100 protein-coding genes, 2 tRNA genes, 1 pseudogene and 1 riboswitch (2 of these 104 running past the window's edge) are annotated in these 115,343 nt (G+C 40.2%); of the genes and pseudogenes, 47 read left to right on the top strand and 56 right to left on the bottom strand.

Annotated elements, in window-relative coordinates:
* Together infB and KTJ10_RS09255 are read left to right on the top strand one after the other, a co-directional pair.
* On the top strand, window positions 1–816 hold the 3' portion of the coding sequence (infB, locus tag KTJ10_RS09260; RefSeq protein ID WP_039763518.1) for a translation initiation factor IF-2. The gene continues 1,884 nt to the left of window position 1, outside the view; only the last 816 of its 2,700 coding nucleotides appear in the window; its start codon lies beyond the left edge, outside the window; it ends in the stop codon at window positions 814–816.
* Complete coding sequence (locus KTJ10_RS09255) at window positions 816–1,217, top strand: ribosome-binding factor A (protein WP_002157043.1); 402 nt, start codon at window positions 816–818, stop codon at window positions 1,215–1,217. Before infB ends, KTJ10_RS09255 begins: the two co-directional genes overlap by 1 nt.
* Before the next feature lie 58 nt (window positions 1,218–1,275).
* On the opposite strand, the gene KTJ10_RS09250 is transcribed toward KTJ10_RS09255, so the two are convergent.
* The 15 genes from KTJ10_RS09250 to KTJ10_RS09180 form a co-directional block, all read right to left on the bottom strand.
* Entirely contained in the window at window positions 1,276–1,680 is a 405-nt protein-coding gene (locus KTJ10_RS09250) for a Na+/H+ antiporter subunit G (RefSeq protein ID WP_005065884.1), read from the bottom strand.
* 11 nt (window positions 1,681–1,691) lie between these two features.
* Window positions 1,692–1,967: a monovalent cation/H+ antiporter subunit F gene (locus tag KTJ10_RS09245; RefSeq protein WP_016142368.1), complete on the bottom strand. Its 276-nt coding sequence runs from the start codon at window positions 1,965–1,967 to the stop codon at window positions 1,692–1,694.
* The gene (locus KTJ10_RS09240; protein ID WP_004794999.1) at window positions 1,964–2,491 is read right to left on the bottom strand and encodes a Na+/H+ antiporter subunit E; all 528 of its coding nucleotides are present in this window, start codon (window positions 2,489–2,491) and stop codon (window positions 1,964–1,966) included. Before KTJ10_RS09240 ends, KTJ10_RS09245 begins: the two co-directional genes overlap by 4 nt.
* 2 nt (window positions 2,492–2,493) lie before the next feature.
* Window positions 2,494–4,305: a monovalent cation/H+ antiporter subunit D gene (locus tag KTJ10_RS09235; protein WP_262441854.1), complete on the bottom strand. Its 1,812-nt coding sequence runs from the start codon at window positions 4,303–4,305 to the stop codon at window positions 2,494–2,496.
* A complete protein-coding gene (locus tag KTJ10_RS09230) occupies window positions 4,305–4,673 on the bottom strand; it encodes a Na+/H+ antiporter subunit C (RefSeq protein ID WP_003654595.1) in 369 nt (122 codons plus the stop codon). Before KTJ10_RS09230 ends, KTJ10_RS09235 begins: the two co-directional genes overlap by 1 nt.
* A complete protein-coding gene (locus tag KTJ10_RS09225; protein WP_199992523.1) occupies window positions 4,670–7,519 on the bottom strand; it encodes a monovalent cation/H+ antiporter subunit A in 2,850 nt (949 codons plus the stop codon). The genes KTJ10_RS09230 and KTJ10_RS09225 overlap by 4 nt, the downstream gene beginning before the upstream one ends.
* A gap of 294 nt (window positions 7,520–7,813) precedes the next feature.
* Window positions 7,814–9,199, bottom strand: coding sequence for an AAA family ATPase (locus KTJ10_RS09220; RefSeq protein WP_262441853.1), 1,386 nt, complete (start codon window positions 9,197–9,199; stop codon window positions 7,814–7,816).
* A 23-nt stretch (window positions 9,200–9,222) separates the two neighbouring features.
* Entirely contained in the window at window positions 9,223–10,725 is a 1,503-nt protein-coding gene (locus tag KTJ10_RS09215) for a UvrD-helicase domain-containing protein (protein WP_032062860.1), read from the bottom strand.
* A 9-nt stretch (window positions 10,726–10,734) separates the two neighbouring features.
* Entirely contained in the window at window positions 10,735–11,508 is a 774-nt protein-coding gene (gene hisIE / locus KTJ10_RS09210; RefSeq protein WP_068565285.1) for a bifunctional phosphoribosyl-AMP cyclohydrolase/phosphoribosyl-ATP diphosphatase HisIE, read from the bottom strand.
* A gap of 161 nt (window positions 11,509–11,669) precedes the next feature.
* Window positions 11,670–12,068 (bottom strand): VOC family protein, encoded by a 399-nt coding sequence (locus tag KTJ10_RS09205; RefSeq protein ID WP_262441851.1) that lies wholly within the window; start codon window positions 12,066–12,068, stop codon window positions 11,670–11,672.
* 26 nt (window positions 12,069–12,094) lie between these two features.
* Window positions 12,095–13,408, bottom strand: a complete 1,314-nt coding sequence (locus KTJ10_RS09200; protein WP_262441850.1) for an FAD-dependent oxidoreductase — start codon at window positions 13,406–13,408, stop codon at window positions 12,095–12,097.
* 124 nt (window positions 13,409–13,532) lie between these two features.
* Entirely contained in the window at window positions 13,533–15,152 is a 1,620-nt protein-coding gene (locus KTJ10_RS09195) for an ABC1 kinase family protein (protein WP_005079317.1), read from the bottom strand.
* A gap of 12 nt (window positions 15,153–15,164) precedes the next feature.
* A complete protein-coding gene (locus KTJ10_RS09190) occupies window positions 15,165–15,833 on the bottom strand; it encodes an SCP2 domain-containing protein (protein ID WP_017481961.1) in 669 nt (222 codons plus the stop codon).
* Between the two features lie 11 nt (window positions 15,834–15,844).
* Window positions 15,845–16,792 carry a bifunctional demethylmenaquinone methyltransferase/2-methoxy-6-polyprenyl-1,4-benzoquinol methylase UbiE gene (gene ubiE / locus KTJ10_RS09185; protein WP_002114829.1) on the bottom strand — a complete coding sequence of 316 codons (948 nt, stop codon included), beginning with the start codon at window positions 16,790–16,792 and terminating at the stop codon, window positions 15,845–15,847.
* A 147-nt stretch (window positions 16,793–16,939) separates the two neighbouring features.
* On the bottom strand, window positions 16,940–17,647 hold the full coding sequence (locus tag KTJ10_RS09180) for an FFLEELY motif protein (RefSeq protein WP_262441849.1): 708 nt from the start codon (window positions 17,645–17,647) through the stop codon (window positions 16,940–16,942).
* Between the two features lie 209 nt (window positions 17,648–17,856).
* On the opposite strand from KTJ10_RS09180, the gene KTJ10_RS09175 reads away from it, so the two are divergent.
* Window positions 17,857–19,275, top strand: a complete 1,419-nt coding sequence (locus KTJ10_RS09175; protein WP_005079309.1) for a hypothetical protein — start codon at window positions 17,857–17,859, stop codon at window positions 19,273–19,275.
* Window positions 19,276–19,297: 22 nt separating this feature from the next.
* On the opposite strand, the gene KTJ10_RS09170 is transcribed toward KTJ10_RS09175, so the two are convergent.
* Complete coding sequence (locus tag KTJ10_RS09170; RefSeq protein ID WP_005079307.1) at window positions 19,298–19,804, bottom strand: hypothetical protein; 507 nt, start codon at window positions 19,802–19,804, stop codon at window positions 19,298–19,300.
* 169 nt (window positions 19,805–19,973) lie between these two features.
* Between KTJ10_RS09170 and KTJ10_RS09165 the strand changes: the two genes are divergently transcribed.
* The 3 genes from KTJ10_RS09165 (at window position 19,974) to recD (ending at window position 29,171) form a co-directional block, all read left to right on the top strand.
* Entirely contained in the window at window positions 19,974–23,609 is a 3,636-nt protein-coding gene (locus KTJ10_RS09165; protein ID WP_262441848.1) for an exodeoxyribonuclease V subunit gamma, read from the top strand.
* Window positions 23,610–23,612: 3 nt separating this feature from the next.
* Window positions 23,613–27,311 (top strand): UvrD-helicase domain-containing protein, encoded by a 3,699-nt coding sequence (locus KTJ10_RS09160; protein ID WP_262441847.1) that lies wholly within the window; start codon window positions 23,613–23,615, stop codon window positions 27,309–27,311.
* Window positions 27,312–27,419: 108 nt separating this feature from the next.
* A complete protein-coding gene (gene recD / locus KTJ10_RS09155) occupies window positions 27,420–29,171 on the top strand; it encodes an exodeoxyribonuclease V subunit alpha (RefSeq protein WP_262441846.1) in 1,752 nt (583 codons plus the stop codon).
* A gap of 702 nt (window positions 29,172–29,873) precedes the next feature.
* Here the strand turns inward: recD and KTJ10_RS09150 are convergent.
* Window positions 29,874–31,172 (bottom strand): serine hydrolase domain-containing protein, encoded by a 1,299-nt coding sequence (locus tag KTJ10_RS09150; protein ID WP_262441845.1) that lies wholly within the window; start codon window positions 31,170–31,172, stop codon window positions 29,874–29,876.
* A 210-nt stretch (window positions 31,173–31,382) separates the two neighbouring features.
* On the opposite strand from KTJ10_RS09150, the gene rpsO reads away from it, so the two are divergent.
* From rpsO to KTJ10_RS09135, 3 genes are all read left to right on the top strand, one after another.
* Window positions 31,383–31,652, top strand: a complete 270-nt coding sequence (gene rpsO, locus KTJ10_RS09145; protein WP_002114951.1) for a 30S ribosomal protein S15 — start codon at window positions 31,383–31,385, stop codon at window positions 31,650–31,652.
* A 257-nt stretch (window positions 31,653–31,909) separates the two neighbouring features.
* Window positions 31,910–33,997 carry a polyribonucleotide nucleotidyltransferase gene (pnp, locus tag KTJ10_RS09140; RefSeq protein WP_171071986.1) on the top strand — a complete coding sequence of 696 codons (2,088 nt, stop codon included), beginning with the start codon at window positions 31,910–31,912 and terminating at the stop codon, window positions 33,995–33,997.
* Window positions 33,998–34,082: 85 nt separating this feature from the next.
* A complete protein-coding gene (locus KTJ10_RS09135; RefSeq protein WP_005079297.1) occupies window positions 34,083–35,294 on the top strand; it encodes a magnesium transporter CorA family protein in 1,212 nt (403 codons plus the stop codon).
* A 228-nt stretch (window positions 35,295–35,522) separates the two neighbouring features.
* Here KTJ10_RS09135 and KTJ10_RS09130 read toward each other — a convergent pair whose 3' ends face one another.
* The 6 genes from KTJ10_RS09130 to KTJ10_RS09105 form a co-directional block, all read right to left on the bottom strand.
* Window positions 35,523–35,852 (bottom strand): chaperone modulator CbpM, encoded by a 330-nt coding sequence (locus tag KTJ10_RS09130; RefSeq protein ID WP_002114963.1) that lies wholly within the window; start codon window positions 35,850–35,852, stop codon window positions 35,523–35,525.
* An 11-nt stretch (window positions 35,853–35,863) separates the two neighbouring features.
* A complete protein-coding gene (locus KTJ10_RS09125; protein ID WP_262441844.1) occupies window positions 35,864–36,820 on the bottom strand; it encodes a DnaJ C-terminal domain-containing protein in 957 nt (318 codons plus the stop codon).
* 146 nt (window positions 36,821–36,966) lie between these two features.
* Window positions 36,967–37,578 (bottom strand): LysE family translocator, encoded by a 612-nt coding sequence (locus KTJ10_RS09120; protein ID WP_005079293.1) that lies wholly within the window; start codon window positions 37,576–37,578, stop codon window positions 36,967–36,969.
* Window positions 37,579–37,716: 138 nt separating this feature from the next.
* A complete protein-coding gene (locus KTJ10_RS09115; protein ID WP_005079292.1) occupies window positions 37,717–38,592 on the bottom strand; it encodes an Hsp33 family molecular chaperone HslO in 876 nt (291 codons plus the stop codon).
* Between the two features lie 164 nt (window positions 38,593–38,756).
* On the bottom strand, window positions 38,757–40,601 hold the full coding sequence (locus tag KTJ10_RS09110) for a monovalent cation:proton antiporter-2 (CPA2) family protein (RefSeq protein ID WP_262441843.1): 1,845 nt from the start codon (window positions 40,599–40,601) through the stop codon (window positions 38,757–38,759).
* A gap of 76 nt (window positions 40,602–40,677) precedes the next feature.
* Entirely contained in the window at window positions 40,678–42,906 is a 2,229-nt protein-coding gene (locus KTJ10_RS09105) for a primosomal protein N' (RefSeq protein ID WP_262441842.1), read from the bottom strand.
* Between the two features lie 148 nt (window positions 42,907–43,054).
* On the opposite strand from KTJ10_RS09105, the gene gspF reads away from it, so the two are divergent.
* From gspF to KTJ10_RS09085, 4 genes are all read left to right on the top strand, one after another.
* Window positions 43,055–44,260 (top strand): type II secretion system inner membrane protein GspF, encoded by a 1,206-nt coding sequence (gspF, locus tag KTJ10_RS09100; RefSeq protein ID WP_032035418.1) that lies wholly within the window; start codon window positions 43,055–43,057, stop codon window positions 44,258–44,260.
* Window positions 44,261–44,283: 23 nt separating this feature from the next.
* Window positions 44,284–44,799, top strand: a complete 516-nt coding sequence (gene gspG / locus KTJ10_RS09095; protein WP_262441841.1) for a type II secretion system major pseudopilin GspG — start codon at window positions 44,284–44,286, stop codon at window positions 44,797–44,799.
* Between the two features lie 266 nt (window positions 44,800–45,065).
* Window positions 45,066–45,410 carry a hypothetical protein gene (locus tag KTJ10_RS09090; RefSeq protein ID WP_262441840.1) on the top strand — a complete coding sequence of 115 codons (345 nt, stop codon included), beginning with the start codon at window positions 45,066–45,068 and terminating at the stop codon, window positions 45,408–45,410.
* A 145-nt stretch (window positions 45,411–45,555) separates the two neighbouring features.
* The gene (locus KTJ10_RS09085; protein ID WP_068565260.1) at window positions 45,556–45,894 is read left to right on the top strand and encodes a tRNA-binding protein; all 339 of its coding nucleotides are present in this window, start codon (window positions 45,556–45,558) and stop codon (window positions 45,892–45,894) included.
* A 1-nt stretch (window position 45,895) separates the two neighbouring features.
* Here the strand turns inward: KTJ10_RS09085 and lnt are convergent, their stop codons facing one another.
* Window positions 45,896–47,455 carry an apolipoprotein N-acyltransferase gene (lnt, locus tag KTJ10_RS09080; protein ID WP_262441839.1) on the bottom strand — a complete coding sequence of 520 codons (1,560 nt, stop codon included), beginning with the start codon at window positions 47,453–47,455 and terminating at the stop codon, window positions 45,896–45,898.
* Entirely contained in the window at window positions 47,452–48,291 is an 840-nt protein-coding gene (locus KTJ10_RS09075; RefSeq protein ID WP_002114976.1) for an HlyC/CorC family transporter, read from the bottom strand. The genes lnt and KTJ10_RS09075 overlap by 4 nt, the downstream gene beginning before the upstream one ends.
* A gap of 184 nt (window positions 48,292–48,475) precedes the next feature.
* Here KTJ10_RS09075 and tusA point away from each other — a divergent pair, with 184 nt between their 5' ends.
* Both tusA and KTJ10_RS09065 read left to right on the top strand, forming a co-directional pair.
* A complete protein-coding gene (gene tusA, locus KTJ10_RS09070; RefSeq protein ID WP_002053527.1) occupies window positions 48,476–48,733 on the top strand; it encodes a sulfurtransferase TusA in 258 nt (85 codons plus the stop codon).
* Between the two features lie 132 nt (window positions 48,734–48,865).
* Window positions 48,866–49,246: a hypothetical protein gene (locus KTJ10_RS09065; RefSeq protein WP_199977341.1), complete on the top strand. Its 381-nt coding sequence runs from the start codon at window positions 48,866–48,868 to the stop codon at window positions 49,244–49,246.
* Between the two features lie 43 nt (window positions 49,247–49,289).
* Here the strand turns inward: KTJ10_RS09065 and KTJ10_RS09060 are convergent, their stop codons facing one another.
* Entirely contained in the window at window positions 49,290–51,002 is a 1,713-nt protein-coding gene (locus KTJ10_RS09060; protein WP_199977343.1) for an electron transfer flavoprotein-ubiquinone oxidoreductase, read from the bottom strand.
* Between the two features lie 187 nt (window positions 51,003–51,189).
* Between KTJ10_RS09060 and KTJ10_RS09055 the strand changes: the two genes are divergently transcribed.
* The 5 genes from KTJ10_RS09055 (at window position 51,190) to KTJ10_RS09035 (ending at window position 55,595) form a co-directional block, all read left to right on the top strand.
* On the top strand, window positions 51,190–51,801 hold the full coding sequence (locus tag KTJ10_RS09055; RefSeq protein ID WP_202733166.1) for a DUF1285 domain-containing protein: 612 nt from the start codon (window positions 51,190–51,192) through the stop codon (window positions 51,799–51,801).
* A gap of 46 nt (window positions 51,802–51,847) precedes the next feature.
* Window positions 51,848–52,714: a glutamate racemase gene (gene murI, locus KTJ10_RS09050; RefSeq protein ID WP_086264321.1), complete on the top strand. Its 867-nt coding sequence runs from the start codon at window positions 51,848–51,850 to the stop codon at window positions 52,712–52,714.
* Between the two features lie 118 nt (window positions 52,715–52,832).
* Window positions 52,833–53,837 (top strand): DUF4062 domain-containing protein, encoded by a 1,005-nt coding sequence (locus KTJ10_RS09045; protein WP_262441838.1) that lies wholly within the window; start codon window positions 52,833–52,835, stop codon window positions 53,835–53,837.
* 73 nt (window positions 53,838–53,910) lie between these two features.
* Window positions 53,911–54,927, top strand: coding sequence for a ferrochelatase (gene hemH, locus KTJ10_RS09040; protein WP_032035412.1), 1,017 nt, complete (start codon window positions 53,911–53,913; stop codon window positions 54,925–54,927).
* 23 nt (window positions 54,928–54,950) lie between these two features.
* Window positions 54,951–55,595 (top strand): MBL fold metallo-hydrolase, encoded by a 645-nt coding sequence (locus KTJ10_RS09035; RefSeq protein WP_017385667.1) that lies wholly within the window; start codon window positions 54,951–54,953, stop codon window positions 55,593–55,595.
* On the opposite strand, the gene KTJ10_RS09030 is transcribed toward KTJ10_RS09035, so the two are convergent.
* The gene (locus tag KTJ10_RS09030; protein ID WP_002114956.1) at window positions 55,592–55,786 is read right to left on the bottom strand and encodes a DNA gyrase inhibitor YacG; all 195 of its coding nucleotides are present in this window, start codon (window positions 55,784–55,786) and stop codon (window positions 55,592–55,594) included. The two genes, KTJ10_RS09035 and KTJ10_RS09030, sit on opposite strands and share 4 nt — an antisense overlap.
* Window positions 55,787–55,873: 87 nt before the next feature.
* Here KTJ10_RS09030 and KTJ10_RS09025 point away from each other — a divergent pair, with 87 nt between their 5' ends.
* The 5 genes from KTJ10_RS09025 (at window position 55,874) to KTJ10_RS09005 (ending at window position 59,108) form a co-directional block, all read left to right on the top strand.
* Entirely contained in the window at window positions 55,874–56,512 is a 639-nt protein-coding gene (locus KTJ10_RS09025; RefSeq protein WP_262441837.1) for a tRNA (guanine-N(7)-)-methyltransferase, read from the top strand.
* Window positions 56,502–57,707: a TIGR03862 family flavoprotein gene (locus KTJ10_RS09020; RefSeq protein WP_262441836.1), complete on the top strand. Its 1,206-nt coding sequence runs from the start codon at window positions 56,502–56,504 to the stop codon at window positions 57,705–57,707. Before KTJ10_RS09025 ends, KTJ10_RS09020 begins: the two co-directional genes overlap by 11 nt.
* 78 nt (window positions 57,708–57,785) lie before the next feature.
* Window positions 57,786–58,196, top strand: coding sequence for a GFA family protein (locus KTJ10_RS09015; protein ID WP_199992542.1), 411 nt, complete (start codon window positions 57,786–57,788; stop codon window positions 58,194–58,196).
* A gap of 45 nt (window positions 58,197–58,241) precedes the next feature.
* A riboswitch (Fluoride riboswitch) is annotated at window positions 58,242–58,308 on the top strand.
* A gap of 124 nt (window positions 58,309–58,432) precedes the next feature.
* On the top strand, window positions 58,433–58,813 hold the full coding sequence (gene crcB / locus KTJ10_RS09010; RefSeq protein WP_262441835.1) for a fluoride efflux transporter CrcB: 381 nt from the start codon (window positions 58,433–58,435) through the stop codon (window positions 58,811–58,813).
* A gap of 166 nt (window positions 58,814–58,979) precedes the next feature.
* Window positions 58,980–59,108: a hypothetical protein gene (locus tag KTJ10_RS09005; RefSeq protein WP_262441834.1), complete on the top strand. Its 129-nt coding sequence runs from the start codon at window positions 58,980–58,982 to the stop codon at window positions 59,106–59,108.
* 165 nt (window positions 59,109–59,273) lie between these two features.
* Here KTJ10_RS09005 and KTJ10_RS09000 read toward each other — a convergent pair whose 3' ends face one another.
* The 3 genes from KTJ10_RS09000 to KTJ10_RS08990 all read right to left on the bottom strand — a co-directional run bounded on the left by KTJ10_RS09000 (window position 59,274) and on the right by KTJ10_RS08990 (window position 61,511).
* Window positions 59,274–59,606 (bottom strand): HopJ type III effector protein, encoded by a 333-nt coding sequence (locus KTJ10_RS09000; RefSeq protein ID WP_002114866.1) that lies wholly within the window; start codon window positions 59,604–59,606, stop codon window positions 59,274–59,276.
* Window positions 59,607–59,856: 250 nt separating this feature from the next.
* Entirely contained in the window at window positions 59,857–60,111 is a 255-nt protein-coding gene (locus tag KTJ10_RS08995) for a type B 50S ribosomal protein L31 (RefSeq protein WP_002114896.1), read from the bottom strand.
* A 101-nt stretch (window positions 60,112–60,212) separates the two neighbouring features.
* Complete coding sequence (locus tag KTJ10_RS08990; protein ID WP_262441833.1) at window positions 60,213–61,511, bottom strand: ABC1 kinase family protein; 1,299 nt, start codon at window positions 61,509–61,511, stop codon at window positions 60,213–60,215.
* Window positions 61,512–61,767: 256 nt separating this feature from the next.
* On the opposite strand from KTJ10_RS08990, the gene KTJ10_RS08985 reads away from it, so the two are divergent.
* The gene (locus KTJ10_RS08985) at window positions 61,768–63,015 is read left to right on the top strand and encodes an SfnB family sulfur acquisition oxidoreductase (RefSeq protein WP_262441832.1); all 1,248 of its coding nucleotides are present in this window, start codon (window positions 61,768–61,770) and stop codon (window positions 63,013–63,015) included.
* A 32-nt stretch (window positions 63,016–63,047) separates the two neighbouring features.
* Entirely contained in the window at window positions 63,048–64,298 is a 1,251-nt protein-coding gene (locus tag KTJ10_RS08980) for an acyl-CoA dehydrogenase family protein (RefSeq protein WP_262441831.1), read from the top strand.
* A 33-nt stretch (window positions 64,299–64,331) separates the two neighbouring features.
* On the opposite strand, the gene abeM is transcribed toward KTJ10_RS08980, so the two are convergent.
* Window positions 64,332–65,678 carry a multidrug efflux MATE transporter AbeM gene (abeM, locus tag KTJ10_RS08975; protein ID WP_060465223.1) on the bottom strand — a complete coding sequence of 449 codons (1,347 nt, stop codon included), beginning with the start codon at window positions 65,676–65,678 and terminating at the stop codon, window positions 64,332–64,334.
* A 32-nt stretch (window positions 65,679–65,710) separates the two neighbouring features.
* Window positions 65,711–66,172: a DMT family transporter gene (locus KTJ10_RS08970; RefSeq protein WP_031945662.1), complete on the bottom strand. Its 462-nt coding sequence runs from the start codon at window positions 66,170–66,172 to the stop codon at window positions 65,711–65,713.
* A 116-nt stretch (window positions 66,173–66,288) separates the two neighbouring features.
* Between KTJ10_RS08970 and hemW the strand changes: the two genes are divergently transcribed.
* Window positions 66,289–67,443 carry a radical SAM family heme chaperone HemW gene (hemW, locus tag KTJ10_RS08965; RefSeq protein ID WP_262441830.1) on the top strand — a complete coding sequence of 385 codons (1,155 nt, stop codon included), beginning with the start codon at window positions 66,289–66,291 and terminating at the stop codon, window positions 67,441–67,443.
* A gap of 46 nt (window positions 67,444–67,489) precedes the next feature.
* Here hemW and KTJ10_RS08960 read toward each other — a convergent pair whose 3' ends face one another.
* Window positions 67,490–68,245, bottom strand: coding sequence for an SDR family oxidoreductase (locus tag KTJ10_RS08960; RefSeq protein ID WP_262441829.1), 756 nt, complete (start codon window positions 68,243–68,245; stop codon window positions 67,490–67,492).
* A 112-nt stretch (window positions 68,246–68,357) separates the two neighbouring features.
* Here KTJ10_RS08960 and KTJ10_RS08955 point away from each other — a divergent pair, with 112 nt between their 5' ends.
* Window positions 68,358–69,254 (top strand): LysR family transcriptional regulator, encoded by an 897-nt coding sequence (locus tag KTJ10_RS08955; protein ID WP_262441828.1) that lies wholly within the window; start codon window positions 68,358–68,360, stop codon window positions 69,252–69,254.
* A gap of 63 nt (window positions 69,255–69,317) precedes the next feature.
* Here KTJ10_RS08955 and KTJ10_RS08950 read toward each other — a convergent pair.
* The 4 genes from KTJ10_RS08950 to KTJ10_RS08935 all read right to left on the bottom strand — a co-directional run bounded on the left by KTJ10_RS08950 (window position 69,318) and on the right by KTJ10_RS08935 (window position 75,027).
* Window positions 69,318–69,393 (bottom strand) — tRNA-Lys (locus tag KTJ10_RS08950).
* Window positions 69,394–69,415: 22 nt separating this feature from the next.
* Window positions 69,416–69,491: transfer RNA gene (locus KTJ10_RS08945), tRNA-Lys, on the bottom strand.
* 184 nt (window positions 69,492–69,675) lie between these two features.
* Complete coding sequence (locus KTJ10_RS08940) at window positions 69,676–71,517, bottom strand: long-chain-acyl-CoA synthetase (protein WP_199977364.1); 1,842 nt, start codon at window positions 71,515–71,517, stop codon at window positions 69,676–69,678.
* Between the two features lie 189 nt (window positions 71,518–71,706).
* The gene (locus KTJ10_RS08935; RefSeq protein ID WP_262441827.1) at window positions 71,707–75,027 is read right to left on the bottom strand and encodes an Rne/Rng family ribonuclease; all 3,321 of its coding nucleotides are present in this window, start codon (window positions 75,025–75,027) and stop codon (window positions 71,707–71,709) included.
* Between the two features lie 721 nt (window positions 75,028–75,748).
* On the opposite strand from KTJ10_RS08935, the gene KTJ10_RS08930 reads away from it, so the two are divergent.
* From KTJ10_RS08930 to KTJ10_RS08915, 4 genes are all read left to right on the top strand, one after another.
* Complete coding sequence (locus KTJ10_RS08930) at window positions 75,749–76,681, top strand: RluA family pseudouridine synthase (RefSeq protein ID WP_262441826.1); 933 nt, start codon at window positions 75,749–75,751, stop codon at window positions 76,679–76,681.
* Window positions 76,678–77,352, top strand: a complete 675-nt coding sequence (locus KTJ10_RS08925; RefSeq protein WP_262441825.1) for an HAD-IA family hydrolase — start codon at window positions 76,678–76,680, stop codon at window positions 77,350–77,352. Before KTJ10_RS08930 ends, KTJ10_RS08925 begins: the two co-directional genes overlap by 4 nt.
* 74 nt (window positions 77,353–77,426) lie before the next feature.
* Window positions 77,427–78,122 carry a helix-turn-helix transcriptional regulator gene (locus KTJ10_RS08920; RefSeq protein ID WP_005079232.1) on the top strand — a complete coding sequence of 232 codons (696 nt, stop codon included), beginning with the start codon at window positions 77,427–77,429 and terminating at the stop codon, window positions 78,120–78,122.
* 49 nt (window positions 78,123–78,171) lie between these two features.
* Window positions 78,172–78,777 (top strand): glutathione S-transferase family protein, encoded by a 606-nt coding sequence (locus tag KTJ10_RS08915; protein ID WP_014208278.1) that lies wholly within the window; start codon window positions 78,172–78,174, stop codon window positions 78,775–78,777.
* A gap of 58 nt (window positions 78,778–78,835) precedes the next feature.
* On the opposite strand, the pseudogene KTJ10_RS08910 reads toward KTJ10_RS08915, so the two are convergent.
* Together KTJ10_RS08910 and hcaR are read right to left on the bottom strand one after the other, a co-directional pair.
* A pseudogene (locus KTJ10_RS08910) lies at window positions 78,836–79,513 on the bottom strand (DUF1345 domain-containing protein).
* A 266-nt stretch (window positions 79,514–79,779) separates the two neighbouring features.
* Window positions 79,780–80,685, bottom strand: coding sequence for a DNA-binding transcriptional regulator HcaR (hcaR, locus tag KTJ10_RS08905; RefSeq protein WP_005066014.1), 906 nt, complete (start codon window positions 80,683–80,685; stop codon window positions 79,780–79,782).
* 654 nt (window positions 80,686–81,339) lie between these two features.
* Between hcaR and KTJ10_RS08900 the strand changes: the two genes are divergently transcribed.
* On the top strand, window positions 81,340–82,392 hold the full coding sequence (locus KTJ10_RS08900; protein ID WP_262441824.1) for an MBL fold metallo-hydrolase: 1,053 nt from the start codon (window positions 81,340–81,342) through the stop codon (window positions 82,390–82,392).
* Window positions 82,393–82,457: 65 nt separating this feature from the next.
* Here KTJ10_RS08900 and katG read toward each other — a convergent pair whose 3' ends face one another.
* The 3 genes from katG to KTJ10_RS08885 form a co-directional block, all read right to left on the bottom strand.
* A complete protein-coding gene (gene katG / locus KTJ10_RS08895) occupies window positions 82,458–84,614 on the bottom strand; it encodes a catalase/peroxidase HPI (RefSeq protein WP_126645039.1) in 2,157 nt (718 codons plus the stop codon).
* A 517-nt stretch (window positions 84,615–85,131) separates the two neighbouring features.
* The gene (gene ptsP / locus KTJ10_RS08890) at window positions 85,132–87,426 is read right to left on the bottom strand and encodes a phosphoenolpyruvate--protein phosphotransferase (RefSeq protein ID WP_046811459.1); all 2,295 of its coding nucleotides are present in this window, start codon (window positions 87,424–87,426) and stop codon (window positions 85,132–85,134) included.
* A gap of 85 nt (window positions 87,427–87,511) precedes the next feature.
* A complete protein-coding gene (locus KTJ10_RS08885; RefSeq protein ID WP_000567255.1) occupies window positions 87,512–87,997 on the bottom strand; it encodes an RNA pyrophosphohydrolase in 486 nt (161 codons plus the stop codon).
* Between the two features lie 182 nt (window positions 87,998–88,179).
* Between KTJ10_RS08885 and KTJ10_RS08880 the strand changes: the two genes are divergently transcribed.
* The 3 genes from KTJ10_RS08880 to KTJ10_RS08870 all read left to right on the top strand — a co-directional run bounded on the left by KTJ10_RS08880 (window position 88,180) and on the right by KTJ10_RS08870 (window position 91,263).
* Window positions 88,180–88,830: an HAD family hydrolase gene (locus tag KTJ10_RS08880; RefSeq protein WP_202724483.1), complete on the top strand. Its 651-nt coding sequence runs from the start codon at window positions 88,180–88,182 to the stop codon at window positions 88,828–88,830.
* A gap of 192 nt (window positions 88,831–89,022) precedes the next feature.
* A complete protein-coding gene (locus KTJ10_RS08875) occupies window positions 89,023–90,462 on the top strand; it encodes a DUF2252 domain-containing protein (RefSeq protein WP_262441823.1) in 1,440 nt (479 codons plus the stop codon).
* Between the two features lie 54 nt (window positions 90,463–90,516).
* A complete protein-coding gene (locus KTJ10_RS08870; protein ID WP_002115100.1) occupies window positions 90,517–91,263 on the top strand; it encodes a sporulation protein in 747 nt (248 codons plus the stop codon).
* 29 nt (window positions 91,264–91,292) lie between these two features.
* Here KTJ10_RS08870 and KTJ10_RS08865 read toward each other — a convergent pair whose 3' ends face one another.
* Entirely contained in the window at window positions 91,293–92,156 is an 864-nt protein-coding gene (locus KTJ10_RS08865; protein ID WP_262441822.1) for a LysR family transcriptional regulator, read from the bottom strand.
* Between the two features lie 115 nt (window positions 92,157–92,271).
* Complete coding sequence (locus KTJ10_RS08860; RefSeq protein ID WP_262441821.1) at window positions 92,272–92,526, bottom strand: DUF2061 domain-containing protein; 255 nt, start codon at window positions 92,524–92,526, stop codon at window positions 92,272–92,274.
* Between the two features lie 237 nt (window positions 92,527–92,763).
* Between KTJ10_RS08860 and leuC the strand changes: the two genes are divergently transcribed.
* The 4 genes from leuC to leuB all read left to right on the top strand — a co-directional run bounded on the left by leuC (window position 92,764) and on the right by leuB (window position 96,663).
* Complete coding sequence (leuC, locus tag KTJ10_RS08855) at window positions 92,764–94,182, top strand: 3-isopropylmalate dehydratase large subunit (RefSeq protein WP_002115007.1); 1,419 nt, start codon at window positions 92,764–92,766, stop codon at window positions 94,180–94,182.
* Between the two features lie 18 nt (window positions 94,183–94,200).
* Complete coding sequence (gene leuD, locus KTJ10_RS08850; RefSeq protein ID WP_202745033.1) at window positions 94,201–94,848, top strand: 3-isopropylmalate dehydratase small subunit; 648 nt, start codon at window positions 94,201–94,203, stop codon at window positions 94,846–94,848.
* A gap of 112 nt (window positions 94,849–94,960) precedes the next feature.
* Window positions 94,961–95,545, top strand: coding sequence for a hypothetical protein (locus tag KTJ10_RS08845; RefSeq protein WP_069141732.1), 585 nt, complete (start codon window positions 94,961–94,963; stop codon window positions 95,543–95,545).
* Between the two features lie 38 nt (window positions 95,546–95,583).
* Window positions 95,584–96,663 (top strand): 3-isopropylmalate dehydrogenase, encoded by a 1,080-nt coding sequence (gene leuB, locus KTJ10_RS08840; protein WP_002114882.1) that lies wholly within the window; start codon window positions 95,584–95,586, stop codon window positions 96,661–96,663.
* 53 nt (window positions 96,664–96,716) lie between these two features.
* On the opposite strand, the gene KTJ10_RS08835 is transcribed toward leuB, so the two are convergent.
* Window positions 96,717–97,124, bottom strand: a complete 408-nt coding sequence (locus tag KTJ10_RS08835; protein WP_262441820.1) for a hypothetical protein — start codon at window positions 97,122–97,124, stop codon at window positions 96,717–96,719.
* A gap of 175 nt (window positions 97,125–97,299) precedes the next feature.
* Here KTJ10_RS08835 and KTJ10_RS08830 point away from each other — a divergent pair, with 175 nt between their 5' ends.
* Complete coding sequence (locus KTJ10_RS08830) at window positions 97,300–97,671, top strand: lysozyme inhibitor LprI family protein (RefSeq protein ID WP_199977386.1); 372 nt, start codon at window positions 97,300–97,302, stop codon at window positions 97,669–97,671.
* Between the two features lie 51 nt (window positions 97,672–97,722).
* Here the strand turns inward: KTJ10_RS08830 and infA are convergent, their stop codons facing one another.
* Window positions 97,723–97,944, bottom strand: a complete 222-nt coding sequence (gene infA, locus KTJ10_RS08825; protein WP_001284370.1) for a translation initiation factor IF-1 — start codon at window positions 97,942–97,944, stop codon at window positions 97,723–97,725.
* Between the two features lie 263 nt (window positions 97,945–98,207).
* Between infA and KTJ10_RS08820 the strand changes: the two genes are divergently transcribed.
* Entirely contained in the window at window positions 98,208–99,218 is a 1,011-nt protein-coding gene (locus tag KTJ10_RS08820) for an AraC family transcriptional regulator (protein ID WP_005066032.1), read from the top strand.
* Between the two features lie 26 nt (window positions 99,219–99,244).
* Here the strand turns inward: KTJ10_RS08820 and truA are convergent, their stop codons facing one another.
* The 5 genes from truA to asd form a co-directional block, all read right to left on the bottom strand.
* Window positions 99,245–100,042, bottom strand: a complete 798-nt coding sequence (gene truA / locus KTJ10_RS08815; RefSeq protein ID WP_199992558.1) for a tRNA pseudouridine(38-40) synthase TruA — start codon at window positions 100,040–100,042, stop codon at window positions 99,245–99,247.
* A 14-nt stretch (window positions 100,043–100,056) separates the two neighbouring features.
* Window positions 100,057–101,028, bottom strand: a complete 972-nt coding sequence (locus tag KTJ10_RS08810; protein ID WP_199977390.1) for an asparaginase — start codon at window positions 101,026–101,028, stop codon at window positions 100,057–100,059.
* Between the two features lie 59 nt (window positions 101,029–101,087).
* Window positions 101,088–102,380: a hypothetical protein gene (locus KTJ10_RS08805; protein WP_262441811.1), complete on the bottom strand. Its 1,293-nt coding sequence runs from the start codon at window positions 102,378–102,380 to the stop codon at window positions 101,088–101,090.
* A 59-nt stretch (window positions 102,381–102,439) separates the two neighbouring features.
* A complete protein-coding gene (locus tag KTJ10_RS08800) occupies window positions 102,440–103,801 on the bottom strand; it encodes a FimV family protein (protein ID WP_262441810.1) in 1,362 nt (453 codons plus the stop codon).
* Window positions 103,802–103,949: 148 nt separating this feature from the next.
* Window positions 103,950–105,068 (bottom strand): aspartate-semialdehyde dehydrogenase, encoded by a 1,119-nt coding sequence (gene asd / locus KTJ10_RS08795; RefSeq protein ID WP_005066045.1) that lies wholly within the window; start codon window positions 105,066–105,068, stop codon window positions 103,950–103,952.
* Between the two features lie 187 nt (window positions 105,069–105,255).
* On the opposite strand from asd, the gene KTJ10_RS08790 reads away from it, so the two are divergent.
* A complete protein-coding gene (locus tag KTJ10_RS08790; RefSeq protein ID WP_262441809.1) occupies window positions 105,256–106,365 on the top strand; it encodes an endonuclease/exonuclease/phosphatase family protein in 1,110 nt (369 codons plus the stop codon).
* 698 nt (window positions 106,366–107,063) lie between these two features.
* Window positions 107,064–108,350 carry a glutamate/aspartate:proton symporter GltP gene (gene gltP / locus KTJ10_RS08785; protein ID WP_262441807.1) on the top strand — a complete coding sequence of 429 codons (1,287 nt, stop codon included), beginning with the start codon at window positions 107,064–107,066 and terminating at the stop codon, window positions 108,348–108,350.
* Window positions 108,351–108,406: 56 nt separating this feature from the next.
* Here the strand turns inward: gltP and KTJ10_RS08780 are convergent, their stop codons facing one another.
* The 4 genes from KTJ10_RS08780 to KTJ10_RS08765 all read right to left on the bottom strand — a co-directional run bounded on the left by KTJ10_RS08780 (window position 108,407) and on the right by KTJ10_RS08765 (window position 113,552).
* Window positions 108,407–109,507: a glycosyltransferase family 4 protein gene (locus KTJ10_RS08780; RefSeq protein WP_199977398.1), complete on the bottom strand. Its 1,101-nt coding sequence runs from the start codon at window positions 109,505–109,507 to the stop codon at window positions 108,407–108,409.
* Between the two features lie 232 nt (window positions 109,508–109,739).
* Complete coding sequence (locus tag KTJ10_RS08775) at window positions 109,740–110,675, bottom strand: lauroyl acyltransferase (protein ID WP_199977400.1); 936 nt, start codon at window positions 110,673–110,675, stop codon at window positions 109,740–109,742.
* A gap of 110 nt (window positions 110,676–110,785) precedes the next feature.
* Entirely contained in the window at window positions 110,786–111,418 is a 633-nt protein-coding gene (locus tag KTJ10_RS08770) for a LysE family translocator (RefSeq protein WP_032054347.1), read from the bottom strand.
* A gap of 223 nt (window positions 111,419–111,641) precedes the next feature.
* On the bottom strand, window positions 111,642–113,552 hold the full coding sequence (locus tag KTJ10_RS08765) for an ATP-binding cassette domain-containing protein (protein ID WP_002114959.1): 1,911 nt from the start codon (window positions 113,550–113,552) through the stop codon (window positions 111,642–111,644).
* A gap of 32 nt (window positions 113,553–113,584) precedes the next feature.
* On the opposite strand from KTJ10_RS08765, the gene KTJ10_RS08760 reads away from it, so the two are divergent.
* Complete coding sequence (locus KTJ10_RS08760; protein ID WP_002115104.1) at window positions 113,585–113,830, top strand: SlyX family protein; 246 nt, start codon at window positions 113,585–113,587, stop codon at window positions 113,828–113,830.
* Window positions 113,831–113,885: 55 nt separating this feature from the next.
* On the opposite strand, the gene KTJ10_RS08755 is transcribed toward KTJ10_RS08760, so the two are convergent.
* Complete coding sequence (locus KTJ10_RS08755) at window positions 113,886–114,896, bottom strand: zinc-binding alcohol dehydrogenase family protein (RefSeq protein ID WP_262441805.1); 1,011 nt, start codon at window positions 114,894–114,896, stop codon at window positions 113,886–113,888.
* A 99-nt stretch (window positions 114,897–114,995) separates the two neighbouring features.
* Here KTJ10_RS08755 and KTJ10_RS08750 point away from each other — a divergent pair, with 99 nt between their 5' ends.
* Window positions 114,996–115,343, top strand: partial view of a winged helix-turn-helix transcriptional regulator gene (locus tag KTJ10_RS08750; protein ID WP_262441804.1) — the 5' portion only. Its footprint extends 30 nt past the window's final position; only the first 348 of its 378 coding nucleotides appear in the window; its start codon is at window positions 114,996–114,998; the stop codon falls past the right edge of the window.

The following is a 115,343-nucleotide window of genomic DNA, read 5'->3' as shown; positions in this document are numbered from 1 at the left end:
TCAGCAGGACCATCTATTCCAGTAGAAATTCTGGGTCTTCCAGATGCTCCGATGGCTGGTGATGAAGTTCTTGTTGTAAATGACGAGAAGAAAGCGCGTGAAGTTGCCGATGCTCGTGCTGACCGTGAGCGTCAAAAACGTATTGATCGTCAAAGTGCAATGCGCCTTGAAAATATCATGTCGTCAATGGGCAAAAAAGATGTTCCTACAGTGAACGTTGTTTTGAAAACAGACGTACGTGGTACTTTAGAAGCATTGAATGCAGCTCTACATGAATTATCTACTGATGAAGTAAAAGTTCGTGTAATTAGCTCAGGTGTTGGTGCGATTACCGAGTCTGATGTGATTCTTGCTGAATCTTCAGAAGCTGTATTATTAGGCTTTAACGTTCGTGCAGATACTACTGCTCGTCAGAGAAGTGACCAAGATGGTATCGATATTCGTTACTACAGCATCATCTATGAATTGATTGATGATGTGAAAGATGCCATGAGCGGTAAGCTTGCTCCTGAACATCGTGAAACAATCTTGGGTGTTGCGGAAGTACGTGAAGTATTCCACTCAAGTAAGTTTGGTGCAGCAGCAGGCTGTATGGTACTTGAAGGCACATTACATCGTAATAAACCGATTCGCGTATTACGTGATGATGTTGTAATTTTCCAAGGTGAGCTTGAATCTCTTCGTCGTTATAAAGACGTTGTTGATGAAGTTCGTGCTGGTATGGAATGTGGCCTTGCAGTGAAAGGTTATAAAGACATCAAACCACAAGATAAGATCGAAGTGTATGATGTTCAATTGATTAAACGGAGTCTTTAATGGCGGGTAGCCAACGCTTAAAGCGCATGGCGGATTCAGTACAACGTGAGTTGTCTGATCTAATCCGTCAAGAGCTTAAAGATCCTCGCTTAGGTGGTCTAGTGACCATCTCTGCGGTGAAAGTCAGTGCGGATATGGGTTATGCTGAAGTTTATGTCACTGTTATGGGACGTGAACTAGGTGATGAGCAAAGTGAAGCAGCAAATAAAGAAACTTTAGATGTATTAAATAAAGCTTCTGGTTTCTTGCGTCATGAATTGAGCCGTCGCATTAAGACTCGTATTACGCCTCGCTTACGTTTCCATTACGATAAGACGAATGCATATGGTAACTATATGTTTGGTCTAATCGAAAAAGCGGTACAAGATTTACCAGAACGTAAGTCAGATGATGAAGAGTAATTAAAACTCAAAATAAAAAAAGCCACCTTCGGGTGGCTTTTTTTATTGATTCAATTTTTTATTCTTTAGGAGGTTCCATTGGCGGTTTGTTTTGTGAAAAGCGCTGGCCAATTTTATAACGATCCCAAGGTAGAGGACGTTCAATAGCTTCAGGTACTTCACCACTCAGTGAGCGTAAACGTAAATGTAGCGCAGCTTGAGCAATTAAATTAGCTGAAACCGGCGCGGTAATGAAAGCTAAAAGGGTAATGAGTAGCTCAGCAAAACCGAACCGCCCTTGGAAAGCAAAAAAGATCATTGAAGCGATCAGAAAGCTTCCTAAGCCAAGCGTACTCGATTTAGTTGGTGCGTGTAAGCGCATGAATAAGTCGGGTAAACGGACCATACCGATTGAGCCAACTAACATGAAGAAGGCACCAAAAACCAGAAAGACCGAAACAATAATTTCCATTGTAAATTGCATTTGACCTCTCCTTAATCGATAACATGACCGGTTGTGAAGTAGCGTGCTAAGGCAGCTGTAGATACGAAACCTAGCATCGCAACCAGCAGTGCTCCTTCAAATAGAGAAGTCGTCATCCAATAAATGCCTAACACAACAATCAGGCAAGTTGCATTGAGGAAAAGCGTATCGAGTGCTAAAAGGCGGTCTACAATTGAAGGGCCCATAACCAGTCTAAAAAGGCAAAGTAGCATCGAGATTGTAATGGCAATCAAGCTAATACCTAGAGCATAGGGTAGGATTGTCATGCACTTGCCTCCGTTTTACTTTTCACATCAAAAATTTCCATAAGAGGAATTTCATAGCGTTGTTTGATGTCTTGAATATCAGATTCAGTATTATCCGTGCTTAAAGCATGAACCAGAATATCCCCACGTTCTTGATCGATACCTGCAGAAACTGTACCTGGTGTTGTGGTAATGATCATTGCCAGTAAGGTATTAACCTGCTCATGTTCTGTTTCTAAAGGTACGCGATACCATTTAGGATGTAATTTTTTAGTAGGTCCCAAAACAAGTTTTGCGACCTTAAAGTTAGAAATAATAATATCCCAAAGAACCACAAAACATAGTTTAACCGCAGGTTTCCAGTGAATATGCGGTGTGCGGGTAATAAACGGTTTGACTAAGCGAGGGATAATTAAGCCCAAAAGCATAGCAGTCAAAAGATCACTCGCATCCAGACTATGCGCCAGCATCAACCAAAATAAAATGATGAGAACCGAAACAAATGGATGTGGAAACCAGCGTTCAAGCAAATGAGATAACTGCATTGTTATGGCTCCATAGGTTTCAATTGACTTTCATCAACAATGGTAGGCGTTTGGAGTTTGTCCTGTTGCTGAATTTGTCGTTGTTTATATTCAGAAATATGTTCGCCATTGAGCGTATCTTTCGAAATAATATCCGGAACAAGATAAGCATTATGATCTTCAACCTCACCGCCATACTTCGTTTCCGGTAAGTAACTTGGGTCATATGGCTGTACACTGATGACTTCACCGTTTTGATCTACTTTAAGAATAGAGTGTTGGTAAAGCGCATGGTCTTGGATCTGTTGTGCGGTGCTTAATGTGTAATGCTGAATTGGTGCAGCAAAAACAACATAAGCGATTAAACCAGCTAGTAATAGATAAATGACTTGATCGTTACGTGGCGGTGCGCGTTCCGGTAAAGCACGATAAAGGATATAAGCTGGCTGGATTGGATCTTCTTCTGGAGGAGATGCGCGCCAAAATAAGATAAAACCAACACGTGTGAGTGCAATAATACTTAATAGGCTCACAACAAGCACAACACCAATAATCCAGCCTTGATAGCTAGCTTCAACTGTCGCTTGTAAAATGAATACTTTTCCAAGAAAACCACTAAAAGGTGGTAAACCTGCAAGCATCATCGCAATCAAGAAATAAGTCAGCATAGCCGCTTTTTCTTGTTTAATTCTTGGTGCAACTTTTAAATGATCTTTAAAATCTCCACGTTGTGAAGTGATCCATCCACAAAATAGATAAAAAGCTGCGCCAATTAAGGTACTGTGCACTAAGTAATATAAAGCGCCAGACCATGCCTGTGTATTAGACATGGCAATTGCTGTAAGTAAGGTGCCAATTGAAGAAAGGACCATAAAGCCGACAAAGCGACGTAAACGATCTGCCCCAATTGCGGCAATCACACCATAGAGTGAAGTAATTAAGCCAATAGGAAGTAACCAGCTTTTTAAGATTTCTTGACTAAGTGTATCGTCAAATACTGTTCCATTTACACGTAAAATAGAATAGATCCCGACTTTAGTCATGATGGTGAAAATTGCAGCTACAGGCGTACTTGCAACAGCATAGGTTTTTGGTAGCCAAAAACCGACAGGAAGCATTGCTGCTTTAATACCGAAAACAACAAAGAGAAGTAGCGAACCAGCGACTGCTAATTTGTGTTGATCTGCTTCGAGTGTCGGTATAAGGCGTGAGACATCCGCCATGTTGAGGCTACCCACGCTGCCATAAATCATGCCAAGCCCAATCAAGAAGAGGGCAGAGGCTAAAAGATTGATAATGACATAGTGAACACCAAGCTGAAAACGAGGTTTGCCTTGTCCATGTAAGAGCAACACATACGAAGCCATCAACAGGATTTCAAAAAAGACGAAAAGGTTAAATAAGTCGCCTGTTAGAAATGCTCCACAGATCCCCATTAATAGAAAATGTACCATGGCATGGAAATAGCGACCACGCGTATCCCAGTTATCACTTGCATACCATAAAACTGGTACCGCTAATGCATAGGTCAGTGCCAGCATAAAAGCAGAAAGACGATCGAGTACAAGCACAATACCAAATGGCGCTGACCATTCACTTAGTTGGTAAACAGTAATTTGACCCGTGCTGGCGTAACTAAGATAAACAATAGCTGTAATTAATCCGGCAATTGCTGAGACAAGACTAATGCCACGACGCCAAGGCTGGCGCCAGTCATCTTTTAAAGCACCTGCCCCAGGGTTACCTAACAGTAATAAGATAAAAGCAGTAAACGCTGGGATGAGAATACTAAAAATAGGCGTGTGTTGTTGCCAAAAAGATAAAAAATCAAACATCACGGCTCATCCTCACGTGGGTCGTATGTCGGGGATATATCTTCTTTAGCATCAACATGATCACTACCTGACTCATAACGGCTACGTAGCGCTAGTTGCACAATAAACGCTGTAGTTGCAAAACCGATCACGATAGCAGTTAACACCAGCGCTTGAGGAAGTGGATCGGTTATTTTTGTTGTTTCAGTTAAAATTGCCGGTGAGCTGATTTGTAATCGACCCATAGCAAATAAAAATAGGTTTACTGCATAGCCGATTACAGCCAATCCAAGCACAACAGGGAAAGTACGAGCACGTAAAATCAGATAAATACCTGTGGCAACAAGTAAACCAATAGCAGAAGCCAATAAGAATTCTAAACTGATCATGATGATTCCTCCCGATGTGGTACAGGACCAGACATACTCGAATGACGAGAGTCGCCTAATACAGAGATGAGCAACATTGTCGCGCCTACAACGGTGATATAGACACCCAAGTCAAAACTTGCAGCTGAAGCTAGATGTAGTTTTCCTAGAATTGGTAATTCAACATAGACATGAGCACTGGTGAGGAACGGACGTAACCAGAACCATGCTGCTATACCAGTCAGACCTGCAATCGTTAATCCTATGCCAATCCAGACTTCGTAAAGGCGGCCAGACTTCGCTTTTAACAGCTGTTCTGCTTGATCTTGACCTAGTGCAATATATTGAATGATTAGCGCCATTGAGGTGATTAGACCTGCAATAAAGCCACCGCCTGGATAGTTATGTCCTCGCAAAAAGATATAAACACTGACCACAAGCGCTAGTGGTAATACCCAAGAGGCTGTAATACGGAACATAAGCGGTGAAGGATTAAAACGGTAGGTGAGACCTTGCGTCATTGTTGTGCCGTGTACACGCATACCATCCATAAGACATAGAGCGCCAATCGCAGCGATGCCTAATACTGTAATTTCACCGAAGGTATCGAAGCCACGGAAGTCAACTAAAATGACATTTACAATATTTGAGCCACCACCAAGTGGTAGAGACTGTTGGGCAAAGAACCAAGAAATCGAATTGTGATCACGGGTTAAAATGAGCCACGTAATCCAACCAATTCCTAAACCTCCAATAATTGCTAAAGCTGCATCTCTTAAACGTCTAGAGCGAAGAGACTCATACGGTGTTAGCTGTGGAAGTAACGATAAGCTCATTAGTAAGAGAACAGTGGTTACTACATCTACTGTAATTTGAGTCAGTGCTAAGTCTGGTGCTGACATAGTAACGAATACCATCGTTACAACTAGACCAATTGCACCACTAATAAGTACCGCCTTAATACGTTCATGATGGAACCAGAGCATCATCCAACAGCCTGAGAATAACGTTAGCCAAAGAACTACAGCAATCCATGGAGCATGGGTGAGTTCGCGTGTACCTGTACTCAGCCCTTGATTGAGTAAAGGCATAGTGACCATGATGACGCTAAAAGCAATGATCCAGAACAAATAACTTTGCAATGAACCATTTTCAGTTTTTTGTTTGATTTTTCGGCTTGTAAGCAGCAGATGTTTTAAAAATAAATCAAATAAGATACGGCCTTGTAATCTGCCTAGGCGCGGATCAAGGTCAATTTTACGAATCATGCCGTCTTTTGCTAAAGCAAAGTAGAACAGTGTACCGCCCACTAAAGCAATAATACTCATCACAAGAGGAGCGTTGAATCCATGCCAAATTGCAAGGTGTGTACCTGCAAATTCTGGTTGCATTAAGCTTGCTCTAGTTACGCTATTGACCAGTGGTTCTACCAATAACGAAGGCAGAATGCCGACCAAGATACAGAGTACAGCAAGAAGAATGGCTGGAGCACGCATTCCGATTGGTGGTTCATGTGCGTCTTTATTTGGCACTTGTTTACCGATTGGACCGTCAAAGAACACACCATGCACTAAGCGAATTGAATAACTTACTGCGAAGATACCAGCCAGAGTGGCAATAATACTGGCAAGGATAACCGTTGAGCCTGAAAGATTCGCCAATAGCTCGGTAAAGAACATCTCTTTTGAAATGAAGCCGTTGGTAAGTGGTACACCTGCCATAGAGGCAGCGGTGATCATAGTGAGTGTGGCAGTGAAAGGAAGTAATTGCCAAATACCACTGAGTTTTCGAAGATCACGTGTGCCAGTTTCATGATCAATAATCCCTGCAAGCATAAACAGCGCTGCTTTAAATGTTGCATGGTTAATAATATGGAAAATAGCAGCGGCAACCGCTAAAGGAGAACCGATCCCGAGTAAACAAACAATAAGCCCTAAATGACTAATGGTTGAATAGGCTAACAGTCCTTTTAAATCTTCTTTGAAAATGGCAAAACACGCTGCCATACAGAGCGTAAATAAGCCGACAAACGTAACGATATTGTGATAGATCGCAGCGCCTATAAAGATTGGAAGTAAGCGGGCAAGTAGAAAAATCCCGGCTTTTACCATGGTCGCAGAGTGTAGGTAAGCAGACACTGGTGTGGGTGCCGCCATTGCGTTAGGTAACCAAAAATGAAATGGAAACTGAGCACTCTTCGTAAATGCGCCAAGCAAAATAAGCAATAACATTGGAATAAAAAGAGTGTGAGCTTGGATTGCATCTTTCATGCCCATGATTTCGCTAATTTCATAGGTTCCGGTGATTTGTCCTAATAGAACAAATCCACCTAGCATTGCTAAACCACCCATCCCTGTAATAGTGAGCGCCATCCGAGAGCCACGTTGAGCAGCTTCATAATGGCTCCAATAACCCACTAACAAGAAAGATGAAATACTGGTGAGCTCCCAAAAGACTAATAAAATAATAAGATTATTAGAGAGCGAAATCCCCAGCATTGCTGCCATAAACAGCATGAGTAAAGTATAGAGTTTACTTAATGAATTTTTAGGGCCTAAATAATAATAGGCGTATATATAAATGAGTGTACCGATACCGGTAATAAGAAGAGAAAATAATAAACCAAGAGCATCAAGTCTAAAGCTTAGATTAATCCCTAATTGAGGTAACCAATCCCAACTTTGTTGAATGCTTGCACCACCAAGCACAGTTTTAGCTTGAGTCAGTAATAAACCAAAACTGGTTAAACTGACTCCAATTGCCCCTAAAGCCGTTACTCCACGCGAGAACCGTTGAAGCAATGAAACAAGGGTGGTGCCTAATATTAACGGTAATAAGATAATTATCGGTAGCACACTCGTATCCATATATGATTTAGGCCGAAACCTAAAGGTGAAATTTTAATTTCAGAATAGATAGGAATTCAAAGAGAGTTCCAAAGCTTATTATTCCGAAAACCCAACCAAATTAGAAAATAAAGCGAGAAACAAGTTGTATTGCGCAACTTGAAGAATAAAAACGCAAAATGAAATTTATTGTACACTAAAAAAGCATTGAAAATCTGATGTTATTACATGTAGTAACAACATCTAGTTATTTGAGTACTTAAAAAACCGTATTCCACCATATATTTTGTGAGTGCAGTTTTTTGATTATAAAACTCAAACCGAGGGGCTCTCTTCCGGTGTGTCTCCCGCATGAATCATTCTTAATAATTCATTTTTCTGTTGTTCATTCAAACCCTGAATCTGCTGAAATAAAACCTCAATCTGTGCTGGTGTTGGGTCTATTAAGCTCGGAGGCTGTGCTTCTATAGAGGGTGTTAAAGGTTCGCTTCTTTGAAGTAAGGTATAGATATGTTCAAGCTGTTGCTTGGTCGTATTTAGGTCCAGATGGCTAATTTTACCATGCTCTAATTTTAGACATTGATAGGTCGAGGCATGTTCGAGTAGTTCTTCACGACTTCCTGTTGCAATAATTTGTAGGCGTGGGAAGGCTTGATGAAGTCGATTTAAGATCTCGGAGCAATGAGTCGAGTCGAGCTGTGCATCAATCTGGTCAATGAGTAAAACGCCATCCCCCTCAAGGCAAGGGTTTAGGCTTAAAGGATTGAGTAAACAGAGTCGGCGGGCTATATCGCCTACTAAAGCAATCCAAGTTTTTGTTGTATTTGAAAGTTGCTGAAAAGGTAAAGTTTGATCTTCATAGTCGACCATGAGTTGTAGTCGAGGCTGATACTGTAGATATAGATCTGTAAGCTCAGGCAAAACGATATTCAATGCATTCTTGAGGGCATAGAGATTGGGTGAAGTAAGCTGTTTAGGTTGCCCTGATAACTCTTTTTGGAGCTCATTTAATAATTCTGTTTGATCTTGCTGATCTGACTGTTTAGATCTAATCCGTTGTACTAGATATGCAGCTTGAGCATTTTCAATATCACTGATTTCTCGTAGCCATTCAAAAAAGCGCGTAAAAGTTGTAAACGGTAGTGGGCTGATGTCATAGGCTGAAATGGCTTGAGTAATGCCAGGTAAATTTTTATTAAGCAGATTAATATCATTTACAAATCGCTCGGCTGGGTAGTAAGCGATTAAGGGAAGTCCTTGTAATGGATCTTTTTTTATGACTTGTTGATAAAGAGCCATGGTTTGGTCAAGTTGCTGAGTTTCAACTTGGCTCACTCCAATCCCACTTGCATTTAAAGTTTTAAAAAGTTTCCAGCTACACAGCGAAGAATCTACCTGCTGAGCAGAGGTGCTTTCTGGTAAATGGCCAATTTCAGAAGGAACTTGAATGGTCACTTCAATTTTTGATTGTAGACGCGACTGAGTAATGTCTTGATCAGGCATGACAATACCAGGACTACGCAAATCTTTAAGGCGAGCAGGGAGCCAAGTTAAAGCATGGTAAGTATGTTTGAGTAACATACTTTTACCAGTTGCCTGTTCACCTAAAATTAAGGTGATTGGCTGTTTTTCATAGTGAAAGTGTATTTTAAGGTCGTGAAACAGAGCAATATGTTTAAATTGGACAGATTCAAGTTTCATAGGCTCACCTAAATATGAGCGCTTCAACCAACCGACTGACGAAGACTTAAAGGCGCCCTTAGTTTTAATTGTTGTATCAGATCATAAAGATGATGGATATTTAGACTTACTTTAGCACGAGTACAGGCAACGTACAGTAATCTTAATTCTTCATCGGTAATCTTGTGTTCTAACCCATTAATTTTAAATTGATAGTCATCTTCAATATGAACGCGGTTCCATTCTAAGCCTTTCGCTTTGTGGGCTGTAGAGATGACGTAGTCAGCTTGCTCAAGTGGTGTAATCTTTGCAAGCGCTTTTTTTAGTGGGTCGGTGCCGTGGTCATCGACAAGTTTAACCAATGGCTTAATATCACTACCTTCATTAGTTTCACAGTATTCATGGACATCATGCCATGAATTAAACCATGCTAATTCAGGTACATCAGTAACCCGTTTCCCTTGCTTTAAGAGGCTTGCGGCATCTACAAAACGGTTTAGTTTTTGATGGTCAGCCTGCAAACTTACTTTATCGCCGTGAACTAAACCAGCTAATAAAAGTTCCATTGCACGAGCATTGGTACGGCACAAAATCGCATCACGCATTTTAGTGTGTGGTTTATTTACAACACTTGATTTCTGGTTTGGATTACCAAGCAGAGGAACAGTTTCATTTAAGCCGCCCAGCAATGCATTGGCAACATCGGCAATCGTTTCACCAAAACGAAAAGAAGTGGTGAGGCGAGACTCTGGTAAGGGCAATTGTTGCATGGCATTAATTGCACCACGCCACGCGTAGATTTGCTGATGTGCATCGCCAACATAGATAACCTGAGTATTTTTTTGACGAAGCAAAATGCCCAACATTAAAGGATCAGCATCTTGTGCTTCATCAAATAGTACATAATCGGCTGGAATGTTCGGTTCAGACAATGCCCAAAGTTTGAGGTAAATATCGTGACCAATTCCTGCTTGATGATTTGGGTCGATCGACTCTAACCAGCGGCGTTCAACAGCAGGGTAAAGATGAGTTTGTAGCTCGGTAATATCGTCTGGATGTAACCAGTTTGGTGCCTGAATATGTCGAGGAGCAGGGTATTGCGAGCTGGTCGAGCAAAAATAGCTGACAGCATTGGCGACAAGACTTGCGAGGCGACTTGGCATTAAGACGTATTTTTCATAACGTCCACCCATCATGCGTCGCAAAGTTATAGGTTGTAGTCGATATTCTTTTGCAATAAAACTTGGGCTTAAGCGAGGTAAGCGTAATTTATCAGTCACACCTCGTGGCACACTGCGAAAAGCGAGGGAGTGAAAAGTACGACAATCTACATTACGATGAAATTTGTTTTGTGCTTCGCCTGCAATTGCCTTGTTAAATGCTAGATACATACCGCGCCGTTCAGGCATGGCATCACTAATCATTTGTAAGGTAGTAGTTTTACCTGTACCCGCATAGGCAATCACTTTAAATGATTGCCCAAGACGTGCGTTATCTATGGCAATTGCTTGCTCATAGGTGGCTTTAGGTTTTTCGATATTCGACACTGAGTGATTTTAAACCTTATTGCGGTTAGCTTTTTCAACTAAACCAGATAAACCCTGACGACGAGCTAATTCGTCAATAATAAGTTGTGGATTAAGATCGAAATAACCCAACATGACAATGCTATGGAACCACAAATCGGCAGTTTCATAAATCAAGTCATTTAAATTACTTTCTGTATTTTGAGCAGCGTAGTCTTTCGCAGCAATAATAGTTTCTACGCTTTCTTCACCGACTTTTTCCAAGATTTTATTGATGCCCTTTTTGTAGAGGCTTGCAACATATGACGTATCCGCTTCTGCTTGTTTACGCTCTTGCATTAATTGCCCTAAGTGAGCAAGTACATCCACTTGTTCTGTCGTGTGATCATGATCGTGGCTTTCAGTTTTGGCTTTATCGCCATAAATTGCAGTAGGGTCTTTTAATTGTGCATCGACAATTTCCCAGCCCTGTGGGGTAAGTTTACGGTAGAAACAAGACTCACGACCTGTATGGCATGCAATACCGCCGTGTTGCTCAACTTGTAATACGATTACATCGCCGTCGCAGTCTAAACGAATTTCATAAACCGTTTGGAAATGACCTGATTCTTCACCCTTGTGCCAAAGTTTTTGGCGAGAGCGAGAGAAATACACCGCCTGATTTTTTTCTGCTGTGAGAGCAAGTGATTCACGGTTCATCCACGCCACCATCAAAATACGTCCGGTTTGATGATGTTGAGCAATGGCAGGGATAAGACCTTGTTCGTTAAATTTTACTTCATCGAGCCATTGCGTGTTATTCATGAGGAATCACCAAAGAAATATGAACTATAAATTGATTTCAATTAGATGCTAAAAATAGCTTGTATAGTGTACGGCATCAACGTCGCTTTGCGGAAAAATTCTTTGTCCTTTTTGTCTTTGTCAGCGTAATGAGTAGCTTGTACTTTTTACTCATGAGTGCCTTATTCAGATGGCTGAGTCATTAGAATATTTGAAATCTCAATCAAATTTTGATCTGGATCACGAATATAAACTGAAAGAATAGGATACATTGCACCAGTACGTTCAATCGGACCTTCTTCAATTTGAATATTTAATTGATTAAGGTGCGCAACTACTTCTGAAATGGGAGTGTCAGAAATAAAACACAAATCGGCAGATCCGGGAGTCGGCTGTAATGCCTTGGGTTCAAACTCGTTACCTTGCTGGTGTAAATTTATTTTTTGATTTCCAAACTTTAGAGCCTTTCTATTACCTTTAAAAATGATGACCTCAAATCCTAATACGGTTTGATAGAAATGACAGGTGGTTTCAATATTCGAGACAGTTAAAACAAGATGATCAAGATGGCTAATTTTCATGTGTTACTCACCATTATTTGGTTGGGTTAATAGTCAGACAGAGATTCGCTTTCTAAATGAAACGCACTGTTTTCTTTAGGTAATTGAGCAACCTGATCATAGGCCAGTTGTTGGAATGGCCCTGTTTTTAAGCCTGAAATTGTAATTGCCATTTCTTTTCGAAAATAAGGGATTTGATACATCCACGGAAAAACTAGATCTCTTAAACCTCCAGCCCACCAATGATCAGATTGATAAAGTGGTGTTAATAAGCGACTAAGAAATTGATAAAACTGGGTGGATGAACGGCGAAGCTGGTGGTAGTGCTGCCAGAGCAGGGACCAATCAATCTTTTGATTATTTTGGGCATGTTGCAATGACTGAGAAAAAGCCCAAGCATCCAATAATGCCATATTTGCGCCTTGTCCCAACTGTGGGCTCATTGCATGAGCGGCATCTCCAATCACACCAATTCGACCCTGACCAAATTGAGTCAGGACCACATCGCGGTAGTTTGCAGATAGCCATTTAGGCTGAGTTTGACTGTTATACAAAATTTCTTTCAGCCATTCTGCAACTTTGGGCCAACGTTCTGAGACTTGCTTTAACCAAGCTTGTTTAGCCTGCTCATCTTGTAAAAAGCTTTGTAGTTGTGGTGTAGGTAGACTCCAAAAAACACTTGAAAGGCGCTGTTGAGGTTCAGTTGGAATCGCTCCTGTAGGAAGAATTCCCATCATAATTTTCGAGCGATCATAAAATTGATGCAGAATTTCAGAATCAAGAACTTGGCACTCAGGTACGATACTCCATGCCGCACCCCAAGGATAAGCTTTGTCAACCTTTACCCATGCTTTAGGGCGTAACTGGCTACGTGCACCGTTGGCAATGAGTAGGCTATCAAAGCAAGCATCAAACTTTTGGTTTTGATGACTGCCGAATATCCGAACTTCATCATTATGTTCTTCAAAACTTTCAATAGAATGGTTCATATGCCAAGTGATCTGGCTTGAATACTCGCTAAGCTTTTGAGTGAGTACATGACACAAAGTGGCTCGGTGTATACCTAGACCATAGAGGTTTGCTGATGCTTCGTGATAATGACTATTAACTAAAAGGCGCTTGTCCGGAAGTTGTCCTTCTAGGCCTGTTACTCTTGCGCCTAATGTTAAGGCTTTTTCGAGCACACCTAAGTGTTCAAATACAGCTAAGCCCGCAGGTTGTAGTAATAAACCGGCACCTACCGGAGATAACTCATCAACTTGTTCAAAAATAGTAACGTTATTGCCTTGGCGGGCAAGCAAAATAGCAGTGGCTAAACCTGCTGTACCTGCACCGATAATGGCAAAATGAGGTGTTTTCATTGTTTGTTCTTTTGAAGCATTTATAGCTTCAATTTAGCAATGAACGAATAGCTGATCTATAAATTTTTTGAAAATTAAATTTTTTCCATAAAAAAATCCCTTGCACTGGCAAGGGATTTTGAACTTATTTCAATATACGCCAAAGCGCTAATAAGCTACTCAGCACAATTAGAATAATCGAAACAAACCAAGGACTAATAATTGCAATAGTCAGCAAAATCAGCATAGTACTGCCGAACATCCAACTACGGCGTTGCTGATGTTCCATTTGCAAACGAAGTTGCTGAATTTCGCGTAACTGGCGGTCTTGCCAAGCTGACTGATTTTTTAAACCATTTAAGCTATCAATAATTAAGCTTGGGAAATCTTGAGCGCCTAAAAGCAGGTCAGGTAATTGCTGGCCGAGTTCTTTTACATTTTTGACTGGGTTCATGTTGGATTTGACCCATTCCGTCAAAATTGGTTTTGCCAATTTCCAGATGTCGAGCTGTGGGTAAAGGTCAGTCCCTAGGCCTTCTACATGCACTAAAGTTTTGAGTAGCAGCATGAGCTGTGGCGGAATTTCTAAATGGAAGCGTCGAGCAATATCCATCACTTGAATTAAGATACCCGCAAAATCAAGCTGGTCCATTGGTTTAGATACCATTGGCCCAACAGTACGGCGCATTTCACGTGCGAGAGCATCTTGGTCTGTACCCGGTGGAATCCAGCCAGCTTGATGCACAATTTGAATGAGCTGCATAAAGTTGCTGTTCATGACAGCAAGCAACATACGGGCAACTGTCATCTGGTCGTGTTTAGATAGCTCTCCCATAATCGCACAGTCCAGTGCAATAAAGCGTGGATTGCTTGGATTAATGGTTTCTACAAAGACATTACCGGGATGCATGTCGGCATGGAAAAAGTTATCGCGGAATACTTGCGTAAAGAAAATAGTTAACCCTTTTTCTGCAAGTTGTGCGCGATCCATGCCTAAACGGTCAAAGGTTGCTGTATCTGAAATAGGGACACCAGTAATACGCTCAGCCACCATGACATCTTTGGTGTCCATGTAGACTTCTGGCACATACATCATGGTTGAACCAGTGAAGTAATGGCGCATACGACGGGTGTTATCTGCCTCAATACTCAAGTCCAGTTCATTTAAAATGATCTGACGGTAGTCTTGAATAATTTCAGTGAGATGCAACGCACGAGCAGCTTCTAGGCGACTTTCTAAGGTGTTGCCTAGCCAAGCTAAAATTTCAAAGTCTTGTAAAATCTGGCTACGAATGTCCGGACGAGTAACTTTAACAACAACTTCACGGCCATCATGCAGTGCCGCTGTATGTACTTGTGCAATTGAAGCAGCAGCTAATGGTTGGTCATCAAAGCGGGCAAATAGAGTATTTACGTCTGCTTTTAAAGAATCTTGAATACGTTGTTTGGCAACATTGCTATCAAAAGGTTTTACTTGATCTTGAAGTAAAACCAGTTGAGCGAGTACCTCAGGTGGAATTAGGTCACGGCGAGTAGACAGTAATTGACCAAGCTTGATTGCAAGTGGTCCCATATCTTCTAAAGCTTCTTTAAGCTTTAAAGGATTTTTACGTTCACGACTCGACCATGCAGCTGGATGCATTTTAATAATATTTAATGCATGCTGAGCTTTAACTGGTAATTCATCCGCAGGGAACAACGTATCGAGTCTATAGTGCGCTGCAATACGCCAAAGTTCGAGTAAACGTGAAACGTGCGGAATCATATAAAGTCTTACCTAGTCTTGAGAGGGTTGTAGTTGTGCATTGAGTTGCTGCAATCTTGCTTCAAGACGGTCAATGTCTTGATTAAGCTTGCGAGTTGCTTGAGTTAAGTCGTCCATTTCCCAGCGAGGGGCAAATAGGCCGCTATCTTCTTTTAAGGCATCTTCAGCAAAAAACAGATGGCTTTGCACCGAGCGTTTTAAATGTTTTGGTGCAAGTTGAATCTTGCCAATTTCATGAGCGAGTTGAGGACCCACCCATCTTGATAAATGCGCAGCTAAATCAGGTTCAGCTTGCTGCATAATTTTTTGAATATCCTGTAATAGGTGATAATCACCTTGGAGCGGGATATTCCCAATCTGGTCTGGATCGCTGACCAATAATTTAATCAGTTCAACGACATCTTTAACATGCAAAGTTGCGGTTGCTTCAGAAATTTTGAATTGGGCATCAAAAGGACGCTGTTCAAAAATAGAAGGCTTTTCACTATGACCTGTTACGGTAGGTTCAAGACGTACTTTTTCTTGGTCAAAGAACACATCGACAGAAAGCTGCGGACTATCAATCACAACACGCAACATTTTGCCCTGTAACTGATTAAGCTGAATGCGAGTAACCGCATCCAGATCGATCAGATGATGAATGATACGTTCGACTGCACCGAGTGCCAGAATCGACCACATATCGTTATCCCTTACAGTTTGAAGCCACGGTGAACGGCAACGATACCGGCAGTAAGGTTGTGATAGTCACAGTTCTGGAAGCCAGCATTTTCCATCATACCTTTTAAGGTGCGTTGGTCTGGGTGCATACGGATTGATTCAGCCAAATATTTATAGCTTTCTGAGTCATTCGCAACCAATTTACCCATAATCGGTAAAGCGGTGAATGAATAGAGGTCATAAAGTTTTGAGAATGGCTCAAATACAGGTTTAGAAAACTCAAGAATCAGTAAACGGCCACCTGGTTTTAACACACGGAACATAGAAGCAAGTGCTGCGTCTTTATCTGTCACGTTACGTAAACCAAAGCTAATGGTTACAAGGTCAAAGCTGTTGTCTGCAAAAGGTTCTAATGTTTCAGCATTGGCAAGAACGAAGTCAACATTGGTACAGCCAGCATCAATTAGACGGTCACGGCCAACATTGAGCATAGATTCGTTAATGTCTGAAAGTACAACATGACCTTGCGGACCAACTTCACGGCTAAATACTTTTGCTAAGTCGCCTGTACCGCCAGCAATGTCTAACACGTGTTGACCACGGCGGACACCAGACATGTTAATTGCAAAACGCTTCCACAAACGGTGAATACCAAATGACATCAAGTCATTCATCAAGTCATATTTGCTTGCAACTGAGTGGAAAACTTCTGCAACTTTTTGTGCTTTATCTTCAGTTCTAACTGTTGAGTAACCGAAATGTGTTGTTTCACCAACGTTGCCAGTATTACCAGCACCACGAGGTAAATTGTATTTAGGTACAGAGCCATTCACAGGTGTGTCTGTTAAGGTTTGCTGTAAAGTTTGTTGTTGCCCTTGAGGAGTACCTTGAGGTAAAGGTGAGCTTAGGAATGGGCTAACTTTGTCTGAACTTTGTGCCTGCTCAGTTGGAGATGTTGGCTTTTGGTTTTCGTTAGACATATTGTCTCTCCTAGACTCAAACTCAAGTGAAACGGAATAAGTTCTGCATGATGACAGATTTTGTCTATTTTTACAGGCATCATCATGCAAATATAATGAATAAAATCTCAACTTCGCGAGGTTGAGTTTTTCTATGTGCCGACCTTATCACACTCTAAACGGATTCGGATGCCCTGAATGTACATTTTCAATAATCTGGCGTTCTTTTTCAGTAAAAGTCTTAATAAAGGTCTCGGCTGATTTTAACGGTTTCATCGCACTAAAACCATCTTGAATGAAATCATACATCAATTCGAAGTGATATTTTTGGGCAATACCTTTACACATTTTAAAAGCAGTAAACATCATAAATGAACGCATGTATTTATCGAGTGCTGCACCTAAATCGTCAAGAAGAGCAAGTTGTTGATAACGAGCTTCGGCCTGATCAAGCTTTATTAAGGTTAAACGCATAATCTCATCAGTTAATACTGTATCTGCCGGATAGTCATCAAGAAGTTGCATTGCTACTTGCTCATCAAGTTGGGTTGCAAGTACAGCCAAACTTACTGATTTAGTACCTGTTTTAATTGCATTCTCAGGTAAGACTTTTTCTGCTTTATGGGCATATTTTAGTAAACGCTCGATTTGAGCTGCAAGAGCATCAAATTCTGGGCCACCATATAAACGATTTAAAAAGTACTCTGACATGAGCTTGTGCGCTGGCAGATTAAAAAAGTCATGATGCGTATCTTTCATCCGCTCTTTTAACCATGTTTGTACATCTTGCAAACGCTGAGCAAGTACTGGATTATCGTGATAATTAAATGTTTTATATTGTTGTAAAAGATCATCAAAAGCAGCGAGTTTAGACATTTAAGGCTCTAATATTGGGCTATTTGCAAGAAATCATAAAAGGCATTGTAACCTTGTACTATGGCGAGTAGATGTAAAAAAAATGATTCATGCGTCAATTTTTAAACAGAATTTTGGCGCAATGACATAATTTGTATAGCAATTCATCATTTAAGCGCATAAGTTAAAGATCATCGAAATTAAACAATAAAAGATTAGAGCCGTGGACTATGAGTGAACAACAACCAAAATTTGAGATTCGTGATGAAGAACAGCTTTCAGTCGATTTGATTGAAGCACAATATGCGTTAAAAGAAAGTCGGGGCAAACCCAACGCTAAGAGCACACTAATATTAATGAGTGGTATTGAGTTGGCTGGAAAAGGCGAGGCTGTTAAGCAACTTCGTGAATGGCTAGATCCACGATATTTACGAGTCAAAGCAGACGCGCCACGTGTGCTGACAGATACAGAAGCATTTTGGCAATCTTACTCGGAGTTCATTCCGACTGAAGGGCAAATTGTGGTGATGTTTGGCAACTGGTATAGCGATTTGCTCGTCACGGCAACGCACGTGTCTGAACCTTTGGATGAAGCACGCTTTGATGCTTACGTTGAAAATATGCGGGCATTTGAGCAAGATTTAAAAAACAACTATGTCGATGTGGTCAAAGTCTGGTTCGATCTGTCATGGAAATCACTGCAAAAACGTTTAGACAAGATAGATCCATCTGAACAGCACTGGCATAAGCTGCATGGCCTAGACTGGCGTAATAAAAAACAATATGACACTTTGCAAAAGTTACGTCGTCGTTTTACCGACGATTGGTACATTATTGATGGCGAAGATGAAAAGCAGCGTGATCAGTTTTTTGCGCAATACCTTTTACAACACATGCGTCAACTTCCAGAGCATGAAACCGAAGTTAAAGGAAAATGGCAGCAAGCTAAAATTCCAGAGAGTTTATTAAACCCTTCTAACGAACCACTTGAAAAAGCAGAATATAAAAAAGAACTCGATAAACTGAGTAAAAAAATTGCCGATGCCATGCGTTTTGATCAACGCAATGTCGTCATTGCTTTTGAAGGCATGGACGCAGCTGGTAAAGGTGGGGCCATTAAGCGAATCGTTAAAAACCTAGACCCGCGTGAATATGATATTCACTGTATTGGAGCACCTGAACGTTTTGAAGCACGTCATCCTTACTTATGGCGCTTTTGGAACCGCATTAATGAGGCCGAAAAAATCACGATTTTTGATCGGACATGGTATGGACGTGTACTCGTTGAACGTGTCGAAGGTTTTGCTTCACCTTTAGAATGGCAGCGTGCCTATGATGAAATAAACCGCTTTGAAAAAGATTTATTTGATAGTCAAACGATTGTAGTAAAAATTTGGCTGGCGATTAGTAAAGATGAGCAAGAGCAGCGTTTTAAGGCCAGAGAAGAAACACCGCATAAACGCTTTAAAATTACCGCAGAGGATTGGCGTAATCGTGATAAGTGGGACGATTATTTAAAAGCGGCCGCAGATATGTTTGAGCGAACTAGTACTGAATATGCACCTTGGTATATTGTCGCAACCGATGATAAATATACGGCACGTTTAGAAGTGTTGAAGGCCATTTTAAAACAGCTGAGAGCAGACTAAGCTCTCAGCTACAAGGCAAACATTAATTTACAATAGTGCTACGGCTTTTTTGCTGAATACGTTTTGCAAGGTTATAACTATCATTCAGATGAGTTTCTGCTATTTTTTTCATCATGAAATAGCCCAAACTTGCTGCTACAATTTGCCCACCTAGTGGTATAAATTTAGTCACCTGTTTCGTTACGATTTTGCCAAGAAAGCCATTAAATGTTTTTTTAACTGTAGTACGCGCTACTACAAAGCCTGAAAATTCAAAACCGCGTTTACGTAGTTCATCCCAATGAATTGTTTTAGTTTTCGGGTCGTAGACACTCACGTGTTCAGGTGCTAAGCCAAAACGGGAATTGATATCTGGAATAAGGTACGACAAAATTCCCAAATCGACTGCCACGTCAAAAAAAGGAATCGGTACAATTGCCGCTCCTGCTGAGACGTAAGCTCTTTTTTTGATGAGATCATGACACTCATCGCGAATTTGTTCCAGATTTAGGCTAGGATCAATATAGTCAGGAATCTTGTCAATTTTCATAATGTCTACCTGTATAAGTTTCTTGATGGCGTCATTTAAACCAAGTGTAAGTGACACCTAAAGTTAAATTATGCTGTGTTTAAACCAACGTGACATAGTCAGATTCAGTTGTATAGTAATGAATGTTTATGATTTTGTGCATAAATTATGCAAGCAGGATATGAAATAAATGGGGATTCATGTTATTCAAAGTCAACGTATTGATGTGTTGTTGCAAGGTGTATTGACGTCTACATCTCAAGCTTCAACGCATCCATTACAGGTTTTGAAAACCCAGCATTTTATTGTTCCAAGTCCTGCGGTCGAGCAGTGGCTGATACAAAAACTTGCAGAACAGCAAGGCATGAGTGCCAATTACCAGTTTCACCAACGGGTACGCGGCTTCCAGTGGTACGCCTACCAGCAAGTTTTAACTGCACATAAAGAACAGGTTCGTAAAGCGAACATCCCACGTTTAATTTTTAAATGGCGGGTGCATCAAGCTTTGCACGAATTCATTCAACCTGACACGATAAGTATAGATTCGTCGCATCCTTTACATTCTATTGTCCAGCGTATTTATGACAGCGCAGATCGACTCGAACAAGGCATAGACAAACAATTAAAAAAACAAAAAATGCTGTACTGGGTCGCTGAGCAGGTTGCCGATCTATTTAGTAACTATATGATTTATCGTGGGCAGTGTCAGCGTGGTTGTGAAAATAGTTGTACCTGTCCGGAAAACTGGTTGTCTGCTTGGGGGCAGGGCCGAGCACTCGATATTGAAAAATATATTGTGCAAAAAGATGAGGAAGTGACTGCTTTTGCATTACATCAAACTGAGGAGCTAGAACGTTGGCAGCGTTGGTTATGGCAACAACATTTTCATGATGACTTTTTGCAGATGCAGCAAATTGATGCATTGTTTTGGCAAGAGTTAGATCATCCAGACCGCAGTAAGCGTGCTATTTCAAGATTACCTAATCAGGTGGTGATCTTTACGTTATTAGATTTGCCGCCAAGCCAGTTACAGTTCTTGCGCCGTTTAGGCCAATACGTTGATGTACTGATTTTGCACTATAACCCTTCACAAGAATATTGGGCCGATAGTGTCGATCCACTCTGGAAACAGCGTTATGACTTAGGGGTAAAAGAGCGTTTTATTGCGAAAAATCCAAAGGCTACAGATGCTGAAATTATTGATTTCTTTAATAAATTTACACTCAACTTTAATGCTGAAGCGCGTGAGTCCAGACACCCGCTTTTAACCAGATTAGGAAAACAAGCCCGTGACCACTTTTCACTATTGTCGAATTTATCTACGGGTGAAGAAGGTAAGTGGGTTGATGCTTTTGTGGATGATTTTCCTGAAAGTCTGCTTGGTAAAGTTCAGTCAGATATTTTGCATTTAGTGGAACCTCAAGCTAAGCAATATGAACTCGCTCCAGACGATGACTCGATTCAGATTCATGTTTGTCATTCAACTTTACGTCAGCTTGAAGTTTTAAAAGAGCAATTGATTGGTTGGTTGTCTAAACCACATGAACAGCCGCGCCGACCAAACGATATTTTAGTTTTAGTTCCTAATTTGGCCGACATAGAGCCTTTAATTCGAAGTGTATTTCCTGCTACTGCCACTGAGCAGGGTGTGCATTTGCCAGTAAAGATTGCAGGTGTTGCATCACTTGATGCACTTAATGCTTGGCGTGCAGTAATTGGGCGTATTCAACTGATGCAGGGGCGTTTTAGCTTTGATGATTTTGCTGACTGGTTAAGCTTGTATGCGACTCAACAACGTTATGAACTTGAATATGTTCAGGTTGAGCGAATTCTAAATTTACTTGCCGATGCCGGCTTTAAACGAGGGCTTGATGCAGAGCATCTCAAGCGCAGTTTGTGTGAGGGTGATGATGATTATCGATATAGTTTTAAATTTGCCCTAGAGCGATTGGCCCTTGGCATTGCTGTGCCTGTGCATGCAACATTTAATCAGGTGTTGAGTTATGCCAAAGTTCAACCGAGCGATTTCGAGTTGGTGGGTACACTCATTCAGATTTATCAGGATTTGAATGAGCGCCGTGATTGGCTTACTCTGCATGAGCAGGGGAAAGTCTATACCGTTGAATATTGGCTTCAGGTACTGGGCAAAGATATTGTTGAATTTGAGCAGGTTGGTGTTGCTGCCCTAAAAGCTGTGCGGGAAATTGTTAAAAAACAAGAGCGAATGTTGACCCTCGCAAGTTATTACGCCGAGACAGAAACAGGAACTTTGCGCAAAATCACCTTGCCACTACCTTATATTATTGAAGAAATTCAACGGACTTTAGAAAGTCAAAGTGCGCAAGCTGAGCCGACTGGGCAAATTACTTTTGCCCAAATTGGACACATTCGACCGTTACCTTATCGTTTAATGGTCCTATTAAATCTTGATGCAGGGCAATTTCCAAACCGCGATACTCATGTTCCATTTGATTTAATGGATGCACTGCGTCAACAGTTAGGCGATCGCTCTCGACTTGAAGATGATCAAGGGGCGTTTTTAGATGCTTTATTATTAGCCCAAGAAAATTTATGGCTATTTTATAACGGCTTTGATGTGAACGATGGAGAGGTGCGCGAACCTTCTAGTATTCTACAAGAGTTCCGTGAACATCTTGCCTTGATTGTGAAAGCTGAAGACGGTGTACTTGAAAGTGTCGTTATTGAAGGGATTGAAATTCCATCACAATTAAAACAACTCTATCACTTACATAATTTACAGCCCTTCGACCCGAAAGGTTTTACTTTAGAAAAAAGTGTCATCCGTTATCAAGATCACTGGTTTAAGGTCGCTTCACAAATTCAGCAAGTCACAGGAAGCCGTCAACCTTGGGCGAATACGACCTATCCGCTACAAGCACCGGATATGTTGGTTTTAGAAAGTCAGCAGTGGATACAGGATGTGACATTCCCTGCACGGTTATATTTGAAGACTTTAGGGGTAGAAAACTTAGGAAGTGTTGGAGTGCTCGACCAAAATGAACCTTTGCTATTAGATGGTTTAGGGCGTTATGCGATTCGACATTTTTTACAACAATCTGAACAGCAAGCACAACCTGAAGTATTAATTGATCAGTTGCCTGTAGGTAAAGTCAAATATAGCGCATGGCAACAAGGTGTGTTCGAGCAAGAATGTTTGCTTGAACGCCTTCACCATTATGCACCGGCAGTGACACAAACAACTCAGCGTATTTGGCGAATTGCTAAACAGCTTCATATGAATATTACCGTTCCGAAGTCTGAAACTCGGGACTGGGTCAGCATGGAACCTTCAAGTGCTCGCGCAAAAAGACGTGCTAAAGTTTGGTTAGAATATCTGCTCTGGTTAGCTTATTTGAATGAGGGTAGTGCAGGAGCTGAAAAACGCCGTATTGTGGTTTTTAGCGATCAAACTGTGATTTGTAGTGGTGTAAGTTCTGAGCAAGCTCGGCAATATTTACAGCCATGGTTTAAAATCTGGCGTCATGCACAGCAACAACCATTGGTTCTACCAGCAGCCTTATTATTAAAACCATTAGAAAAAGCCAAAGCATATCAGTGGGAAACAACAAATCAGGCAGAAAAAGCAAAACTGGATGAGAAGAGCTACACTGAGCTGTTAAAATACTGGAATGAAACAGGGTCATTTACCACAATGGATATGACTCAAAATGAAGCTTGCAAGTTGCATCGAGACTGGAGCTTTATTTTACAAGAACAAGATGCGCAAGCTTTGCTTCAACATGCTTGTGATGAGTTTGCGTATGATCTGTATCATCCGATTTTTCAATTTCAACATTCGGAGTAAGGCATGAACTCAAGAGTACAGGTGTCTTATCAACCTATTATTGATATTGAATTTAGTGGCTTACACTTAATTGAAGCTTCGGCAGGTACAGGAAAAACCTATACCTTATCAAGTTTGATGGTCCGTATCTTTCTTGAAAAGTACTTGCCTAGACAAGTCATTGCGACCACGTTTACCCGTGCAGCCGCTGCCGAGTTAAAAAGCCGTATTCGTGCCCGTTTGGTTGAAACGTACCGTTATTTAGATGCCAAGCGTAGTTTTACAGAACAAGAATTACTTACGCAGGCAGAGCAAGAACCTGATTTATTACTCCAGCATATTCTAAAGCATTTTGCGACGCGTATTGCCTATGCGTGTGAACGTTTGAAATTGGTTATAGATCAGTTAGACGAGTTATTTGTCGGGACACTCGATAGCTTTAGCCAAAAACTATTACGTGAGTTTGCCTTTGAGAGTGGCAAAATTGAACGCGCTCAAATCACCGATGATGCCAAAACTTATAGTCGGCAACTGATCCATGATGTACTGCGTGAATGGATACAGTCTCAACCTCAGACCGTGATTGATGCGTTGTATCTGGCGGGTGAATTAAAAAGTGTCGATAGTTTTGTCAAACTGGTCGAAGACTCACTGAATTTTAGTTCGGCTCACTTTAAACTCCCCGAAAAGCCTACCATTCAGTTTGAACAGCTTGCTCAGCTCAAAAAGCTGGCAGCAGAAATTGATATCAGTCTTCTAGAACCATATTACTCGCTTGATGGCGAGCACTATAAACATGTGAGCGGGACAGTATTTAGAAATGGGGCATTTAATAAACTATTTAGTGAATGTTTACCGCAGCTACTACAAGTTCTAAAGCAAAGCGACAGCATTTTGGTTTTTGATGGGTCATTAGCCGCACAACGAGAACTTGTTTTTAAGTTTTTAGGTCAACTTGCCGATCAGAAAGTTTTTAAGAAATGTCCTGCTGAAATTTCAGATGGTTTCTATCAGCATCCTTGTATTCAACAGATTCAGCAGTTATTTGGTGTGTTAAAAAACTACGCCGAGCAGTTCGACCAGCTTCATATTTTTTTAAAAGCCTATTTATGTGTAGAGGTGAAAAAACGTTTACCTCAGGTTTTGCAAAATAAAGGTGAAACTACTTTTTCTCAGCAAATTCGTACACTTTCTGAAGCTTTAAAAGGTGAGCAGGGGCAGCGTTTTGCTGTATTTGTTCAGGCACGTTATCCCTTAATTTTGGTTGATGAATTTCAGGACACTAACCAAGATCAAGACGACATGCTAGCGAGCATTTGGCGCCATCCAGAGCGCTACCAAAAAGGTTGTATGATTATGGTGGGTGACCGTAAACAGGCAATTTACGGTTTCCGTGGTGGGGATATGCTTACCTTTTTAAATGCCTATAAAGATATTCAAGCCAAACATGGCCGCGAATATAAGTTAATTCATAACCATCGTTCCGTTGCAGATCTGGTTGAAGTGGTCGACGCCTTATTTCAAAGGCAAATCGACTTTGGTGAAGAGGTTCAATATGACCCAATTCGAGCGGGCACTCGACCTCATCCTGTACTGATTGAGCAGAACAATCATAATCCTCACCCTTTGCGCTGGTTAATGCTCAAAGATAAAGAAACAGAGGCTCAGCAAGTTGCATGGAAGATTCGAGATCTACTTAACCAGTCACATGCTGGACAGCTATATTTTCAAAAAGATGCTCAGACTCAAGTCTTAAACGAAGATGATATTGCGGTATTGTCTCGTAATCATGATGGGTTGGATAAAGTTCAATTTGAGCTAGAGCGTTTAGGAATTCGGGTTAATAGGCCATCAAAACGAAGTGTTTTCGACTGCACGATTGCTCAAGATGTGGGTGCTTTGTTGACCGCCATACTTCATCCTTACGATGAGGCAAAAGTGAAGCGAGCTTTAATTAGCCGTCTATTTGCCATGGATTTAAAACAACTCTTGCAACTTGAGCAGACAGCCGAAGGGTTAAGCCAGTTTATGACTGGTTTTGACACGATTAGAGAGTTGTGGTCCGCTCAAGGCTTTTTAGTGGCATGGCAACAATGCCTCATCCAGTTTGATATATGGCAAAATTTGGTCGCTGCCCAAAGTAAAGATAATGAACGGGTTGTGGTGAACTTGCGTCATTTAACTGAAATTCTGAGTCAGCACAGTGAGAAATACTCAGGTGCTCAGAACCTTTATCACTGGTATCTCAAACAGTTGCGTTCTCCTCTTGACCGTGATTGGGAGTTAGAACGTAAATTATCGAGTGAAGCTGGTGTTCAGCTCATGACAATTCACCAGTCAAAAGGGCTGGAATTTAAGATTGTATTTTTATTAGGTGCAGATAAGCCCTTTCGAGAAAATAATAAAACACTCAATTTTTCGACCCAAGATATTGTCAAACCGGACTCAAACCAGACTTTGACTCAACGTGTCGTTGCGATTGCTGACAAGACTTATTTGAATGAAATAGAACTTAAGCAGCACGAAGAACGAGCGCTCGCTGAACAGAATCGACTTTGGTATGTCGCTTTAACGCGAGCAAGCCACCGCGTCTATGCGCTTTTACAAGATGGGGATGGTAAATCAGTATCAGGCCTCGCGTTTTGGAAAAATAGGACTGAGCCTTTTCAACACCGTTGCTGTACGGATGAAATGGTTTTGGAGCAGATTCCACAGGCAATTCATTTAGCCAAACAAACAAGTATTATTGAAATACAAGCACAACGGTTTCCTGAACAACGTTTTTATTCGAGAGGTAAAACCAGTTTCAGTTATTTGGCACAGCATTTAAAACATAAGGCTGGCACAGATTTATTGGCGAGTCAGAGCAATGATGCTGTATTAGCAGAAGATGAGCTGGATTTAATCAACACTGCTGAAGCAATCGGTGCTCAGCCGATTGACTGGATCAAGAGTAACTTCCCGCGAGGAACGCTTGCCGGTAATTTCTTACATGAAATATTTGAGCATATCGATTTTCAATATTCAGATGAGTGGATCATAGAAATACGTCGTCGTTTTAAAAATGACTATAGTAGCCTTTGGCAAGATTTACTTAATAAATATAACGAGAGTTTCCCAGAAGAGGAAGATGCAGAAAATCTGCTTTACCAGTCAGTTGCAGAGTGGTTGAAAGATATTTTGCGAACACCGCTTGATCAAGGTTTCCGGCTCAATCAGCTTCAACAAGAGCAGTATTTGTCAGAGTTTCCTTTTTATTTGGCATTGTCAGATCGGGTTCTAGCGATGACTCGTATTCAGCAACTCTTCGCTGAGTATGGATTGAATATGCCGGAGTTACTTGAGGCTCGTTCAGCACGTTACCTAAATGGTTCTATCGATTTGGTTTATTTTGATGGGCAGCGTTACCACATTGCCGATTATAAAAGTAATTACTTAGGTGATGATCTTGCAGACTATCGTAGCGATAGCATTGCTCAAAGCATGTCTTTGGCAAGTTACTGGTTACAAGCAGGATTATATCTCGTTGCGTTACATCGCTATTTGCAAGTCAAAATGCAGGATTACCAAATTGAGCAACATTTGGGTGGGGCAACTTATCTTTATTTACGTGGTATGAATGGTGAAGCAGAGCAGGGGTACTATTATTGGGAACCTAGCGTCGAGTTTATTCTGCGTCTTGATGCCATTTTAGGGTATTTTGCTGAGGATAAAATTGCATGAAAAATGCTGATAAAATGCGTAATCTGAAGATTAACAAATATTTGGCATGTGGATAAGCCTGTCTATAACCATGTGGACAAGCGTGTGGAAAACTAGGTGGATAAGTGTGTGGACAATCTAAATAGCTCTGAACAGGCCGATTTAAGCTGGTTAACAACGTGGAGTAACTTCTTAAATCAGGCTCCATTTACTGAGCAATCGCAAGTGTCAGAAGCCACTTCTTACTTGCAGCAGCTTATTGAAGCGAGCTTACAAGGCGATAGTTGTATTGATATCAGTTCAGAGCAAATTGCAGCACTTGGTCAGCTTACTATATCTGCCGATCAAGCAACCTCAAAAGTTGCGCCGTGCGTCTACGATGAGCAGGGGTTGGCATTATACCGATATTGGCACCTAGAGCAACGACTTGCAGAACAAATTTGTCGTTTAAAGCAACAATTAATTCAACCTGTCTCTTGTGATGACTATTTAGACCTGCTTACCGATGCTCATCAACAGGCAGCTTTACAAATGGTTGCTCGGCAGGGCTTGAGTATTATTACCGGTGGGCCGGGTACAGGTAAGACTTATACGCTGGCACGTATTATTGCTGTGCTGAGTCAGGCAATTCCGCATATTCGTGTGGCGATGGCTGCTCCAACAGGTAAGGCAGCACAGCGAATGCAAGAGGCTTTACAGAACTCATTTAACGATCCTAAATTGCTTGAGTCCGGATTAGTGAGTGAGGAACTCAGAAATCAGGGAACACAAACGATTCACCGTTTGTTAGGGATGGGACATAGCCAAACACCACGGTTTAATCAAAAACAGCCTTTGCCTTATGACGTGATTGTCGTGGATGAGGCTTCTATGCTGGATTTAAATCTGGCTACTCTTTTATTTGAAGCTGTGCCAGAGTCTTGTCGAATTATTTTATTAGGAGATGCAAATCAGCTCGCTTCTGTCGATGTCGGGGCGGTTCTTGCAGATTTGCAGCAAATACAGGCGTTGGCTGATAACCGGGTACAATTACAAACCAGTCGTCGTTTTACTGAAGGTGCGTTGATTGGACAAGTGGCCAAATTTATTCAGGCACAAAGCTATCAACAAGACCATGTAGAAGTTTTGCAGCGGTTTGAAGTTGATATTGTTCAGGTGTCAGAATTAAAGCCCATACTTTTACAAAGAGATATGCCTGATGTTGTTCAGCTTGAATATTTACCAGAAGGAAATCACGCAGAAGTCGAAATTTATTATCAGAAGCTCATGCTCGGTTTCCAAGGATATGTAAAAAGCCTAAAAAATTATTTAAAAGAAGAACGCTCGATTGAACAGGTCCAAAACGTAGTAAAAGCATTTGATGACTACCGGATTTTAACCGCGGTTCGTCATGGTCCGTTTGGATTGCAGCAGTTAAACCAATATGCGCAGCGTTGGTTGCAGCAGCAACTTTCAATAGTGACAGCAGGGGGATGGTACGTGGGTCGTCCTGTAATGATGACTTATAACGATTATCAGCTCGGTATTTCAAATGGCGATATTGGTTTGTGTTTTGAGCACAGAACTCAGCCACAGCAGTTCGAAGTATATTTTCCAAGTTTGAATAAATGGGTCGCTGCAAATCGATTGCCTAAAAGTATTCAGAGCGCATTTGCCTTAACGATTCATAAATCACAAGGGTCTGAATTTACTCATACTGCTGTCGTTTTAGATCAGACTGCCAAGAACTTATTAAGCCAAGAGTTAATCTATACAGCCATTACACGAGCTAAGAAAGTAGTCAGTCTTTTGGTGCATCAAGAGGCTTTATTACAAGCATTTACAGTTCGTACTACACGAAAAAGCGGTTTAGTTCAAAAAGTTAATCGGTTAGTTCGTTAAGCCAAACTTAATATTTTCACCCTTGTAAGAAAAAGCTTACATAGATTCGAGATATTTGCTGCTAGAGTACACCCCGTGTTTTTGAGATTATAAACGCACAACGAGCTTGGCACGGAATGTCGGGCAAAATCGCACAATAATAATAACTTAAGTCGAGAGACTGCGAACTTACAATGAAGTAGGTGTATAAAGAGGAAACTTACAGCCGCTAAGCCTTGTAGTTTTGGGAGAGACTACAAGGCTTTTTTATATTTTACTTTTCTAATGCTTCTAAAAAACTACCAGAAAAGATCAATTTTAAGCCTATCTCTAGTATATTTCGGTTGAGAAAAATATATCAATAATATCAATATATTTATCTGTAGTATGATTCTTAAATAAGCATTTTTCCTGTGAATTGTTAAGTTATATGTTATACAGAACTGTACGTTAAATGTTGAAAATGACTAAACACCAAATATTATACAGACCTGTACGTTTTTACTTACATGATGATAAGAAAAATACTACTTTTCTTCATAATTGGATGTGTCACAATACATCACATAAGGAAATAAAAACGAAAACATTGGAAGTGAGTTAAAACAACAAGAAGGATGTGACTAGCATCTCACCAACGATAATAAAAACAGTAATAACACGATAAACAAAAACTACAGCGCAAAAAACCCAAGCAGAAATGCTTGGGTTTTTTATTTGCTTTTAAACTAAGTTGGTTTCATGAGAGTCGCTGCCGAATAAAGAACGGCGTTGATCTCTAGGAATTCGTGGGCATTGGCTGGAGATTTGATATAGCACTTTAGCTAAAGCAGGTAGGTGAGTACCCACTACAGATTTACCTGTCGTTAATAGGGAAACACTAATATCTCTTTCTGGATCGGCCCAGCATAAGATATTGGAGAACCCTAAATGGCCAAATGCTTGTCCTGTCATTGGACCAAAAAGGCCTACCGGGTTACTGCCTAACATTGGCCCTAAAGCATAGCGCATTGGAATTAATAAAGTCCGATCAATGTTAACGCCTGTGGTTGGTAGTGTTGCTCTGAAAATTGTTTTCTCACTAAAGATTTGCTGACCGCCGTAGCTTCCACCACTTAAAAGCATTTCAAAGAAGCGGCCAGCTTGTTCTGCACTGGTATAGATGTTTCCAGCTGGGCAAATGGTGTCCATAAAACGACTATCGTTAGTCACATCAACTGCAAGTTGTAAGCCGCCACCTAACACATGATTCAGATAGTGATCGGTACCAAGGCGAGGATGCAGACCTGTTGCACAGTTTAAGGCAACTTCTGAACGGTATTCTGGTTTTAAGCCATAGTTGAAATAGGGCATTCCCATCGGTTTTTCAATAGTTTGATGTACAAATTCACGTAAATCCTGCCCAGTCACCCGTTCAATGACTTCTCCTAAAATATAACCTGCCGTAACAGCATGATAGGCAAGGTGATTTCCAGCAGGAGACACAGGTCGGGCAGCATATAAACGTTTTAAAATTTCGTCTTTATCAAATAACAATTCTGGTGTGACATCGCCATCAATATAGGGAATGCCGCCACGATGTGCTAATAAATGAAAGATCGTTGCACGGCGCTTACCATTGACCCCATATTCAGGAACATAGTAGCTCACGGGATCAAGTAAATTGATTTCACCCTTTTCATCTAATAGATGAATCAACATGGCTGTAATCATCTTTGATGCTGAAAATAGGCAAACAGGTGTATCTGGTGTTGCAATCAGAGCATTTTCTTGAAGTCCTGCCGGAGAGTTCCCTTGGGCATATCCAATACTTCTGTTCAGCAAAATTTTACCTTGCCTACGTAAACAAAAGGTAATGAGTGGATAGTTTCCGGTTCTATACAGTGCTTCTATACTTTTCCAGATTTTTTGAATCTGGTGATCGCTCATTCCACCCTGTTCAGCAGCAACTTCATCTTTTTGTCGAATGACTTGCTCAATATTGTCCGGTACTGGACAGGTGTTAGTTGAAAAAATTTTCACACGTCCCTCGCGCTTCTTTCTTTTTATTCGAGGCTAGTGTGCAGGGTTAAGGTCTTGATGTCAGTGTCTAAAATGACAAGTTACTGAAAACTATTTTGCAATCCACCTATAGATACCTTAAAATAGGCGACTTGCTGTAGTGATGCACGGCAGTCAGTTGCCTCAACTGATTCATATCGTTTACTTTTTTAAGCATCTCGGAGAAATCGAATGGCTTTAACTAATGCAGACCGCGCAGAGATCATTGCTAAATTTGCTCGCGCTGAAAATGACACTGGTTCACCAGAAGTACAAGTAGCTTTATTGACTGCTCAAATCAATGATTTACAAGGTCACTTCAAAGCTCACAAACACGACCACCACAGCCGTCGTGGTTTGATCCGTATGGTTAACCAACGTCGTAAATTGCTCGACTACTTAAATGGTAAAGACCACGGTCGTTACACTGCTTTGATCGGTGCTTTAGGTTTACGTCGTTAATTCGATTTTCACTTTGTTTTCGCTATTTCGCATGTCGCAATGCTTTATCGCTGAAAAGAGAGTTTCACTTAATGCTAGGTTAAGTGATTTTTAGAAGGGGCGCTTGTGCGCTCCTTCTTTGCGTTTAACTTATTTTAAATAATTGATCTAGTGTGATGGCTTCTAAGCTTTGTCATTTATCTACCAATCGGTGTAGTCTGAATGCCAAACCTTAGGGGTCTCACTAGAATAAAATTAGGAAAATACAATACATGTCAATGTTTAATATCGTTCGTAAAGAATTCCAATTCGGTCAACATCAAGTCGTTTTAGAAACGGGTCGCGTTGCACGTCAAGCAAACACAGTTTTAATCACTATGGGTGGCGTAACTGTTTTAGTTGCAGTTGTTGCTCAACCTAAAGCAAAAGCGGGCCAAGACTTCTTCCCGTTAACAGTTAACTATCAAGAAAAACAATATGCAGCTGGTCGTATCCCTGGTGGTTACGGTAAGCGTGAAGGTCGTGCTTCTGAAGCTGAAACTTTAATTTCACGTCTTATTGACCGTCCAATTCGTCCGTTGTTCCCAGAAGGTTACTTCAACGAAATTCAAGTAACAGCAACTGTTGTTTCTTCTGACAAAACTATGGATGCTGACATTGCAGCAATGCTTGGTACATCAGCAGCATTGTCTATTGCTGGTACTCCTTTCCGTGGCCCAATCGGTGCAGCACGTGTTGGTTTAATCAACGGTGAATATGTTCTTAACCCGAACTTTGAACAGTTGAAAGAAAGTGACCTTGACCTTGTGGTTGCAGGTACAGAATCTGCTGTACTGATGGTTGAATCTGAAGCGAAAGAACTTTCAGAAGACCAAATGCTTGGTGCTGTGCTTTTCGGTCATGACGAAATGCAAATTGCAATTCAAGCAATTAAAGAATTTGCGGCTGCTGCTGGCGCTGTTGAATCAACATGGGTTGCTCCAGCTAAAAACGAAACTCTTCTTGAGCAATTAAAAGCAGCTTTCGAAGCGAAAATCTCAGAAGCATATACAATTGCAGTTAAACAAGATCGTTATGCAGCACTTGATGCACTTTATGCAGAAGCTTTAGCTCAGTTTGTTCCAGAAAATGACGAAACTGGTATTGCTGATGAAGTAAACGAATTATTCGAAGACCTTAAATACCGTACAGTACGTGACAACATCTTGTCAGGTAAGCCACGTATTGATGGTCGTGATACTAAAACTGTTCGTGCTATCGACGTTCAAGTTGGCGTATTAGATCGTGCACACGGTTCTGCATTATTTACACGTGGTGAAACTCAAGCGTTGGTAACAACAACTTTGGGTAATACTCGTGATGCGTTAATGGTTGATACCCTTGCTGGTACTAAGACTGACAACTTCATGTTGCACTACAACTTCCCTGCATACTCTGTAGGTGAAACAGGCCGTGAATCTGGTCCTAAGCGTCGTGAAATTGGTCACGGTCGTTTAGCACGTCGTGGTGTTCAAGCAGTTCTTCCTGCGGCTGACCGCTTCCCGTATGTAATTCGTATTGTATCTGACATTACTGAATCAAACGGTTCATCTTCAATGGCTTCTGTATGTGGTGCTTCATTATCACTTATGGATGCAGGTGTTCCGCTTAAAGCACCAGTTGCGGGTATCGCAATGGGCTTGGTGAAAGAAGGCGAGCGTTTCGCAGTACTTTCTGACATCTTGGGTGATGAAGATCATCTTGGTGATATGGACTTTAAAGTAGCAGGTTCTGCAAACGGTATTACTGCGCTTCAAATGGATATCAAGATTGAAGGTATTACTGAAGAAATTATGGAAGTTGCATTAAATCAAGCATTTGCTGGTCGTATGCATATCCTAAACGAAATGAATAAAGTCATTTCACGCGCTCGTGCTGAAATCAGTGCTCATGCACCGACATTTGAAGTGATTAACATCAACCCAGACAAGATCCGTGATGTTATTGGTAAAGGTGGCGCAACTATTCGTCAAATTACTGAAGAAACTAAAGCTGCAATTGATATCGAAGACAATGGTACAGTTCGCGTATTTGGTGAAACTAAAGCTGCTGCTAAAGCTGCAATTGCTAAGATTCAAGCAATTACTGCTGAAGTTGAACCAGGTAAGATTTATGACGGTAAAGTAATCCGTATTGTAGAATTCGGTGCGTTTGTAAACATCATGCCGGGTACTGATGGCCTTCTTCACATTTCGCAAATTTCAAATGAACGTATTGCGAACGTAACTGATGTTCTTAAAGAAGGTCAGGAAGTGAAAGTACAAGTTGCTGATGTTGATAATCGTGGTCGTATCAAATTGACTATGAAAGACATTGAACAAGCATAATTGTTCTGGTGACATGAAAAAGTCCGCTTGATGCGGACTTTTTTTATGGCATGATGCAAGTAATACAAAAACAGATCATTGTGGTATGCAGGTTTATTACTTTTATCGCCATCACGCTGACGGCTATGTCTTTTTAAGCCGTGAGCAGCATAATGAACACATTCTGGAGTTTTTCTGGATTGATAGTGTCAGAACGGATGTGGTGAACCATAACGAAGAATGGCAACAAAAGATTCAGCAGCTTTCAGACGTGGTTATCAATGAATTTCATATGCGGGATATTGCGAATATTGAGCATCCTTGTGCATTTGATACGCTTGAAGAATACGACCTGCTTATTTTTAGAAAGCTCGTTACACCTGATGATGAAATTAAAAATGGGGAATCCCATGAGAGTGTATTTGGTCTAGCAACCACGCCGATTAGCTTTATTTTTACCCCTAAAGTTCTGATTAGTGTTCGTGAGCAAGGCAATAAGTCGATTGAAAACTATATTCAACGTCTCGAAAATATTTTATGTAAAACTTTGGAAGAACAAAACAAAACCCGTAAGCTGCCTAATTCGCCTGTAGATTTATGTTTACGTCTGCTGAATAGTATGGTGGATGGCTACCTTGATATCCGTTCACCTTTAACTAGAAGGGTTGAGCATTGGCAACAACAATTGTTGCAAGGTAATCGTCGTTTTAAACAGTGGCATCAACTGTTTCATGAAAACATGGCCTTTCAGCAGGTTGAAAATTTATGCGAAGAGCAAATCGAAACCTTACAAGAGTTTCGAGATGAAATTGTAGAAAACTATCATCATGTTATTGGTGAGAAGACGCATAGTTCTCAAGATCTTTTATTAGTTCGTTTGAATGATTTAATGAGTCATGTCGAACGTATTCAAAAACATACTTTACGTTTACGTAGCGCCATTCAGTCGGCGATTGATTTGCACTTCTCAGCAATTGCCAACCAGACCAATGAGAATATGCGTATTCTTGCCATTATTACTGCTGTATTTGCACCGCTTACGCTTTTAACCGGTATTTATGGAATGAACTTTGAGTTTATTCCAGGGCTTAAATCACCGGTAGGTTTCTGGATTATGCTGGGAGTCATGCTGCTAAGTACTGTTTTGTTACTGTACTATTTTTATCGACAACATTTGGTGGGGCGCGGTGAAAAAAGTGTGATTGATTTACTGGCTCAACAGCATCGTCAAGATCGGATGAATTTGTTCTGGTTTTTGGAATATGAACCGATTAAACAAACTTTGAAGGAAGTGGAAAAGATTACTCGATTAAAGTAATAAAGACTTCCAAAAATGGCAAAATTGTTTGGTTAGCATTGCCTCGACTATAGGGTTTAATTAGATATTTTTTATATAGGCTTGTCCTTACTTTTGACTGGGCAAAAGTAACAAAACCCTTTATTGGACTGACGGTACATCCATGTTACCGCAGTCCAAAAGGCGGCATCCCTGCCGCCCATCACCTTAGTTCATGCCTGCTTGAATGGTTATTTAGAAGAAAAAATCTCAATGAAAATGCTTCAACTGTTTTCTAAGTTGTTGCACTTCATCAATCAAATCTAACATCACAGCAACTGCCGCCAAACTTGCGTCAAAGTCACGTTGTAAACGATACGCTTTACGTGCGCGTGCGACATCTTCACCCATAAACTGGTGTGCTTCAGGTGTGTTCTCGACTGATAAAATGTCATATTCAATGAGCTGAAGAATCCAGTCAGGACTTTGGCCACAAGCTTGGGCAAATTGTTGTAAATCAAATGTCGATTGTTCATCAACGACCTCTGCACTAAAGGTATGGCCGTCATATACAATTTCTCGATAGTGAATGGTTGTCATGATCTTGCTCCCTAATGAGATGAACGAGGTTCGAATGAAGCAAAGGCTTCTGCCAGTTGCTGATACGCTTCTTTTTCTTTTTCAGAATTTGCTAGGGGGAATACAATATTTAAAATTAAATAGAGATGGCCTGGCGTTTTATTTGGTATCCCTTTGTCTTTTAAGCGTAGCTGTTGTCCTTGTTTGGCATTTTTAGGTAAATTGACATGTAAGGATCCTGCTGGAGTTTTTACTTCAATACCTTGACCTAGTGCCGCTTCCCAAGGAGCTACATCTACGGTCAGATATACGTCACTGCCTTCAACATGAATACGGTCTGTATCTTTATACTGGATTTCAATATAAAGATCGCCGTTGGCACCGCCATTAATCCCGCTTTGGCCTTGTCCACTTAAGCGAATTTGTTGACCTTCTTTCATGCCTTTTGGTATTTTCACCTGTAAGGTTTTGCGTTGAACTTCAGGTTCGCCATAAGCGTTTATGGTTGGAATTTGCAAAGTAATTTGCTGTGTTGAACCATGATAGGCAATATCAAGATCAACCTCTATGCTGGCATGTTGATCTTCACCGCGATAACTACGTTGTTGTCTTTGATATTGTTGTTGCCCACCGCCAAAGCCTGCACCAAAGCGACCAAATAAATCTTCAAAACCGCTAAAGTCTGCTTGTTCACCGCCTGTAAAACCTTGGCGATAAAACTGTGCTCCATCAAAGCCCCCTTGTGCAGCACCCTGACCAAAGTTATTAAAACCTTGAGGATGATCTAACATCTGGTCATATTCAGCTTTTTTTTCAGCATTGCTTAACGTGTCATAGGCAACATTAATGGCCTGCATTTTTTCTTCTGCATCTTTTTCTTTGCTGATGTCGGGATGATATTTACGGGCTAATTTTCGATAAGCTTTTTTAATTTCATCAGCAGAGGCTTTGCGTGTAACCCCTAATTCTTCATAATAATTTTTTGCCATAATGTTTTATCACGATGGTGTTGTTTATTTCATTATGAAACGATTTTTAGAGTTTTCAATAAGCTAGATTGTATAAGAGTTGTTCTATTACGAAATCCAGCGGAACGTAAGGAGGTATAGCAAAATTAGACTATACCTCTAATAAGTTAGATAAAACTTTGATACAAGCCGTAAAGAGCAATCAGTAAAAGTAATAAACCGCAGAGGCCTAATATTTTTGGATATAAATGACTGTTAGAAAGGCGGCGGAAAAAGATATAAACCAAAGATAGGGTGAGGAAGTCTAAAACAATCCATGTCAGCGTAAGTAGGGTTAAACTTAAATTTAACTGAGGGGTAATAGAGACAAATTGCGGAAAGAAAGCCGAGAAAAAGATAATATCTTTTGGGTTTGAAATACCGACAAGAAAACCTTTTTTAAAGCCACCATTTTGTGCTGAAACTGTTTGTATCGCTTCTGGGTGAGGTGCCTGAATCACTTCTTTAAGAATACTCAACCCCAGATAGCCAATATATAGGCAGCCTAAAATACGAATGATATTGAGGTAACTATCATTAACACTCAGTACTCCTTTTAAAACCAGTACTGAAATAAAAATTAAAACAAGGGATGCTAGGTTTGTACCAAAAATGGTTTCCAGTGCTTTTTTATAGCCCCCTTTAAGTCCAGCGCTTGCAACTAAAATCATGACAGGGCCAGGGGTCGCAATCATGATAACTACGCTAAAAATAAAGAGAAAATAATCAAAATAATTCATGGTATTTAGGCATCTTATTTATTAGGCTATAAAGTAGCCTTATATTATCCTATTTGAATTAACATCTTGAAAATTATCATCAAAAAATGCAGGTAAATAAAAAAGGCGGTATAACCGCCTTTTTATAAAGTTAAAAGATTAACTTAAATGTTCACCAAATAACGCTAAAGCCTCTTCAGCGGTAAAGGTATATTGCGTATTACAGAACTGACAGTCCATACGAATCGGGTTCTGATGTTCTAGGGTTTCATGAACAGCGTCTACACCAATTTGAATCAGGGCATTTGCACAGCGTTCTTTTGAACATGTACAGCCAAATTTTAAAGCTTCAATTTCTGGTAAACGAACTTCTTCTTCGTTATATAAACGATACAGGATTTCATTTGCATCTAAATTGGTAAGCTCTTCAGCTTTTAATGTTTCGGTCAACATTGTCAAACGTGGCCATAAATCTTCATCGACCAAGTTTTGCTCTTCTTCATCGTGACGTGGCAAGAGTTGAATCAGTAAACCGCCAGAACGCTTATCTGTACTTGCCAACACAATACGAGTTGGAATTTGTGCAGACAAATCGTAATACTGCATCAAGCAGCCTGCTAAATTTACTTGATCAAGCGGCACGATCCCTTGATAACGTTCGCCAAATTCCGGTTCAATATTAATAAATAAAACAGGATTAACTAGGGCGCCAAGAACTGTGCTGCTGTCTGTTGCTTCAACAAAGCGAGGATCAGTTTCATAGTCCGCTAAAGCACGAACCTCTCCTAAATGATTACATTCAGCCATCGCCCATTTGAAGGTGCCGCTAGCCTGGATTTGCAAGCTGATACGGCCTTTGATTTTTAGTGTACTTGCAAGTAATGCAGTCGCACTCAACATTTCACCTAGCAGAATTTTAACAGCAGGCATATAGTCACGTTGAGCTAAGATGGTTTGTAGGGCTTCTTCAAGATGAACTACTTCTCCACGTACTGGAAAGTTCTCTATATAAAAGCGTTGGCGTAAATCAGACATAATATTCTCCAGGGCCCTAAGCAGAGTATAACTATTTCGTTTTAATCAAGCTTAGGAAATGCAGCGAAGCCGCAAGCCGGACAGGGGGCAGCTTTGTGCCCATTGTCCAATTATTTAGGCAATGTGAATAAGTCCTTAATATAGCCATTTTCTGAAATCTCAAGTTATTCTAGATGATCTCTTGTAATGTCGATGCGATTTGGTTGTAAATGACGCTTTAAATTTACATCATGTTTTGATGTAGCCTGTTGCTGCGCATCACTTTCAAACAAATGTTCAAGCTCGGCTAAGGCATTACGATGTGTTTCAAAGATCTTCTGTTCGTCTGTATAAATACTTTGCTGCTGTATAAGCAATTTCTCATCATAATCCCGAAAGATTTCGATATTGTTATAGGCTTGTTCATCAGAGATACCGAGTTCTCGCAAAGCGCGGTAAGCCATACCTAATGAAGATAGATACGTTTCACGCCAAATGTATTCAACACCTAAATCTCTTAAAAGATGGACATGGTGACGGTCGCGAGCACGAGCCAACAGCTTTAAGTTTGGATAATTTAATCTAAGATGACGTGCGACATTCATAGAGTCTTCAACATCATCGATTGCTAAAATAAATACTTTGGCTTTTTCAATACCGGCAGAACGCAGTAAATCGGGCTGGGTTACATCGCCATAATAGAGCTTACCGCCGTAGCGACGAACAAAGTCCACTTGATGAAGATTGTTGTCGATTGCAGTAAAGCCTAAATGTTGTAGGCGAGCAATACGCGCGATGATTTGTCCAAATCGACCAAAGCCGGCAATGATAATCGGGTTATCCTGCTGAGGAATTTCATCATACTCGGGAGGACGCTCTTTATTAAACAGAGGAATGACCTGAGTTGCCATGATCCAGTAAATTACTGGAGTAAGTACCATCGACAACGTCACGATCAGAGTCACGGGTTCTAATATAGCTTGAGTTAAAACCTTCTCACTTTTGGCAAGACTCAAAATTACAAAAGCAAATTCTCCGCCTTGTGCCAAGCAAGTACCTAAAAGCAAGCTGTTATTCCAACTGTATTTTTTATAGCGGGCAATAGCGGTCAATATCAGCGTTTTGATGAGTAATAAACAGACTGCACCACCAATAATAAGCAAAGGCATTTCAATGAGCAGTGACAGCTGTGTGGTCATGCCAACGGTCATAAAGAATAAGCCAAGCAATAAACCTTTAAATGGTGCAATACTCGCTTCAACTTCGTGGCGAAATTCTGAATCTGCTAATAATACACCTGTGAGGAATGCACCTAATGTAGTGCTAATTCCTAAAGTGTCCATAAGCAAGACAACAGCAAGAATAATAAATAATCCTACTGCTGTAATAAGTTCAGTCGCTCCACTTTTGGCAACAAAGCGGAAGAATGGACGCATCACATAGCGACTAAACAGAAATAGACCAGTAAAGGTTGCAATGATAGCCGCAAAATAAGCCACCCCATGATGGGTTGATTCTGTTCCTGCCAAGAGTGGAATAATGGCAAGTAAGGGGATAGCCGCTATATCTTGGAAAAGTAAAATGGAAAAAGACTGCTGACCATAAGTCGTATTGAGTTGCTGCTTTTCAGTCAGAAGTTGTAATACAAAAGCGGTGGAAGACAGCGCAAGGGCAAAACCAATCACAAAGCTGACAGAAAGCTGCTGTTGAAAGAGTAACAGTACGATCAGCATAAGAATGGCCCCACTAATGAGGACTTGCAGACTTCCCATTACAAAAATAGAGTTACGCATTTCCCATAAACGTTGTGGGCGCAACTCTAAACCAATCAGGAACATTAATAAGATAACGCCAAATTCGGCAAGTTCCATAATCGCTTCAGGGTCATGTGCAATATTTAAAACACTAGGACCTAGAAGTATTCCTGTAAATAAATAGCCTAAAACTGTTGCTATCCCTAGGCGTTTGCCAAGAGGGACTAAAATCAGAGAAGCTCCAAGAAAAATTGTTGCTTGCAGTAAGAATGACATTCATTGCCTCGAATGTATTAGTCTCTTTTAAGTGTAAAGCCAAAAAGGCTTCTTCACACCATGATATTCAAGCCATCTAATTAAATTCTTGCGGATCAACATCAATTGAGAGTCGAAGTTGATGCTGCCGAGGTGCATGAACCAATTGTGACCACCATTGTCTTAAGTAAAAATGGAGGCGAGCACGGTCAGCAGATAAAATCACCATGTGGGCGCGGTAGCGTCCAGCTTTACGCTCCATAGGGGCTGGAATTGGCCCCCAAATATCAACAATTTCACCCGCAATTTGGCGTAAATGTTCTGCCGCTTCATTTAAAAATTGCAAGGTATAGTCACGATCTTTGGATTCCGCACGTATCAGTACTGCATAACGGTAAGGTGGCAGCAAAGCAACTTTACGTTCCGCAAGAGTCTGTTTGGCAACCGCCCGATAATCTTTTTCGATGAGCGTGGTCAGTAAAGGGTGATCTGGTCTTAGGGTTTGTAAATAAACATGGCCTTTATGTTCACCACGGCCTGCACGACCCGCGACTTGTACAATTAACTGTGCAGTACGTTCTGGCGCACGAATGTCGACACTAAGTAACCCCGCATCAATATCTAAAATGGCAACCAAAGTCACGTGTGGGAAATGATGACCTTTTGCCAGCATTTGAGTGCCAAGCAAAATTGTTGGTTTGTTTTGATGAATACGGTCATAAATTTTTTGCCAGCTACCGACACGACTGGTACTGTCACGGTCAACCCGAATCACATCATAGTCTGGAAATAGTTCTTGTAAGTGCTCTTCAACCTTAGCCGTTCCAGCACCTAAGGTTTTTAGGCTTTTTTGCTGGCATTCAGGGCAGTGATCGGGCAAGCGATGAACAGTACCGCAGTGGTGGCAGTGTAAATAAGAATAAGGCTGAGTGTGCAATGTAAAATGCGCATCACAATGTGGACAATTTGCTTGCCACCCACAGCTTTCACAAACCAGTACAGGTGCATAGCCACGACGGTTTAAAAAGATTAAAACCTGTTCTTTTCTAGCTAATGTATGTTTGATTTGTTCAATAAGGGGCTGGCTAATTCCATGCTGTTTTTTGACAATTTTAAGGTCAATCAAATGCATTTTAGGCAAAAGTGCATGTCCAGCACGTTTGTTGAGTTGCAGTGCAGTTAATTTGCCAGTTTCGACTAAATAATAACTATCTATGCTTGGAGTTGCTGAACCTAAAATAACAGGGCAGCTTTGTAAGTGACCTCGATAAAGAGCGACATCACGCGCATGGTAGCGGAAGCCTTCTTGTTGCTTATAAGACAGATCATGTTCTTCATCTAAGATGATGAGACCCAAACGTGGCAGTGGCGTATAGATGGCAGAGCGCGTTCCTAAAATAATAGATGCTTTGCCAGTCTGGGCCTGTTGCCATGCCTGCAAGCGTTTGGAGTCATTTAAGCCCGAGTGTAATAGGGCAATATCGCAGTTAAAACGTGATTTAAAGCGAGAAATCGTTTGAGGGGTTAGACCGATTTCTGGGACTAACACCAGTACTTGCTTACCTTGCTTTAGCACTTCGTGCATGATGTGCAGATAAACTTCAGTTTTACCACTTCCTGTTAAACCATCTAATAAAAAAGCTTGGTATTGATGCTGTGCGTTTACGACGTGCTGAGTTGCTTTCTTTTGATCTTCATTTAGAGTGAGCGGCATTTGTGCCAATTGAACAGGAGATGGGCTAAAATCGTGTGGTTCAAGCGTACAGTCAACCAGTCCTTTCTTTTGAAGTGCTTTAAGTGTAGCCGTTTCTACACCACTTAAATTAAGAATGTTCTCTGTAGTTCCAGCAGGGTGTAACTTTAAAATTTGATACGCGTCTTGTTGCTTAACAGAGCGTTTAAGAAGTGCTTCAACATTATCACATGGTGTGATTTTCCAAAGATGAAACAAAACATCCATCGGTTTGCCCTGACGCAATAACGCAGGTAGGGCGGTTTGCATGACCTCACCAATTGGAAATTGGTAATACTGGGCAGACCATGTCAATAAACTTAAAACTTGTTCATCTAAAATAGGCTGTTCGTCTAAAAGGTCAGAAATGGCTTTAAGCTGAAAGGTGCCTGTAAATGATTCACTTGGGTCAACTTTTTCAGTAATGATACCAATTAGGTTTTGCCGTCCAAATGAAATCGCGACGCGTGAACCTACCTGAGCCCGTTCATATTGTGCTTTGGTGAGTGTATAGTCAAAAGTGTCGTACAGATGCACAGGTACGGCAACACGCACACGATAAACAACTGAATCAGGTTTTGGCGTTATGGTCATAGAGGCTCATTTCGTCAATTTTAAAAAACGGCATAGCGTCGTGAAGAGGACTTGGGTATTCTACACAGGCTATAGAATGAATATGAATGATTGCGTAGCATAGATGCAACAGCAGCGACTATTATTTTTGGAAAATTAGAACATTACCATGCCTGCATATCAATTTACTGCCATTGATGCTTCAGGGAAGCAGCAAAAAGGAGTGCTTGAGGGAGACTCAGCGCGCCAGATTCGCCAACAATTACGCGATAAAGCATGGACACCAATTAGTGTTGACCCTGTTGAACAAAAAGATAAACATCAGAGTCAGGGGTTATTCCAAAAAAAGTTCAGTGCTTACGATTTGGCACTCATGACTAGACAACTTTCGGTTTTAGTTGCTGCTGCTATTCCACTTGAAGAAGCTTTGCGCGCCGTGAGCAGGCAAAGTGAAAAAACACATGTGCAAAATCTTTTATTATCTGTGCGTTCTCGAGTCTTAGAAGGGCATTCACTCGCACAAGGTATGCAGCAGTCTGGACGTTTCCCTGACCTTTATATTGCAACAGTGGCTGCCGGCGAGCGCTCTGGGCATTTAGATCTCATTTTAGATCAGCTTTCGGATTACACCGAAAACCGCTTTGCCATGCAAAAGAAAGTTCAGGGCGCAATGATTTATCCAATCATTTTAATGCTGATGTCGTTTGGTATTGTGATGGGTTTAATGACTTATGTTGTGCCAGAGATTGTAAAAACTTTTGATCAAAATAAAGATGCTTTACCGTGGATTACAGTCGCTTTAATGAAAGCCAGTGATTTTATTCGCCACGCGTGGGTGTTTATTATTCTTTTTGCAGTGGTGGGTGTTGTTGCATTCGTACGGTTTTTAAAAACCACTGCTGGACATTATGCTTTTGATCGATTAACACTCAAATTGCCATTATTCGGTAAACTATCACGTGGTATTAATGCTGCACGATTTGCTAGTACCTTATCTATTTTGACCCGTTCAGGTGTGCCTTTGGTGGATGCCTTAAAAATTGGTGCAGCAGTGACCAACAACTGGGTTATCCGCGACTCAATTGCTCATGCGGCTGAGCGAGTGACAGAGGGGGGTAACTTAGGTACGCAACTGGAGCGCAGTGGTTATTTCCCACCAATGATGGTACAAATGATTCGAAGTGGAGAGGCATCAGGCGAGCTCGACAGGATGTTAGAACGAGCATCGACTATGCAAGACCGTGAGGTGACGACATTTATTTCAACCTTACTGGCATTACTTGAACCGCTTATGCTGGTTTTAATGGCAAGCATTGTACTGGTTATTGTAATTGCGGTTATGCTGCCAATCGTAAATATGAACAATATGATTTAATAACTTTGATATTAGAGATAATGATGAAGATGGTCATGAAACAAAAAGAGCACGTTAAGGATGCTCAAAAAACCTCAAGCGTAGCTTTCGGACTTGCGGCACGTTCGAGCGGTGTCCGAATGAAACGTGCCTCAGGCTTTACTCTCATTGAAGTCATGGTCGTGATTGTAATTTTAGGTGTGTTAGCAGCTTTAATCGTACCAAATGTCATGGGGCGTAGTGAAAAAGCCAAAATTGATACGACTCAAATTGCATTAAAGGGTGTGGCGGGTGCTTTAGATCAGTACAAGCTTGATAATGGGCATTTCCCAACCATGCAAGAAGGTGGGCTAGATGCTTTGGTTAACCAGCCAGCTACGGCGAAAAACTGGATGCCGGGTGGCTATGTAAAAGGTGGTTATCCTAAAGATAGTTGGAAAAACGATATTCAATACGTCATTCCTGGGGCAGATGGTCGAGCTTTTGACTTGTACTCATTTGGAGCAGATGGCAAAGAAGGCGGTGAAGGTAATGATGCAGATATTTATTATCAACCTTAATTAAAATGTAATGGAGATTATCAATTCAGTTAAAAGATAAAATGATAAATACGAATTGATAATCTCTCTCAATCAGTAAAATATAATAACTAACTGAAAAATATAAACTAAAGTTAATGTGGATGTTTGAGATTTATAATAAGAATTATTCCCATATTTAATAGTTACAAGAAAGTTAAAATGTAGAGAAAAATAAGCTATATATTTAAATAAAACCTTTGCATAATAATTAAAAAGCACTTTATTCAATTAAAAGGAGAGATTAAATGAAAGCATTTCTCATATTAGATGAAATGACGCAGTTTCATTGGGTAATGCTCAAGTCTGTCCTATTGATTTTGGGTTTGTTGCCGATTGCTGAAGTTTCATTAAAGTTATGGCTGAGTACAGAGGGAAGTAGCCAAATTATGATTGGTTTCTTCGCATTAAGTATTGTGAGCGCATGGTTAATGGTGAGCTTCTTTACAGCATTAAAAGCGAGTGTCTGGAAAGCTAAACAAATATCAACTAAATATGAGCAATTTCTTTTTAAAGCTTACCGTTATGTACCTATGGTCTTTTTATCGAGTTTAGTTGCTTATTTATCTTTGCAATTATCAATCGCTTTTTAATAATATTTTAAAAACAAATTTTTAGATAAAACGTAGACTAAACATCTACGTTTTATTTTTTAACTGGACTTAAAAACAGGGTGTTTCTTCATTTGTACATATTATATGCTTCAAATCAGTAACTTAAGAACATGGGAAATATGAAATGGAACAAATCGAGTGGAATGATTTTTTAAAAGTAGAGTTTCGCGTTGGTAAAATTATTCAAGCTGAAGTTTTTGAAAAAGCGCGTAAACCTGCTTATATTTTGCATGTGGATTTTGGTGAGGAATTGGGTGTACGTAAATCAAGTGCACAGATTACAAAGCTTTATCAGCCACAAGATTTGATTGGTAAGTTAGTTGTTGCTGTAGTGAATTTTCCCAAAAAACAAATTGGTCCTATTCAGTCAGAATGTTTGGTGACAGGATTTCATAACGCAGATGGTGATGTAGCACTTTGTATCCCAGAGTTTGAAGTGCCTCTGGGTACAAAGTTATTATGATTTAGCGACGAGATTTAAAAGAAACGTCAACTTTACGTGGACGGTAAACCCAACCTAAAATCAGCAATAAGAGCGCAAATCCTAAAATTGGATAATCGCCTAAACGGTTATAAAGAGTTTGGCCTTGCATAGCAGGTAAATCCCCTCTCAAGACGAACTCTTTATCGATTGGTGCTTGTTCAGTGATATGACCATTTTGATCAATAAACGCTGTTACACCTGTGTTGGTTGCACGAATAAACCAGCGGCCATTTTCTTTCGCGCGCATCTGCACCATTTGTAAATGTTGCCAAGGCCCAGCAGTACCCGTAAACCAAGCATCATTCGATACAGTCACCAAGAAGTCGCTGTCTTCTGCATTACGTCTTGTCAGGTTTGGATAAGCCACTTCATAACAAATTGCAGCAGCAAGCGCATGCCCTTTAATTAAGAGTGGTTTCTGGTCGCTCTCACCACGTGTAAAACCGCTCATGCTCACATCATTTTGCATAGCGGGTAATACCCAAGAAAGTAACCCAGCAAGCGGGATATATTCGCCAAAAGGAACAAGACGCTGTTTTTTATAGAGACCGCTTGAATCGCTCCCCGAAGCCATAATACTGTTGTAATAAAGCGGACTGCCGACTTGATGTGATTTTGCAACATCCCAGTAAGGAATGCCGGTTACCCATGCAGTATGGTTCTTTTTAGCTTGTGCATCCATTGCATCCAAAAACGGTTCAATGTCGGTTTGGAAAAGCGGAATTGAAGACTCAGGCCATACAATGAGGTCACGGCCCCATTCAGATTGTGTCAAACCAGCATAAATTTCTAATGTTCTAACTTGGTATTCAGTCAGCCATTTTAAATCTTGTGGAATGTTACCTTGAATGAGCGAAACGCTAAGCGGCTTGGCATCTTTAGGTTTTACAAACTGTATATATGACGCTCCCCATGCACCCAAAACTAACAGAGCAGAAGGGATAACCCAGAAAATACGTTTACGCAGGACTTCGACTAAAGCACACGCTAATACAATGACGACGAAGGAAATTGCATAAATACCAAATAGCGGTGCATAATCATCGAGTAAGCGTTCAGTAAAAGCGTAACCTACAAATAACCATGGGAAACCTGTAAATACCCAAGTTTTCGCCCATTCGAAAACAATCCAAAGTGGGGCAAAAGTAAGTGGTGTTTCAGGGAAGAATCGTCGGTAAACCCATGTCTGAAATGCCGTAAATAGACCCATCACAAGGGCCATAACAGCAATCATACATACGCTTAGAAAAGCATTGGTATCGCCATATACATGGATGGAAGTATAGAGCCAGAAAGCGCCTACAAACCATAAGCCAAATCCATAGCTCCAACCAATAGCAAAGGCTTGTTTAGCTGAACGCTTGTGTAATGTTGCATAGAGTAAGGCTGGAGATAAAATTGCCAACCACCACCAATAATAAGGTGCCAGTGAAAAACTGAATACGGCACCTGAAAATAAAGCAATGAGTAAAGGGAAAATTAAAGGAAGCTGTTTTTGTTGTTGCGAAGAATCTAACAGCTTTTCAAAGTATGCTCTCATTGACGTACAGCTCGAATCAGATGAATAGTGCGGGCATCTGCTTCAACGATTGTAAATAACCAATTTCCAAGCTCAACAGTTTGACCTTGTAAATCACTTACTAGACCAATCTCTTGAAGCAATAAACCGCCGACAGTTTCTACTTCATCGTCAGAAAAATCAGCATCTAAAACAGTATTGAAATGTTCGATTGGTGTAAGTGCTTGCACCATCCATGCATTTGCTACCGTATGGTCATTGTCAGGAACAATGTACTGAGCATCTTCATCGACAGTGTCGTGCTCATCTTCAATTTCACCAACGATTTCTTCAAGAATATCTTCAAGCGTAACAAGACCTGCTGTTGAACCATATTCATCAATCACAATCGCAATGTGAGTCTGAGTATGTTTTAACATGCGTAGTACTTGATCGGAACGTGCACTTTCAGGAACAAATAACGGTTGGCGCATAAGAACTCGAATATCAACTTTGGTATTCGGTTCAGTTAGAAACGGCAACAAATCTTTTGCGAGCAAAATCCCGACAACATTGTCAGGCTGATCGGCAGAGAAGACGGGAAAGCGTGAGTGAGCAGACTCGACCAGTACATCAAGAATATCAAGTAATTGATCATCTTCTTGTAAACTGATCATTGCTGTTCGTGGCGTCATGACTTCACGAATTTTTGTAGCTGGAAGGTCAAGAACGCCTTCAAGCATAGCAACAGTATCTGGTTCTAAAAAGCGGCGTGAATTTTGGACTAATTTTAATAATTCATCACGGGTTTCTGGCGCTGTACCTAACCATTTTCGTAAGCCTCGCATTCCCCACGACGGACTTGGTTCCTCTTGCATGATCTTTCCTAAAGACTCAATGTATCAAATGAATACACAGATCATACCGAAGAAAAGATGCTTATGCATCTATAAAACAAGCTAAAAGACAAAACGTATATTGTTATGTAAAAGCCAGTTACAGTTAACAGCTCAGTAATTTGTTTATGCTAAAATGTGAAAATTCTATTTGTTCGAGTTTGTTATGTCAGAGCAACCCATTTCACCTACTGTACAACTCAATACGCGTGGTTTACGTTGTCCGGAACCTGTGATGATGTTGCATCAAGCCATCCGAAAATCTAAGTCAGGCGATGTGGTTGAAGTCTTTGCAACAGATAATTCGACCTCTTGGGATATTCCTAAATTTTGTATGCATTTAGGCCATGAGTTGTTGTTACAAGAAGAACGCTTAGATGAAAATGGTCATAAAGAATTTCATTACTTAGTGAAGAAAGGTTAATAGAATAATAAGGCTTCTAATAACGACGATTAGAAGCCATGAATAATTCAATTTTAATTTGAAATGATAATTTTTTACAAATAAGAATCGTTATATAATTTATAAAATTAAGTATATAAATGACGTATGAAAATGAATGATTATTTTGTGAAACGAAGTTTATTTATTTTTCTTTGGTTTTTCTCAATTGCTGGGTTATTACATTTAGAGATCTCTTGGTTATCTGAAACTGTCGCTATCATTATTATATCTATTCTCATCGTTTTAGGTTCTATTCTACTCGGTTATAGAAATACATCTTTTGCTCCTGAACCAAAGATAAAGATGAGTTTGATCTTACATATAAGATTTATAGGGTTCATGTTAATTCTTGATTTATTACTTGGTAAATCGGTTTGGTACTTCGATTTAGCGCGAAACTTTGGTTTTCTTGGCTTATTTTTATTAGGCACATTTATTTTTTATAAAAAGAATATTAATTTAAACGTAGCAAAAATACCGCCTTTTCAATAAGCGGATACTAATAAAAAAGCCCCGAATAATCGGGGCTTTTTTATTACATATTAGGGTAATTCGGACCACCACCGCCTTCAGGCGTTACCCATGTGATATTTTGAGATGGGTCTTTAATATCACAGGTCTTACAGTGAACACAGTTCGCTGCGTTAATCTGGAAGCGTTTAGAGCCATCATCATTTTCCATGATTTCGTAAACACCAGCTGGGCAGTAGCGCTGTGCAGGCTCATCCCATTTTGGTAAGTTCACATTCACTGGAATTGAAGGGTCAGTAAGCTTCAAGTGAGCTGGCTGGTTTTCTTCATGTACAGTGTTTGAGATAAATACTGAAGATAAACGGTCAAATGTAAGCTTGCCATCTGGTTTTGGATAGTTTGGTTTAAAGCTTGTTGCATCAACAGTTTTCAATGCAGCAAAGTCTTGCTTCAAGTCATGTAAAGTGAATGGCACTTTAAAGACATTCTGGTCGATAAAGTTAAATGCACCACCCATCCATTGACCAAATTTATGCATTGCTGGGCCAAAGTTACGAGAGTTATAAAGCTCTTCTTTTAACCAGCTGTTGTTAAATTTATCAGTGTATGAAGTCAATTCTTTAACGAATAAATCCTCGCCTTCAGTAACACGTGCAATGGCAAGATCACCGCCTTTTTCTACACCTGCAGCAATGGCTTCAAATACAGCTTCACCACATAACATGCCAGATTTCATAGCAGTGTGTGAGCCTTTGATTTTTGCAAAGTTTAAGAAACCTGCATCATCACCAATCAAGCAACCACCCGGGAAAGTCAATTTAGGCAATGAGTTGAAACCGCCTTTCACTACAGCACGAGCGCCATAAGAAATACGTTTACCACCTTCTAAATACTGTTTAATCAGTGGGTGAGTTTTCCAGCGCTGCATTTCCATAAATGGATACATGTGTGGATTTTCATAAGACAAGTCCACGATCATGCCCAAAGTCACTTGATTGTTTTCAGCGTGATATAACCACCAGCCACCTGAAGAAGCAGTTTCTGCTAAAGGCCAACCTGCACCGTGCATGACTAGGCCCGGTTTATGTTTTGTTGGGTCAATTTCCCAAAGCTCTTTAATCCCGATACCGTAGTGCTGTGGATCAGCATCTTTATCAAGGTTATATTTCGCAATTAGACGTTTACCTAGGTGACCACGGCAACCTTCAGCAAAGAGGGTGTATTTAGCGTGAAGTTCATAGCCTGGAGTAAAGTTATGCGTTGGTTCGCCATCTTTACCAATACCCATGTCGCCTGTTTGAATACCTTTTACAGTACCATCTTCATGATAAAGCACTTCAGATGCAGCAAAGCCAGGGAAGATAGAAACTTCTAACTCTTCAGCTTTTTGACCTAACCAACGAACCACATTACCTAAAGAGATCACATAGTTACCATCGTTATGCATGGTTTTAGGAACCATCCAGTGAGGTACTTCTTTAGAAGTGGTGTCTGAAAGTAAGAAGAAAGTTTTGTCTTCAGTTACAGGGACATTAAGAGGCGCGCCTTCTTCTTTCCAGTTCGGGAAAAGTTCATTGATGGCACGTGGCTCAAGCACAGCACCAGACAAGATATGCGCACCTACTTCAGAGCCTTTTTCAACTACACAAACAGAAAGATCGGGTAAGTTTTTTTCAATCGCTAATTGACGGATCTTAATCGCAGCAGATAGACCTGCAGGTCCTGCACCTACGATGACAACGTCAAACTCCATCGATTCACGTTCGATGTGTTCCATGTAGGACTCCTCAATACTTAAAGGTGGCAACCGTCATATTTAGAAAATTCGGTGCTGCCGTGAGTGTTTTAATCCATAGGCGCAAATATGCTATTGTGCCTTTTATCGTTTGGGCTAGTATAGTTTTAAACCATGATCTAGCCAATTGGCTGAGTCGTAACATTTTTTCGTCAGCAAGGCATAAACTATGGTAAATCAAAATAATTCACCATCGGATATGGGAAAAATACCGTTATCTGATGATAAAAACTTAATGAACATTGCACAATACTTAAAAGATGTACAGCAAAGTCACAAAAGGTCAATTCCACCTTTAGAGCAGTGGCATCCAAAGCATTGCGGTAAAATGGATTTGACGGTGAAATCCAATGGAGAATGGTGGCACGAAGGTCAATTAATTAAGCGCCAAGCTCTATTGGATCTGTTTACCAAAGTCCTATGGAAAGAAGAAGGCAAATTCTACCTGAAAACCCCTGTAGAACAAATTGAAATCGAAGTTGAAGATGAACCTTTATTAGTCAATCAGGTAGATCAGGTCGAAATTTCAGGTGAGCAGTTTTTACAACTGACAACGACCAATCAAGATGTAATTTTGGTTGATGCAGAACATCCAATTTTTATGCGTGAATATGCTGGGGAATTACGCCCTTATGTGCATGTCCGTTTTGGAATTAACGCGCTGATTCAACGTCAGGCTTTCTATCATTTGGTGAACTATGGAACACTGATTGAAAACGACAAAGGTGAAACTATTTTAGAGCTAAAAAGTGGTAATTTGCTCTTGCAATTAGGCACTTGAGGTTTAAGCTTTAGGGAGTGAAATTTTCTGACACTTCAGTACAGCTATGACCGCCATACAACCTTTATTTTCTGAACTAGAACCTATGCCTAAAGCATCAGCAGATGCCCCAATTGGTATTTTTGATTCAGGAATTGGAGGAATGTCAGTTGCAGCAGAAATTGCCAAATATTTGCCTAATGAACGTATTGTGTATTATGCCGATACTGCCTACGTGCCTTATGGTCCACGTTCTGATGAAGAAATTAGAGAACTGACTGCACGTGCTGTTGATTGGCTATATCGTCAAGGCTGTAAAATTGCAGTCGTAGCCTGCAATACGGCTTCCGCATTTAGCCTTGATCATTTGCGCGAGCATTATGGAGAACACTTTCCAATTGTTGGATTGGTTCCAGCATTAAAGCCTGCTGTATTACAGACACGTTCTAAAGTGGTTGCTGTATTGGCGACGCCTGCTACTTTTCGTGGCCAACTCATTAAAGATGTTGTCGAGAAGTTTGCTGTTCCAGCAGGTGTTAAAGTGATGACTTTAACCAGCCTTGAACTTGTTCCTTGTGTAGAAGCAGGTCAGCAAATGGGTGAGGCATGTTTAAAGGCATTAAAAGAAGTTTTACAGCCAGCTGCTGAGCAAGGTGCCGACTATTTAGTGCTCGGTTGCACGCATTATCCTTTCTTAAATCAAGCAATTCATCATCTTTTTGCTAACCAATTCACACTAGTTGATTCTGGATTGGCAGTTGCCCGACAAACAGCCCGTATTTTAATAAAAAATGAGTTATTATGTGACCAAATAGGTCAGAATGTTGCACGCATTGAATGCTACGTTAGTGGGAATAATGCCGAGGCACTGCAACCTGTTTTACAACATATGATTCCACACGAGTTAACTTGGACATTACATAATCTGAGTTGAGTTCTATTGTAGGCATTCACAAGAAAGCGTTTTTTATATTTATTTTTTTATTTGGGGCGGTTCATAATCTTGGCTTATTTAGGCCATATTAAGATTATGGGGCGATAAGGGTATTGTTATGCTCGATACACGCTATCAGATCTTTATTTCAACGTCAGGTCGAGATATGCAACCTGAACGTATAGTTTTCTCTCAAACTTTAGTCAGTATGGGTTTTTTTGCTTGGGGATTAGAACATCGAACCCCCCTAACAACTACACTTGCACGTCGACAGATTGATGAATGTGATTATGTCGTTTTGCTGCTAGGCAGTCAGTATGGAGAGCAGTCAATTTCTGGTGTGAGTTATTTATCTTTAGAATATGAATATGCATTAAGTCAGGCTAAACCCATTATTGTGTTCATGCATGAGCAGCCCGAAAACCGTGAAATACATTTACAAGAAACACATCCACAGTTGAAAGATAAATTTTTCGCATTTAGAAAAAAGTTATTACTTGATGTGAATCATATTTTTTACTTTAAAACTCCACGTGAACTAGAGTTGGCTGTCCGTTTAAATATGCCTTTAATGATTGAGCAACATATGGGCCAAGGTTGGGTTCCTGCTCATCAGGCTCATCACTTAGAAGATGAAATTAAGGTATTAAAAAGTAAAATTTTACAGTTAGAACAGCAATTAACAGAGTCATCAGCTCAAGTAAATGAAGTTGCTCCTCAAGATGTTTTTGCATTTGAATATCAAATTCAAGCATTTCAGGATGGCAATTTTAAAGAGCTGAAACGACAACGACAAATGACTTGGTCGCAGTTGTTAAGTATATTGGCAAAGCAGTTTGAAACAGCTACACCAGAAGAGAATTTTGGGACATGTTTAAATGAATATTTGAATCAGGCTGGCCTAGAAGATGCTCGTCAGGAGTTACCTCGTGCTCATGCTGTTGCCTGCGCTCAGATTAACCATAAGGCATTGTTTCGGATAAAAAAGCAAATGCAGTCACAGGGTTGGATTGTTCCAACTCAGACTGAACAATCCTATAGCTTATGGAAAGTCACAGCTAAAGCTCAAAAGTTATTACTTAGCTATAAATGGAGCCATCGGGGCATTCGATTAAAAGCTTAGAGCGATTCAATTTATATATGACAATAAAAGCTGTTACATTAGTGACATAAGATGAATTGAAAGGCATTTACACATGTCGTTTGAACAAAAACCGAAAGTCACAGTCATTTTAGCGAATTTAGGTACACCGGATGAGGCCACTGTTCCTGCGGTTCGCCGTTTTTTAAAGCAGTTTTTATCTGATTCACGTGTAATTGAAATACCGAAATTCATTTGGTGGATTATTTTGAATCTGTTTGTTTTACCTTTTCGCCCAAAAAGGGTAGCACATGCCTATGCTTCGGTATGGTCAAAAGATTCGCCCATGCGTGAAATTGTGTTTGAGCAAACTCAACGTATTCAGGCTTATTTACAGCGTGAAAATAATCAGTTTGATTTAACCGTGATACCGGCGATGACCTATGGTAATCCGGGCATTGATGCAGTTTTAGAAAAACTGGCAGCTAACCCGCAAGAGCATGTCATTTTATTGCCTTTATTTCCTCAATATTCAGCCACTTCTACAGCACCGTTATACGATGCGTTTGCCAAGTGGATTCCAGCCCAGCGAAACTTGCCGGGTCTAACGATTATTAAAGACTATTATCAGCATCCCATGTTTATTCAGGCATTGGCAGAAAGTGTTTTAGCTTACCAAGAGCAACATGGGAAACCTGAAAAACTGTTGATGTCTTTTCATGGTATTCCACAGCCTTATGCAGACAAAGGCGATCCTTATGCAGATCGTTGTCGCATCACAGCAAAGCTGGTGGCCGAAGCTTTACATTTAAAAGATGATGAATGGGCGATTAGCTTCCAGTCACGTTTTGGGAAACAAGAGTGGGTTAAGCCTTATACAGACCAACTTTTACAAGATTGGGCGAAGCAAGGCGTTAAGTCAGTACAGGTATTAAGCCCAGCTTTTTCTGCTGATTGCTTGGAAACACTTGAAGAGTTAGCCATACAAAATGCTGAGTTGTTTCAACAAGCGGGCGGTGGTAGCTATGCTTATATTCCTGCTTTAAATAGCGATCAAGCTCATATTGATTTGCTTGCAGGGTTAGTTCAGGCTAATCTTGATGCCCTTACTTATACCTTAGCCCACCGTTAATTGCGTTTTAGCCAGAGGTTCTTATGCTGCAAGTCAAAATTGTTCCAGTTACTGCATTTGCCCAAAATTGTTCTCTTGTTTGGGATAGTGAAACAAAAGAAGCAGTTTTGATTGATGCTGGTGGTGATGCTTCAGTTTTGAAAAAAGAAGTAGAAGCCTTGGGTTTAAAGGTAAAGGCTCTTTGGCTCACTCATGGGCATTTAGATCATGCAGGAGCAGTGGGTGAACTTGCTAAAGAATGGAGCGTTCCAGTTATTGGTCCCCATAAAGAAGATCAGTTTTGGCTAGATATGATTCAGGAAGTCTCAGCACGTTATGGTTTTCCAATTCCACAGCCTGTTAAAGTCGATCAATGGCTTGAAGGCGGTGAAGTGCTAAAACTGGGTGAAGATGAGTTTGAGGTGCGTTTTGCGCCGGGTCATACACCCGGACATGTTATTTTCTATAATAAAAATCATGGCTTGCTTTGGACTGGTGATGTCTTGTTTAAAGGTTCGATTGGAAGAACAGACTTTCCGCGTGGAAACCATGATCAGTTGATTGAATCGATTAAACGAGAGTGTTTTAGTTTGCCAGATGATACTCAGTTTATTTCTGGACATGGTCCAATGAGTACCATTGGCTATGAAAAACAATTTAACCCGTTTGTCGCGGGTAAAGCAGGTTAATCTTCATAATCATCTTCATTTTGACTACCCTTGTTATGCTGAGGCGCATCTTGGGTAGGCAGTCTATATTCATCATTTGCCCACGCACCTAAATCAATTAATTTACAGCGTTCAGAGCAAAATGGACGAAATTCGTTACCTTCCCAAACACTTGGTTCACCACAACGTGGGCAGGGGAATGTACGTGGCATAAAGCGATATCCTCAAAGTGAAGAGAAATAGATTAGGCAAAAGTCAGGTGACTTGTTAGACTTATGCCGATTTTTATTTAGTTTGATGTGATTATGCAGATTCGTCAATTTCAAGCACAACGTATGCAAGCGCCTCGCGATTTTACCCCAATTGAAAATACCCCGATTTGTGTAGAAATTGGAGCGGGCAAGGGTAAACATGCTTTGCTTTTTAGCGGGCAACAGACGCAGCACACATTGTATGCAATTGAACGAACCCGAGAAAAATTCTTGGCAATGCAAAAACAGCACGGTCTGGAACCAAGAGATAATTTAATCCCTGTACATGCAGATGCTTTACCGTGGGTGGTACATGCACTACATCCTGCTCAAGTTGAACATTTCTTTATTCTCTATCCAAACCCAGAACCCCATAATCCAGCACAGCGCTGGTTGAATATGCCATTTTTTGAGTTCTTAATCTCTCGCCTGCAAACAGGTGGAACCATTACTTTGGCAAGTAATATTCCTGAATATATTGAAGAAGCTGAACAACAATTAATTAATGTCTGGAAGCTGCCTTACCAAAAAGAAAAAATTGCTCAAACATCTGCACGTACTCACTTTGAAATTAAGTATTTAGAACGTGGAGAACTTTGCCAACAGCTTGTGATTACTAAACCTGAAGGTTACAGCACACGTTTTGATGAGTTTGCCCCATTACAAGGTCAAGAACATGGCGAATAAGCGGGTTGCCATTATTGGTGCGGGGCCGGCTGGTTTAATGGCAGCTGAGGTACTGAGCCAATATGCTTATGAGATTGATGTATACGAGCAAAAGCCTTCAGCGGCACGTAAGTTTCTGATGGCAGGTAAAACTGGGTTAAACATCTCGCACGCCGAACCTTTAGCACAATTCATTGAACGTTATGATCATGCAGAATGGCTCAAACCGTGGGTTGAAAAATGGGATGCGGGCTGGATTCAAAATTGGATGAAAAGTCTGGGAATTGAGTCTTACGTTGGTACTTCAGGGCGTATTTTCCCTGTCGAAATGAAAGCAGCACCTCTATTACGTGCTTGGCTAAAACGTTTGGCAGAACAGCAAGTTAAATTCTTTTATCGACATCGTTGTATTAATTTACAAGATACAACGGTGACTTTAGAAAGCCAAAATAATCAAAGCACTGAAACTTTTACCCAGCGATACGATGCGGTTGTATTGGCTTGTGGAGCTGTGTCGTGGTCACAATTAGGTAGTGATGGTGCATGGCAGCAATGGATGGATCAATCCAGTATTGAACCTTTTCAAGCAAGTAATGCAGGGGTGTTGCACACTTGGTCAGCTTTTATGGAAGGCTGTTTTGGTGAACCTTTAAAGCGTATCAATGCATGGGTTGAACCTAGCCAGATTACACATGGCGATATTGTGATTACTCACTATGGTTTAGAAAGTGGTGTTATTTATAAACTTGGACGTGCTTTACGAGAACAGCAAAAACAAGGGCAAAGCTTAAATTTGTTTTTAGATTTATTGCCTGATGTAGAGTTATCACAGTTAGTTAAAAAATTACAGGCTAGCAAAAAACAATCGCTCACCAATATCTGGCGTAAAGCAGGCTTAGACACAGCTAAAATTAACTTAATTAGAGAAGTGGTTGATAAAGCACTATGGAGTCAACCAGAGGCTATGGCTCAGCAAATTAAAACACTTCAAATTAAGTTAAAGGGCTTTAGACCCATTGAGGAAGCGATTAGCTGTGCTGGTGGCGTTAAGCAGAATGCACTAACTGAAAGCTTAGAGCTTAAACAAACCTCAGGTGTTTTTTGCTGTGGTGAAATGCTGGATTGGGATGCTCCTACAGGTGGATATTTACTTACAGCATGCTTTGCTACAGGGCGAGCGGCTGGTGAAGGCGTGCATTCATTCTTAGAGAAATAACAGGATAATTTGGTGCTATGTTTGATATGTGAAAAGTGTTATTTTTGAGCGATCAATAATAATAGGATTTACGAGAACATGTCTCAAGCATCACAAGTTTATCAAGGAAGTTGTTTATGTCAGGGTATTCGCTATGAGATTAGAGGCGATATCGGAGATATTATTCAATGCCATTGTCAACGCTGCAGAAAATCCAATGGAACAGCATTTGCCACGAATGCTCCTGTTAAAAGTACAGATTTTAAAATTACCCAAGGTGAAGATCTCGTCAAAAAATTTGCTGTGAACGGGGTGTATCGCTGGTTTTGTAGCGAATGTGGTTCACCTTTGATTAGTTCTCGGGATGCGCAGCCTGAATTATATCGCTTAAGAATTGGGACACTTGATACACCACTAGACCAAAAGCCAACAATGCATATTTTTGCTGCGTCTAAGGCAGAATGGGAATGTATTCAGGATGATTTACCACAATTTGCTGAACGCCCATGATTTTAAAAAGTATGTTTAAATCAAATTCAAGATGATCTAATATACTTTAAACAGGGAGATGGCATTCCTCCCTTGAAAAACCGCCGTATTGGCTAATGATGCCTACGTTACCCTCATGTATTTATATCGCTGGGTACGTAGGTTATTGCGTACTTTGCTTATTTTTGGAGTACGCTGTGTCATATTTCCCTTCATTATTTTTTGCTCTTTTAGCGTCTATCTAAAGGGGTGGTCGTATGTATTACTCTCTATTTTCAATTGCTTTAGGCTCAGTTCTAGGGGCATGGCTGCGCTGGTTTTTAGGTTTAAAACTTAACCCGATTTACCCGCAAATTCCACTCGGTACTGTCACTGTTAATTTGGTCGGTGGTTTTATTATTGGTTTTGCAATTGCCTATTTTGCTCAAAGTGATTTAAGTCCTAACTATAAGCTTTTTGTAATTACTGGTTTTTGTGGTGCTTTAACCACATTTTCAACCTTCTCGATTGAAATCATCACTTTATTACAAAGTGGTAAGTTAGGAATGGCGATGTTGGGGATCTCCATTCATTTAATTGGATCGTTAATTTTTACGTGTTTGGGGTTGGCGGCTTATCATTGGCTGGCGGGTAACTGATTATTCAGGTGTGTAAGCACCGAAATATATTGCACGGCCTCCGTTTTACGATGTTCTCTCATACCATTTGTGTAGGCATACCTTACTTTTGAAAGATCAAAAGTAAGCAAAAATCTTTTGTTTCGCTGATTCTACATCCATGTAGCACAGCAAAACTGCGGCATCCATGCTGCTTGTCACGATAGTAAATGATGAATTAAAAACTTCTGATTTATTTTGGGATTTGATACGCGTTAAAGTCATCAACAGCCTGACTGAAATCAGCTATATATTGTTTTTGCAAGATATGGGATAAGTGCAAACAGATAACAGGTTCTGTTGATGAAAATGGTTTTGCCTACTTTTCCCAAAAGAAAAGTAGGTCGAGCCGAAGGCTAATCTAGATATAGAACGTCACTGAAAAAACTCTGTTGTGACAATCTTCTAATTTAAGACATTTCTATTATTTATTTAAATCTTATTATTTTTCAGTTAAAGCCTGACCTTCAAACTTCACACCATCCCAACCATTTTGCATAAATTGACGAATATTTTGATGATCAGTTCCTTCTGGTGTAGCCAATACAGATGCGTAGTGTTCTGCAAATAAACTTAAAGTTTGTGCTTGGTCTAAACCTTGTAACTTGGCAAAAGAGAAAACTTTTGCACTGCCTTGATTTTCAGTAGCAGCGTTATGCTGTGCACCATTTTGAAAAGCCGTTGGAGTATGTTGGTAACGTGCTTCAATATGAGCTAAAACGTCTGAAAATTTTGCTGTGCCTGCTTGTAATTGGGCAAGTAACTCTTGTGCCATAATCTTAAACTTCCTATCAAATGGGGCTTAAGCATAGCATTGAATACATGCTTTGAAAGCTTGGCAATTATAAAAATTGAGGAGTTATTGAAAAAAATCAGAAGAGTTTTTAGACAACTTGTGGATAAGTTTTCTTTTATACACAGTTTAGAAAAGACCGAAAAACATACATAAAAAAAGAAGCCTAAGTGGAGGAGATAGTCTTAGGCTTCCAATGATTTAAGTGTATTGGTCAAATCTTAACGCAAGATTAACTCTTACGATTAAAGCGAGCGAAGCGTTTATTAAAGCTTGCTACACGGCCTTCGTTACTTGCTTGACGTACTTCACCTGTGTAGAAAGGGTGTGAGGCACTTGAAATATCAAGAGTTACATAAGGATAAACTTTCCCTTGATATTCTTTGGTTTGTTTAGACTGAAGAGTACTACCAATTAAGAAGTACACGTCTGCATTGGTGTCATGAAATAACACTTGTTGATAAGCAGGATGAATATCTTTACGCATGAGAGATTGTCCTAAATTATTTTTGATTAAAGAAATGTTATAACATAACGTTTATAAAGTCAATGTAACCTCTAAAAGGCTACATTGATCAGTAAATTAAGTTAGTTAGAAGGCGGTACAAGCTCTTCAAATAGATCGTTTAGATTGTCATGAACTTTTAAGTGAATTAGGTTCCAGTAATGTCCTGAAATGGTTCTGTTGACCATTAAAGTGTCTGGTGATGGTTTAAAGACATCCCAATACTTCAAAGATTTTTTCACAAGTAACATGCCATCATGATGTGATGAATTCTCTGCAAAATCATAAGTTGTGGTAAGCGGGCGTAATAATACTTCAATCCAGAGTTTATATAAATCACTCGGGAATTTGCCTTTTTCAGCCAGCGAATGTAGTTCAAATAATTCTGTTTCGATCAAATCGATATTTTCATGGCGAGCTGCATTTACTAAGCGTTTAAAGTGCTGCACGATTTCATTTGAAAGCGTTTTAACACTGCCATAGTCATAAATAATGACACTACCATCTTGGCGGAAAGCAAAGTTACCTGGATGAGGGTCACAGTGAAAACGTTTTAAAAAGAACATTTCCTGACCCAAAGCACGGATTAAACGACGGCCAATTATATTGCGAATTTCGATAGGCCAAGAACTAGCAGTTTCAATGCTATCACCTTGTTCAAGGCTTAAAGTCAAAATTCGTCTTGAAGAATAATCTTTATAAACAGTCGGGATGATAATTTTGTCATCTAATTGGCTATGAAATGTTTTGAAAACTTCAAGATTTTGAGCCTCGATTTCATAGTTAAGCTCTGCTGACAGACTATCTTGAATCTCTGCAAAAAGCTGATCTTGTAGCTTTTTATCAATTTTAAGCACACCCATTAAACGAAGTGCCAAACGTACTTGTTTTAAGTCGCTTTCACAGGCTTCATCAACACCCGGATATTGCACTTTAACAACAACTTGTTCGCCACTTGGCAGGACAGCTTTGTGAACTTGTCCAATTGAAGCAGCTGCAAAAGGTTCTTTATCAAAAGATTTAAAGGCAACATTCAGCGGCTTTCCAAGCTCACGTTCAACTTGTTGCTGAATAGCAGCAAAGGGCATAGGGGGAGCTTGGCGTTGTAACTTAGAAATTGCTTTAGCGACCTCGGGTGGGAAGATATCTTTATATTGTGATGCAATTTGGCCGACTTTCATGACGGCACCTTTCATTTCGCCTAAGGTGTCGGCAATTTGCAAACCAATATCCTGAAATAACTTGGTTTTTGAAGCCAGCTTTTGTTCTTCGTCTGCGGTCAAGTTTCGAATCGAGTTAGAAACGGTTTTCGTTGCAATGCTCGCGGTCATTCCTGCAAGTTTCATAAATCGTTTGCCGGGTGAACTTGCATTCTTTGCCATATCTTCGATACCTCATTGACTACAACATAATATTGCCTAGGTTTGATCATAGGTGACAAAGCTTAAAAAGCCTATATGAAATTGTTTATCTCCTGTAAGAAAATTTTCGAAAAACAAAATGTTATTTTTATAGTAAAAAATATGAAAAGCTTGTGAAAATCCATTTCATAAACAAAGCTTTAATATCTATAAAGTGCCTGTTTTTTTGGTGGTAATGTGAATGGCAGGTTAAATAAAAATAGAGATAACAAAAGTTATGACAAGTTTAAGTTCGGCCCATGGGCGGTCTCAGGCGGTTCCTTTATCTGTGTTTGAGCAGTCAAAAGATGCGCATATTATTCGTTCTGATGAAGAAGCAATTGAGCTTGCCAAACAACTTGCGCAAGAGTTCGCACACGAAGCATCTGATCGAGACAGAGAGCGCCGTTTACCCCTAAATGAAATTCAACAGTTCTCACAAAGCGGTTTATGGGCCATTACGGTTCCTAAGCAATTTGGTGGCGCACAAGTCAAATATCGAACCTTGGCTGAGGTCATCAAAACAATTGCGAGTGTTGATCCATCTCTTGCACAGCTTCCTCAAAATCACTTAGCTTTTATTGAGCATTTAAGATTAGATGCGAAACCTGAACAACAACAGTTCTTCTTTAACTTAGTGTTGAGGGGGATTCGTTTTGGCAATGCCTTTTCAGAAAAGCATAGCAAAACGGTGGCTGACCTCACTACCACATTACGAAAGACCGAGCACGGTTATGAAATTAATGGCAAGAAGTTTTTTGCAACTGGTGCATTGCTTGCGCATTGGATTCCAATTGTCGCTGTAAATGAACAGGGACAGCCTTACGCAGCGCTAGTTCCTCGGGAAACTTCAGGAGTTAATATTATTAATGATTGGTCTGGTTTTGGGCAACGAACCACGGCCAGTGGCACCGTTGAACTTAATCAAGTTCCAGTACGTGAAGAATATCTAATTCCGATTTATCAGGCTTTTGAACGTCCTACACCAGCAGGTGCAATTTCACAATTTATTCAAGCTGCTGTTGATGCTGGTATTGCACGTGGCGCAATTGAAGAAACAATCCACTATGTCAAAAATCATAGCCGTGCATGGGTCGATTCAGGTTTAGAAAAAGCGAGTGATGATCCCTATACGATTGCAAACATTGGTGATTTAAAAATAAAACTGCGTGCGGCAGAAGCGGTATTAGATTTAGCAGGAGATGCGATCGATCAAGCAATTGCCGATACGACCGAAGAGCATGTAAACCAAGCCACATTACTGGTTGCTGAAGCAAAAGTACTCACTACAGAAGTTGCGATTTTAGCAGCGAATAAACTTTTTGAGTTGTCTGGAACACGGTCAACCTTGTCTGAGCTTAATCTGGACCGTCATTGGCGTAATGCTCGCACTCACACCTTGCATGATCCAGTGCGTTGGAAATATCACATTGTCGGTAATTACTACCTCAATGGCATCCATCCACCTCGTCATGCATGGAGCTAAAGTGAATAAAAAATAAGATTAGGAGAATAAAGATGACAATTACCCAAATTGAATTAGAAGAGCTATCGGTAGGCGCCGATTATGAAAAGGTAGCAAGTAGATTTCGCCCAGTTTTTGAAAAAATTGCCCAAGGTGCAATTCAGCGAGAAAAAGAACGAATTTTGCCTTTTGAACCGATTCAGTGGTTAAAAGAACTCAAATTAGGTGCGGTACGTGTACCTGTTAAATATGGTGGAGATGGGGTGTCATTGCCACAACTTTTCCAGCTTTTAGCAGAACTGGCGCAAGCGGACTCGAATATTGTGCAAGCGTTGCGTGGGCACTTTGCTTTTGTTGAAGACCGTTTAGTTGCGCATAAAGAGCATTCGCAGGAGGTTTGGTTTCAGCGTTTTGTACAGGGTGATTTAGTTGGTAATGCATGGACCGAAGTTGGAAATGTGCAAATCGGTGATGTCGTTACACGAGTAACCAAAGATGCTTCGGGTAACTTGGTAGTGAATGGTGAAAAATACTATTCAACAGGAAGTATCTTTGCTGACTGGATCGATTTATTTGCTTACGATGAAGTAAATGACCGCCACGTGATTGCTGCTATTTATCGCCATGAAACAGGTGTGAGTGTGATTGATGATTGGGATGGCTTTGGTCAAAAGACGACGGGTAGCGGTACTTTAAAAGTACATCAAGTGCATTTGCCGGCTTCGCATCTTATTCCATTTGACCAACGTTTTAAATATCAAACTGCTTTCTATCAAGTAGTACACCTTGCAACCCTAACAGGGATTGCGCATGCCGCGGTCGAAACTTTTAGTCAGGAGATTCGTGAGAGAAAACGTATTTTTAGTCATGGTAATGGAGACCTTGTTCGTCACGATCCACAAGTTTTACAGGTGGTGGGTAAAGCCTCTGCTCAAGCTTATGGAAGTCTAGCAATTACGATTAAAACAGCTGAAGCATTACAAAAGGCTTATGAAAGCCACTTTGGTGAGTTAGAGGTGAAAGAACATCAGTTTAACGTAGATGCAGAGCTTGAGTCGGCACAAGGACAGGTGGTGATTTCTAATTTAGTACTCGATTTAACCAGCCAATTATTTAATGCTTTAGGTGCATCGGCAAGTAGTCAGGTCAAACAACTCGACCGTTTCTGGCGTAACGCACGCACGGTATCTTCGCATAATCCACTTATCTATAAAGAAAAGGTGATTGGAGATTGGGAAGTAAACCGTACCGATTTACCTTTTGTCTGGCAAATTGGGGCAAGCCCGCGAGCCAAGTCTGCATAAAATAAAAAAGCCGATGTTTCATCGGCTTTTTTATTAGGTCTGGCTTAAACGTTTGGTATTTAAATAAAGCCGTGAGAGTAATAAAACACAAGCAATGCTTAAACCAATAATCAAACCTAGCCACACACCAGCCACGCCCCAATGGGTATAACGTGCTAAATAAAGCCCGATAGGGAACGCGATCACCCAATATGCCATAAGCGTAATCCACATCGGTGCTTGCGTATCTTGCATCCCTCTTAAACAGCCTGCGGCACTCACTTGCAATGCATCCATCAGCTGATAACCCATTGCAAACCAGAGTAAATACATGGCAACAGGAACTACATCTATATCTTGAGTATAAACCGAGACAATTTGTTCACGACCTAGAGCAATAAAAGACATGGTCAATAAGGCAAAAAATATTGCTGTGCTCAGACCAATCTTTTGGACTTGATACATCGAAGCCCAGTTCTTTTCACCATAATAGGTTCCCACACGAATAGTTAAGGCAATCGCAAGTGAAAGCGGAATCATAAACAGCACAGAGGTGACTGAAATTGCAACTTGATGCGCGGCAATAAAGACTTCACCTAGTGGGCTAAGGACCAAGGCACCTGTACTGAAAATACTCACCTCAAAGAACACGGCTAAACCGATTGGTAGGCCAAGCTGTAAAATTCTTTTTACCCAAGTCAGGTTAATTTTATCGAATCTGCTAAAAATAGACGTGTTTCGATAAGCCGAAGCTTTATAAATATAGCCAGCTAATGTAATTAGCATGAGCCACTGTAAAATGGAGGTTGCAAAGCCACAGCCTGCGCTACCTAAAGCAGGAATTGGTCCTAAGCCATACATAAAGATCATGTTTAGAGGGATTAAAACCACTAAGGCCAGTAAGCTAATGACCGTTACAGGACGTGGATGGCCTAAAGCCTCAGAATAACCGCGTAGGGCTGCGTACATGGTCACAGCTGGCATACCTAAACCAATCGCATGTAAGAACAAACTTGCTTTAGGCTGTAAGCTTTCTGGTACGCCAAACACATGTAAGAAAAACGGCATAAGCTGCAAAATGAGCATAGCCATTACGCCTAAAATGATGGCGACCCATAAGGATTGACGAACAATGACAGGAATTTGTTCTGTATTTCTTGCGCCCTTTGCTTCAGCGACCAAAGGTGTAGTTGCAATCATGATGCCACTGAACAGGAGCATGACTGGGATCCATAAGCCCACACCTACCGCAATTGCTGCTAAATCAGTTGCAGATAAATGCCCAGCCATAATAGTGTCAATTAACCCAAATCCTGCTTGAGCAAACTGGGTAATTAAAATCGGTAGCATTAAGTGGAAGAGTTGTTTTAATTCAGACCGAAAAGATGTGACATTCGACACAAAAGGTACTCTTTTTAAATATAAAAATGAAGCTAACGTTGCAAAGTGAGTAACACACCGACAAAGATGATCACGCCACCAAGGAACCGTTGCCATGTAACAGGTGTCTTTTCTGTACCTAACCAGCCAAAATGGTCAAGCAACATTGAAATGAGCAATTGCCCAAAAACGACTAGCCCTGTAAAGGTTAAAAAACCAAGTTTAGGTGCAGTATAAATGCTCATGCTAATTGCATAAACCCCAAGGAATCCTCCTGTCCAAAGAAGCCATGGAATATTTGATATTTCACTTAAAGTGGGCTTCTCGGCACTTTGAAAGAAAACCATAACGGCTAAAACAATAGTACCTATGAAAAATGATAATAAAGCTGCCTGCAAGGGTGAGTGTAGTTGCTCGCGCAGTTGAGCATTGATTGCAGTCTGAAAAGCCATGGCAACACCGATTCCCATAGCTAGAGGTAAGATCAGGAAAAGTTGACTAGAGAATTTCATCATTTTTATCAATATTTAAGTATGTTTAAAAACAGTCTAAAGCAATTAAGGTATGTTTTCATAAGCCCATTGATGCAGTCATGTTAAAATAGAAATATTGTGTAAATTGGACCTGCTCCTTGGCCGTATTAAACCCTGCTTCTGTTCCTTTATCTTTATATATTCATATGCCTTGGTGCGTGCGTAAATGTCCATATTGTGACTTTAACTCGCATGCCGTACCAGATGGAGCGCTTTCGGCAGAACTCGAGCAAACCTATTTAAAAGCATTGGTGGCCGACTTTGAAACTCAAGTTGAGATGGCTCAGGGACGTTCAATTCATAGTGTATTTATTGGTGGTGGAACGCCTTCACTTATTTCTGCTAAAGGCTATGCATGGCTGTTTGAACAGCTTAAGTCATTGCTCAAATTTGAAGATGGCTGTGAAATCACCCTAGAGGCAAATCCCGGAACACTAGAACATGACCCGTTTGCAGGCTATTTAGACGCAGGTATTAATCGTTTATCGATTGGTGTGCAGACTTTTAATACAGAGCACTTGCAAAAGCTTGGGCGTATTCATTCAGCCAACAATGCTATGGATGCAATTGAGCAGGCACGACAAGCAGGCTTTAAGCGAGTTAATGTCGATTTAATGCATGGCCTACCTGAGCAAACCCTAGAACAAGCGCTTTATGATTTAAAGGTCGCTGTAGAGCATGGCGCGACACATATCAGTTGGTATCAACTTACTATTGAGCCAAACACTGTATTCTTCCGTACTCAACCCGTTTTACCTCAAGATGAAGTGCTAGAAGATATTCAAGAGCAGGGAGAGGCTTATCTAAAAGCCAATGGTTTTATAAATTATGAAGTGTCGGCTTGGCGTAAAGAGCAGCCCTCAGCTCATAATTTAAATTATTGGGAATTTGGTGATTACCTTGCAATTGGTGCAGGCGCACATGGCAAAGTCACACAACCTGATGGCGTGTACCGTTTCCAAAAAACTCGTTTGCCAAAAGACTATTTGGCTAAGGTTCCAGCCGAACATTTGCAAATGAAAAAGATTGAGGCAGAAGAGCTACCTTTTGAGTTCATGATGAATGCTTTACGTCTAAATGATGGTGTAAACGCTGAATTATATGAGCAGCGTACAGGCTTAAGCTTAGATCACCTAAATGGGGTACTCACTTCACTACGAGCTAGAAAGCTATTGGTAGAGGATGACGCTCGTTTGGCTTGTACAGAGCAGGGGCATATTTTCTTAAATTCGGTACTAGAAGAGTTCTTGTAAAGAAGCAAATTAAAAAGCCGCACATTGAGATGCGGCTTTTTTGATTTTAGCGAGTGGTATAGCCGCCATTTGCAAAAATTGTTTGGCCGGTAATCCACCAACCATCGGTCACCAAAAAGCGAACTAATGGCTCAATATCTTCAATTTTAGTAAGCCCACCTAAAGCTGAAGCTGATTTATGATAAGCGACTGCTTCGGCAGATTCCTGACCATAAAAGAAAGGTGTATCCATTGGGCCTGGTGCAACCGCAGTCACGGAAATCTGGCGATCACCAAATTCTTTTGATGAAGCACGTGTGTAATGCTCAACAGGTGCTTTTAAACCTTCATAGGTTGAATAGAGTCCAGTATAGGCTGCAAGAAGAGAAGTCACGATTGAACAAATCTTTCCACCATCATTTAAATGACGACCCGCCGATTGAATAAAGAAATAGGCAATTTTTGAGTTGATATCGCTCATGCTATCAAACTCTTGTTCTGTGGTATCTAAAAAAGATTTCTTTAAAACCTTTCCAACTGTATTGATCGCAATATCAATTCCACCAAAATGCTGTTTAGTATCTAAGAACAGCTTTTCGATATTATCAATATCCGTTAGGTCTGCCTGAATTAAAACGGCATCTACACCGAATGCTCTTACATCTGCGAGCGTCTGTTCAGCATCTGCTTGAGTTTCAGCGCTATTGTAGTGAATCGCGATTTTTGCGCCTTGTTCTGCAAATTTACGGCTAATCAGTCCACCTAAGTTTTTTGCACCGCCTGTAATCAATACAACTTTATCTTTAAGAGTATGAGCTGCCATGATGGTTGTTCCTATGATGACTTGTTTTAATGTGTTTTTAGTCTAGATTGGCGGTAATTTTTGATCAATTATGCTAGTTTGGTTTAACTATTCAAAAAATACGAACAATTAAATGGATCGGTTGCAGCAATTTTTTATTTTTACAGAAGTCGCTAAGCGACAAAGCTTTAGTGAAGTGGCAAATCAGCTTGATTTACCTCGCTCGACAGTAACGAGCGCAATTCAACAGCTGGAAACTCACTATGGAGTACGCTTATTTCATCGAACTACGCGTAAAGTTAGCCTTACCCAAGATGGACAACGAATATTACCTGAGTGTCAAAATCTATTATTTGATTATGAACAGCTTGAACAGCTTATACAGGCACAAAAGCAGCATTATCGTGGCACGCTAAAAATTTCAATGCCCAGCCGAATAGTACATCAGGTGATTATCCCTGAACTTCCCGATTTCTATAGGCGTTATCCAGATATCCATTTACAACTTCATAGCTCTGATGACATCACTGACTTAATCGAGAAAGGAATCGATTGTGTTGTTCGGGTGGGGCAGCTAGATAATAGTAGTTTAATCGCGAAATTTGTTGGTAACTTGATTATGGTGAACTGTGCAAGTGCTGACTATTTAGAACACTACGGTATTCCTGAACAATTAGAAGATCTATCTCAACACAAACTCATTAACTATGCGGGAGCCGTAGGAGAAAAACAGGGCGTATTTTTATATCAAGATGGAACTGTGATGATGGATAGTGCTTTAAGCGTAAATAATACGGAAGCCTATATTGCAGCGGCTATTGCAGGTTTGGGAATTATTCAACTTCCATACTACGATGTTCAGGATAAAATCGAGCAGGGAACTTTAGTTGAAGTACTAAGTGCCTATACCGCTCAATCACTTCCACTTAATATTTTATATCCGAATAGAAGTTATATTCCTAAACGTTTGGAAATCTTTATGGAATGGGCTAGGGATGTTCTATATAAGAAGTGCATCGTCATCTTTTAGTCATAAAACTAAAATACATTAACAATAAAAAAAACCTCTCGCAGTGAGAGGCTTTTTAGAATTTGGTGGGTCGTCCGCGACTCGAACGCGGGACCAACGGATTAAAAGTCCGCTGCTCTACCAACTGAGCTAACGACCCAAATAGGTTCAAAACAGATAAGTGGTGGGTCGTCCGCGACTCGAACGCGGGACCAACGGATTAAAAGTCCGCTGCTCTACCAACTGAGCTAACGACCCTGAACAAACATTCAAATATCATTTGAATGTGAAGTGCAAGATAACTAAAAGTTTTCTAACACCACCTTTGTTTTGATGTCGCGTATTTTAGCAAGTTATTCAACTAACACAAGAGGAAATTTAAAAACATTTGCATGATTGCCTATAAAAAGCACGATTTCCTCTTGTTTAGCTAAAAAATGAACTAAAAACGGTATTTATATGCCTGAATGTTGTCAAAAATTTCAGTTGTGATGTCACAGTAACTGCTTGCACCAGGCAATAAAGCGAGTAAACGTTCAGAAGTTTTGCTTGGATTAAACGCATCTTCCTTCAATTTATTCTTTTGGTACTTAAAAGTACCTGTAGTTTCAACTTTAGCTTGTATACGTAAAAACACTGGTACCGCATAAGCGGGTAAGCATTTTTTAAATACAGTCACCATTTCTGTTAAATCAGCGTCATTTAACTCGGCACCATCAGCAAGTGTGATTGCTGCCATACCTGCACGACCATTGGTATTTGGAATTTCTACACCATAAACGACAGCTTCAGCGATCTTGTCATATTCACACACCATGTTTTCAACTTCGGTGGTAGATACATTTTCGCCTTTCCAGCGGAAGGTATCGCCTAAGCGGTCAACAAACTGGGCATGACGGAAACCAATATTGCGGACAAGATCACCTGTGTTGAAATATGAGTCCCCCTTTTTGAAGACATCTTGCATAATCACAGATTTGTTCTTTTCTGGGTCGGTATAGCCGTCAAATGGAGAGCGACTGGTAATTTTACCTACCAATAAACCGACTTCACCCGCTTTAACTTTTTTACACCAGCCATTTTTATCGCGTATTGGTTCGTTTTTCTCTTTATCAAACTCAATAATTGCGTATGGCGTAGGGGAGAAGCCTACTGTGTTGTCAAAGTTGAAAATATTACTAAAGCCAACGTTACCTTCACTTGAGGCATAAAGCTCAAGAACTTCTTGAACGCCAAAACGTTGTTTGAATTTATCCCAGATGTTTGGACGCATGCCGTTACCAATCATTTTGGTTACACGGTGAGCACGGTCAAGCTCTGTAGTCGGAGCATCCATCAAGTAGCGGCAAAGTTCACCTACATAGCCGATTGCAGAGGCATTAAACTTCTGAACATCTTTCCAGAAAGCACTGGTTGAATATTTACGTCGAATGGCAAGGGTAGAGCTTCCTGCAATCACACCACACCAGCAAACAACCACGCCTGTTGCATGATACAGCGGCAAAGTTACATACATCACATCATCTGGACCAAGGTTTAAAATGTGGCCATAAGTGCCATATGCGAGTGTCCAGCGACTATGTTTAAAAATAACTGCTTTTGGTAATCCTGTTGTTCCCGAAGTATAAATATAAAACAGACCATCATTACCATGAACAGAGTGTGTGGTCGATGGATTGAATTTCGGGAATTGATCAATTTCTATTGCAAGATTGGCATAACCTTGAGGTGCCGTTCCTGCATCTTGACGAGTAGCCTGATCTGCAAACCAGTGGAAACGGTCTTTAGGAACATTTAAGTCTTGACGAATTTCATCGATTGCAGCACGGACTTCTTCACCCGCAATGACTGCAATTGGTTTTACAAGGTTGATACTATGAGCGAGAACTTTACCGACTTGAGATGTATTCACAAGCGCAATAGTTACCCCAATTTTAGCTAAGCCTACAATAGTGGCAATAAGCTCAGAACGGTTCTCAACCATTACGGCAATCACATCACCTTTACGTGCGCCGAGAGATAAATAATAATGAGAAATCTGGTTAGCCCATTCATTTAAAGCTTCGTATGAGTAACTTTGATCTTCAAATAATAAAGCAATACCTTTCGGATTTCGCTTAACAGCTTTCTCAAAAGCTACACCTAATCCAGTTGGTGTATTTGCTGTTCTTAAATAAGCCTGTTTAAGACCATTCAGGATATGGGGTACTTTGGGAATGAAGCTAGGAAGTCTGGTGGCAACATCCCCAAGCGTAATGATATCGGTCTGTGTTGTCTGGCTCATATCAATCCTATTTATTTTTCGATCAATCCAAAAAGGTTGTGTTGGCAAAAGTACAGTATTTTCATGGTTCACCATGCTTTTAAAACTTTTCTTCTAGTGCAATCAACCTAATTGGCTAAAAATAACAAAAAAAACCTAGTCATCGAAATGACTAGGTTTGTTTAAATTAGCTGCAATTGAGCAAATGATTTACTCAGCTACAGGATTTGCTTTCTTTGGTGGGCGACCGCGAGGGCGACGAGGACGACTTGGTTTGTCCTTATCAGCTTTAGAATCTTCTGATTCACTCTCGGCAGGAGCTTCAGTTGGCTCTACAGCTTGTTCTGTAGCTGCTTTGACTTTTGCAGCTGCTTTTGGCTGTTTTGCAACTGGAGCTTCAACTACAGTTTCAGTTGGTGTTTCTACGCTAGCTGCTACATCAGTTTCCTGATCAAGCTCAAGCGGTTGCTGTTTTGATTCGGCAGGTACTTGTGCTTCAGCAGTAGGAACAACAACAGTTTGTTCTACAGACTCAGCTACAGGTGCAGCTTCTTCTGTTGCAGAATGTTGTTGTTTGACTTGCTCAAAAGCTTGTTCAGCAGCAAGTTTCGCTAGACGACGACGTTCACGTGGATCATTAGCAACACGTGGTGTCGCTTCTTTTGGTGGCGTCAACGCAAGTACTGGTGCAGGTTCTGCTTCTTGTGAAGGCTTGTTGCTTGGAAGCTCAGCATCACGAGTAACAGGCTTTTTGTCTTCAGCTTCCGCTGGAACTTCAGTTACTAGAGTACTTGCATATTGCTCTGCAAATTTCTGCAATGCACGATTGAATGTTGGAACTAAACCAAACTGTTCAATCAATACTGTGCAGTCTTCACCGTAAACATGACGAATCAAGCTACCAATTGTATATTGCGCCAACGTTGGAATTTGCGATGGGGCAATTGATGGTGCAGCAGCTTTAGCACGTTTTGCATTGCGTTGTTCACGGCGACGCATACGAGGATCATTACTTGCACGCTGAATTTGCGGTTGAGTTTTTTCAGCCTTTGGTTGAGGAGCTTCTGCTTCAACAGTTACTGTCTCTTCCACTGCCACAACTGGTGCTGGAGCTGGTTCTTGAGTAGCTTCAACAACAGGTGCTTTTTCAGTACGTTCAACAGGTTGCTCAGGCGTTAAAGCAATAATTTCGCTTTGTGCTTGATCAACATTGATGACCAAGGCTGTATTCATGACTTCATGCTGTGGAGCATCAATCAAATCAACCTTAATTTGTTTTTCATCAACAACTGCTGGTGCCGGCGTATTTTGATTTTCATTTAATACGCTTGGATCGCGGTGGCGATTCGGGCGGTTTGGACGTTGTTGATTATTACGATCACGACGTGGTACAGCATGTTCAGCTTGTTGCCCATCATTTTGATGTTGCGCATGCGGCTGATCTTGTTGCTGACGCTTTTGTTGACGTTTTAATTCACGTTGCTCTTGGCGTGATAACTGTACAACCTCTTCATGAACCTGTTGTTGCTGTGGTTCTTGATTGTGGTGATGTTGATGTTGTTCACGTTGCTCTTTGTGCTTACGTTTTTTGTTGTTTGGACGTTGCTGTTGTACTTTATCGTCTTTTTCAACATTCTCACGTGCTTCCTGTTTAACAGGAGATTGAGAAATATAAGCATTGTTAGATGGAGCCGAAGTAACTTCAGCAACTGCTGGTGCTACAACTTGTCCAAACTGCCCACGGCTAACAGCGCCTGTATTCACCATTTGTTCAATTGCGGCAGCAGCATTTTGTGCTGAGCGAGATTGATCAACTGTTTGAGCTTGTTTTTGAACAAACAGGTTTTCTAACCATGCACAAGGACTCGCTGCTTTTTGAGCGCTTGCCTGAGCAGCAGGTTGAGCTGCTTGATTTGCTTTCTTTTGATTAGCTGCGTTGTTGGCAGCAGGGGTAGCATGCGTATGGCCATGATCGGCTTCTTCTAAATGCCATTCAGAAGATTCATAACCTAACTCTTTTTCACTTGAACGAGTTGCTTCAGTACGTTCATAGCTAGAAGGTGCAAAACCATCTGGATTGTACTGAATTTCGTAGTGAGGTGTTTCTAAGTGTGGGTGAGGTAAAACAGTCACACGAACACCAGAAGTTTGTTCTAAGTAAACAAGACTATGACGTTTTTCATTGAGCAAGAATGCTGCAATTTCAACAGGTACTTCTACTTGTACTTCACCATGACGTTCACGAAGCGCGATTTCTTCTACTTTGCGCATAATTGAAAGCGAAAGTGAGCGTAAGTCACGAACCATGCCTGTACCATGACAGCGAGGGCAGACATAACCCGTTGCTTCTTCAAGAGATGGGCGTAGACGTTGACGGCTCATTTCCATTAAGCCAAAACGAGACAATTGACCGAACTGGATACGGGCACGATCGCTTTGTGTTGCTTCACGAAGTTTTGCTTCAACCATACGCTGGTTGCGCTCTTTAGTCATATCGATGAAGTCGATTACAACTAAACCACCAATGTCACGAAGACGAAGTTGGCGAGCAATTTCTTCTGCTGCTTCTAAGTTAGTATTCAGCGCAGTTTCTTCAACGTCATGTCCACGAGTTGATTTCGCAGAGTTAATGTCGATTGAAACTAAAGCTTCAGTCTGGTCAATTACGATTGAACCACCAGAAGGAAGTTTTACTTCACGCTCATAAGCAGTTTGAATTTGGCTTTCAATACCAAAATGAGCAAATAATGGCTCGTTTAAAGTATAAGTTTTGAGTTTGTCTAATTGACGTGGCATCACTGCTTTAACAAAGTTGTAAGCTTCGTTATAAGCCTGTTCGCTATCAATTAAAATTTCTGCAACATCATCACGTAAATAATCGCGGATAGCGCGAGTAACAACACCAGCTTCTTGATGAACCAGCATTGGAGAAGGACCAGAGCTTGCTGTGCCTTGGATTTGAGCCCAAAGGTCAAGCAAATGCTGTAAGTCTAACTGTAATTCTTCTTGGGTACGGCCAATACCAGCGGTACGTACAATAACGCTCATACCACGTGGTAAATTTAAAGAAGCTAAAATTTCTTTTAATTCTTCACGTACAGAACCTGAAATTTGACGACTAATACCGCCGCCTTTCGGGTTGTTTGGCATAAGAACCAAATAACGTCCTGCAAGTGAAATAAAGGTAGAAAGGGCTGCACCTTTATTGCCACGTTCTTCTTTTTCGACTTGAACAAGTAATTCAGTACCTTCAGTGATAAGTTCACGAATGTTTGAAGTTTGTCGTGGGTCTGCTTGGAAATAACTGTTAGCAATTTCGCGCATAGACAAGAAGCCTTGACGGCCTGCGCCGTATTCAACAAAAACAGCTTCTAAAGATGGTTCTACGCGGGTTACATGGCCTTTATAGATATTGGATTTTTTCTGTTCTCGGGTACGATTCTCTAAATCAAAATCGTAAAGACGATTACCAGTGATAAGTGCAACGCGGACTTCTTCTGCGTGAGTTGCATTAATCAACATACGTTTCATGGGTGTGACACCTAATAGTGACCCACACAAACATATCGCACAAACTTAAAGGTTCTGAACGAACATCGAACATGACGGAACATTTCCCAGATCTCAAAATATTTGTGGTCTGAGTCATCTGTTACCGGCTACATTTAGCCTTAGCTTCGATTCTCGTCTGTGATGTAGGCAATACTGCTTCAACCTTTAAATCGGACTTCCTTAGTGCTTCACTGGCGGGTGAGCGGTGCATTGGTTAATGACTTTCACTGTCATTGGGCGCGAAGTGACTTCTTTTTGGAAGTTTGATACGGAATGCTCATCGTATCGGTGCTTTCGGCAGTTCCAATGCATCAACGCTTTAGCCTGAAGGCAACATTAAGGAGCGATTTGTCTGATGTGTATCAGTTTACGTTCCATAACCAACTAGAGTTGGTAACATATTTTTTTGAACAAACTGAATTAAACGCAACAGTTTGTCATTTTGCCGATATAATAAGCCTTCGGCGTCGGCATAATTCTTTAGGACCAATCCGAGCTGGTGATGAAAGCATCATTTTGATTGAGGTTTCAATCAGGGAAATTCCCTATTAGATGTTCACTTACGGCGGTATCCGTGCGCTGACTATATCAAACCTTGCAGCATCTGCCTATGGGCTAAGCTTAGATTTCTTGTGAAAAAACTAAGCTAATCGGTCATTTATTAATCAAATTTAGCAAAATTTCAGGTTTAAATATTAGTATGAATTCTACACAGCAATGGCAAAGTGTCACTTGGTTTGAGGTGGATGAACATCAAGCAGGACAGCGAATTGATAATTTCCTGTTTTCGCGTTTAAAGGGTGTACCTAAGAGTCGTATTTATCGTTTGATTCGTGAAGGTCAGGTTCGAGTAAACAAAAAACGTATTAAAGCTGAGACCAAATTAGAGGTTGGAGATCAGATTCGTGTTGCACCTATTCGCTATGAACAAAAGGATGAAACCGCTGCTCCTGTAAGTGACAGTGTAGCACAGAGCCTACTCAGCCGTGTGGTCTATGAAGATGAAGGTCTGTTAGTCATCAATAAACCATCAGGTATTGCTGTACATGGTGGTAGTGGTGTGGCGTATGGTTTGATTGAGGCTTTACGCGCTGCGACAGGTAAAAAATATTTAGAACTGATTCACCGCATCGACCGTGACACCTCTGGGCTGGTCATGATTAGCAAGAAACGTAGTACTTTAAAGCTGCTACAAGATATGTTGCGTGAGCACAAAATTCGTAAGACTTATGCGGCAATTGTAAAAGGTCAGGTGAGTCTCGATAAACAGCTCATTGATGCTCCTTTATTTCGTTATGAGTTAGCCAATGGCGAGCGTCGTGTACGTGTGTCTAAAGAAGGTAAACCGAGTAAAACCGAATGGGTTGTTGCAGAGCGTTTTAAAAATGCCACTTTGGTTCATGCATCGCCGTTATCAGGTCGTACCCATCAAATTCGTGTACATGGTTTAAGTATTGGACATCCGTTAGTGGGTGATGATAAATATGGACATATCACTGAGTACGCAGGTCCGCAGGCACGACGTTTATGTTTACACGCGATGCGTTTAGATATTCCGGGTTATCCACCGATTGAAGCGCCGTTGCCAGAAGACATGACCCAGTTATTAAAGGCTTTGAGAGTAGCAAAATGAGTCTGAAAACCGAATTAGTAATTTTTGACTGGGATGGAACTTTATATAACTCTGTTGGCCAGATTGTTGCGAGCCTACAACATGCAGCAGAGCAACATGAATTGTCTCTAAGCGATGAAGCCGCAAAAAGTATTATTGGGTTAGGCTTGCCTGAGGTGATGCAGACCTTATTTCCAGAAGCGCCAGAATTGCATGACTCGATCTTAAAGGCATATGGCGATCACTATATTGCGAACTCGACTAGTGATGCATGGTTTGAGGGTATTTCTGAACTACTCCATGATTTAAAAGCCCAAGGTTTAAAACTTGCAGTTGCGACGGGTAAAAATCGCCGTGGGTTAGACCGTGTAATCGCAAAAACACAAAGTACTCATCTTTTTGATGTGACTCGGGCAGCCAACGAAACACGTTCAAAACCAGATCCGCTCATGCTGCAAGAAATCTTAACAGCCACTGGAGTGAGTGTTGAGCAAGCAGTCATGATTGGTGACAGCAGCTATGATCTTGAGATGGCACAGCGTTTAGGGATGCCGCGTATTGGAGTAGGCTATGGCGTACATTCTGTTGAAGTTCTGCAAAAGTTTCAACCTTTAACGATTGCTAAAGATGTACAAGAGCTTCACAGCTTTTTGAGAGGATATGCTCAGTTACCTACTGTAGATGTCGCTTAAATTAAAATAGTATTAAAGAGGGAATACGTTCCCTCTTTCTTTAAGCTGAATAACAAAACAATAAGAAGAGAAAAATGAGCCGTTCAATTCGTCTATTAAATCTTTTACAACAGCTCCGTGAAGCCCGTTACCCAATCACAGCACAAGTCTTGGCTGAAAGCTTAAACATTAGTGTTCGAAGTGTCTATCGAGATATTGATAGCTTACGTGAGCAAGGTGTAAGAATTGATGCCTCAGCAGGCTTGGGTTTTCAGCTTAAAGAAGACATCTTATTACCACCGGTTACTTTTAATGAGAATGAAGCCGAAGCTCTATTTTTAGCTTTAGAGTGGTTGAAAGACGTTCCAGATCAGGCAATGAAATCGGCAGCCGTTTCAATCTATTCTAAACTTTATGCAGTTCTACCTGAGCACCGGAAATATTTGATCGATGACATGACGCTAGGCGTTACACATTACTGGCATCCGGTTGATGAAGCTTTAGTAGAACAAGTACGTTTAGCGATTCGTAAACAAGTAAAAATAAAAGTCGATTATTGCGATGAACAAAAACGGTTAAGTAAACGTTCACTTTGGCCTTTTGCTTTAGGGTATTTACATGACAAAGTTGTACTTGCTGCTTGGTGTGAATTACGGCAGGCATTTCGCCATTTTAGGATAGATCGTATCCATGACTTGCAAATGAGTGAGGAAATATATCCTGAATTTAAAAAACATCTGTTTCAAAGATGGTGGAAACAAGAAATGCAAAGGACTACTGACAAAAACTGACAAAAGTTATTTGTAAACTAGGAACTACGATAAACAAGGAGCAATAAGAATGAGCCTTAAACTTTATACTAACAAAGAGTCACGTGGTGTAGTTATTGACTGGCTTTTGGTCGAGTTGGGTGTTGAATGTGAACGAATTGAAGTCGCATATAAGACCGAGATGAAGTCGCCTGAATATCTAAAACTTAATCCTTTTGGAAAAGTACCGGTATTGGTAGATGGCGATGTCGTGATTTATGAGTTGGGTGCAATCTGTGCTTATTTGGCTGATAAGTTTAGTGATAAAGGTTTGGCTCCTGCTTTAGATGATCCGAAACGTGGTTTGTACTATCGTTGGTTATTTTTGATGGCGGGCCCTTGGGAAGCTGCAGGTGTTGATAAAGCTTTAGGCATAGAAGTATCACCTGAGCAAAAAATGTTTGTTGGCTATGGCGATTACAACGATGCTTATCAAGCTTTAGTTCAGGGATTGAGTGAAGCGAATCCGTATGTATGTGGTGAGCAATTTACCGCAGCAGATGTAAGTGTTGGAGCAATGCTTTTATGGCAGTTAAAAATGAATGCGATTGAATCACATCCTGCTATTACCCGTTATGTTGAAACGATCAAACAGCGTGAAGGCTTAAAACAAAGTACTATGGGGCAACTGCTGTAAACTTAATATTCCTAAAAGTCACCCAAAAGGGTGGCTTTTTTGTTTTTAACTAAAGGTTTTAATTGGTAAGAAAGCCAGCAGCAACGTTAATGCAGATCGCTAAAATGGTGGTATTAAATCCAAAAGACAACACAGCGTGGAATAAGTTTAAAAGACGCATATGCTTGGTGGTAATTGACACGTCCGCAGTTTGAGCAGAAGTACCAATAATATAACTAAAATATAGAAAATCAGGATAAGTTGGCTGTTTTGTGCCAGGGAAATCTAACCCTCCATTTTCCTCATTTCTAGATAAAGCCATATAAAAATCATGGGCATAATGTAGAGCAAAAACGGTATGCATAAAAAGCCATGCAGACACAATGGTGAGCAAAGCTAAAGCCACATGACCTAACTTTGCAGAACTGTCAGAAGGGAGCTGTGACAGTTGAATTAGAATAGCAACCAAACACATGATTAATGCCAATAAAACAATCAGCATAATGACCCATTTGCTTTCATCTTGTTTTTTTGCTTGCTGTTGCATTTGTGAATGGTCGGCACTTTTCATGAGTTGCCAAACATGTAGTAAATATATGCTAACGGAAGCATTCCAGCTGACTAATAAAATAGTTGACCATTTCCATGACGTTAACTATGTCAAAATACCGGCTGTGACAATACCTATGAATAAAGCAATAAAGAAATGTGGGCGGTTTTGTACACTACGTCCTAGATGTTGAAATACGCCAACCATTTTCCTAGTCTCCTTTATTACACGGGAAATATATTATTTTTTATTAAATGGTGAAAATAATATATGGTTTTATATAGATTTTATTTCAATTCTTTTCATTTATATTCATGAGATATTTAATTTTACCTATTAGATAAAATAGGATATTACCGCGGATTAAACTGTTTATAAAAAGTATAAAATAAATAGAAGGAATATTTATTTATACTTTTTTATAAAGATGATCTTATTAATCATGCGCTTAATAATAAAATTATTCGTAATAATTAAGCGTGGTTTAAGTTTTTATCTAAATGAAATACTTTAGTGAGCTGGTCAATGAATTTTTGAACGCCTAAAGACTGTGAGTTTTTACGATAGTTTACGAATAAATCAAGTGTTGGTAAGTCGACATCAAGTGGACGAACTATCGTGTTTTTGATGCCTAAAGGCGCAACATAGGCAGGTAAAATTGTACAGCCTAATCCAGAACCAAGAGAGTTAATGTTGAACAATATGCTATCTGCTTTTTGAACAATATTCAGTTCGATGTTATGAGTTTTAGCGAAATCTAAAATGGTGTTATGTAAGGTTTGTGATTGTTCGGCTGCCGGAATGATAAAGTCAATACCTTGTAAAGCATGGACTGGGATTCGATCATATTGAGCAAGTGGATGATTTTTAGGAAGTAAGAAAATCAGGGGTTCAGTTAAAACAAATTGGCTTTGTATTTCATCACTATCTGTATTTTCACGGGTAAACGTAATGTCCAGCTCTCCTTTTTTTAAGGCTTTAAGCTGTTCAGTATTGTTTAAATTAGATAGTTCAATAGTAAGGTCGGGGTGTTGTAGTCGAAGATTAGGAAGTACATAAGGGAAAATTTTCATTTCTGCGATGGGAACGAAACCGATACGTAACAATTGCTGTTTAGCCTTAGAAACTTGTCGTGCCATAGCGACCGCTTTTTCAGCCTGAGCGAGGGTGAGTCGAGCATGTTCTAAAAATACTTCGCCTTCTTCTGTTAACTCAACTTTGCGTTTTGTGCGGTTTAAAAGTCGTACACCAACGTCTTCTTCTAAATCTTTAATTTGTTGGCTAAGAGAGGGCTGTGCAGTAAAAAGTTTAAGAGCGGCTTTACTAAAATTTAATTCTTCAGCAACGGTAATGAAATATCGGAGATGGCGTAGTTCCATAAGACTAATCCAAAAAATGTCTTACTATGATTTAAGTGAAGTATAAAGCATAAATAGATATAGCGTGAAGGTGATTTAGGTATTTATAAAATAAATGGAATTTTAATTTTCATTAAAGATTTAATATGGGAATATAAGCTCAAATAATTCATAAAATATATTAATAATTAAATAATAAATACATTATTTTTAATTAATCAAAGAATTTTTTAAAGGATTTAAATATTCATTTAAGAAATTCTCATATTATGCAAAAACTAGAATAATAAAATAAATTTATAACCTAGAGGTCGCTAAGATCTACCCAAATGTAATTGTTACTAAATATATTGTTTTCATTGCACAGAAGAATCTTAAGTTAAAAATTACGGGCGACAAAGATGAAATAGACAGGTTCTATGGCGGCTTTTCGTCATCTTCTAATTGTTATGTTATACAAGAAGTCTTAGTAAGAATGGTAATTACTGACGCATAAACTCAACACATCTAAGTGCTTTTTATGGCACTCTAATTTAACTTAGGTTGGCTATGACCACGATAAAATGGATATTTATATGATAAATAAGTGTAAGTGCCATAGCTTAATTTGTTTTAATCGTTAAGATAGAAACCTGATCACATCCATTCTGCTGATGCTAAAACATAGAAAAGCCCATGAAAGACAAGCCGACATTAACATATCAATTGCCGACTCAGTCCTGTTGGACGCATACATGGATAAAACCTCCTTTTTGTCATCCCGAGTCTGGGCATGAAACGGATACACGTTTTTATAATCAACAGCCTAAGTCACCTGCTCGTGGCTCAAAAGAGTTATTGCGTTGGTTAGTTACGCGTGAGTCTTTTACATGGAAAGTGGATATTCAAAATGAATATGAAACTCGTGTAAATACGGCTGTAGCTTTGCCGCAAAATCGACCTCAGGCAGATCTGGATGATTGGCAAGTCTGGTTCGTTGGGCATGCAACGGTATTGGTTCAGATTGGTCCTTATAACTTTATTACCGACCCAGTGTGGTGTGATTATGCAAGTCCTTCACAAGGGCGTGGCCCACGCCGTGTATGCCCAGCAGGTTTTGCACTAGAACAATTACCGACGATTCATGGAGTTTTGCTCAGTCATAATCATTATGACCATATGGACTTGGCGACACTTGAATGGCTACATAAAAAATTCGCAATGCCAATTTACACTGGACTTGGGAATGGGTTTTATCTACCTAAAGAGTTTCATGTCATTGAGATGGATTGGTGGCAAGAAATTCCCTATCACGAATTAAGAATAATCTATACACCTGCACAGCATGGTTCAGGCCGTGGTTTACGCGACCAGAATAAGGCACTTTGGGGCGGCTTTTCGGTTGTGGCTAAAACAGGTCATTGTTTCTTTGCGGGTGATACCGGTTATGCGGGTCATTTTAAGCAAATACATGCTCGTTATGGCGCACCGCGAGTTGCCTTACTTCCAATAGGTGCTTATGAACCTCGTAAGTTAATGAGCTATGTTCATATGAATCCTCAAGATGCTGTTCATGCTCATTTAGATTTACAAGCTCATCGTTCTCTTGCAATTCATTATCGAACTTTTCAGTTAACTGATGAAGATCGAGAAGATCCAGAACATGCTTTAGCTCAAGCAATTAAAGCTTCATCAAAGCTTGCTAATCCCTTTTACTGCATTCGGGAAGGGCATAAATTGACTGTCTAAAACTCGGTTACTTTATATTAAAAAGCCAGTTCAAATTGAACTGGCTTTTATTATTTTGACTTTAATTAAGCTAAGTCAAAACGATCAAGGTTCATCACTTTAGTCCATGCTGCGACAAAGTCTTGAACAAATTTTTCTTTACCATCTGCCTGAGCATAGACTTCGGCCAACGCACGTAAGATTGAGTTTGAACCGAAGACTAAATCATTACGCGTTGCGGTAAATTTTACTGCACCTGTTTTGCGGTCTTTGCCTTCAAATACTTCGCTTGTTGAATCGACAGGTGCCCATACAGTAGACATGTCGAGTAAGTTCGTAAAGAAGTCTGTACTGAGTACACCAACCTGTTGGGTAAATACACCATGTTGCGAACCATCCCAGTTGGTGCCTAGTACACGTAAACCACCAATCAATGCAGTTAATTCTGGTGCAGTCAAAGTCAATTGTTGTGCTTTATCAATTAATAATGCCTCAGTTGCTGCACTGACTCCCTCTTTTTTCCAATTCCTAAAACCATCTGCAAGGCCGAGAAGTAATTGGAAAGATTCGACATCGGTTTGACTTTGTAATGCATCAACGCGACCAGGAGCAAATGGAACACTAATATTAAAGCCCGCCGCTTGAGCGGCTTGCTCTACACCAATGTTACCTGCAAGTACAATTAAGTCAGCCAGTGACAATTGGGTAGATGCTTTGAGTTCTTCAATTTTAGTTAAAGTCTCAACAGCTTTTTTATTTACTTCCCAACCACGTTGTGGTGATAAAGCAATACGTGCACCGTTTGCACCACCGCGTTTATCTCCACCGCGGAATGTTGATGCGGAAGCCCAACCAAGCGAAACCAATTCGCCAGCAGATAGCCCTAGTGCAACGATTTTTGCTTTTGCATCAGCAATGCTTGCAGCAGATGGTATAGCGCTCGCAGCTGGTAATGGATCTTGCCAAATTAAATCTTCAGCAGGAACCTCTGGACCTAAATAACGTGCTTTTGGACCCATATCACGGTGAGTTAATTTAAACCATGCTCGAGCAAAAGCATTCGCGAAAGCTTGTGGGTCGTTAAGGAAACGACGAGAGATCTTTTCAAACTCAGGGTCAAAACGTAAGGTCAAATCTGTAGTAAGCATCGTTGGCTTACGTTTAATTGACGGGTCGAAAGGATCGGGGATGATCGCTTCAGCATCTGCCGCTACCCATTGAATTGCACCAGCCGGTGAGCGCTCTTGTACCCACTCGTATTTAAACAGGTTTTCAAAGAAGTAGTTGCTCCATTGTGTTGGCGTTTGTGACCAAATGACTTCTAAACCTGAAGTGATTGCATCTTTACCGACACCTGTACCAAAGCTACTTGACCAGCCAAAGCCCATCTGTTCAATTGGTGCTCCCTCTGGATCAGCTTGAACGTGGTCGGCAGAGCCAGCACCATGGGTTTTACCTAAAGTATGGCCACCGGCAATTAAAGCAACAATTTCTTCGTCGTCCATTGCCATGTTGCCGAAAGTGGCACGGATAAATGGTGCAGCTGATTTAGGGTCACCGCTGGCTTGTGGACCTTCAGGGTTTACATAAATTAGACCCATTTCGGTTGCAGCTAAATTGCTACCTTCTAGTGCTTCAGAGTTTCGATGAGCTAACCATTCTTTTTCATCACCCCAGTTTACATCGTTGTCTGGCTCCCAAACATCTTCACGACCTGCACCAAAACCAAAGGTACGGAAGCCCGAAGATTCAAGTGCGATGTTTCCAGCAAGAATAAATAAATCTGCCCACGATATTTTTTGACCGTATTTTTGCTTAACTGGCCATAGTAAGCGGCGCGCTTTATCTAAGCTTGCATTGTCAGGCCAACTATTTAATGGCGCAAAACGTTGTTGACCACGACCAGCACCGCCACGACCATCGCCCATACGATATGTACCGGCAGCATGCCATGCTAAGCGAATAAATAGGCCTGTATAATTTCCCCAATCGGCTGGCCACCAATCTTGGGAATCTGTTAACACATTTTTGATATCAGCTTTGAGTGCGTAATAGTCGAGTTTTTTAAATTCTTTACGGTAATCAAAATCTTTACTGAGTGGATTAGAGCGTTCTGAATGTTGGTTTAGTAAGTCAACGCGTAGTTGTTTTGGCCACCAATGTAAGCTAGGCGTGCCACCACCGATCGTTACCTCTGGTTTTGATTTATGGCCTGAAAAAGGGCATTTTGATTCGTCTGACATGGTTATATTCTCTCTGGGTAATAATTATTGAGCTCTTGATAAAGTAGTAGGGCTCATTTTCCTGGACTTTTGGGGGAAAACTCATGTTTATTAAATAAAGAAATGAGTGAACAAATGGTGAGAAAAACCGTTTAAAATTCTTTTCACTAAGATGTTGTCTCATGATTTTGTTATTTAATAATCCATCAGATTCCTTTAATTGTTATTCCTCCAATTTACTGTATGAAGGTTAAAAAACAAGAGGGAAAATCAGATGAAGGTTGTAAATAATGATGCATAGAATTACCTCTTCAATTGTTGGAACAACGTAAGATCTTTTAATAACGCTCTATAAACATAGTAAAAGTAGAAGTTTTATTTTTCAAATGGATTAAATTGTCAGTATTGATTTGAAAAACCGATTAAATTTTTGTTTAAAAAAGAAGATAAAATCGAATCCAAAGTTTTTATATTGAGTTGTTGTAGAAGCTCTCTCAAACAATAAAGGAGAGTATTACTCTCCTTTATTGTTTATGTATTAAACATTTACGATTCGATTCGATTTCACCATATCAGCTAAACCATGAGTTTTAAAATAATACTCAAGCCAGCTTTTTACGATGAGTGGATTATTCATTTTCATGACATCATCCAGCAATTTTTGTGCATCTGTCATAGGGACATGACAAATTGCTTTTCTTACTCGCAAAATGTTACTTGAACTCATCGAAAGGGTATTAAAGCCCATCGCCATGAGTAAAATTGCCGATAATGGATCACCTGCCATTTCACCACAAATACTTATTGGTTTTTTGTATTCATGACATTCTTTAACTAAGCGGGTTAGCGCACGTAGAATGGATGGGTGAAAGTGTGAGTAAACGTTTGCCACATGTGGATTATTACGGTCAACTGCAAGTAAATACTGTGTTAAGTCATTTGAACCGACCGAGAAGAAATCGACGAGTTCAGCAAACTCATCAATTTGTAGGAGGACGCTCGGTACCTCAACCATAATCCCAATTTTTGGTTTGGTAATTTTAACTTGCTCTTCTTCTTGCACTGCAATCCAGTCACGCTCAAGTAAATAAAGTACTTCTTCGACTTCACTGACTGTAGTGACCATTGGCAATAAAATATGCAAATTATTTAAACCAATACTGGCTTTGAGCATGGCGCGAATTTGCGAAGAAAAAATCTCGGGATGATCAAGCGTGAAACGAATACCACGCCAGCCTAATGCCGAGTTTTCTTCTTCAATACTGAAATACGGCAAATCTTTATCGGCACCAATATCCAGAGTTCGCATCACCACAGGTTTGTTGGCAAAGTGGCTCAACTGTTGACGATAGATTGCGCGTTGTTCTTCTTCACCTGGGAAACGTTCCCGTAACATGAATGGAATTTCACTTCGGTATAGACCTACGCCTTGAGCACCACGTTGTACTCCGCGTACTACGTCAATCATGAGACCCGTATTCACATAGAGCTGAACAGACACACCATCTGGAGTAATCGCTTCTTTGGTCTCGTATTGTTTGAGATCTTTTGCGATTTGCTCATCTTCTTTCTGAATTTCTTTATAGCGTTGGCGTAAACGACGTGGCGGATTAACAAAAACACGGCCCTGATAGGCATCCACAATCATTTCTGCATCATCAAGTGTGTTCACTGGCAGTTCAGTTACACCAACTACAGTTGGAATACCTAATGCACGGGCCACAATCACCATATGAGAGTTGGCCGCACCTTCGGATGTCACAATCGCTGCAATATTGTCTACCGGTAACTCTACAAGTGCCGCAGTACTAATCTCTTCACCAATTAAAATACTGTCTGGACTCAGTTCACGATGGCTAGAATCTTCTTCTTGCAAAGAGGCTAAAATACGTCGCCCTAAATCTTTAAGGTCGGAAACTCGTTCACGAAGATAATCATCTTCCATCTGTGCAAATAGGGCAGTATGTTTTTCAATGACACGACGCACCGCACCTTGTGCCCAATGTCCGTCACGGATGAGTTCTTTAATTTCTGCTGGTAATGCATTTTCATCTAGCATTCTTAAGAAAACACTAAATAAAGCGCGCTCTTCGGCCATGAGTGAATCATGCATTTTTTCATCCAGAGAGCGAATCTCTGAACGTACTGATGAAATGGCTTGATCTAAAATTCGAAGTTCATCGCTAATATCTTCTGCTTCACGATCAGGCACAGAACCCAAATCGGCAGGCGGATATAAAATAATAGCGCGACCTAAAGCAACGCCACCTGCACCTGAAGCACCCTGGAAGGTTTTATAGGCAGGTCCATTACTCGGCTTACGAAATACGTCAATATTACCCACTGCATGAGCATGAGCAATAACGCCAGAAAGCTGAGCACATAGCGTAACTAAAAAGGACTCGGCAGCTTCACTAAAATCTTGAGGAAGTTTGTTTTGGACAACTAAAACACCCATAACCTTACGACGATACATGACTGGTACGCCGAGGAAAGAGTTATAAATTTCTTCGCCTGTTTCAGGTAAATACAAGAACCGCTCATGTTTTGGCGCATTGTCAAGGTTAACGATTTCTTCGCGTTGCCCGACCAGACCAACCAAGCCTTCACCGAGTTGCAAAGAAACATGGCCTACAGATTCTGGATTTAAGCCTTTAGAGGCCATTAAGACATAGCGCTGATTGCGTTCATCGAGTAAATAAATAGAGCAAACATCCACTTTCATGGCCTCAGCAACCTGATTAACCATGATGTCTAATGATTCATGCAAACTGACGGACGCATTAACCTCTTGGACAATGCGCCGTAGAGTGTCGAGTTGCATGTTTGACATGGATGTATACTCCAGTATTTTTTTAGACTATGAATGTATTTATAACAGCACTTTTAATAAAAATCATTTGCTAGATAAATGATTTTTAGGGTAATTGTTGCATCGGCAACTGTGTACACAACTCCACCATGGCTTTACGATAAACATCACGCTTGAAGTTCACCACTTGTCCAAGAGGATACCAATAGCTAACCCACTGCCATTCATCGAATTCGGGCGGGTCGGAAAGGTTTAACTGAATATTTTTTGCAGGCGCAGTTAATTTCAGTAAAAACCATTTTTGTTTCTGTCCGATACATACGGGGTCAGAGTCTGACCGAATGTACCGATGTGGCAAACGATAACGCAGCCATCCTTTGGTTTGCGCAATAATCTGGACATGTTCGGGCAATAAGCCGATTTCTTCTCTCAGTTCTCGAAAAAGTGCCTGTTCAGGGGTTTCTCCAAACTGGATGCCTCCTTGTGGAAATTGCCAAGCATTGTGACCAATGCGCTTTGCCCATAAAACCTGTCCATCATCGTTTGCCAAAATGATCCCGACATTCGGTCGGAAACCTTCTGAATCGATCATTTGGCTACCTAAATATTGTCTATATCGTTGACTTTAATCGCGGGGACAAACACTTTTTTATGTCCAGCTCGAAAAGATCAAAGTAAAATGTTTAAATTGCTACGATCTTAACGAATTTCTATCGACTAGCGGAGATAGATTTACATTTTTTTTCTTAAATTTCAGTTTAAACGAGAATTTTCATGAAACTGGCGTTGTTTGATTTAGACCATACCTTGTTAAATACCGATTCAGACCATTCTTGGGGTGAATTTTTAGTCAATGAAGGTTTGGTTGATCCGGTTCATCATCGTCAGATGAATGATAAATTTTATGAAGATTACAAAGCAGGGCAACTTGACCCATATGCTTATAATGAATTTGTTTTCGGATTTTTAACTCAGCATGGCAATGACTACTTAACTGAACTCCACCAATTGTTCATGCAAAAAGTCATTCGTCCGCAAATGCGTCCAAAAGGTTTTGATGCAATCAAAAAACATCAAGATTTAGGCCATACTATCGTGGGTATTACGGCAACAAGTGATTTTATTACTGCGCCGATTTTCCGTGAATTTGGGATTACCGAAATTTTAGCAACCAATGCTGAAGTGGCTGATGGAAAATATACGGGTAAAGTTGCTGGTTTAGCGTGTTATCAAAAGGGCAAACTTGCACGTTTAGATGCATGGTTGGAAGGCCGTAACGTGTCTGAGTCTTGGGCGTATTCCGATTCAATTAATGACCGTTTTTTACTTGAATATGCAACTCATGCGATTGCAGTAAACCCTGACGATCGTCTTGAAAAGCTGGCTCAAGAACACAATTGGGAAATTCAGGACTGGTCGATTTAAGATTATGGAGTTGGAAGAACAGTTTAAAAAGTTTTGAGGTCTTCCAACTCTTAAAGATATTTAAAATCATATTTTTAATATTCCTTATAAATCTTAGCTCCAAAAAGACATGGGTATGTCTAATAGAAAATAAATTTTATCTGGCTAAAGATATTCAGAATATAAAAACTTTAATTTAAAAATGAGGGAATAATGTCAAAAACAACACCAATTAAATTACCAAAACAACTTTGGAATGATGAAAGTATTGATTTAACACGTCATAGCTATCAGGGGAAATTACTTAATAAAAGCGAAGGTTTCAAATTAGGTAAGGCTCAACGTAAAAAAGTACCGCGTGAACAGCTATCAAAGCTTTCTGAACGACCAAAAGGTACAACTGCTTTAACGATCTATGATTGGAGTAACCAAGGTCGTTTAGAAAAACTCAAACCGATTCGCGCAAAACGGATGAGTGTTTCTCCATTTACATTTTATCGTGGCATGCCTTCTTTGATGCTATTTGACCAAGCGTGGGAGCTGGCAAATTCAGGCTTATTTCAACAGATTTGTGGTGATTGTCATTTAAGTAATTTTGGTGGTTTTGCAAGTCCAGAACGTAATTTGTTGTTTGGAATTAATGATTTTGACGAAACTTTAGTTGCCCCGTTTGAATGGGATGTAAAGCGTTTAGCAAGCAGTTTTGTGATTGCGGCGCGTGATATTCATCTTGCAGAGAAAGTCGGATTAAAAGCAATTAAAATAATGCTGAATAGTTATCGTCAGCACTTATTAGAAATTACAGAACTTTCACCACTCCAAGTTTGGTATGAAAAAGTTGATGCCAGTACATTATTAGAAAATACTGAGTGTCGAAAACTAAGAAAGAAACGCGAGAAGCATCTTGATTCAGCACAGAAAAGAACGGCGTACTCTGTTTTGCCCAAGCTTACGCAGCAAGATCAAGATACAGGATTTCGTCATTTTGTGGATGATGCGCCGTTATTATGGCATCCAAGTGCAAATGAGCCATTTGCTAAAGATGTTGATGTATTCTTTCAACAATACCGTGATTCTTTGAAATACGATCGCCAAGTACTTTTTGATCGTTATCAACGTACAGATGTAGCTTTGAAAGTGGTGGGTGTCGGAAGTGTTGGTACACGATCAGCGATTGCATTATTTCAGGATGCAGATCGGGAACCGTTAATTTTACAAATGAAAGAAGCGAATCCATCAATTCTCAGCCCGTTATTTGTAGACAAGGTAAATCACGAAGGTGAGCGCGTAGTGCATGGTCAGCAGCTTATGCAGGCTGCAAGTGATATATTTCTTGGGTTCTCTTCCATATCAAATCAACATTTTCATGTACGTCAGTTACGTGATATGAAAATTTCGGTTGATCTTAGTGACATGGATGATGAGTATTTCTATGAGTATGCCGAAAGTTGTGGTTTAGCCTTGGCTCATGCCCATGCTAAATCTGGAAATGCAGATGTACTTATGGGATATCTTGGCGAAGGTAATACGATTGTAGAAGTATTACAAACGTATGCAGAAGAATATGCAGAACGTAATCTAAATGACTATGATCAATTTATGAATGAAGTTGCAGATGGTAAGATTCAACTCGCTGGAGATGATGCACTTTAATAATAAGTATGCTGCTACAGATAACAGGAAATAATTCGAAAGGTTAGAGGAAAAATGTTTAGTAAAATTATGTCTGGTTTGGGTCTTCAAGGTGTAACGGTAGAAACTGTTTTACAGAACCCAAGCTTGCAAGCAGGCAGCACATTGCATGGGGAAATTAGCTTTAAAGGTGGATCATCTGATAAAGAGATTAATGGTCTTTATTTGCAATTGGTGACGATGGCAGAAGTCGAATCTGGTGATCATGAGTTTAACCAACCTTTAGTTTTACAAGAGTGGTTAGTGAACTCTCGATTCCTCTTGCCAGCCCATCAAGCGCATTCTTTCCCTTTTAGTATTCAACTACCATTTGAGACACCGATTACAGAGGTTGCTTGTCGAAGAAATGGTGCACGGGTTTGGATTCAAACCCATATGGATGTTGATTGGGGACTAGATGCGACTGATCGTGATTATCTAAAGGTTCTGCCAACTCCAGCCATGCAAATGTTTCTACAGGCTATGCAGCGATGTGGCTTCGTTCTATCGACAGTAGATGTAGAAAAAGGGCAGCTGACTGCGCGAAATTTTAGATCAACGATTGGTTGTTACCAAGAGCTTGAATTTGTCTCTTCACATATGTTTAGCGGATTTAATGAAGTTGAGGTATCTTTTGTTGCTGAACCTAATCAAACTCACGTTATGCTTGAAGTAGACCGCCATTTTCGATCAGATCAGCTATTAACGATGACGATTCCACACCATATGCTTGATGAAAACCAAATGGTGCAACAAATTCGAAGCCTCTTAAAGCTTGGATAAATTAAATTAGATGCTTAAATGAGAGCCTTTTATGCATCCTGCATCATTTTAATCAACTCCTGCATGGCTCTAGATTGAGTACGTGCAGGATGCCAAACCATACCTAATTGACGATTCATCTCAACATTTAAATCAAGCTGCTGCATATCCTGATTCAACAGAGTTTTTGGTAAAACTGACCAACCTAAACCAATTGACACCAACATACGAATAGACTCAAGAGGGTTATTGCTCATGGTGATTTTTGGTTTAAGTCCTTGTTTTTCAAACTCAGCTAAAGTGATTTGAGCAGTATAAGTTTGTGCAGCAGGTAATAAGCTTGGATATTCAATTAAATCTTGTAAGGTGAGATTCTTTTTTAGCGCCAACGGATGAAAAGGGGCTGCAACGAAAACTAAAGGATCATTCCAAATTGTAATGTAGTTAAGACGCTCATCTCCTGAAGGAGGAAGCGTTAAAAATGCTAGTTCTAAATCACCAGCCAATACTTGTTCATGGGCTTGCTCTGAGTCAACAAAATGCACATCTAGAGTGACTTGAGGAAATTGCTGAACAAAATGTTTAAGCGGTGCAGGTAAGTGATGTAAACCAATATGGTGACTCGTACCGACTTTCAAGCGGCCTTGTACCTGAGTTTGTTCATGGCTCAGCGTATGGTGAATATCACCCAGCTCATTTAACCAGTTTTTAACTTTAGGAAGTAAGGAATGTGCAGCATGAGTTGCCTGAACACCTCGACCAGCAGATTCGAATAGTTTTACGCCAAAATATTCTTCTAAGCTGTGAATTCGTTTGGTAACAGCAGGTTGAGTAATAAATAACTGATCTGCTGCCACAGAGATAGACCCTGTTTCCATAACTTTTACAAAAGCTTCAAAGGCTGCAAGATTCATAATACAACTCAACTTGGAATAGAAAAATCGAGGGGCTAAAGTTGCCGAGCCAAAATCGTATCATGCTTGCAGCAAAACGAGTGAGAAAGTTGTGAATTACCGCACTAATCTTAGCCTAAGCCGTTGTTTCTTTTTCAGCTAAGGTTGATACGCGGCGATCTTTAGCAGCCCAAACTTTTTCATGGAAGAAAAAAGCAAAAGCTTGTACGGTTGGTTCAAGCATACTTAATGTTAAAGCCATCCAGATATTACCTGTTACAAAGTATGCGACTAGCATTGCGACAGTAATATGCATAATGTAATAGCTTAAGGTTTTCTTTAAGGTACGTTGATTATTTATAAAGAATTTTTGGATGTTAGCCATAATCATTCTCTTTAGCCACTTTAGATATTTTTAGTATAGGCATTAGAGTATAAGATTAAAAATTGATTATGCAAATGATAATCATTAACAAAAACGATTTATTAAATTTGATGTACCTTATGGAAATTATAATTTATTCCAAAAAGTTTTCTAATTTATAAAAATGATAAATTAGATTTATGTGAAACTCTGGCTATAATCGAAGAAAGATCAGAATTACCCAGTCCAATGGAGCAAGACGACATGGCAGGCAAAACTTTATATGACAAATTGTGGGATGACCACGTTGTTTCACAGCGTGATGATGGCTCATGTTTACTATACATTGACCGTCATTTATTGCATGAAGTGACAAGTCCACAAGCATTTGAAGGTTTGCAACTTGCGGATCGTCAACCATGGCGTTTAAGTGCAAACGTTGCTACACCAGACCACAACGTTCCAACATCTAAAAAGGAACGTGACCAAGGCATCGCTGGTATTGAAGATGATACATCTCGTATTCAAGTTCAAACCTTAGATGACAACTGTAAAGCCTTTAATATTGTTGAGTTTAGTATTAATGATATTCGTCAGGGGATTGTGCATGTAGTTGGGCCTGAACAGGGCTTAACTTTACCGGGCATGACGGTCGTATGTGGCGATTCACATACAGCAACTCACGGTGCTTTTGGTTGCTTGGCGCATGGTATTGGGACATCTGAAGTTGAACATGTGTTAGCAACACAATGCTTGATTCAGAAAAAATCTAAAAACATGTTAGTTCGTGTAGATGGCGTATTGGGTAAAGGCGTAACACCAAAAGATGTTGTCTTGGCGATTATCGGTAAAATTGGTACTGCTGGTGGTACAGGCTATGCAATCGAATTCGGCGGCCAAGTTTTCCGTGATATGTCGATTGAAGGGCGTATGACGGTATGTAACATGGCGATTGAAGCAGGTGCTCGTGTCGGTATGGTTGCAGTTGATGACAAAACTATTGAATACGTGAAAGGCCGTAGCTACGCACCAAAAGGCGAGCAATGGGAACAAGCAGTTGCTTACTGGAACACATTGCATTCAGATGAAGATGCTGTGTTTGATGCTGTAGTTGAGTTAAATGGCGCAGAAATTGAACCACAAGTATCTTGGGGAACTTCACCAGAAATGGTTATTCCAGTTACTGAAGCTGTGCCAACTTTAGAACAAGCGAAAGATGACGTTCAACGTAATGATTGGACACGTGCTTATCAATATATGGGTTTAAATGCGGGTCAAGCATTAGCTGATATTCAGCTTGATCGTGTGTTTATTGGTTCTTGTACGAACTCTCGTATTGAAGACATCCGTGCTGCGGCTGAGGTGGTTAAGGGCCGTAAAGTGGCGTCTACCATTAAGCAAGCCATGATTGTTCCGGGTTCTGGTTTAGTCAAACAACAAGCTGAAAAAGAAGGCTTAGATAAAATCTTCTTGGAAGCAGGCTTTGAATGGCGTGAGCCGGGTTGTTCAATGTGTTTAGCAATGAATGCAGATAAATTACAACCAGGTGAACACTGTGCATCGACATCAAACCGTAACTTTGAAGGCCGTCAAGGCAATGGTGGTCGTACTCACTTGGTGAGCCCAGCAATGGCGGCAGCGGCTGCAATCGCAGGTCACTTCGTTGATGTTCGTTCATTTTAATTCGGTCTGGAGCAAACCATGAAAGCTTACACAGTTGAACAAGGTATCGTTGCACCATTAGATCGTGCCAATGTTGATACAGATTTAATTATTCCAAAACAGTTTTTGAAATCAATCAAACGTACAGGTTTTGGCGACAATTTATTTGATGAACTTCGTTATTTAGATGAAGGTTATCCAGGGCAAGACAATTCAGTACGTCCAAAAAATCCAGATTTTGTTTTAAACCAGCCACGTTACCAAGGAGCAACAGTTTTAATTGCTCGTACTAACTTTGGTTGTGGTTCAAGCCGTGAGCATGCGCCTTGGGCATTAAATGAATATGGATTCCGTACGGTTATTGCACCAAGCTTTGCTGATATTTTCTTTAATAACTGTTTCAAAAATGGCATGTTACCTGTCATTTTGCCAGAAGAAACAGTTGAGCAGTTATTTAAAGAATGTGCTGCTAATGAGGGATATCAATTAACAATTGATTTAGCCGCTCAAGAAGTACGTACTCCAACAGGTGAAGCATTTAAATTTGAAGTTGATCCATTTCGTAAGCACTGCTTGTTAAATGGATTGGATGATATTGGTTTAACTCTTCAAAATGCGGACGCAATTCGCGCTTATGAAGATAAAACTAAACAAGTTCGTCCTTGGGTATTCCAAGAGTTGAATTAACCTTTCGGTACATTTTAAACATAGCCATGGCGTAGCGTTCAAACTCTTGCTAACATGCTAAAGCATAAAAACACCTTAGAATTATGCACTAGATGAGGATTGGGCTTGAACAATGAAGAGGAACGTTACTCATAGCTTTTTGTTGAGCCTGTGCGCAATAACACTCAGTGCTTGTCAAAGCACTTACAATGTAGTGGATACTGTCCGCATTAAGCAGGCTGAACAAGAAAATTTGGGGCAGAATGCAGCAATATATTGTTCGGGCGCGAAGAGTTGTGAATTTGAACGACTAAATGATATTACTGTAGTGGATGCGCAAACACGAAGAATTAGTAATCAGGCAATTCATCAAGGGATTGTGAGATTACAAGGTTCAGTGCTTAGTCAAACTAACAGCTTATATTTATCTGTGCCTGCTAAACAATATGAAGTGGTGATTCGTTTCTATCCGATCTCTCCGGATCGTGCAGAAACATTTCATGTAATTCACCAGTTTAATGCTAACCATCGCTATACATTTAAAATGTACCGGGACAAATCTAATCGTTCGGGTAGTTTGCTGAATGTTTCTGTACCAGATCCATTATGTGTCGATTTAGAACAAGATGGGCGTGTCATCCGCCGTTTTTGTCGACCATTTGATGTTACAACAGGACTAGGTGAATTCCTTGAGCAGAAAAAACTAACACCGCGGTAGTTGTAGCACTGCTTGTCTTTGGAAAATGGAAAAAGTTCATGTCTAAACAGATTTTAATTTTAGCTGGTGATGGTATTGGTCCTGAAATTGTTGGGGCAGCAGAAAAAGTATTAAATACAGTAAATGAGAAATTTAATTTATCGTTAACTTGGGAACATGGTTTATTAGGCGGCGCGGCAATTGATGCGCATGGTGAACCGTACCCAGCAGTAACAAGTGAACAAGCAAAAAAAGCTGATGCAATTTTATTAGGTGCGGTAGGCGGACCAAAATGGGACACCATTGAGCGTTCTATTCGTCCTGAACGTGGTCTTTTAAAAATTCGTAGTGAACTTAACTTGTTTGCTAACTTGCGCCCAGCGATTTTATATCCGCAATTAGCAGATGCTTCTAGCTTAAAGCCTGAAATTGTTGCTGGCTTAGATATTTTAATTGTTCGTGAATTGACTGGAGGTATCTATTTCGGTCAGCCACGTGGTATCCGTGAACTCGAAAACGGTGAAAAGCAAGGTTATAACACTGATGTTTACTCTGAAAGCGAAATTAAGCGTATTGCAAAAGTAGCTTTTGAACTTGCAGGCTTACGTGGTGGAAAGGTTTGTTCTGTAGATAAAGCTAACGTTTTGGAAGTTACAGAGCTTTGGAAGCAAACAGTCACTGATTTGCAGCAAGCAAATTATTCAAATATTCAGCTTTCACATATGTATGTCGATAATGCTGCAATGCAACTTGTACGTGCGCCGAAGCAGTTCGACGTGATCGTAACGGGTAACTTGTTTGGCGATATCTTATCTGATGAAGCAGCGATGCTTACAGGTTCAATCGGTATGTTGCCATCGGCATCGTTAGATGAAAATGGCAAAGGTATGTATGAGCCTTGCCATGGTTCTGCACCTGATATTGCGGGTCAAAATGTGGCGAACCCATTAGCAACTATTCTTTCTGTTGCAATGATGCTTCGTTATACATTCCGTGAAGAAGCTGCTGCAAAAGCAATTGAAGATGCAGTAGGTCAAGTGCTTGATCAAGGTTTGCGTACAGCAGATATTATGTCTGAAGGTATGACAAAAGTAGGTACGGCTGAAATGGGTGAGGCTGTTGTAGCTGCTCTTGCTTAAAAGCTTATTACAAAAAAACGCAGCGTTGAGCTGCGTTTTTTTGTGCCAATGTTTTAGCAGGCTTTACCCTCATATAAGATTGACTCGGCAATGTCATTTTTAAGCTGAAAAATCACTTTGCAATTGAAATTAATATCATAAGAATTGCCGCTCAGATTTCCTGATTGGACAGGAATAGAACTTCCTTTCATATCAACATTACTCACCATCGGAATTGGAATGCTTAAAGGGCGCAATATTGTATAGATGAGCTGATTGGATGTTTTTTGCGGTGTATTGGCGACTTGAAAACCAAGACTACGTAGGTTGATATCTTGTTGAATGGTCGCCGAGGATTTACCTAAAAAGCCTTTTAAATATTCCTGTAAATCTACGGATTGACGTGGGTGGCTAGCACAACCGTTAAGAAAAATAATGATGAAAGATAATAAGCCAATTTGGCAGCGGGTATATATGTTCATTTTTCTCACTATATAAAATTATATTTATTATTAAAGAACAATAAGTTGTATTTACAAGCTTGTAAAGTAAAAAAGGAGGATTATGATAAATGGAAGGTAAATTTGTCTTTCGATTTATCAATTACATCCGAATCACTTTAATAATAATTTCATAGAAAACTTAAGGAAGAATAGTATGAGAAAAATAGTTTTTGCTTTTTTATGCGGCTTTGGCATGACTGTGGTGTATGCAGATAACTGTGATAGTGCCCGTAATACTTACGATGATATTTACTGTACAAATAAAATTTATGCGAGTGCTGATGCTGATCTGAATAAGAATTATCAAGCACTGCGAGTAAAGTTAAACACCGCGCAGAAAAATATTCTTAAGAAGTCTCAGCTTGCATGGATACGTCAACGTGACGCAGAGTGTACAGATTCAAATAGAAATAGTGTAGACGTGCAATGTCGTTTACAGACAACGCAAGAAAGAAACCATTGGCTGCAAGAAAGATTGCGCGAATGCCAAACGGTAGGATGTAAAACCAGTCGCTTAAATGAATAAAGGACGCAATAAAAAAGCCACATCATGAAGTGGCTTTTTTGCATTCACTAATTAGCGAGCACGGTACGTAATACGACCTTTAGTTAAGTCGTATGGAGTCATTTCGACTTTTACACTGTCACCAGTAAGAATACGAATATAGTGTTTACGCATTTTACCAGAAATGTGTGCAATAACTTCGTGACCGTTTTCAAGACGTACACGGAACATCGTATTAGGAAGCGTTTCGGTGACAACGCCTTCGAACTCAATGAGTTCCTCTTTATTGGCCATAGCCTACCTGATGATCAAATTGGAAAGGCGCAAATTATAGTCAATTTTTTTAAAAAAAACAAGATAGACACACTTCTGCTAAAGCATCTGGTTAAAGTATGACTAATAAAAAAAGATGTAATTTTTTTCACAAAAGAAGTGTAATTCTGTTGTCAGTTTGGTCAATCAACGCTAATCTAAAATCATAGTTATTAGGGACTGTTAATTGCATAAAGGTCAACAGCCCTAAATATCAATGAAGTATCTACATGGAAGGGCACTGCGTGGGTCAGCTAACAGATGCATCAGTTGTATTACGCTTTGGCTACCAAGCGATTCGTCGTGCGGGTTTGCCAACAGAAGAAATATTAACCAAAGCGGGAGTTGCTTTAAATCAGGTCGATACCAATGCACGTACACCGTTAAGTGCACAGTACGCCTTTTGGACTGCCGCTCAGGAAGTCAGTAAAGATCCAGATATCGGTCTGCATTTAGGTGAGCATTTGCCTTTGTATCGAGGGCAGGTGATTGAACATCTATTTATTAGTAGTGAAACTTTTGGTGAAGGTCTAAAACGGGCCTTAGCTTATCAGCGACTCATTAGTGATGCATTTGATGCAAAACTAGTCGTTGAGGAAGGGCGTTGTTATTTAACCAATGGTGAACAAATTGGTGCTGACAATCTCGTTAATCGCCATTTCTCTGAATGTGCAATTTCGGGCGTGCTTAGATTTTTTAAGTTCATTACTGAAGGGCAATTTCATCCTATCTTCATCGATTTTAATTTTAGCGAAGGAGCTTCTGAGGATGAATATTTCCGTGTATTTGGCTGCCCGGTTAGCTTAGGTCAGAAAGAGACACGTTTATATTTTGACCCAGCTATTTTGGATTTCCAGCTTTGGCAAGCAGAGCCTGAGTTATTGCAATTGCATGAGCAGCTCGCAATTGAGAAATTGCAGGAATTGGCTCGCTATGATTTGGTGGGGGAAGTTCGCCGTGCGATTGGTTCAACCCTCGAAAGCGGAGAAACAACTTTAGAAACGGTTGCTGCTCAGTTGAATATTACCCCGCGTCGCTTGCGCACTCAGCTCAGTGAGGCAAATACCAGTTTTCAGCAAATACTTTCTGACTATCGTTGTCGTTTAGCTAAAAAGCTTTTGGCAAATACCAATGAGAGTGTTGAACGTATTGTGTATTTAACAGGTTTCTCTGAACCAAGTACGTTCTATCGTGCATTTAAGCGTTGGACGAATGAAACACCTGTGGAATACCGCAAGCGTAAACAGCATCGCTAGATAAGTATATGTAAAGTTGGCTAAGCTTACTCAGGTAAGTTTAGCCAATGTGGCCCAAGTGGTGGCTGCGGCAAATCAAACTGCTCAGGATAATTACACTGAATAAAATAAAGGCCATCGGGTGGAGCAGTTACCCCAGCTGCCTTACGATCCTGCGCTGCAAACATTGCATCGATATGATCAATCTCATACATACCTTGACCAATTTCGAGTAAGCAACCGACAATATTACGCACCATGTGGTGTAAAAAACCATCTGCTTGAATATCTAAAACTAAATAGCGTCCATGTTCAAATAAACGGCAATGTTTTACATGACGAATAGGCTGGTTTGACTGGCATGCTGCTGCGCGGAAAGTTTCAAAGTTATGCGTTCCTTCGAACTTACTGGCAGCTTTAATCATCTTTTGCACATCTAGCTTTTGGTAAATGTGCGTAACTTGCTTATGTAATAGTGCTGGGCGATGCGGTGCGTTATAGATGATATAGCGGTAACGTCGAGCAGTCGCTTTAAAACGGGCATGAAAATTTTCATCCATCAGTTTAATCCACTGAATGGAAATATCTTTAGGTAGTTGGCTATTTGCCCCTCTTAACCACCCCGTTTCTGGACGAATAGCGTTTGTGTCGAAGTGCGCCACCATATTTGTTGCATGTACTCCCGCATCAGTACGCCCCGCACCGTGAAGTGCAATGGGTTCATCTGCAATTTTACTAAGTACACGCTCGATCGTTTCCTGAACGCTGGCAACGCCTGGCTGTTGTGTTTGCCAACCTCGGTATTGAACTCCGCTAAATTCAATACCGACTGCATAACGTTGCATAGCTTTACCTCTATTTAATGCAAATTTTCATTCCAATGGCTTAGCCATTGTTCTGGGGTTGGGTATTTTAAATAGATTTGAAGTGCTTTTGCATAGAGATCTGCATGACTATGTGCATCACTAATGACAATTTTTGCAGTTTTAGCCCAGGCACTAATCGCATAACGTTGATCAATACCACCGAATGTCACCTGAGTCGTAAGAATCGGAACGCAGCCACGTGCGTAAAGCTCATCTAATGTTGCGAGTAATTCTTGGTTTACTGCAATATTGCCAGTACCAAAACCTTGTAACACTAAAAAGTGTGGTGGGGCAGGAAGTAAGTGACGTAATTGCTGTACTAAGTGCTGTGTTGCAATCGGTTGCATCATCCAATTTAAAATCTGGAAGGAAGCAGCTCGTTCAATTTGAGCATCTTGTACGATCAATTCATTTTGCTGAGGTGTAAACTCAGCTTCACTAATTAACCCTGAGAATGCATCGAGTTCAGTCGTATGCGTTTTTAATGCAGTTTGCGCATGGAATACTTGATGGTGGAATGCGAGATAAGCTCCTACAGGTAGAACAATCACTTGTTCTAATGCAAGATATAAGTTTTCAATTGCATCCGTAAATTCACGGGTATTATCACCTTGAATATTAAGTAACGGATATTGGCTACCGGTAATCACAATATGACAGCTTTGGCCTAAAAAGCGAGCTAAGGTTGCAGCCGCATAACTGAGCGTGTCTGTACCATGAATAACAACGAAATGCTGGTAACCTTCAAGTTGTAGTTGTTGTATGCGTTGAATCAGGCGTAACCAGTCAGGTGCCGTACATGCACTGCTATCAACAATATTGGGTGCGGCAAAGCAGTCAACTGTTAAGTGTGGGGGAATCACTTTTTCAAGTTGAGGCAAGAATTGCTCATAAGGCATAGGAGCTAGAGGTTCACCAATGCAACCAAAAGTACCACCCATATAAAATAAGGCTATTTTTTTCATATTTTTTGCAGGCATAAAAAAGCAGTCATCTCTGACTGCTTATGGTAAATCGAACAGTTCTAAGAAGCTATGAGATTAAGTAAGTTTTTCGCGCGTTGTTGTTGTTCTGTGTTGAATTTTTGCTCATTGCTTGCCAATAAGGCTTGGGCTGCTGGGTAAGCGCCTAACTTGATATATTGCTCAGCCAGTTTTAAATCGAGTTCATTTTCATCTAACTGTTTTAACTCTGGAAAGGCTTCAAGAAGTGGATCTTTTATCTGATCTTGAACAGACTCTTTGCTTACTAAATCTATATGATTTTGAGTTTCAATCTCTGGCGCTATAACTAACGCAGACTCATCTAATGAGAACTCTAGAGGTGCGATTGGTGTCGTTTCTAATGGAGTTTGTTCTACTAATTTAAGCCCATCTAATGGTGGAACTTGTTCATTAGATTTCGACTCTGTATTTGGCGGATTTAATTCAAGATTAAAATCTAATGCATTGGCGTTATTCTCTTGATTTGCTGGTACTTCTACTACTTGAGTTTTTTCCTTGGTTTCATGTAAAGGTGCCAACTCAAAAGAAAACTCTAAATCAGCGAGATCGTTTTTTTCTTGAGATGACGATAAATCTAGTACTTCTTGCGATGTTGATAATTCTGGTTCGTGTACAGGTTGGCTAGTATTTTCTGTAACTGCAGTTTGTTCAAATGAAAAGTTAAATTCTAAAGGTTCAACTTCAACAGTGGGTTCTTGTTTTACAGGTGTATAGTCTTTCTGCAAGTCATCAAAAGAAGTTTCAGAAGAACTTGTTGTTAACTGATCAAACTGAGCAGTTGTGTCTGGAGTATCTTTGGGTTCTTCATATGTTTTAGCTTGAGGAAAATCAATAGCATCGGGTTGTCTTGATGACTCATATTCTTTTTTTCTAGCTTCTGCTTGAGTAGCTATTTCATTTAATGCCAAGCTGTGAATATGACTAACAAGTTGCTGAATCGCAAATTCATCTTTTTGAGCAATATGAATCTCAAGAAGTAATAAATACAGTTCATGTTGGGTATTATCTTTTTTCAGCGCCTGATTGACTTGAGCTTCAGCGGCTGAGAATTGTCTTTCTTGGATAAGTAGCTGAATCTTCTGACGAACAGCATCTGGAACAGGACTGCTTTGTGGAGTAGAGGGAATAGATTCTTCAACTACATTTACTTTAGTTTTTTCACGCGAGTTTTTAGTTGATTTAGAGTTCGCTTTTTTATTGGTTTTTCTATTTACCGTCTTCGGGGAAGTGGCCTCTTGTTTTTGATTATTCTCGCGCTTTTTTAAAACAACAGCGACCACGAGCAATATGATAAACGGAATCACATATAACATTACTTTCCCCTTAAAAAATAAATATTTGCAATATAAAGTCAGCTAACTCTGGTTTTAACTTAATGTTTTTGCTTATGAGCCTGTTGCTGTGCTTGTAACTGCTGTTGTAACTCTGCTAAACGCGCATTCAAAAGTTGAATACGTTGGTCTTTTAAACGTAAAGTTTGATTTAGTTTGGTTACATTCCGTTGTAATGTAACGGTTTTTTCTCTTGTTGTCATAACTTTTACTGCTAACTCAGTATTGTTTTGACTTTGTTGTGTGCTCTTTTTAGCACTCCCATGGCTAGAATTTTGGCTGTTTTCAGCCACGATACTCATTTCCGCTTGTTGTAAACGGTATTTAGCTTTGCCAGAAGTTGATTTTGCAGTATGTGTTATGTCTGTTTTTGACTTGTTTTGCTGAGGTTTGGCAGTAGGAGTGTGAGCTAGGTTAAGGGCGATTCCCTGACGTAAACGATTTACATCACCTTGAATAAAAGCATGTCGGTTTTGTGTTTGAATATCATGCATGACTTTCGCAACAGGTTGTTTGGTCTGTGCTGCAATACGATTAGCAATGCTCCATAAAGACTCATTTCGCTGTACCACATACTTACCTGATGTTGCTGGCCCTTTGTAGGAACTTAGAGATTGTTTCTTCGCAGGATTTTGGTTGAGAGGCTTTTTAGATGGTGATTTCTTTTGCGATATTAGATTCTTGATAGGAGTTTTGGGTGAATCATTTGTATCTGTCTTAGGGGGAGTCGGTTTAATTTGATTTTCTATTACTGTCTGATTAGGAGCAGTAGCTGTTGTAACTTGTTGAGCAACCTGATTAGAAGAATTTGCACTAAGTGTATTGGATGAGTTTGTATTTACAGCTGGAGCAGTTCCAGAGTTAATATTAAGACTGTGTTCACCATTCGAATTATTTGTAGTTGAGGCCGAAGTTGGTGATGCATATCGAGTACTTTCTGGCAGATTTAGAGCAATGTCTTTTTCATTGACAATAAACTGAGGTGATAAAGTACTTTCGTTATTTTCAGTCTTTTTTATAGAAGAAGGCTTAATTAAAGTTTTAATATGCTGCAAACGTGTGGCAGAACCTTCACTAATTTTCACCACAATATTGAGTTCAGGATCAAGAATAGGGCGAGATGAGGTAATCACAATAACCCCTGAACCTTGACCATTTTGGCGTGTATAAAAATTAAGATTTCCTGGAGGCTGATGAGACACACCTAGAGTACTTAAATCTTCAGAAGTTGCTAAACTGACTTGTAAAGTTGCGTTAGGGTCAGCTTGTTGGAAATTCATTTCTGCATATAACAAATCGCCGGGTGCGGACTGAATTTGTATAGGGTCTAATGTAATCGCATAAAGAGAAGGCGAAGACATAATGGTGAAAATGGCAATTTTTAATTTGTTATAAACAGTCATCTCAATCCATGACCTAATAAGTCGTAAAGTCGTTCAAAATTATACAATAATGAAATGTAAATAAATTGTAAAATTTTCACAAACCAGTTACGAAAAAGCCGATCTAATGTGATCGGCTTTTTATTTTGACTGAATAATTCAAATCAAATTATGAGCTTTTGTATTCAACTAAAATACGTAACATGCGACGTAAAGGCTCAGCAGCACCCCAAAGTAACTGGTCACCCACTGTAAATGCACCTAGATATTCTTTACCCATGTTGAGTTTACGTAGACGACCTACAGGCACAGTTAAAGTACCAGTTACAGCAACAGGTGTAAGGTCAGTCATAGACGCTTCACGAGTGTTTGGTACAACTTTCGCCCATTGGCTTGAAGTACGAATCATATCTTCGATTTCATCAAGTGGTACATCTTTTTTCAACTTGATTGTCAGCGCTTGAGAGTGGCAACGCATCGCACCAATACGGACACAGTGGCCGTCGATAGGAACAATTTGTGAGTTACCCAAGATCTTGTTGGTTTCAACTTGACCTTTCCACTCTTCTTTTGACTGGCCGCTTTCAAGTTGCTTATCAATATAAGGAATCAATGAACCAGCTAATGGCACACCAAAGTTTGCAGATGGGAAACCTTCACCACGTTGTAACTCGGCAACTTGACGATCAATATCCAAAATTGCAGATTTAGGATCATCTAACAATGTTTTAGTATTGTTGTATAAGTAGCCCATGCCAGTAAGTAGCTCACGCATGTTTTGTGCACCAGCGCCTGATGCTGCTTGATAAGTCATAGCAGTCATCCACTCCACCAAATTGTTTTGGAAAAGTGAACCTACACCCATCAACATAAGCGATACTGTACAGTTACCGCCCACAAAAGTTTTGGTGCCGTTAACCAAGCCGTCTTTAATAACGTTAAGGTTTACTGGGTCAAGAACGATGATTGCATCATCTGACATACGTAAAGTTGAAGCTGCGTCAATCCAGTAACCATCCCAACCAGTCGCTTTTAACTGTGGGAAAACTTCAGACGTATAGTCACCACCTTGACAGGTAATAATGACATCCATTTGCTTCAGACTATTAATGTCTGTAGCTTCCATAAGTGCTGGGGCAGTCTTACCACCAAATGAAGGAGCTTCACCACCTGCATTACTGGTAGAGAAATAAAATGGCTCAATATGAGCAAAATCATTCTCTTCAACCATACGTTGCATAAGGACGGAACCGACCATCCCGCGCCAACCGACCAGACCTACTTTCATGTCATTTTGCCTCGGTGCGTTAAAATTGTTAGGGGGAGTTGAGTGTATCAAAAGTGTCCACAACTGCAAGCGTTACAGAAACAAAACACCATGTTTATTGAGTAGAATATCTTGTTTATGTTACATACAAAATTGATAAAGATGACAAAAACTTTAAAAAACAAATCATCTTAAAAGAGAAAATTCAATGATTTATATCGAAGTTCTAGCTGGTCTGGTGATTTGGTTAAGTTTCTGGTCACTTATTCCTCGTGATGAGTGGTGGTTTCGTGGTGCCGACTTTCCTCGGTTGCAGATTTTATTTGTTGGTCTGTTAGCCTTTATAGGAATGCTGTTTTGGCCTGACGAATGGAATCTCTGGCGTGAAGTCGTGCTGGCTGTGCTCATCGCGGCTATTGCTTATCAGCTTAAAATGATTTTGCCTTATACCTTGTTTTGGAAAAAACAGGTTAAACAGGTAAAGCAGTCTCAATTAGATCCACAAAAGCAGATTTCATTAATCGTTTCAAATGTTCTAACCCCAAATGATAAATATCATTTATTGCTTGAACAGATCAGGACATTGAAACCAGATTTGCTGCTTACATTGGAAAGTGATACGACGTGGGAAAATGCTTTAAGAGAGATTGAAGGTGACTATCCTTATCGTGTTCCTGTGCCTTTAGATAACCTCTACGGCATGCATTTATATAGCCGTCTACCTTTATCAAATACTGAAGTTAAATTTATTCTCAGTGATGAAATTCCCTCCATTCATACAACTGTTACTTTACGGTCTGGTATGCCAGTTCAACTCTATTGTTTGCATCCTAAGCCACCTAGTCCAACTGAGGCGAAGGATTCGACTTTACGCGATGCTGAACTTTTAATTGTGGGCGACCAAATTAAAGATCTAGATGAAAGCTGTATTGTGATGGGGGATTTAAACGATGTAGCATGGTCACGTACTACACGGTTATTTCAACGAATTAGTGGATTGCTTGACCCGCGTGTTGGGCGACATTTCATTAATACTTTTCATGCAGATTATCCATTACTGCGCTGGTCTTTAGACCATATTTTCCATAGTACCGATTTCGGTTTGGTGAAGATGCAGCGTTTACCTCATGTTGGATCTGATCATTTTCCTGTCTATGTGGTTTTGCAGACTGGTCGAATATTTGAGCATATTCAAGAGGAGCTAGAACAAACTCAAGATGATGAAGAAGAGGCGCAAAGAGCCATCCAAGAAGGAATTGCAAAGGCTGAAGCCGAAGAAAAAGTGGTGACTGATAAAATTGCACAGCCTTATAAATAAAAAGAATATAAAAAGTGATGTAAGCAATATCGTACAAAGATTTGAGTCTAGGGCGAATAGGCAGAGGGTTATAAAAACCTTATTCTACATTCATCGGCACACGGAACCGGGAATGGATAGTCCCACGTAAGGATACACAAAGCTGATATGGAATAGCATCACGGATCGGATGTTGGAACGGAAACGATAAAAATAATTATTAACCTGAAAGCACAACCTCATTTACCCGAGTTTTGCAGGACGCAGAACTCGGGTTGATATTTTTATATACCTTATTAAATTTATTGTAAATCATATAAAAATTTCCAAGATTATCTTATTTTTAAAATCTATTTAATTCGCGTTAAGCCTTCATAAATTTTTATATACATCTGCGCAATTTTTAATGAAAAAAGATACAAAATTTTTTTTATCTAAGTTTTTGTTTTTATAGATTATTGACGAATAAATATAGGCTTTAATTTATTTAAAGATAAATTGGGGTTGTTTAATTAATAAATCTCAATAGAATGTGCCGATCGTTGACATGTTGGATCGTCAACAGGCATTGTTTTTTACTTCGCCGGATCGGCGGGTTGTGATTTGTTTGTACATTTAAATTTCTGTTTGGGAATTAGTGTACATGTTGAGGTTTCACTCTTAGTTAGTGGTCTTCTCCCTCTCATATTTGATACTTTGCGGTGCATAAGGATTGTCTTATGAAGAATTTTAAATTTAGCCTTGCTTGGCAAATTTTAATTGCTTTAATCCTAGGGATAGTTGTCGGGGCTGTTTTACATAACCAGCCTGAAATCAAAGACAGTATTGTGAATAATGTTCTTACACCACTTGGTAAGATCTTTATTAGCCTGATTAAAATGATTGTTATTCCAATCGTTTTCTCTACCTTGATTTTAGGTATTGCAGGTGTTGGCAGTACGAAAAGTTTAGGGCGACTTGGTTTTAAAACCATTCTCTATTTTGAAATTATTACGACTATTGCTATTTTGGTTGGCTTGGTTGCGGCAAATATTTTCCAACCAGGTGCTGGTGTAGATAAAGCGATGTTAGTGACGACTGATATTTCGCAATATCAGCATACAGCTCAAGAAGTTGGTTCACAGTCACATGGATTGGTACAGACAATTTTGTTCATGATTCCAACCAATATTGTTAACTCTATGGCACACGGTGAAATGTTGCCTGTGATTTTCTTTGCTGTGTTGTTTGGTATTGGTTTATCTTCTTTGCCAGCAACTACTAAAGACCCATTGTTAAATGTATTTCATGCAGTTTCAGAAACGATGTTCCGCGTAACGCACATCATCATGAAATATGCACCAGTGGGTGTGTTTGGTTTAATCGCAGTAACTGTTGCTAACTTTGGTTTTACTTCACTCATTCCATTAGCTAAATTAGTAGTGTTGGTTTATGCCGCTATCTTTTTCTTTGCTTTTGTGGTTTTGGGTATTACCGCAAAAATGTTTGGAATCAACATCTTTATCTTGTTTAAGATTTTAAAAGATGAATTGATTTTAGCATTCTCAACAGCAAGCTCGGAAACGGTTTTACCACGTATTATGCAAAAAATGGAAGCTTACGGTGCGCCAAAAGCAATTTCCAGTTTTGTGATTCCAACAGGTTATTCATTTAATCTTGACGGTTCTACGCTTTACCAAAGTATCGCAGCAATCTTTATTGCACAGCTTTATGGTATAGATATGTCGATCGGTCAACAGGTAATCTTGGTTATTACTTTGATGATCACTTCTAAAGGTATTGCTGGTGTTCCTGGCGTATCATTTGTTGTCCTATTGGCAACTTTACATACTGTTGGTATCCCGCTTGAAGGCTTAGCATTTATTGCTGGTGTTGACCGTATTATGGATATGGCTCGTACTGCGTTGAACGTTGTTGGTAACGCACTTGCTGTACTTGTAATCAGTAAATGGGAAAAACAATACGACTCTGAAAAAGCTGCCGCTTATGAAGCAACATTTAAATAAGATGGCTTTCTTTTAGTTGTAAAAAAACCCGCGAATATCGCGGGTTTTTTATTGGGTTATTTCAAAACGCGTTGGTATAGTTCTAGTGTTTGATCACACATATCTTTTAAGCTAAACATAGTGACAGGAGCAACGATTTGAGGTTGTTCAATATGATTTTTCACAGTCTCTATTAAGGCTTTTTCATTTTGTGCTTCAACAAGACCTTGTGGGTATACATTCGATAAAATCTCGGCAACACCACCACGGTTCCAGCCAATGACTGGCGTACCCACTGAAAGCGCTTCTAAGGCTGTTCTACCGAATGTTTCGGCTTGATTGGATAGAGACAGCACAATATCGCTAAAAGCGAGCCATTCGCGAATATCTGAGCGATGCCCTACGAAGGTAATTTTATCTGCGAGTCCCTTGCTTTGAATAGTACTCTGCAATTCACTTAAGTAAGCTTGCTTTTTGGCATCCGCACCACCAACAACAACGGCATGTAGCTGAGGATATTGCGACTGAAGTTGTTGCATCAGTTCAATTAAACTTTCATGTCCTTTTAAACGTGTAATACGGCCAGGTAAGCAAAGTAAAAACTTATTTTCAAGCTCAGGAAAGTCATTAAAAACTTGGTTAAACCATTGTGCTGAAGGCTGGTAATTATGCGGAAAAGCAGCTGGGTCAATCCCTCGATAAATCCGCACAATATCTTGTGGTGGACAGTTTTTATAATGGTCAGTGATATATTTAACCACGCTGTCAGAAACAGCAATCACTTTATCTGCTTGAGTCATAATGGCACTATAACGATTAACCGAATAGAAACCATGTACTGTGCTAATGAGGTGAGGGCGTTTGTTTGCTGGTATTTTTCTTAAGGCAAAGTGAGTAAGCCAAGCTGGTACACGAGAGCGCACATGAACAATATCGGGTTGATGCTGTTCAATCAGCTGACGTAGAGGACGGATTTGCCACAAGCTTGAAAGTGATTTTTTATGAATAGGCAGCGTTAAGTGAGTAGAGCCCTCAGCTTCAAGTTGAGATACTAGCCGTCCACCGTTTGAAACAACTAGAGATTGATGGCCCTGTGTAACAAGTGCGCGTGCAATTTCTAGTGTGCCGCGTTCTACGCCACCGCTATTAAGTTCTGGGAGAAGTTGCATCACTTTCATTGTTTTTTGCCTTTAGGTTGTAGCAAAGTGGGGGCTTGCGGTTTATTCATTCAATAGATGGAGTTTACTCCTTACTTTTGTTTTGGCAAAAGTAACAAAACCATTTGTTGGACTAACGACCCATCCCTGATGTCGTAGTCCAACAGGCGACATCCATGTCGCCTTCGCACGATAGTACATACTGGAGTTTATTTAGATATTTATAACTATAGTGCGGTAATTATTGAAGGTTTCAGTAAATCTCTTCATATCCCTCAGGACGTGTCTTAAATCGGCGGTGGAACCACATATATTGAGTTGGTGCAATGCGAAGCTGATTTTCAATAATTTTATTAACTCGAGTTGCATCATCGACTTCATCTTCACTTGGCATATTATCGACCGCAGATTCAATCAGAACATGATATTTCGGGTTCTTAATATCTCCATGGCGATAGAAATATAAAGGAACGGCAACTGCTTTTGAGATTTTTAATAAACGACGGTGAGCAGTTACTGTGGCTGCTGGCACGCCAAAGAATGGTGCCATAACGCCTTGCTTGAGTCCGAAGTCTTGATCTGGACTATACCAAATTGCATCGCCATCTTTAAGGTGGCGAATTAAACCACGCATATCATCATGGTCGATTTGTGCTTTATAAATGGTGCCACGGCAACGATAAATCAGCATATCAAGCAATGGATTATTTTGAGGGCGGTACACAACATCTGGTTCGAAATATTGAGCACAAACATAGCCACCCGCATCAAGAAGGGTGCTATGAGTTCCCAATAATAAAACGCCTTTGCCTTGAGCTTGGGCGTTGGTAATGTGTTCTAAGCCTTCAATGGTGACGCGGTTTTTAAACCAGTAAGGCTTATACCATGCGTTTAATGTCTCAAAAATACCAAGCATCATATCGACAAAAACTTGCTTAGCTTGTTGCTGTACTTTTTCAGTTGACCATTCGGGAAAGCAGACTTCTAAATTACGAATAGTCGTTTTTCGGCGAGATTTTAAATATTTCCAAGCAAGATTTGCTAAGCCATGAGCCAGACGCCACTGAATTGCCCATGGTAAAATAGCCAAAAGCATTAAAAAAACAATGGCAATCCAAATACCCCAATATTTAGGTAATAAAAAGGACCATTGAAATTCACCGGGCGTATAAGTCTGCTTTGGGCTCATAACGATATAAAGAATTCAAAATTAAAACTGGCAAAAGTGTATCACGAACTGAATTTAACGTCGTAATACACTGTTGAATTGAGCGGTTAAGATGAGGAAGTAAAACGCGGTTATCGGCGATTTTCTAAAAGAATACGAACTGCAAGTCCAGCTAGCACTGTTCCCATAAGCCAGCGTTGTATATTTGCCCAAAGAGGTTTCTGTTGAAGAAAAAGGGCAATGCTACCCGCAGAAAGCACAATCAGCGCATTTACCGAAACGCTAACAAAAATTTGAATAGTACCGAGTTGAATGGATTGCCATAAAATACTGCCTTGCTGTGGATGAATAAACTGTGGCAATAACGATAAATACATAATCGCAATTTTAGGATTAAGTAGATTTGTAGCGAAACCCATTAAAAATAGTTTAGCTGGAGAGTCTACTGATAATTGCTTTACATCAAAAATTGGGGATGCATTGGGACGTAGTGCTTTCCATGCTAGCCAGAGTAAATAAATTGCCCCTGCAATACGTATGGTGTCATAAGCATAAGGAACTGCAACAATAAGTGCTGTAATCCCGAAAGAAGCGCAAAGCATATAAAATACGAAGCCAACGCCGACACCAGCGAGTGAAATAAATCCCGCCGTTTTTCCTTGGCAAATTGAACGAGAAATAAGGTAAATCATGTTTGGGCCAGGGGTGAGCACCATTGCCAAGCAGATTAATCCGAATGCTAAAATTTGAGAAAGATCTAGCATGAAAAATACTCGAATATTATTATATTGGTAGATATAACATAATTATTTTTATAAGTCTTATATTGAATTAGTGCGATATTTTGAACTATTAAGGCTGACTACATTTAATCACTCATCATGTATTTTTTATAGATTTTGTACTTTAAAAATTAGATATTCTGAAAAAAGCCCCCTTAATTTCAGGAGGCTTTTTTGTTATTTAAATTGTAGGAAAGAACACAAATTAATTTCCTTTGCTCATTTGTTCAAGTTCATCCCAACGTTCTAATTTTTCAAGTAATACCTCTTCAATTTCTGCGAGGCGTTGACTTGCTTTAGTTGCTTCATCGGCATTACTGACGAACCATGAACCATCTGCTAGCTTGTCAGAAAGCTCTGCTTGTTCAACTTCCAGTTTCTCGATTTCAGCAGGAAGTTGTTCAAGTTCACGTTGGTCTTTATAGCTCAGTTTGACCTTTTTAACGTTACTTTGTGCAGCGGCTTTTTCAGCTTCGGCTTTTGCCTGAGCTTTTTTAACATCAGACTTTTGGTCTACGACTTTATCATCTGGTCGTTGCTGTAAATAGTCTTGGTAGCCACCAATGTACTCTGCAATATTGCCTTTACCATCAAAGACCCAAGTCGATGTTACGACGTTGTCCATAAATGCACGGTCATGCGAAATGAGTAATAGGGTACCTTTATATTCAGAAAGCATCTCTTCAAGAAGCTCAAGAGTCACCATATCCAAGTCATTGGTTGGTTCGTCCATCACAATCAGGTTCGATGGTTTAAGCAGTAATTTAGCAAGCAAGATACGGTTACGCTCACCACCAGAAAGGGCTTTTACTGGTGTACGTGCACGTTCAGGTGAAAACAAGAAATCTTGTAAATAGCTGTAGATATGACGGCGGTTACCATTTACATCAACAAAGTCAGAGCCTTCTGAAACGTTTGCCATTACTGTTTTTTCAAGGTCTAAGGCATTACGTAATTGATCAAAATAAGCAACTTCTAACTGTGTACCTGTCTTAACGGAACCACCGTGCTCGATTTCACCTAAAATGGCTTTAATTAAGGTCGTTTTACCGACACCGTTATCACCTACTAGGCCAATACGGTCACCACGCATGACAAGTGTAGAGAAATCTTTAATCAGTGGCTTATCATCATAAGATACGCTTAAGTGCTCAATATCAAATACTAATTTCCCTGAGCGATTTGCTTCTTGAGTCGCCATGCTCACTTTGCCTTGTTGTGAACGGCGAGCTTTCGATTCTTCACGTAAAGCTTTTAAGGCACGAACACGACCTTCATTACGCGTACGACGAGCTTTAATCCCTTGGCGAATCCAAGCCTCTTCTTCAGCTAACTTTTTATCAAATAAAGCATTTTGTTTCTCTTCTGCTTCCATTTGCTGAGCTTTAAGCTCTAAATAGCGTGAATAGTTGCCTTCGTAGCCGCGTAAAATGCCGCGATCAAGTTCAACAATTCGAGTCGCAATGCTGTCTACAAAAGAACGATCATGCGAAATAAATAGAAGCGTTAAATTATTTTGATCGAGTAGGAATTTTTCTAGCCACTCAATACTTTCAACATCTAGATGGTTAGTCGGTTCGTCTAGAAGTAATACGTCCGGTTGTGTCAAAAGAGCACGAGCGAGTAAAACACGGCGTTTACGTCCACCTGAAAGATCTGCCAAATCTGCATTTGGATCGAGTCCCATTTTACTTAACAGGGCATTAACCTTGTTTTCGAGTGCCCAGCCGTCGAGTTGGTCGAGCTTATGCTGTAGGTTGCCCATACGGTCACAAGCTTCCATATCTCCCAGCATACAAGCATCAGTTGCTTCATGATAAGCTCTGAGTACTTCGGCAGCTTCTCCTGCACCATCAGCCACAATGTCAGCAACCTTACCTGAATCCATTGGAACGTCTTGGGCTAACATTGAAACAGTTAAACCATTTTGAATAGAAACTTCACCAGAATCTGGTAATAGGCTTCCCTCGATCAGTTTAAGTAAAGTAGACTTACCTTCACCATTACGCCCAATTAAACAGACTCGTTCGCCACGTTCTAGATTAAAGTTCGCGCCATCGAGCAGGGCAGGTCCGCCAAAAGCAAGTTGGACATCCCTTAGGGTAATATAGGCCATAATGTTTTCCAGAATCTCAAATGAGGATTTAAATGACTAAACCACCATATCATGATGATCAAGCGTCATTTTCCGCACCCATTGAAGATTTGCAAGTGCGAATTACATTTTTGGATGATTTAGTTGAACAATTAAATCAACAACTCGCTATTCAAACTCAAGAAATAGCTGATTTGAAAAAACAAATGCAATTTCTTTATCAACGTGTGGAATCGTCGGATTTATCAGAAGGCATTGCACCTTTCGATCCATTAACGAATAAACCTCCCCACTATTAATAAAAAGGCAAGTTCAATACTTGCCTTTTTATTTGGAGATATTTTCTAATTTTGCTTAAAAACCTTGTAAGACGATCTTACCTTTTGTTGTGCCACTTTCAATTTGCTGATGAACTCGTTTTAAATTTTCAGCATTAATTGGACTTATAACTTCCGTTACAGTCGTTTTGATTTTCCCTTCATCAACCAGCTGACTGACTTCATTTAATAGTTCACTTTGTTTTGCCATATCTTCGGTCTGGAACATTGAACGTGTAAACATAAATTCCCAATGCACAGATACAGACTTGGTTTTAAACGGTTTGATATCTAACTGTTCAGGATCATCAATAAGCCCAAAACGGCCTTGTGGTGCAATCAACTCGACAATATCTGCTAAATGCTGATCTGTTTGAGTGGTTGAGAACACATATAAAGGTGCAGTTAAACCTAATTGCTTGATTTGGGCTGCTAAGGGTTGACGGTGATCTAACACATAATCTGCTCCAAGTTGCTTAACCCAGTCTTGAGTTTCTGCTCGTGAAGCTGTTGCAATAATTATTAGGTTTGTCAGCTGTTTAAGAAGTTGAATGGTGATTGAGCCAACACCGCCAGCTCCACCAATCACTAATATTGTTGTGCTTTCTGGCGCTTTCTTTGGAACTTGCAGGCGATCAAATAACATCTCCCAAGCCGTGATTGCAGTTAAAGGGAGAGCTGCCGCCTGGGTTACTTCTAAAGTTTTTGGTTTATGGCCAACAATGCGTTCATCAACCAATTGTAATTCGCTATTACTACCTTGACGATTAAGAGCACCTGCATACCAAACAATATCGCCAATCTTAAATTGAGTAACTTTATCTCCAATCGCTTCAACTACACCTACTGCATCCCAGCCAAGAGTTTTCCACTGATTATTCTCAGGGCTTACATTCTTTCGAATTTTAGTATCTACCGGATTTACTGAAACAGCTTGTACACGAACAAGTAAATCGTGTCCTTCAGCAATAGGGGCATCGAGTTCAATATCGACGAGTGCTTCTGGCGATGTAATAGGCCCCGCTTTTTGATATGCCACAGCTTTCATAATTATCATTCCTCTTGTTGAGAGTTTGATCATAACGTAAGCTTAAAATAAGTGACTACAGACAAATAACGCTCATAGTGTCAAAAAGGATACTGTAAAATGGCAAAAGTACGACATTCAAGTTTTGATTGTTCTCCGGGATGTTCAGTGGAGGCAGCGATTAGCTTGATTGATGGAAAATGGAAATGCGTCATTCTTTGGCATTTATTTAATGAAGGCACCTTGAGGTTTAACGAAATTCGAAAGCGTGTTCCGAGTATTACCCAAAGAATGCTGACAAATCAGCTACGTGAATTGGAACAAGATGGAATTATTCATCGGGAAGTCTATCCTCAGGTACCACCTAAAGTAGAATACTGCCTGACTGATTTGGGGCAAAGTCTTGAAAAAATTCTGTTTGCTTTAAAACAGTGGGGGGATGCTCATATTGACCAGTTTGGAAAGCTG

This window comes from Acinetobacter sp. WU_MDCI_Abxc222 (assembly GCF_025514755.1).
In the GTDB taxonomy this organism is placed as follows: domain Bacteria; phylum Pseudomonadota; class Gammaproteobacteria; order Pseudomonadales; family Moraxellaceae; genus Acinetobacter; species Acinetobacter geminorum.
This window is presented reverse-complemented; position numbering and strand designations above follow the sequence as displayed.

Excerpts from the sequence above, each read along its gene's own strand:
- KTJ10_RS08875 (WP_262441823.1), top strand. The coding sequence starts at position 89,023 with ATGTCAAAAACAACACCAATTAAATTACCAAAACAACTTTGGAATGAT.
- KTJ10_RS09175 (WP_005079309.1), top strand. The coding sequence starts at position 17,857 with ATGAGTGAACAACAACCAAAATTTGAGATTCGTGATGAAGAACAGCTT.
- KTJ10_RS09190 (WP_017481961.1), bottom strand. The coding sequence starts at position 15,833 with ATGTGGTCGATTCTGGCACTCGGTGCAGTCGAACGTATCATTCATCAT.
- KTJ10_RS09160 (WP_262441847.1), top strand. The coding sequence starts at position 23,613 with ATGAACTCAAGAGTACAGGTGTCTTATCAACCTATTATTGATATTGAA.
- KTJ10_RS09230 (WP_003654595.1), bottom strand. The coding sequence starts at position 4,673 with ATGATCAGTTTAGAATTCTTATTGGCTTCTGCTATTGGTTTACTTGTT.
- KTJ10_RS09120 (WP_005079293.1), bottom strand. The coding sequence starts at position 37,578 with ATGAATTATTTTGATTATTTTCTCTTTATTTTTAGCGTAGTTATCATG.
- KTJ10_RS08985 (WP_262441832.1), top strand. The coding sequence starts at position 61,768 with ATGACAAGTTTAAGTTCGGCCCATGGGCGGTCTCAGGCGGTTCCTTTA.
- KTJ10_RS08810 (WP_199977390.1), bottom strand. The coding sequence starts at position 101,028 with ATGAAAAAAATAGCCTTATTTTATATGGGTGGTACTTTTGGTTGCATT.
- KTJ10_RS08935 (WP_262441827.1), bottom strand. The coding sequence starts at position 75,027 with ATGAAACGTATGTTGATTAATGCAACTCACGCAGAAGAAGTCCGCGTT.
- KTJ10_RS08920 (WP_005079232.1), top strand. The coding sequence starts at position 77,427 with ATGAGCCGTTCAATTCGTCTATTAAATCTTTTACAACAGCTCCGTGAA.
- rpsO (WP_002114951.1), top strand. The coding sequence starts at position 31,383 with ATGGCTTTAACTAATGCAGACCGCGCAGAGATCATTGCTAAATTTGCT.
- KTJ10_RS09240 (WP_004794999.1), bottom strand. The coding sequence starts at position 2,491 with ATGCAGTTATCTCATTTGCTTGAACGCTGGTTTCCACATCCATTTGTT.
- KTJ10_RS08925 (WP_262441825.1), top strand. The coding sequence starts at position 76,678 with ATGAGTCTGAAAACCGAATTAGTAATTTTTGACTGGGATGGAACTTTA.
- KTJ10_RS08980 (WP_262441831.1), top strand. The coding sequence starts at position 63,048 with ATGACAATTACCCAAATTGAATTAGAAGAGCTATCGGTAGGCGCCGAT.
- KTJ10_RS09130 (WP_002114963.1), bottom strand. The coding sequence starts at position 35,852 with ATGACAACCATTCACTATCGAGAAATTGTATATGACGGCCATACCTTT.
- KTJ10_RS08955 (WP_262441828.1), top strand. The coding sequence starts at position 68,358 with ATGGATCGGTTGCAGCAATTTTTTATTTTTACAGAAGTCGCTAAGCGA.
- KTJ10_RS09220 (WP_262441853.1), bottom strand. The coding sequence starts at position 9,199 with ATGAAACTTGAATCTGTCCAATTTAAACATATTGCTCTGTTTCACGAC.
- leuB (WP_002114882.1), top strand. The coding sequence starts at position 95,584 with ATGTCTAAACAGATTTTAATTTTAGCTGGTGATGGTATTGGTCCTGAA.
- KTJ10_RS08800 (WP_262441810.1), bottom strand. The coding sequence starts at position 103,801 with ATGACTGTTTATAACAAATTAAAAATTGCCATTTTCACCATTATGTCT.
- gspG (WP_262441841.1), top strand. The coding sequence starts at position 44,284 with ATGAAGATGGTCATGAAACAAAAAGAGCACGTTAAGGATGCTCAAAAA.
- gltP (WP_262441807.1), top strand. The coding sequence starts at position 107,064 with ATGAAGAATTTTAAATTTAGCCTTGCTTGGCAAATTTTAATTGCTTTA.
- katG (WP_126645039.1), bottom strand. The coding sequence starts at position 84,614 with ATGTCAGACGAATCAAAATGCCCTTTTTCAGGCCATAAATCAAAACCA.
- KTJ10_RS08835 (WP_262441820.1), bottom strand. The coding sequence starts at position 97,124 with ATGAACATATATACCCGCTGCCAAATTGGCTTATTATCTTTCATCATT.
- KTJ10_RS09065 (WP_199977341.1), top strand. The coding sequence starts at position 48,866 with ATGAATGATTATTTTGTGAAACGAAGTTTATTTATTTTTCTTTGGTTT.
- KTJ10_RS09235 (WP_262441854.1), bottom strand. The coding sequence starts at position 4,305 with ATGTTTGATTTTTTATCTTTTTGGCAACAACACACGCCTATTTTTAGT.
- ptsP (WP_046811459.1), bottom strand. The coding sequence starts at position 87,426 with ATGTCAAACATGCAACTCGACACTCTACGGCGCATTGTCCAAGAGGTT.
- murI (WP_086264321.1), top strand. The coding sequence starts at position 51,848 with ATGACCGCCATACAACCTTTATTTTCTGAACTAGAACCTATGCCTAAA.
- KTJ10_RS09090 (WP_262441840.1), top strand. The coding sequence starts at position 45,066 with ATGAAAGCATTTCTCATATTAGATGAAATGACGCAGTTTCATTGGGTA.
- KTJ10_RS09110 (WP_262441843.1), bottom strand. The coding sequence starts at position 40,601 with ATGTCATTCTTACTGCAAGCAACAATTTTTCTTGGAGCTTCTCTGATT.
- KTJ10_RS09030 (WP_002114956.1), bottom strand. The coding sequence starts at position 55,786 with ATGCCACGTACATTCCCCTGCCCACGTTGTGGTGAACCAAGTGTTTGG.
- KTJ10_RS08870 (WP_002115100.1), top strand. The coding sequence starts at position 90,517 with ATGTTTAGTAAAATTATGTCTGGTTTGGGTCTTCAAGGTGTAACGGTA.
- KTJ10_RS08960 (WP_262441829.1), bottom strand. The coding sequence starts at position 68,245 with ATGGCAGCTCATACTCTTAAAGATAAAGTTGTATTGATTACAGGCGGT.
- KTJ10_RS09005 (WP_262441834.1), top strand. The coding sequence starts at position 58,980 with ATGCTGCTTGTCACGATAGTAAATGATGAATTAAAAACTTCTGATTTA.
- hemH (WP_032035412.1), top strand. The coding sequence starts at position 53,911 with ATGTCGTTTGAACAAAAACCGAAAGTCACAGTCATTTTAGCGAATTTA.
- KTJ10_RS09055 (WP_202733166.1), top strand. The coding sequence starts at position 51,190 with ATGGTAAATCAAAATAATTCACCATCGGATATGGGAAAAATACCGTTA.
- KTJ10_RS09135 (WP_005079297.1), top strand. The coding sequence starts at position 34,083 with ATGCAGGTTTATTACTTTTATCGCCATCACGCTGACGGCTATGTCTTT.
- KTJ10_RS09170 (WP_005079307.1), bottom strand. The coding sequence starts at position 19,804 with ATGAAAATTGACAAGATTCCTGACTATATTGATCCTAGCCTAAATCTG.
- KTJ10_RS08770 (WP_032054347.1), bottom strand. The coding sequence starts at position 111,418 with ATGCTAGATCTTTCTCAAATTTTAGCATTCGGATTAATCTGCTTGGCA.
- KTJ10_RS09195 (WP_005079317.1), bottom strand. The coding sequence starts at position 15,152 with ATGATTCCGCACGTTTCACGTTTACTCGAACTTTGGCGTATTGCAGCG.
- KTJ10_RS09125 (WP_262441844.1), bottom strand. The coding sequence starts at position 36,820 with ATGGCAAAAAATTATTATGAAGAATTAGGGGTTACACGCAAAGCCTCT.
- KTJ10_RS08915 (WP_014208278.1), top strand. The coding sequence starts at position 78,172 with ATGAGCCTTAAACTTTATACTAACAAAGAGTCACGTGGTGTAGTTATT.
- KTJ10_RS09020 (WP_262441836.1), top strand. The coding sequence starts at position 56,502 with ATGGCGAATAAGCGGGTTGCCATTATTGGTGCGGGGCCGGCTGGTTTA.
- KTJ10_RS09045 (WP_262441838.1), top strand. The coding sequence starts at position 52,833 with ATGCTCGATACACGCTATCAGATCTTTATTTCAACGTCAGGTCGAGAT.
- hisIE (WP_068565285.1), bottom strand. The coding sequence starts at position 11,508 with ATGAATAACACGCAATGGCTCGATGAAGTAAAATTTAACGAACAAGGT.
- KTJ10_RS08865 (WP_262441822.1), bottom strand. The coding sequence starts at position 92,156 with ATGAATCTTGCAGCCTTTGAAGCTTTTGTAAAAGTTATGGAAACAGGG.
- KTJ10_RS09255 (WP_002157043.1), top strand. The coding sequence starts at position 816 with ATGGCGGGTAGCCAACGCTTAAAGCGCATGGCGGATTCAGTACAACGT.
- KTJ10_RS08805 (WP_262441811.1), bottom strand. The coding sequence starts at position 102,380 with ATGTTATATGTGATTCCGTTTATCATATTGCTCGTGGTCGCTGTTGTT.
- KTJ10_RS08845 (WP_069141732.1), top strand. The coding sequence starts at position 94,961 with ATGAAGAGGAACGTTACTCATAGCTTTTTGTTGAGCCTGTGCGCAATA.
- KTJ10_RS08995 (WP_002114896.1), bottom strand. The coding sequence starts at position 60,111 with ATGCGTAAAGATATTCATCCTGCTTATCAACAAGTGTTATTTCATGAC.
- KTJ10_RS09245 (WP_016142368.1), bottom strand. The coding sequence starts at position 1,967 with ATGACAATCCTACCCTATGCTCTAGGTATTAGCTTGATTGCCATTACA.
- leuD (WP_202745033.1), top strand. The coding sequence starts at position 94,201 with ATGAAAGCTTACACAGTTGAACAAGGTATCGTTGCACCATTAGATCGT.
- KTJ10_RS09035 (WP_017385667.1), top strand. The coding sequence starts at position 54,951 with ATGCTGCAAGTCAAAATTGTTCCAGTTACTGCATTTGCCCAAAATTGT.
- KTJ10_RS08780 (WP_199977398.1), bottom strand. The coding sequence starts at position 109,507 with ATGAAAGTGATGCAACTTCTCCCAGAACTTAATAGCGGTGGCGTAGAA.
- ubiE (WP_002114829.1), bottom strand. The coding sequence starts at position 16,792 with ATGTCTAACGAAAACCAAAAGCCAACATCTCCAACTGAGCAGGCACAA.
- KTJ10_RS08760 (WP_002115104.1), top strand. The coding sequence starts at position 113,585 with ATGACTAAACCACCATATCATGATGATCAAGCGTCATTTTCCGCACCC.
- KTJ10_RS09165 (WP_262441848.1), top strand. The coding sequence starts at position 19,974 with ATGGGGATTCATGTTATTCAAAGTCAACGTATTGATGTGTTGTTGCAA.
- asd (WP_005066045.1), bottom strand. The coding sequence starts at position 105,068 with ATGAAAGTAGGTCTGGTCGGTTGGCGCGGGATGGTCGGTTCCGTCCTT.
- KTJ10_RS08885 (WP_000567255.1), bottom strand. The coding sequence starts at position 87,997 with ATGATCGATTCAGAAGGTTTCCGACCGAATGTCGGGATCATTTTGGCA.
- KTJ10_RS08830 (WP_199977386.1), top strand. The coding sequence starts at position 97,300 with ATGAGAAAAATAGTTTTTGCTTTTTTATGCGGCTTTGGCATGACTGTG.
- KTJ10_RS09085 (WP_068565260.1), top strand. The coding sequence starts at position 45,556 with ATGGAACAAATCGAGTGGAATGATTTTTTAAAAGTAGAGTTTCGCGTT.
- KTJ10_RS09075 (WP_002114976.1), bottom strand. The coding sequence starts at position 48,291 with ATGCAAGAGGAACCAAGTCCGTCGTGGGGAATGCGAGGCTTACGAAAA.
- KTJ10_RS08990 (WP_262441833.1), bottom strand. The coding sequence starts at position 61,511 with ATGGCAAAGAATGCAAGTTCACCCGGCAAACGATTTATGAAACTTGCA.
- leuC (WP_002115007.1), top strand. The coding sequence starts at position 92,764 with ATGGCAGGCAAAACTTTATATGACAAATTGTGGGATGACCACGTTGTT.
- KTJ10_RS08940 (WP_199977364.1), bottom strand. The coding sequence starts at position 71,517 with ATGAGCCAGACAACACAGACCGATATCATTACGCTTGGGGATGTTGCC.
- KTJ10_RS09250 (WP_005065884.1), bottom strand. The coding sequence starts at position 1,680 with ATGCAATTTACAATGGAAATTATTGTTTCGGTCTTTCTGGTTTTTGGT.
- KTJ10_RS08900 (WP_262441824.1), top strand. The coding sequence starts at position 81,340 with ATGAAAGACAAGCCGACATTAACATATCAATTGCCGACTCAGTCCTGT.
- KTJ10_RS09060 (WP_199977343.1), bottom strand. The coding sequence starts at position 51,002 with ATGGAACACATCGAACGTGAATCGATGGAGTTTGACGTTGTCATCGTA.
- hcaR (WP_005066014.1), bottom strand. The coding sequence starts at position 80,685 with ATGGAACTACGCCATCTCCGATATTTCATTACCGTTGCTGAAGAATTA.
- pnp (WP_171071986.1), top strand. The coding sequence starts at position 31,910 with ATGTTTAATATCGTTCGTAAAGAATTCCAATTCGGTCAACATCAAGTC.
- gspF (WP_032035418.1), top strand. The coding sequence starts at position 43,055 with ATGCCTGCATATCAATTTACTGCCATTGATGCTTCAGGGAAGCAGCAA.
- KTJ10_RS09015 (WP_199992542.1), top strand. The coding sequence starts at position 57,786 with ATGTCTCAAGCATCACAAGTTTATCAAGGAAGTTGTTTATGTCAGGGT.
- tusA (WP_002053527.1), top strand. The coding sequence starts at position 48,476 with ATGTCAGAGCAACCCATTTCACCTACTGTACAACTCAATACGCGTGGT.
- KTJ10_RS08775 (WP_199977400.1), bottom strand. The coding sequence starts at position 110,675 with ATGAGCCCAAAGCAGACTTATACGCCCGGTGAATTTCAATGGTCCTTT.
- truA (WP_199992558.1), bottom strand. The coding sequence starts at position 100,042 with ATGCAACGTTATGCAGTCGGTATTGAATTTAGCGGAGTTCAATACCGA.
- lnt (WP_262441839.1), bottom strand. The coding sequence starts at position 47,455 with ATGAGAGCATACTTTGAAAAGCTGTTAGATTCTTCGCAACAACAAAAA.
- crcB (WP_262441835.1), top strand. The coding sequence starts at position 58,433 with ATGTATTACTCTCTATTTTCAATTGCTTTAGGCTCAGTTCTAGGGGCA.
- KTJ10_RS09180 (WP_262441849.1), bottom strand. The coding sequence starts at position 17,647 with ATGTCTAAACTCGCTGCTTTTGATGATCTTTTACAACAATATAAAACA.
- KTJ10_RS08765 (WP_002114959.1), bottom strand. The coding sequence starts at position 113,552 with ATGGCCTATATTACCCTAAGGGATGTCCAACTTGCTTTTGGCGGACCT.
- infA (WP_001284370.1), bottom strand. The coding sequence starts at position 97,944 with ATGGCCAATAAAGAGGAACTCATTGAGTTCGAAGGCGTTGTCACCGAA.
- KTJ10_RS08970 (WP_031945662.1), bottom strand. The coding sequence starts at position 66,172 with ATGATGAAATTCTCTAGTCAACTTTTCCTGATCTTACCTCTAGCTATG.
- KTJ10_RS08790 (WP_262441809.1), top strand. The coding sequence starts at position 105,256 with ATGATTTATATCGAAGTTCTAGCTGGTCTGGTGATTTGGTTAAGTTTC.
- KTJ10_RS08860 (WP_262441821.1), bottom strand. The coding sequence starts at position 92,526 with ATGATTATGGCTAACATCCAAAAATTCTTTATAAATAATCAACGTACC.
- KTJ10_RS09105 (WP_262441842.1), bottom strand. The coding sequence starts at position 42,906 with ATGACCATAACGCCAAAACCTGATTCAGTTGTTTATCGTGTGCGTGTT.
- KTJ10_RS09000 (WP_002114866.1), bottom strand. The coding sequence starts at position 59,606 with ATGGCACAAGAGTTACTTGCCCAATTACAAGCAGGCACAGCAAAATTT.
- KTJ10_RS09225 (WP_199992523.1), bottom strand. The coding sequence starts at position 7,519 with ATGGATACGAGTGTGCTACCGATAATTATCTTATTACCGTTAATATTA.
- KTJ10_RS09205 (WP_262441851.1), bottom strand. The coding sequence starts at position 12,068 with ATGAAAATTAGCCATCTTGATCATCTTGTTTTAACTGTCTCGAATATT.
- KTJ10_RS08930 (WP_262441826.1), top strand. The coding sequence starts at position 75,749 with ATGAATTCTACACAGCAATGGCAAAGTGTCACTTGGTTTGAGGTGGAT.
- KTJ10_RS09200 (WP_262441850.1), bottom strand. The coding sequence starts at position 13,408 with ATGAAAACACCTCATTTTGCCATTATCGGTGCAGGTACAGCAGGTTTA.
- KTJ10_RS08755 (WP_262441805.1), bottom strand. The coding sequence starts at position 114,896 with ATGAAAGCTGTGGCATATCAAAAAGCGGGGCCTATTACATCGCCAGAA.
- KTJ10_RS09115 (WP_005079292.1), bottom strand. The coding sequence starts at position 38,592 with ATGTCTGATTTACGCCAACGCTTTTATATAGAGAACTTTCCAGTACGT.
- KTJ10_RS08880 (WP_202724483.1), top strand. The coding sequence starts at position 88,180 with ATGAAACTGGCGTTGTTTGATTTAGACCATACCTTGTTAAATACCGAT.